The sequence below is a fragment of the Parafilimonas terrae genome (assembly GCF_900115755.1).
Taxonomy (GTDB): domain Bacteria; phylum Bacteroidota; class Bacteroidia; order Chitinophagales; family Chitinophagaceae; genus Parafilimonas; species Parafilimonas terrae.
The window spans coordinates 1-111,864 of record NZ_FOXQ01000015.1 but is presented as its reverse complement, the minus strand read 5'-3'; the positions used below and the strand labels follow the sequence as shown (position 1 = coordinate 111,864).

Sequence of the window (111,864 nt, the reverse complement as noted above, 5' to 3'; positions counted from 1 at the left end):
CCACATTACCACATCCGGTTATAATACTAATAATAATATTCAATCAACTGATTTAAAATCTACTTTTGATTCGTACTGAAAATGGGAAGCCTACAGGATGATGTCGAAATAACAATCTAAGCTTATCCAGAACTCACATTAAATTACTAACGAGTGGGTTTGGGCTGAACAAATAAATGGAAATGCTAAACCAACGATTAAGGATTTATATTTCATAAAAAAATTAAGCAATTAAATATTACTGCCAGTTACTCACCCACACAAAATAAGGCCGGTAAGTGTCGGCATTTTTAATTAAGCCCTGTGCAGTTTGCGAATTAGAACAATAGCCAACAAGCAGGCGGCCATCGTTATCAATAAACTGCGGATGCGCCTTTGCATTGTAAGTCCACACATTAAAATTGCCAACCTTTTGCATAGTTGTATAAACAAGCCTTTTTCTTGTAAACGGACCAACCGGGCTGGCTGCATCCCAGAGATAAATATTTGGTCCCAGCAGGTTTTCCTGCGATAGAAGATATTGTTTGCCCTGGTATTCAAAGAAAGAAAACCCTTCAGATACGCCGCCCTGAACCCGCACACTTTTGCCGGCATTTTTTACCCATGCAGTACCATTCCAGTATTTAATATTAAAAGGGTTTGATTTTGGAAACCGCGCCACATGAATAAACTTATTGTATTTCGTGCTTTCGGCGCCATATAAATACACAAAGCCATCGCTGCTTTCATACGCATCACCGGCCCAGTTTACCAGCGTGTCTTTTGAAAAAGGTACAATTCGTTGTATGGATAAAGAAGGATAGTTTAAAACAGCCACATCCACGCCGGTTACTTTAAAATCGAAGGAGCCGGTGCCATAAGCATACACTTTATCAAGAAATACATACAGCTTTGTTTTTTTAGGGTTCATAACGGTATAAACCGGCCAGTAAAAGCTATCGCCTTTAGCTTCAAAAAAAGGCTTTGGATTTTGTTTTGTTCCGCCGTAATAGGTTTTAAAATTACCGCCATCGGCATCCATTGTTGTTACCTGGTTATGAATGAACCCCACAACAGGGCGGTGTCTGTCGGGATAAACTGTATCAAGAAAAGAATCTCCCCATAACCAGAGCGAACGGCCATCGGGGAGTTTGTAAGATATAGCGCCATCGCCGCCTGTCCATCCGTTACCATACCTTGTAAAAACACTATCCCAGTAAACAGCTTCAACCGAATTGGCAGCTTTTGCACCTGTTATAGCAGCGCTGGTTACGGCATTTGTTTTCATATCTTTTTTGCAGGAAAAAATTAATATGCTTAAAAGCAGCAAGGCAATATTTCTCATGTTTGGTTATTTAGAAGCGAATCAAATATAAGAAGCGAAAAGCAATATGTATGCTGATGAACAATGTAAAAAACATATCTGTTGGTTGCGCTGTAAAACCTTTACCTGCTGTCCAGCGATTTCATAAATGCAACAACCGCCTTTATTTCTGCAGGCGTAAGATTCAATTTTTCTGAGCTTAAGCTTTGATTGAGTACCTGCAAGCCTTCTCCTGCGCCACCGCCATTGTTATAAAACTCCATTACATCTTCCAGCGTTTCATAAATACCATTGTGCATATACGGCGCTGTTTGGGAAATGTTTCTTACAGAAGGTGTTTTAAAAGCATGGTCAAATTCCAGCAGGCGTGTGCTGTCGTAATAATTATAGTGCAGCAGCGTGGTGAATAATCCCCTGTCGGGATCAATTATTTTTCCCTTCGGCTTTGCCGGAACAGCAAGCACTTCGGCATCCTGCGTAATATATTTTGGCGGAAAAACGCCGCTGAATAATGGCATGTAATGGCAGGTGGCGCACTGTGCTTTACCCATGAATAAATTAAAACCTTGCACTTCTTCGCTGGTAAGTGCTGTGTCATTACCCTGCATGTATTCATCAAAGCGGCTGTTAAGTTTTACAAGGCTGCGTATGTACGCTGCCAGCGCTTCAATCACTGATGTTGAATCAATACTTTCCTTTTCAGGAAATGCATTACTAAATAGCGTTTCATATTTACCCGAAGCAATAATATTTTTTAGGGCCACATTAAGATTGCCATTCATTTCTTTTGGATCATGGATTACATCTGCCACCTGGCTTTCGAGCGTTTCTGCACGCTGGTCATAAAACTGCTGCGGCTGCAATGCTGCATTAATTAGCGAAGGTGTGTTTCTGTCGATGCTGCCAGTGCCTTTTATGGCAGCATGTTTTACCATGTTTTCTGCAAAAGCATTTTCCTGCTGGTGGCAGGAAGCGCAGCTTACTTTATTGTTTCCTGAAAAGGCTGTTTCTGTAAACAATATTTGTCCAAGCTTTATTTTGGCGGCTTTATTTTCCTGGTTAATGAATGGCGAATAAGCATCTGCATTAAAAGCATTGGAATCAAACAATGTAAAAACATCCTGGCGTAATAACCTGTTGTATTGATAACCTGTAAAATTTAGTTTTTTCCGTAACAGTTCAATACTTGTTGTTAACGGATTTGCATATTCACGAATAAATTCAGCGCGGTTAAAATCATTAAAACTTTTATTGGCCAATAAAAAAGCAACGCTTTTATGGAGCAGGCTTTGAATGCTATCGTTCGAAGAAGTATAATGCTTAAAAACTTTTTCCAAAGCTTCCAGGCTTACCGCGCATTCTTGCATGCTGTTGCGGCTAAGTGCATTGTCAAAGCCAGTGATACCAAGCGTTTCAATGCGGAACACTTCAAGTTTAGCCGCGTCAAAAATTTGCCAGGAAGCAATCGATATATTGGAAAAATACGCTTTAAGCAACTGCAGGTTTTCGAGTATGATTGCGGTTTGCTGCAACAATAATGGCGCCGCAACAGTATCCGGCATCGGGAATATATATTCTTCCATTACCTGCAGGCCCGAAGGCTGCATAATCGTTTGCCCCGCAAGCTCAGCTTCTGTTTTAGGCGCTCCGTTAATAAGCCGTGCTGTGGAATAAGTAAAGTATTCAGCCGCCCATTCTATCTTCTTATAATGTTTGCGTGCTTCAAGAAAATAAGGCTGCCAGTTTTGAGAAGGTCCGGAAAGAATTGCCGGCTGCAGCGTATCACTTATGTATTGGGAAAAAGCATCTATATCATGGCAAATTGTATTGGCAATTTCTTCTTCGGGCGTATGGTTTTTTGGCCCGAAAGATAATAATCCTTCACACATTGCTACTACAAGCGCCAATACGAAGATTACCCTTAAATATTTTTTGTTCAACATCAGTTTCCAAAGTCAAACGCGCCCTGCAGCGGGTTAGCATTTGCATCCCTGCTGTTTAATGGCTTCAGGCCCCAGCGTTTTTCAATAAAAGCTAAAATGCTTACCGTTTCATATTGCGTGTGGTCAACGTATCCTTTTTTGGCAAAAGGCGAAATGATAATTGCGGGAATGCGGCTGCCCGGCCCCCATTTATCAATTACAGGTGGCGCCACATGATCCCAGAAGCCGCCGTTTTCATCATAAGTTAATATAACAACAGCATCTTTGCCGTTAGGGCCATTCAGAACAGCGTTAATTAATTCCAAAGCATGTTTTTCTCCCCTGATAATATTAGAATATCCCGGATGCTCGTTATTCGCACCCAAAGGTTTTACAAAAGAAACGGCCGGTAATGTGCCGTCTTTGGCAGCCTGTAAAAATTCTTTTTCATCTTTAAGATGCTCCTTTTTAGCAGCCGTGCCATCAGCATATTTTGCGAAGTAAGCAAAAGGCTGATGGTGGTATTGAAATAAAGGGTCTGCCTTTCCTGCCATAGCATCGTCCCAGCCGCCGGAATACCATGCCCAGGAAATATTTTTATCAGAAAGCCGGTCGCCAATGGTGGGGTTGGTTTGATTGGGAATAAGATCGGCTTCCTTTACGCCGGCAGGATGCGGCTGGTTTACAGAAAAAGTAGTATTCACTGCATAGCCATCGGGCGTAAGCAGGCCATCTTTTTCCATTTTTCCATTGCTGTCCAGTGTAGCTTTTAAATGTTCCGGCGCATTGGGAAAATAAGGTGTTGCGGCGGCTATCAGCCATTGATGGTTGAGAAATGAGCTGCCGAAAGCGCTATGAAAAAGGTTGTCGCAAAGAGTATATTGTTTAGCAATTGGATATAAAGGCAATAATTCAGTTTTATAATAACCCATCGTAATGCCTGCAGTACTGTTGTAAGCTGCGAAATAATTCATTTTGCCGCCGTTAACCTGGGCGCGTTCCTGGTAATAACGATGTGTAACATCCGGTGTTTCTTTATCTGAAGGAACATATTGGTCTATATTAAAGAAACCGTTAGGTATATTGGTGGGAAACTCGCTTGACCGCGGAATGGCTGGCAGGTATTGATAAGGCTTGCCGTCGCGGTCTAACTGCGTTATAGATTCCGGGGAAGCATTAGCGTGGCCATTGGCGCCGGGAAATTCTCCATACAGGTTATCAAAGCTGTGGTTCTCCATATAAATCACTACAACGTGCTTTACTTTCTCCATGCCTTTTAAGCCCGGTAAATCTGCTGAAGTTGTTTGCACTCGGCGGGTGCTGCTGCAACCGGCAAAAATAAATATGGTAATGCCTGCAAGGATTCCTAAACCGAGGTTACGCCTGATATTCATATTATGACAAGTTTGCTTTTAAAATATTTTCAAGATCGGGTTTGATTTTTTTTCTCAATCAGTTGCTCAATCACTTTTGGAAAGTGTTCATACTCCAGTGCATGAATGCGTTTGGCAAGTGTTTCGGTGGTATCATTTTCATAAACCGGGCATGTGGTTTGAAAAATAATTTTCCCGTTATCGTAAAGCTCATCTACAAAATGAATAGTAATGCCGCTTTCTTTTTCTTTGGCTGATAAAACAGCTTCATGCACAAAACTGCCATACATGCCCTTGCCGCCAAATTTTGGAAGCAGCGCCGGATGAATATTAATAATCTTATCGCGGTAAGCATTAATGAGTGTTGAAGGTATCTTCCATAAAAAACCCGCCAGCACAATAAAATCTATACCGGCATTTTGCAATTCAGGCATATAGCCATCGCCGCGGAAAAATTTTTCTTTTTCTATTAATAGAGAGGGGACATTGTTGTCTGCCGCTATTTTTAAAACACCTGCTTTTGGGTTATTGCAAACTATTAAACCTATTGTTACTAAAGGCTTGTTGGAGAAATATTGAATGATGTTGGCTGCATTGGTTCCGGCGCCCGAAGCAAAAAGAGCTATCCTGATATTATTACCTGTATTCATTTATTGCGTGCAAGATAAATATTCAAAGCGCTTAACTTACATATTCGTTATGGTTAAAAAAAATTTTTAATCAGATGTGAATTGTCAGCATCCTGTCATATTTTTGCCGCTGTCGAAGAATTTCCCAACATCGCAACAACCAGATTTTTGTGACATGTTTAAACTAAGGCAATTAACTACGATAACTACTCCGAAGAAATATTTATTATTATTTGTAAGCTTTCTGTTTTCAGCATCCTTGTTTGCACAGGATGGCAAGGCTTTGTTTACGGCTAACTGTGCTTCGTGCCATTCCGTAACCAAAAAACTAACCGGGCCTGCACTGGCAGGAGTGGAAAGCCGGTGGCCAAGCAGGGAAAAGCTTCACGACTGGGTGCACAACAGTTCAAAGGTTATTCAAAGCGGCGATGAATATGCTGTAAACCTGTTCAACGAATACAACAAAACACAGATGACCGCTTTCCCGCAGTTGTCTGCACAAGATATTGATGCCATTCTTGATTATATAAAAGTTGAAGAAACTAAAGCTGCAGCAGCTACTGCAGCACCTGTAGGGGAAACTCAAACTGCTGCCGATAATGGAGACCAAACTTTATTATATGGCATTCTTACTTTAATACTTGCCATTGTTGCCTTTACCTTATTATATATAAATGCCAACCTTAAAAAGATGGCAGATGATAAAGAAGGTATCCCGGCAACGGAGCCTATTCCTTTCTGGAGAAATAAAGCTTACATAACTGTTTTCACACTTGTTCTTTTTCTTATTGGCGGATATCTTATTACAGATGGTGCTGTTGGCCTTGGCCGTCAGCAAAAGTATGAGCCCCATCAGCCAATATTCTTTTCTCATAAAGTGCATCCCGGAGTAAACCAGATAAACTGCCAGTATTGCCATATTGGTGTTTACCAGGGCAAGCAGGCAACTATTCCTACGGTGAATATTTGTATGAACTGCCACATGGCCATTAATGAATACAAAGGGGAGAAATTATTTAACGCAGAAGGAAAAGAAGTGGATGGTACAGCGGAAATACAGAAATTATATAAATATGCAGGTTTTGAGCCCGGCAAACCCTGGGATCCCAGCAAAGCCAAACCAATTGAATGGGTACGCATACACAACCTGCCCGATCATGTTTTCTTCAGCCATGCCCAGCACGTAAATGCAGGAAGGGTTCAGTGCCAAACCTGTCATGGTGAAGTTACCAGCTATAACGAAATGTTCCAGTTTGCTCCGTTAAGCATGGGCTGGTGTATAAACTGTCACCGCACCACAAAGGTTCAGTTTGAAAGCAATGGCTTTTACAGCATGTATGAAAAATATAAGGAAGACATCAAGAATCATAAAATGGACAGTGTAACTGTAAAAGATATTGGTGGTGCAGAATGTCAAAAATGTCACTATTAATTAAGGTAGTATAAGGATTACGAATATTATATTATGGAGAAAAAGTACTGGCAAAATTTTGGTGAACTGAATGATAGTGAAGCTTCAAAAAAAGCAGCGGATAATGAATTTCGTGAAGAATTGCCTTTTGAACTTTCCGATAAATTATTCAAGGCGCCTACTCAAAGAAGAGATTTCTTAAAATATCTCGGTTTTAGTACTACTGCGGCCATGATAGCTGCGAGTTGCGAAATGCCGGTTAGGAAGGCTATTCCTTTTGCCAATAAGCCGGAAGATATTGTGCCTGGCGTTGCCAATTATTATGCCACTACTTATGTGCAGGATGGGGAAGCTATCAGCGTTTTAGCTAAAGTAAGGGATGGCCGCCCGATAAAAATAGAAGGTAATTACCTGTCGCCATTAACAAACGGAGGTACTTCTGCAAAAGTGCAGGCTTCTGTTTTAAGTTTATATGACACGGCAAGGTTGAAATTCCCTACAATTGATGGCAAAGAGGTTACACTTGAATATATTGACCAGGCTGTTGGAACAGCTTTAACTGGTTTAGGTGGTGCACAGGTAGCGTTGCTTACAAGTACCATCAATTCTCCTTCAGGCCTGGAAGTGATAGGCCAGTTTCTGGCAAAATACCCGGGCAGCAGGCACGTGGTGTATGATGCTGATTCTTATACAGGTTTATTGCTGGCAAATGAGGCAAACTATGGTAAACGCGCCATACCATCTTACAATTTTGCCAAAGCAAAAGTGATTGTGAGCCTTGGCGCTGATTTTCTTGGTACCTGGCTAAGCCCTGACGAATTTGCTCCACAGTACGTGAAAGGAAGAAAGATTGATGAGAAGAACCCTGCAATGAGCAAACACTACCAGTTTGAATCTATTTTAAGCATAACAGGTTCCAATGCGGATGAGCGTTATACGCATAAGCCCTCTGAAACAGGCGCTATTGCTGTAGCCTTATTGAATGCTTTAACAGGTGAAGGCGCTGCCAATATCAGCGATGCTAAATTGAAAGCCGGCATTGCTAAGGCGGCGAAAGATTTAAGCGCCAACCGTGGCGCAGGCCTTGTGGTTTGCGGCAGTAACGATCCTAATATTCAGCAGGTGGTAAATGCCATCAACAATGCAATTGGTGCTGGCGGCAATACTATCGACTGGTCGTCTGTAAACAAGAGCAAAGCTGGCGTTGACTCAGATTTGGCAGGCCTTATAAATGATATGAATGCAGGAAGGGTAGGGGCTGTGGTTATTATTAGTTCAAACCCCGCTTATACCTGGGGCGATTCAAAAGCTTTTGCAAATGCTTTAAAGAAAGTAAAAGTTGCCGTTTCATTAAACCCTAAAAACGATGAAACCACGCAGCTTTGTAAATATGTAATCCCTGATCATCACTATCTTGAAAGCTGGGGTGATGCTGAACCTAAATCCGGTTTTGTATCATTAATGCAGCCAACAATCAATCCTTTATTTAAAACCCGCCAGTGGCAGGATACTTTATTGAAATGGGTTGGCGCTGCTTCAGACTATCATACTTATTTCAAGAATTACTGGCTTGGAAAATTAGGTAACGAAACTGCTTTTGATAAAGCGTTGCAGGCAGGTGTTGTTAATAATGCATCTGTCAATACTTCAATCGTATCGTCAATTGCTGATACTTTGGCCGCACCTGTAAGGGCGCTTACAGGCAATGCAGGAAGCTATAATGGCGGTGGCGTTACTGCGGCTATTGCTGCAATCGGCAATTTGCCAAAAGGCGGAGATGTTGAACTTGTTCTTTATAAGAAAGTGGGCATAGGTTGCGGAGAAGGTTCTGGCAACCCATGGCTGCAGGAATTGCCAGACCCTGTTACAAGGGCAACCTGGGATAATTATGTGATTATTTCCCCGGCAATGGCCAAGAGCCTGTTGGGCATCGATTTAAATAATAACGCACACGTTGATGCCTATGAGGTTCATCCGGCGAAGGATGTTGTAAAAGTTACGGCAAAAGGAAAAGACCCTGTATCGCTGCCAATATTAATTGTGCCTGGCGTTCATCCTAATACTGTTGGTATTGCAGTTGGATACGGGCGTACAGATAAATTAGGAAAGGTTGCTGAAGGCGTTGGTAAAGATGTTTTCTATCTTACCTCTTTCAATGGTACCAGCGTTAGTTTTGAAGTGCCTGGTGTAACCGTTGAAAAGACCGGCGATACCTATGATGTTGCCCAGATTCAGACCCATAATATTTATGATACTCCAATGGGTAACAGGACTGAAGTGGTAAAAGAACTTACCCTTGCAGCCTTTAAGAAAGACCCTGAAGAAATTTTAAATGACAGGGAATACGAAACCAGGCATTATGGTGGCTTAGAGTCGTATGAAAAGCAGGGGACGATTTATCCTTATTATGATAAACCGGGTATTCACTGGGGTATGAGCGTTGACCTGAACAGTTGTACTGGTTGCGGTGCCTGCGTGGTAGCCTGTCATATAGAAAATAATGTTCCCATTGTTGGCAAGAGTGAAGTAAAGCGCTTTCATGATATGCACTGGTTGCGCATTGACCGTTATTACAGTGGTGATATGGACAACCCGCAGGTGGTATTCCAGCCTTTAATGTGCCAGCATTGTGATAACGCGCCTTGCGAAAATGTGTGCCCGGTAAGCGCTACCAACCATAGCAGCGAAGGCATTAACCAAATGGCTTATAACCGTTGTATCGGTACAAAATATTGCGCTAATAACTGTCCTTACAAAGTGCGCAGGTTTAACTGGGCAGATTATAACGGCGGTGACAGCTTCCCTGATAATCAAAATTTCAGTGGCGTTGGTAAACTTGATCCTGCCGTGCATGTAATGAATGAAGATTTAACCAGGATGGTTTTAAATCCGGATGTTACGGTACGGTCACGCGGGGTTATGGAAAAATGTTCATTCTGCGTGCAGCGCTGCCAGGAAGGTAAACTGAATGCCAAAAGGGAAAGCAGGCCATTAAACAGTGGAGAAGTTACACTGGAAAATACGCCTGATGTTCAAACTGCCTGCCAGCAGGCTTGCGCTACAGGTGCTATCGTTTTTGGTAATGCAAACGATAAGAACAGTGCTGTTTCAAAAGTGCGTGAAAACAACAAATTAAGGTTGTTTCATTCTCTCGAACAGTTGCACGTATTGCCAAATGTAAATTACCTGGCAAAAGTGCGTAACAGGGAAGAAGAGGCAGTGAGCACTCATCACGAAGGTTAATTAATTGATGATAATTGTTGCAGCCGAAATTCTGCCCGGCTCAAACCGTTCAGACAGGGTTGCAACTCAATAAAAGCTTAATAAATTACAATAACCGGCTTTACAAAAGCCCGGTTGATAGCCAAAGGCAAAAACGAAAAAGGTATGTCATTATTAAGATACGAATCACAACTTAGAGAGCCGCTGGTTGACGGAAACAAGACCTACCACGATGTTACCGAAGACATTTGCCGTCCTATTGAAGGCAAACCGGGTAAACTGTGGTATATAGGATTTTACATTTCAGTTGCTTTACTGTTGTTTGGTATTTATAGTGTTTACCGCGAAGTGGTATATGGTATCGGCCAGTGGAATGTAAACCACACGGTAGGCTGGGGCTGGGATATTACCAACTTCGTTTGGTGGGTAGGGATTGGTCATGCCGGAACGCTTATCTCCGCTATCTTATTATTATTCAGGCAAACCTGGCGTAATGGTGTAAACAGGGCTGCGGAAGCGATGACGATATTTGCAGTAATGTGCGCCGGCCAGTTTCCTGTATGGCACATGGGCCGTGTATGGAACGCTTTCTTCGTATTTCCTTATCCAAACTCACGCGGGCCGCTTTGGCCAAACTTCGCCTCTCCTTTGATGTGGGACGTATTCGCTATCTCAACATATTTTACCGTATCACTTTTGTTCTGGTATTCAGGCCTGATCCCTGATTTCGGCACTATCCGCGACAGGGCAAAAACCAAGTTCCGCAAATTTGCCTATGGTATTGCATCGTTCGGCTGGTCTGGCTCCACCAAACACTGGCAGCGACTTGAATCTTTATCATTAGTGCTTGCCGGTCTTGCAACGCCGCTGGTGCTTTCAGTGCATACGATAGTATCTTTTGACTTTGCCACATCGGTTATACCAGGCTGGCATACAACCATTTTCCCGCCTTACTTCGTTGCGGGCGCCATCTTTTCTGGTTTTGCAATGGTGCAAACATTACTGCTGGTTACCAGGAAAGTGTTAGGCCTTCAGGGATATATTACACTCGGCCATATTGAGGCGATGAACAAAGTAATTGTATTAACGGGTTCAATAGTTGGCTGCGCTTATCTTACTGAATTGTTTATGGCATTTTACAGCCAGAACCAATATGAAAGTTATGCATTCTTCTACAGCAGGGCAAACTTCTTCAGTCCTTATGGCTGGGCCTATTGGGGCATGATGTTCTGTAACGTAGTATCGCCTCAGATATTCTGGTTTAGAAAGATGCGCAGGAATTTATGGGTAACCATGTTCTTAAGCATCGTGGTAAACATAGGTATGTGGTTTGAAAGGTTTGTAATTATTGTTACCTCACTGTTCCGCGACTACCTGCCGTCTTCATGGCCTTATTATTACAGCCCGAGTATTTGGGAAATAGGTTTCTATGTTGGAACATTCGGGCTCTTCTTTACCTGTTATTTCCTTTTCTCTAAATATTTCCCTGTAATAGCTATTGCGGAAGTGAAGCAGATATTAAAAGTTTCAGGTGAAAGCTATAAGGAGAAAATGGATAAGCTGGAAGAAGAACCTGTTGAAGAATTTGCGCACGCAGCAGCGCACTAACATTAGCATTTTAAAAGCCTTATTAAGTTATAAAGTATGGCAAAAAAGAAATTTGTAGTAGCCAGTTTTGATGATGAGAATGTTTTATTTCCTGCGGTAAAAAAAGTACGTCTTGCAGGATATAAGATCCATGATGTGTATACCCCGTATGCCGTGCATGGATTAGACAAAGCGCTGGGCCTGCGTGAAACAAGCCTGCATACTGCCGGTTTTATTTACGGTATTTCAGGAACTACCATTGCTTTGGGGGCTATGAGCTGGGTTTTTGTAAGCGACTGGCCTTTGAATATTGGCGGTAAACCACATTTCCCATTGCCGGCATTCATACCTATCACATTTGAAACCACTGTACTGCTTTCTGCAGTAGGCATGGTGCTCACTTTCTGTTATTTGTGCCAGTTGGGGCCTTTTGTAAAAAAGCATCATTTCAGTTCACGGGCCACCGACGATCATTTTGTAATGGTGATAGAATGTACTTCAAAAACCAATGTTGAAGATTTAAAGGCTTTCCTTTCCAATACCGGTGCATTTGATGTAAATGTGCAGGAAGCAGAAGCAAACTGGTGGTTAGGCACGTATGATAAAGAACAGGTACTAATAAAAGATGAACCGACTGTAGCTTAAATATTATTAAAGATGAAAATCCGATTGATTATATTTTGTTTGTCCGCAGGTTTCATAATAGCCGGTTGCAGCGATGTTCGCCGCGATCCGGGCCGTGTTTATGTTCCCGACATGGGGCCAAGCCGTGCGTACGAAACTTATGATGCGCTTGATTCCAATAAGTTTACACAGAATGTGGCTGAAGCAGGACGTAAAATATTTTATAATCATTTGCCGGTTGCAGGCACCGTTGCAAGGGGCGAAGATATGCCGTTCCCGCTGGCCATGGATGCCCCGGGCGACACAACTAATTACGTGGCTTCGAAGCAAATTGAAAGCCCCATAAAATCGCTTGATTCTGTTACGATGAAAGAAGCTGAACGTTTATATCTTATTAATTGTGGTATCTGCCACGGCGCCAAGCTTGATGGCGACGGTCCTCTGTATAAAGGAGGGAATGGCCCTTTTGCAGCAAAGCCGGCAACATTAGTTGGCGATGCGAAGTATGAAGAAATGCCTGCCGGCCAGATGTTTTATTCTGTAACGTATGGTAAAAACCTCATGGGTTCTTACGCATCTCAACTAACAAGGGTTCAGCGCTGGGAAGTAATCGCTTATATTAAATCGAAGCAGGCAAAGACCGGTGCTACCACCAGTAAGCCGGCAGCAGCGGACAGTTCAGCAGGTAAATAAAAAGTCAGATTCAGATATTGATAAATTAATTATAATGGCATCAATTAAAGAGCAATTTGAAGTTCCTTCCAAAATGAAAACCTGGTCGATGGCTTTAATAGTCATTGGTGTGATTTCCTTTATTCTTGGTCTTATAACGAAGGGCATGAGTGGTGACGAGCAGGAGAAGGCTACATTTATCGGGACATTAATGTATAACAGTATTTTCTGGATGCTGATTTGCAATGCGAGCATGTTTTTCATTTGCGCTACCACGCTTGCAATGGGCGGCTGGCATACTGTAATAAAAAGAATACCTGAAGCTATTTCTACCCTTGTTCCTGTTTTTGGTATTATCACCCTCGTAATTTTCATATATGTGGTATTAATAGACCGTACAGCCAGCATATACGAATGGCTTGATAAAGATGCTGTGGCAAAAGACCATCTTTTAAGCGGCAAGAGCGGTTTTTTAAATCCTGCCTTCTTTATGATATGGAGTATCCTTGCCATTGGTATATGGAGTATTTTAGGACACAGAATGCGCAAGCTTAGCAGCGAAGCTGATGAGAAGCCGATGGATATAAACACCGGTAAAAGTTACATCTGGAGAAATACGGTTACTGCTGGTTTGTTCATAGTATGGTTTGCGTTAACGATCGGGTCAACAGTGCCTTGGTTCTGGATGATGAGCCTTGATGCGCACTGGTACAGCACCATGTATAGCTGGTACACATTCGGGAGTTCTTTCGTAACAGGAATGAGCCTCATTGCCCTCTGGCTTATCTATCTTAAAAATAAAGGCTATTTAGGTTATGCAAATGAGAACCACCTGCATAACATTGGTATCTTCATATTTGCATTTTCCATTTTCTGGACTTATCTCTGGTTTGCCCAATATATGCTTATATGGTATGGAAACATTCCTGAAGAAACCGTTTATTTCAAACACCGTGTTCAGGGAGCTTACAAGGGTATCTTCTTTATGAATATCATTATCAACTTCGTTTGCCCGCTGCTTATTTTAATGAAGCGTTCGGTTAAAAGGAATTATACGCTGATGACATTCATGGCAGTATTGATTATCTTTGGACACTGGATAGATTTTTACCAGATGGTTATGGGCAGCGTTCGCGAAAATGAGGCCTCACTAAGCTGGCTGGATTTTGGAATTGCATCTTTGTTTATTGGGTTGATGATACATTTTACAAGCAGGGCGTTGGCGAAAAAGCCACTTGTTTCAGAATATCATCCTTTCTTAAAAGAAAGTATTGCTCACCACATATAGAATAAATTAAACAGAAAACAGAAGCAGCATCATGTCAATGTTTTTCACAATAGCGGTTATAGTTTTAGTGTTTTTGATCATATTTCAAATAGCTAAAGCAAGCGAGTATGTATCAGTTATTAAAGGCGAAGAAAAAGCCCGTGCAGATCAAAATAAGGTAAACGGCTTTTTGATGATTGCCTTTTTAATAGCAGGATTATTCGGTGTATATTTTTGTAATAAGGTTCTTTATCCGGACACGTTGCTCTCCCATGAGGCGGCAAGTGTTCAGGGCGAAAAAGTAGATTCAATGCTCTGGATTACTATAGTGATTACAGGCGTTGTATTTTTTATCACCCAGATACTATTGTTTTATTTCAGCTACAAATACCAGGAAAGCAAAAAGCGGAAGGCTTATTATTATCCGCATAATAACAAACTTGAAGTAATATGGACTGCAGTACCTGCCATAGCGCTTACAGCTTTAATTGTATTTGGCTTAAAAAACTGGTTTGCATTTACCGGCCCTGCCCCAAAAGAAGCTTTACAGGTTGAAATTACAGGCAAGCAATTCGGCTGGATATTCCGGTACCCGGGAATGGATCAGACATTTGGTAAAAAATATTATAAGCTCATTGACGATGCTAACAGTAATTCATTGGGCCAGGATTGGAAAGACAGCAAGAATTTCGATGATGTTGTAGTTTCCCAAACCATGTATTGTGTTGTAAACCGGCCGGTGAACCTGAGGATTTTTTCCCGCGATGTTATTCACGATGTGGGTTTGAGCGAATTCAGGTTGAAACAGGATGCAGTACCGGGCACTCCTACTTCTTTATGGTTTACGCCTAAGTTTACCACCAAGGAAATGAAAGAAAAATTAGGAAAACCCGATTTTCAATACGAAATTAGTTGCGACCAGATGTGTGGTAACGGCCATTATTCAATGAAAGGCGTAATTGAAGTAGTAACCCAGGAAGAGTATGATGTTTGGCTTGCACAGCAGAAGCCCAATTACTATACAGTCTTCCCTGATAAAGACCCTTCCAATCAAAAGCCCCAACTGGCCACTGATAGCACAAAGACCACAGCTTCAGTAAAAACTACTGATGTTGTGAAAACAAAAATGTAATTGTATCAATACCCAAAAGGTATTTTATTATAAAATATTAATATAGAATTATTATGAGTAACGAAGCCTCTATGCACGCTGATACAAGTGTGAATGTTCCGGTTGAAGTGCATCATCATGAAGAACACGCGCATCACCATCATCATGAAAGCTTTATTACTAAGTATGTATTTAGCCAGGATCATAAGATGATTGCCAAGCAGTTTCTTATTACCGGTATGATTTGGGCTGTAATAGGCGGCTTAATGTCTGTATTGTTCAGGCTTCAGCTTGGTTACCCCGAAGAGAAATTTATGTGGCTGCAGGATTTAATGGGGAAATGGTGGTTTGAGGATGGCCATTTAACCGCGCAGGCTTACTATGCATTGGTAACAACTCATGGAACTGTATTGATATTTTTTGTGTTAACGGCAGGATTAAGCGGCACTTTTGCCAACTTGCTTATTCCCCTGCAGGTAGGTGCGAGAGACATGGCTTCTCCTTTGTTGAATATGCTGAGCTACTGGTTTTTCTTTTTAGCCAGCGTGATTATGTTTTCAAGCATATTTGTGTCCACAGGGCCTTTCAGCGGAGGATGGACGGCCTACCCGCCTCTCAGCGCTTTGCACGATGCCTCTCCTGGTTCCCAGCATGGCATGGACCTTTGGCTGATAGCCATGGCGGTGTTTGTTGTTTCCTCTTTGTTGGGTGGCCTTAATTATATTGTAACTATATTGAATATGCGTACCAAAGGTATGAGCATGACGAGGCTTCCGCTTACAATATGGGGACTGTTCTTTACGGCCATATTAGGCGTACTTTCATTCCCGGTTCTTTTATCAGGCTTCATCCTGCTCATCTTCGACCGCAATTTTGGAACAAGCTTTTATCTTTCAGATATTTTTGTAGCTACCACTAATACGGCATTGCCAAACGAAGGCGGTAACGCTATACTGTTCCAGCATCTTTTCTGGTTCCTGGGGCACCCTGAAGTGTATATTATAGCCTTGCCGGCAATGGGTATAGTTTCCGAAATAATTTCGACCAATTCAAGAAAGCCAATATTCGGTTATATGGCTATGGTGGCATCTTTCTTTGCTATTGCCACGCTCTCTTTCCTTGTGTGGGCGCACCACATGTTTGTAACCGGCATGAACCCATTCCTTGGCTCCATATTCGTGTTGCTTACGTTACTAATTGCGGTACCTTCAGCTATCAAAGTGTTTAACTGGCTTACCACATTATGGCGGGGCAGTATCCGGTTTACGCCGGCCATGCTGTTTGCTATTGGGTTTGTAAGCATGTTTATTTCAGGTGGTTTAACTGGTATCTGGCTTGGTAATTCTGCTCTTGATATTCACCTGCATGATACTTATTTTGTAATTGCCCACTTCCATCTTGTAATGGGCGTTGCGTCCATGTTTGGTATGTTTGCCGGCATTTATCATTGGTTCCCTAAAATGTATGGCAGGTATCTCAATAACACACTTGGTTATATTCATTTCTGGATTACAATGATTGGCGCCTACCTCATTTTCTGGCCTATGCACTATGAGGGGCTTGCAGGTATGCCGCGCCGCTATTTTGATTATTCCACATGGGTTAGCTTTAACCAGTTTGAAGGGTTGAACCGCGTAATTAGTATTGTAGCTATTATAGTTTTTGCTGTACAGATTTTGTTCCTGTTTAATTTCTTCTATTCCATCTTTAAAGGAAGAAAAGTAACAACACAGAATCCGTGGGAATCAAATACACTTGAATGGACTACGCCAATACATCCCGGCCATGGCAACTGGGTTGGTGAAATACCTGAAGTACATCGCTGGCCATACGATTATGGTAAAGATGGCCGTAATTTTATACCGCAGAATGTGCCTGTGGGAGAAAATGAGGCTTCGCATTAATATTTTCAAACCATCATATTATGTCCCGAAAATTCTTCGGGACATTTTTTTTAACTGACATTTGCCGAGTGAAAATAAACAGTACAGAATCGTCGTATAACCTGGTTTTAAAAGTAAAAGATTATTTTCAGCTGATGAAGTTTACCCTAAGCTTTACAGTTGTTTTTACCTGTGTTTTATGCTATCTTATTGCACCTAATATAATTGAATATAACTGGTTTTATATTACCCTTTTGTTTGTTGCCGGATTAATGATAACCGGTAGCGCTAACGCTATTAACCAGGCGGTAGAAAAAGATACAGACGCTTTAATGAGGCGCACAGCCAAACGGCCTGTTGCCGCCGGCAGGATGAGTGTGAATGAAGCGTATGCTTTTGCTGCTGTTACCGGCATTACCGGCATTTTGCTGATGTATATTTTCTTTAACCCTGCCTCTGCCTTACTTTCTGCGTTTAGTATTTTTCTTTATGCCTTTATATACACGCCTCTTAAAAAAAGAAGCTCTATTGCCGTGCTTGTAGGCGCCTTTCCCGGAGCACTGCCATGCCTTATCGGCTGGGTTGCTGCAACAGGGCTTATTAGCCCGTTTAAAACATTCAGCGTAGATGGCATAAATTATTCCAATGCTGCAGGGTGGGTTTTATTTGCCATACAATTTTTATGGCAGTTTCCCCATTTCTGGGCCATAGCCTGGCTTGCCTTCAACGATTATGCAAAAGCAGGATTTAAATTACTGCCCTCAAATGAAGGGCCTACGAGGTTTACTGCTTTACAAAGTGTTTTATATGCAATTGCTATGGTGCCCGTTGGCATGTTGCCTTATTATCTTCACATAACCGGTTTTGTAAGTTTATGGATTGTGCTGGCTGCCAATATTTTTCTTTTAATTCAGTGCGTAAGGCTGTTGATTGAATTAAATGCAACAGCGGCAAGGCGGGTTATGTTCAGCAGTTATATTTATTTGCCTATCGTATTCCTTTCATTGCTGGCCGATAAAGTTTAAGTAATGTTTTGAGTTTAAGAAAATGTCGAATAATCGCTATAGCATTTTACAAAACCTTAAAACTTTTTAAACTGAATAAATTTTAATGAATTCCTTTACGCAGATATCAGTGCATATCATTTGTAAGCAGCTGTATCAATCCTTTTGCCCATAGTGCCCTGCATACGCTGCCAGAAATTTTCGCTTTTGGTAATAGGTATAAAATCTTTGTTATATGCTTTGCTATAATCAATAGCTGGATCAATCATTTGTGGTTCCATAGCTTTAAGCGTATCGAAAATAATAGGTATAATTACAACGTCAGGGCTCACTTTTTTATGTACAAAGCTTGTTAGCATTTTGGCCTGGAACGGATCTGTTGCAAGCCCTATTTTTTTAAACCCTAATTGTTTTGCCTTCTGATAGCCGTAATAAATATTTTCAGTACTGTGTTTGGCCAGCGTTTCAGTGTAAATATTCTTTTTCTTTATGCCGATGGCTTCCGCATATAAGGCCATAATCCTGGCTTCATAATAAGGTGTGTAAACAGACGACCCGGAATACATAACATTTTTGGCAATGCCATTGTCAAGAATATATTTTGACCAATAAACCCGCGCTTTCATAATATCGCCCCATTTACCGGCAGCCGTATCAAATGGAATACCCGGTACAATAATAATGTCGCATACATGCTGTTTTGAAGAATCAAGCATCCTTTTAGATGTTTTTGAAGAATAGGAACATCCGCACAATACAAGAAAGATCAATATAAAACTTACTGTTTTGCTCCTGGATAAATACATGGGAGAAATTTTATGGGCTGCCCCATGCCGCATTTGCACAATATGCCTGGCCACCGGAATTGTTTTCATTATATAGAAATTGCAACATGCATTCCAAAAACAATTATTTGGTGTTCACGGTGAATATAAATTTAATGCCTTGTTTCCATTTATGCAGGGCTTACGATTAATAGATCAACTTCACGAATAATATAAAGCAATCAGTTTATGGGCCTTCTGTTTCTACAGTGAGGCTTTTTTATTTATTATTGCCGTTTATTATCCGGTTAAACTTTAAGCTTGTTATATGAAAAAAATGTTCACTGCTTTTGTTAAATGCTCTGTTGCGTTTATAGGATGCTTCTTTTTCTTTAACCCGAAATTATTGGCGCAGCCAAGTATTCGAGATGTGGTTGGCGCCTCTGTATTTAAACTTGTTTGGGCGGATGAATTTAACCAGCCTGTTATTGATACAACTGCCTGGAACTTTGAAACCGGCGGCCACGGCTGGGGCAATCATGAGCAGGAATATTATCAGCGTGACAATGCTTCAATTGAAAATGGCAACCTTGTAATAACTGCGAGAAAACAACAGGCAGGTTTCAATAAATATACCTCGTCGCGCATGACAACTGAAGGCAAAAAAGAATTTTTATATGGCCGAATAGAAGCCCGTATAAAAATGCCGGTGGGCCAGGGTTTCTGGCCTGCATTCTGGATGCTCGGCGCGAATATTAAAACGGTTGACTGGCCGGCCAGTGGTGAAATTGATATTATGGAACATATTAATACAGATAGCCTTATTTATGGCACGTTACATTGGGATGATAATGGCCATGTTTTTAAAGGCGATACGATTTTATCAACGCCTGCACAATATCATGTGTACAGTATAGAATGGGATGCTTCATCTATAAAATGGTTTGTTGACAATACAGAATATTATAAGGCTGATATTACTGGCGGGGCCAAAACCGAATTTCATAAATCCTTTTTTATACTCCTGAATTTTGCCGTTGGCGGCGACTGGCCCGGGCAAGAAGTAAATGAAAGTTTATTGCCCGCAAAAATGTATATAGATTATGTGCGGGTTTACCAGCAGCAATAAGAACTTCTGGAAAGTTTCAAACTTTCCAAAAGTTTAAGATTTATTCTTTCAAATTTGCATTATGCAAAGAACCGGTGTTGGCATCAGGGTACTGAATTTTTTAGTGGACACTTTTCTGATCTTTGGAATTACTTATGCAGCCAGTGCCTGGTGGGATTTTCATGTCATGTATTGGCATTATCCGTCCATACAGTTCTATACCATGTTCTTTATCATGCTGTTTATTTACTATACCATTTTTGAATCCATATTTAAACGTTCACCTGGCAAATGGCTGAGTAAAAGCAAGGTGGCAAATAGCAAAGGCGGCAAGCCTGCCTTTTGGCAAATTCTTGTAAGAAGCCTTGTACGGCTTACTATTATCGACTGTTTTTTTATTCCTTTTTTTGATGGCCCTTTACATGATTACCTGAGCAAAACAACTGTAATTGAAGCCTGATTACTGCAATATTTTTTGTATTTGAGGCGCCAGCAGTGCCGCCCATTTTGCATATTCTTTACCTGAAGGATGCAATCCATCCAAAGCAATAAGTGTATTATCGTTTTCCGCTTCACGGGTAAGCGGTGTAATATCCGTATAGCTGATATTATAAGATAAAGTAACTGCCTTATTAATCATATTAAATTCATCAATTTCTTTACTTATTTGTGCCCTATCCATTTGCTGCGCAAAAGGCGTAACGCTGTAATCAGGAATGGAAAGCACAAAAACACGCTCTTTATTACCTGCCAGTTCAATAGCTTTTTCAAGGCATGCCGTAAAACGGGTTCGGTAACCTGCCGTGTCAAAATGCTGATATTGATCATTTACACCAATCAGTAAGCTTACCACATCAAAAGAGGATTGAGGGTTCTTTTGGATAATACCATCCAACAGGTTTTGAGTTGTCCACCCGGTTACGGCAATATATTCAGGATCACTAAAAGAAATAGTATCTCCGGTGAGTAAGGCAATTGTTTGGGCAGGAAATCGTTCAGCAGCGCTTACCGATTCTCCAATGGTATAAGAGTCGCCTAATGCAAGCCAGGAAAAATTGCCGGTATGAGACGTGTCATGCATGGGAGTATCATTATTACGAGGTGCGATATTGCCGGGATTTTCAGACTGCTTTATACAGCCGGTAATTAACCAAAACAGAGCCAGTTGTAAAACAGCTATTATATATATTTTTAAGCACATATAATACTTATGATGGAATATGAAAGAATGTTTTACAATAAGTTTTTAAAAATAATCAAAAGGCTATTTTTGCGAAAATTAAAAAAATAAGAAAAGATGCCTGAAAAAATTAAGGTTGCCAACCCCGTAGTAGAGTTGGATGGCGATGAAATGACACGCATTATTTGGAAGTTCATTAAAGACAAACTGATCCTTCCTTATATTGATGTTGATATTAAATATTATGACCTTGGTGTTGAACACCGCGATGCCACTGATGACCAGGTTACTGTTGACGCTGCGAACGCCATTAAACAATATGGTGTTGGTATTAAATGCGCTACCATTACGCCCGATGAGGCCCGTGTAAAAGAATTCAGCTTAAAACAAATGTGGAAGAGCCCTAATGGCACAATCCGTAACATTTTGGACGGCACTGTTTTTCGCGAACCCATCGTTTGTAAAAATGTTCCGCGACTTGTTCCCAACTGGACTGCGCCTATTTGCATTGGCCGTCATGCATTCGGCGATCAATATCGTGCAACCGACTTTGTTACCAAAGGCAAAGGCAAACTTACCATTAAGTTTGAAGGCGAAGATGGTAATGTAATTGAACATGAAGTATATAATTTCAAGGGCGATGGCGTGGCTTTAGCCATGTACAATACCGATGAAAGCATCCGCGGTTTTGCCCGTGCCTGCTTTAACCAGGCTATTATGAAAAAATGGCCTTTATATCTTTCTACAAAAAATACTATTCTTAAAAAATACGATGGCCGTTTTAAAGACATTTTCCAGGAAATTTATGAGAATGAATTTAAAGCAAAGATGGATGAACTGGGCATTACTTACGAACATCGTTTAATAGATGATATGGTAGCCAGCGCATTAAAATGGCATGGCGAATTTGTTTGGGCTTGCAAAAACTATGATGGCGACGTACAGAGCGATACTGTTGCGCAGGGTTTTGGCAGCCTTGGCTTAATGACTTCCACTTTGGTTACGCCCGATGGTAAAACCATGGAAGCAGAAGCTGCACATGGTACGGTTACGCGCCACTATCGCGAGCATCAGAAGGGCAGGCCAACATCAACCAACCCTATTGCATCCATCTTTGCATGGACACGCGGTTTGGAGTTTCGCGGCAAGCTGGATAACAACCAGGAATTAATTGATTTTTGCCATGCACTGGAGCAGGTTTGTATTGAAACGGTTGAAAGTGGCAAAATGACAAAGGACCTTGCCATCACTATAAAACCAAAAGTAGAACACGGCACAGATTATTTATATACTGAAGAATTTTTAGAAGCGCTTGACCAGAACCTGAAAAAGAAGCTGGGCAAGTAATTAAAGACGTATTACTAACAGCAAGCCTTCTTTGTTATGAAGAAGGCTTTGTTTTTTAAAAGAGAAAATATGAACTGGATTATTTTAATTATAGCAGGCCTGTTTGAGGCTGGTTTTGCATTTTGCCTTGGCAAAGCAAAACAGGCAACTGGTATGGATGTTTACTGGTGGTATGGAGGATTTTTGATTGCGCTAATCATCAGCATGGTATTACTGATTAAAGCAACGCAAACTTTACCAATCGGAACAGCTTATGCAGTGTGGACCGGTATTGGCGCTGTGGGAACGGCATTGCTTGGTATCCTGGTATTTAAAGAGCCTTCCGATTTCTGGCGTTTGTTTTTTATTGTAACGCTTATTATTTCTATTGCCGGGTTAAAGTTTGTATCGCATTAGGTTTGGATGACTCACAATTCACCACTCACCATTCACAATATTCATGCTGATTGATTAAGCATGTTCAGCAAACTGCTTTTATCAATCATGCCCGGATGCCGCCATACAACGTTTCCATTCTTAAAGATCATAAAGGTGGGAACGGCACTTACATTATATTGAGATGCAATCTGCCGTTGTTTATCAATGTCAACTTTTACCACACGCACTTTGCCTTCAACTGATTTGGCTACATCTTTTATCACGGGCTCCATAGCTTTGCACGGGCCGCACCAGGTAGCAAAAAAATCAACCAATACCGGTTGCTGTGATTGAATTAATTGCGCAAATGATTCCATAAAATTGTTTTTAATGTTGTGATGATGAAAGCTTCAAATTTCCTTTAGATTTATATCAATAATTGTGCATTTTATATTTAGACTGACATAAGGTGTAACCGGCTGTAAACTTTAGTGCATAAAGCCATCTTCATTTCTTATTTTTCCATAAACTTTTTGCAATGAAAATCCCGGCATTACTAATGCTTGCTTTAATGTTTACAGCGCCGCATGATACAGGTGAAAATATACTTGCCAAAATGCATGCAAAATATGCGGGTAAATGGATGAAAAGCTTCAGCTTCACCCAAACAACGGAAAGCTATCGAAATGATAGTTTAATTAAAACATCCACCCTGGTATGAACATATTATTTATCCTGATAAATTCCGCATAGATTTTGGCGATAAAACCAGCGGCAATGCAGCCATTTTTACACCCGATTCTGTTTATAGTTTTCGGGGCGGCAAATTGCAAAATATATTCAGCAATGATGATGATCTCACTTTCATTTTAGGTGGCATGTACTTTCATCCGCTGGATTCTGTAAAAGCCATATTTGGAAGGCTGGGCTATAACCTCAGCAAATTTTATGAAAACGATTCTGTATATATTATTGGAGCGGATAGTATTAATGAAGCAACCAACCAGTTTTGGATTGATAAACACAAACTCGTTGTTGTTAGATTTATAAATTATTCACATGGCGAAAAAGAAGAAGGCTACTTTTATAATCATAAACAGTTTGGCAGCAGCTGGAGTGAAACGGCCTGCGATTTTTATGAAAACGATAAACTTATTCAAAAGGAGATATATCATGATTGCAAAGCCAATGCGGTCATTGATTTAAAAATATTCAACCCGCATAAATTTATTTTAATTCCATGAGAAGGGACGCTGTCAAGCACTTTGAAGAGTGTTGACTGCTTGTGTATCACCCATTAAATAAAAACTACTTCTCTTCATCAAGATCGAAATCCTTTACTTGCTGGTTTAAATTTTTAATCCATTTTGTCCATATTCTAAAAGATAAAAGAATTAGTTGGCACACAACCACTGAGCTAAAGACCAATAGCAGCGCTTTTTCTTTTGTAAAAGTGATTACTGATGTGAAAAAAATAATTATTGAGAGGCTATACAGGCAAGTGATAATTATTGAAGAAATAGAGAGTTGCTTTACGCTCGTTAAATAATTCTGAATTATTGAGTCGCAGGATGGCAATTTAACTAGCGGGCAACATTAATTTGTTTTAACAACAGTATGGTTTACAGTTTTTAAGTTTGCATTTTCTAAACATGTACATTCATTGCCATGGCAAAAAATGCAATCATAAAAACACCTATAGAAAAGCTTGGTTATAATTTTATAAAGCCGCAGTTTTTACCGGAAGGGGAAGATGAATATTACCTGCGTAACCTGCAAAACCGCAGCGGCATTAATTACCGTAATCTTACCGCTTATGAAATTGAAGCGCTTGTTAAAAACCGCAACGCCAGCGACGACTGGAATAAGATTTTAGTAAGCGATGCTTTCAACCCGGAACTGGTAAAGAACTGCAAGTTTTTTGGCCTTGTGCGTATTGGCAAACTTGAGCCATATTTTCTTGAGTTCAAGGATATGAAATATGCGGTTGGATTGTATAACTCTAATATTGTAAGTTCAGATCTCGGCGATAATGTTTCCGTTGAAAATGTAAATTACCTGTCGCATTATATCATCGGCAACGAAGTTATTATTGCCAATACAAATGAAGTAGCCACAACCGATCATGCAAAGTTTGGCAATGGTATTGTAAAAGAAGGCGAGCCGGAAAGCATCCGCATCTGGATGGAAATATGCAATGAAAATGGCGGCAGGAGCGTAATACCTTTTACAGGCATGCTGCCCGGTGATGCTTATCTGTGGAGCAAATTCAGGGATGATGAAAGATTGTTGCAGCGGTTTAAAGAAATAACTGAAAAGGAATTTAAAAAAGAACGCGGTTATCATGGCAAGATTGGCGATCGCACGGTTATAAAAAATTCCGCTATTATAAAAGATTGCTGGATTGGCAGCGATGCTTATATCAAGGGCGCTAATAAATTGAAAAACCTCACCATACATTCATCTGAAGAAGCACCAACACAAATTGGAGAAGGTTGTGAACTGGTAAATGGCATCATCAGCAAAGGCTGCAGGATATTTTATGGTGTGAAAGCCGTGCGCTTTGTTATGGCAGCTCATTCGCAATTGAAGTATGGCGCAAGGCTCATCAATTCTTACCTTGGTAACAATGCCACCATCTCCTGCTGCGAAGTATTGAATTCACTGATATTTCCGGCACATGAGCAACATCATAACAACTCATTTTTATGTGCTGCTTTGGTGATGGGACAAAGCAATATTCCCGCAGGTGCAACTATTGGTTCCAATCATAATTCAAGGGCGGCAGACGGTGAAATTATTGCAGGCCGCGGGTTTTGGCCTGGCTTGTGCGTAAGCCTTAAACATAATTCAAGGTTTGCCAGTTTTACCATGCTCGTTAAAGGCGATTATTTGTATGAACTTGATATTCCGCTGCCTTTTTCATTAATCAGTTTAAATTATAAAAATGATACGCTTGAAATAATGCCGGCTTACTGGTTTATGTATAACATGTATGCACTGGCGCGTAATGAGTGGAAATATAAAGACCGGGATAACCGTACAGAAAAATTCCAGTTGCTGGAATATGAATACCTGGCGCCCGACAGCGTGAATGAAATGTTTGCATCGTTGCAATTGCTTGAGTTATTTACAGGAAAAGCGTGGTACATAAAAAACAATAAGAATGATATTAATGATGATGAATGCATACAAAAAGGCAAACAATTATTGCAGCAGAATGATACAGTTATTAATGAACTGGAAATTGTGGCAACTGGTTTTGAAAATTCAAAACGTAAAACAGTTATAAGAAAAGCACAGGCTGCATATAATGCCTATAAAGAAATGATCCTGCATTATGGCCTGGTGCATTTAATTAAGTCTGCAGAGGCAAATGAAATAACGGATGCATCAAAATTTTCAAAGGCTTTCAGTGAAGAAGGCCGTAATGCAAAGTGGTTAAACATTGGCGGACAGTTAATGAGCGAAAAAGATGTGGAAGTGTTGAAGGAGCAAATCAAAAATCAAACAATCAATAGCTGGGACGAACTGCATGAAGCGTATTATAATGAAGGCAAAATTTATCCATTCAAAAAAGCGCAGCATGCATTGGCTTCCCTGCTTGAAATTGAAAATATACAGCCTGAAAATATATCTGATAAAAAAATTATTGAATGGCTTGATAAAGCAGTATTGATTAATGAAGGCATTACAAAGCGCATTATTCAATCAAGAAAAAAAGATTATACAAACCCGTTTCGCAAAATGGTATATGGTTCAGAGGAGGAGATGAATAATGTAACAGGCAGCTTTAACAGCAATAGCTTTATAAAACAGAAACAGGAAGAACTGGAAAGCTTCCGGCAGCTTGTTCAAAAATTAAAAATGAAGTTTAGGGTTTAGTGCTAAACATATTTCTTTATTATTTTCAGTTACAAATTTTCCCGCATGAATTACAGGATTCTTTTAGAACAGGTACAAAATCATGTTGAACAATTATTTAAAACGCCTGATGCATCCAATCTTTTATACCACAATTTAACGCATACGCAAAAAGTTGTTGAAGCTACTACGCAAATTGCCAATCATTATGCATTGAACGATCATGATTTTTTTATTGTGATTACGGCTGCCTGGTTTCATGATATTGGTTATTTGCACACAACAGCCGGCCACGAAGAAATTGGAGCCGATGAAGCAGCCGCTTTATTAACAAGGCTTGATGTAAGCGATAGTATAATCGAAAAAATTAAGCATTGCATATTAGCTACAAAATTGCCCCAGCATCCAACAAACCTGCTGGAAGAAATAATATGTGATGCCGATTTATTTCATTTTGGAACGGATGACTTTACAGAGAACAACAAGCGCATGCGTAAAGAGGCCAGGCTTCTTTATCACAAAGATTTTACAAAAGAAGAATGGCGGAATAAAACAATAGAACTGCTTAAAGCACATAATTATTTTACAGAATATTGCCGTAACAGGCTAAATGCAAAAAAGCTGGAGAACATGGAGCGGTTATTGAACCAGCAATATAAAACTGCCATGAAAAACAACGATGAAGAACAGGCTAAGCCTGATATAACGGGCATTAGTGAAAACAATAAATCGAAGAATGAAAAGCGGCCGGACCGTGGAATAGAAACGATGTTTCGTGTTGCATCAAGCAATCATCAAAAGCTGAGCGATATGGCCGACAATAAATCACATATTCTCATTACCGTTAATTCAATTATCATATCTGTGGTGGTAAGTTTGCTCTTGCGTAAGCTTGATGAGAACAATCATCTTACTATTCCCGCCATATTATTATTATTGGTGAGCCTTGCCACCATTGTTTTATCTATTCTTGCAACAAGGCCTAACATATCAAACGGAACATTTACGCAGCAGGAGCTGAATAATAAAACAACTAATCTTTTATTCTTTGGCAATTTTTTTAAAATGAGTTTGGATAGTTATAAAGAAGGCATGTTGCAAATGATGGGGGACCGTGATTTTTTATATGGCTCGCTGATAAAAGATATTTATGCGCAGGGAGTGGTGTTGGGCAGAAAATACAAACTGCTGCGTGCCGCCTATAACATATTTATGTTTGGATTGATCGTTTCTGTTGTGGCATTTATTATAGCTGCAACAATCGACAGTTAGTTGCACACAGTTATCATAAACTTTATCTGTTTATTAATGACAGAATCAAGATTTTTCAGCAGGGATATAAGCTGGCTTTCATTTAACGAACGCGTTTTGAATGAAGCGCTGAATGAGCAATTGTTGTTAGGCGAACGTTTAAAATTCCTGTCAATATATTCTTCCAACCTGGATGAATTTTATCGTGTGCGTATGCCTGTGCTGATGGCGAAAAAAATATATGCATTAAACAAAAAAACAACCAGGCCTGAGTTGCTGGATGCCGCCTCGGAATTTGATGAAGCGAGAAATATTATTCATCGCCAGCAGGAATATTACGGCGATATTCTTGTAAACAAATTAATCCCCTTGCTGGCTGAGAAGAAGATAACCTGGCTGTATGGAAAATCCATTCCTGAATGGTTAAACAATACATTGCGGCAATATTTTTTTTCAACGATCGCTGCTTTTTTACAAGTGAATTATCTCTCGGAAAAATCAAACTTCTTTCCTCAAAATAATAAACTTTACTTCCTGGTTTCTTTTGATAACCTGCATGAAGATGCAGCCATTATAAACATTCCTTCAGACGAACTGCCCAGGTTTTTTTCCGTTGAAAAAGATGAACAGCGGTATATTGTTTTTATTGATGACATTATAAAACAAAATCTTCAATATCTTTTTCAGGAAAAGAAAATTGAACATTGTTTCAGTTTTAAAATTACGCGGGATGCAGATTTATTTCTTGAAGATGAGTTGCCTGAAACACTTGCGGAAAAAATTGAAAAACAGGTAACAAAAAGAGATTTTGGCAAAGCAACAAGATTATTATATGAAAGACAAATTCCCTTGCGGCAATTACAGCTTTTATGTAACCAGTTTAAAACAGCTGTCTCCAATACTATTGAAGGCGGCCGCTATCACAACCTCAAAGATATTATGGCTTTGCCATTGCCAAAATATTTGTTCGATGTAAAACAACCTTCAATTAACCTGCAGTTAATTGATAAAACCCTGCATGGGCTTATCCTTGAAAAAGACATTATGCTGCATACGCCTTATGATAATTATGATACGGTGCTGCGTTTTTTTAATGAAGCTGCGATAGATAAGCAAACAGAAGAAATTTATATTACGTTTTATCGCATTGCAACCAATTCAAGGATTGCGCATGCATTAATAACCGCTGCAAAAAATGGCAAAAAGGTTTTTGTATTTGATGAACTCAAGGCAAGGTTTGATGAAGAAAATAACCTGCGCTGGGCAAAGAAAATGAAAGCTGCCGGCGTAAAAGTTATTTACAGTATTCCCAGGCTTAAAGTGCACGCCAAGATTGCATTGGTAAAGAAGAGAGGTACAAAACACGTAGCCTTATTAGCCACGGGTAATATGAATGAAACCACTGCAAAAGTTTATACAGACCACCAGTTGTTCACGGCACACAAACCAATAATACATGAGCTTGAAATGCTCTTTCATTTCCTGGATAAACGAAAAAAGCCTGGCATAAATGATGCTTTATCATTTGAACATTTACTGGTGGCACAATTTAATTTGCAGCAAAAATTCCTTGCTTTGATACAGCAGGAAATAGATAATGCAGTAAATGGATTACCGGCTTCCATCTGCATCAAGCTTAACAATATTGAAGAGCAAACTTTAATAAATAAGTTATATGAAGCATCAAATGCAGGTGTAAAGATCAATTTAATTGTTCGCAGTATTTGCTGTCTGATTCCGGGTGTTAAAGGCATGAGCGAAAACATTACTGTTAAAAGAATTGTTGGCAAATATCTTGAACATGGCCGTGTATTTATATTTCATAACAATGGCGATATAAAAGTTTTTGCCGGCTCTGCAGATTGGATGAACCGGAATATTTATACGCGTATTGAAGTTTGTTTCCCTGTATATGATGAAGCTATTAAACAGGAGTTGATCGACATAATAAATATAGAGTGGAGCGATAATGTGCAGGCTGTTTATATAAATGAGTATTTAAACAATGTACCTGTTGCAGGAAATGAAAACGAGAAACCTGTAAATTCCCAACAGGCTATTTATGATTATCTAAAAGAAAAAACCGGCGTATGAAAGGATTGTGCAACTATATACTGTTTTCGTTAAGCGTATTGATAGCTTGCGGGCAGCAGGCGCAAACAAATAATGCCCAAAGCCTGTTCGCCGGGCATTATGATGTAAACAAACCTCAAAAGGTTTTTAATATGCCAAAGGAATTGGATGAAATTTCAGGCATAACATTTCACCCAAAAACATCAAATATTATTTATGCTGAGCAGGACGAAGAAGGAAAAGTATTTGTATATGATTTGAACGATGGCAGCGTACGCAAAATAAAATTTGCCGGCAAAGGTGATTATGAAGATATACAACTGCTCAATAATTATATTGTTATGCTGCGCAGTGATGGGGCTTTATATACATTTCCTTTTAATGATATGAATGCAGAAGAAACTGACAACACAAAAGAATTCAGGCACATTTTACCTGGTGGCGAATATGAAGGTTTATATGCCGATAACCCCGCTTCAAAATTGTATGTGCTTTGTAAGAGCTGTAAAGAAAAACAGGATAAAACAACAACGGTTTATATACTGTCGATGGATAATAATGGTAATGTAAAATTAGAAAGTAACGCAACTATCAATGTAAAAGCCATTGCTGAAAAAGCAGGGCTTAAGAAACTGAATTTTCGCTCGTCAGCATTGACAAAAACACAGGATGCTAATGAATGGTTTATTCTTTCTTCGGTTAATAAACTTATCGTTCGAACGTCGGCTGATTTTACTGTGAAAGAAACATACAAGCTCGAAGCATCGCTCTATAACCAGCCGGAAGGCATTGCGTTGGATGCTGCGAATAACCTATATATTTCAAATGAAAAAGGGAATAGTCAATCAGCAACCATTATAAAAATACCATACCGTAGGTAGCGTAAAACAGGTAAACATTATGATGAAATTTTTACTATCATCTTTTTTCATCGCAACAGTTGCAACAGCATACACACAGGATAGTATTTCGCACAGAATAATCTTTGTTGGCGATGCCGGAGAAATTGATAACCAGCAAAACAATGTTATTGGCAGCGCTGCACAAAAAGTACTTCCCAATAAAACAACGGTTGTGTATGTTGGCGATAACGTTTATCCCACGGGCATGGGCTTGCCAGGCAGTAAAGAAGAAGAACAAACTAAAAATATTTTACGGGCGCAGTATCAGCCTATGCGTGGTAATAACGCGGCTGTTTATTTTTTGCCGGGCAATCATGATTGGGACAGGATGGGCGGGAACGGCCTTGCCAAAATGAAAGCACAGTGGCGTTTTATAGATCAGCAGAATGACAGTTTATTAAAAGTTGTTCCACCGGATGGCTGCCCCGGCCCTTATGAAATCAGCATCAACGATCATATTGTCATTATTGCATTTGACAGCGAATGGTGGTTATTCAAACATGATAAAACAAATGCAGAAGCCGATTGTGATTGCAATACAAATGATGAAGTAATTTCAAAACTGGAAGAGCTTTTTTATAAGAACCGTTATAAAACTATCCTGCTTGCAGATCATCATCCCTTTAAAAGTTATGGCCATCATGGCGGTTACTATGGCTGGAAAGACCACATCTTTCCATTAACTGCCGCCAATAAAAGTTTATATGTTCCAATGCCGATTGTGGGTTCATTGTACCCGCTGCTGCGTAAACTGTTTGCAAATCCTGAAGATGCAATCCATCCCTGGTATAAGGATATGATCAGCCGCGTGAATAATGTGTTTGATACTTTTCCAAACCTCGTGCATGTTGCAGGCCATGAGCACGGCATGCAGTTTATTAAAGAAGCCAATAATATACAGGTGGTGAGCGGCGCAGGCGCTAAAGAAGCGTTTGTAAAAAAAGGTAAACATTCCATGTATGCGCAAAAAGCGCCGGGCTATGTTGTTGCCGACCAGTTACTCGATTATAGCGTAAGGTTTACTTATTATGTTGCTGAAACTGATAGCGGTTTTAAAAATGTTTTCAGTTACACTTTTAATTATACACCAATAAAGCAACTGGAAGAAGCCGCCATCAATAATATTCCTGATGATAGTACTACAGTGGCTACTCATCCTTCATACGATTCTGTCAGCGGGTTTCATCGCTGGTTGTTTGGTGAAAATTATCGAAAGGAATGGTCTGTGCCAACCACATTACCGGTTATAAAAATATCTGCTGAAAAAGGCGGTTTAACACCCACACAACGTGGCGGTGGTCATCAGTCTTATTCATTAAGGCTGGAAGATAAAGATGGCAAAGAATATGTGTTGCGCAGCGTGAATAAATATCCGGAAGTCTTGCTGCCACAGGCTTTGCGCCAAACGTTTGCCGGCGATTGGATCAATGATGCCATGAGCGCCCAGCATCCATATTCTGCGCTGATAGTGCCGCCGTTGGCTGATGCAGCAAACGTACCGCATACCAATCCTGAAATTGGATGGGTAGCGCCTGATAAAAAATTGGGCATCTACGCCAACACATTTGCCAATACGGTTAACCTGCTGGAAGAACGTGAACCGGAAGGTGAGTCGGACAAAACAGAAAAAATGATGCGTAAGCTTATTGATGATAACGATAATAATTTTGATACGGCACTTTTTTTACGTGCAAGGCTATTAGATGTTTTGATAAATGACTGGGACCGCCATAATGACCAATGGCGCTTTGCTTATAACAAAAATAACAACGGTGGTAAAACTTATTTTGCTGTGCCAAGAGACCGCGACCAGGTTTTTTATGTGAATGAAGGTTTGCTGCCGGGCGTTTCTTCACTGCCCTGGTTTTTGTGGTTTATGCAGGATTATAAAAAACTACGCAGCATTAATGATTTTATGTGGGAAAGCAGGGATTTAAACAGCCGCTTTTTAAACCAGTTAGATCATGCACAATGGATGAATATTGTAAACGATTTTGTTACGGCAGAAAACGACAGCGTATTAAATACAGCTTTGAAAAGATTGCCTGCAAGCGCTTACAATATCCGTTACAGCACCTTATTGAAAAATCTTCAAAACAGGAGGGCCGTATTGCCTAAAGCATTTGATGAATATTATTTCTTCCTTAATAAAATTGTGGATATACAAACATCGGATAAGAATGAACTGGTTGAAATAAAAGATACTTTAAATAATAATGTTCTTGTTAGCATTCACAAGCTTTCAAAAGAAAGAAATGTAAAGCAGCAATTATATTATAAGTCGTTTGATCCATCCATTACCAAAGAAATAAGATTATACGTTAATGATGGAAATGATAGCATTGTTTTCAATACGTCTAACAGAAGAATATTAATAAGGGTTATTGGCAGGGGCGATAATAAAACATATAATGTAGAGCAGGTAAATAAAAAACCAATTATTTATAATTATACCAATAATGTAAACATTTCCGGTGATGCCAATAAATTACGCAGGCATTTTTCAAACGATTCAGCCAATACTGCATATATCCCTGTTGATTTGTATAACAGGTGGCAGCCATTGCTTGTCGCCGGTTATAATATCGATGACGGCATAATCCTTGGCGCCGGCTTTAAATACACGCATAAAGGTTTTAGGAAAACGCCGTGGGCCAATGTGCAGCAATTTGGCGTGGGGCATTCTTTTTCAACAAGAGCTTTCAGGATTGTTTATAGCGGCGAATGGAAAGATGCAGTTGGTAAAGCAGACCTGTTATTAAATGGTGTTGCAAAAGCGCCTGACAATACACAGAATTTTTTTGGCGCAGGTAATGAAACTGCATTTGATAAGACCGGGGATTATAAAAAATATTACCGGGCGCGTTTTGATTTATATACGGCAAATGCAGCCTTGCGCTGGGGCAATAAAACAAGTGTTACAATTGGGCCGTCATTCCAATATTATCGTTATGATGCAGATGAAAACAAGGGCCGGTTTATTGAACATATATCGCAGTTAAATACTTACGATAGTGCTGTTATAACCGATGATAAATTTCATCTTGGTGCAGTTATAAATTTTACAAGCGATTCAAGGGATAACAAAATGCTGCCCACTTTTGGCGCATATATAAATGTCCGCATGCAATCGTATGCCGGACTGAATGATTATTCAAATGCATTCACGCAAATAATTCCGCAGGTGGCGGTTTATAAAAGCATTACCAACAGTGGCTCTGTAGTGCTGGCAAACCGGCTTGGCGGTGGCGTTACATTTGGCAAGCCTGCTTTTTATCAGTTACTTTTTTTGGATGGAAAAGATAATTTATCCGGTTACAGGCAATATCGTTTTGCAGGGCAGCAAATGTTATATAACAATACGGAAATGCGTATCAAGGTCGCAGATATTGCAAGCTATGTTTTACCGGGGCAGTTTGGTTTGCTTGGTTTTTTTGACGTGGGGCGGGTGTGGGTTGATAATGAAAACAGCGCGAAATGGCATAACGGCTTTGGCGGTGGAATATATTTTGCACCAGCCCAATTGTTTTTGTTGCGTGCAACATTGGCTTATTCTGAGGAAGGCTGGTATCCATATATTTCATTTGGGTTCAGGTTTTGAGCATGAATAAGACATCTTGTCGTTTTTTTAATAAAAAGTAAAATTTGCACAGTATTTATTATTTATTCTACTCATTTAGAATAGCAGACCATGCAGCACCAGGTAGTTCATATTTTTCCTTCAGATGATTTTTTGAATGATGATAACACACGTGTTTCCTTTAAAAAATTTGTTGAATTTCTTAATAAAAAAGCAAATGAAGACGATTCGCTCAAATCCAAATTTTTCAAGTTTGTATTAAAGCATTTTAAACGCTATCCTGAACTGCTTAAGACAATAAGCATTTACGATTTAAAACACTATTCCAATCTTTTTAATTTATTGGAAGGCGTTGTGCTGCCACATCTGTCAAATGAAAAAGATTTTGCACTGGCACTGGGCGTTCCTTTTAATCCCATATTTTTTTTAGAAACAGAAGCATTCAACCATCTTCTTCATAATAAATCTTTTGATGTTAAGATGGAATTTGCCGAGGAGCGAAAAGAGCTGATCCAATTCAGGCAACTAAAGAAAAAATATGAACTGATATTAGAGCGGTTGTATGATTTTCAGCCGCTGGTGCAGGAAGAAATGGTGCATGCGCGGGTGGATAACGAGACGCATCTTACCCGGTATTTTAACTTAAACATTAATAACCGTTTTGTTGAAGTTGAATATACCGGCGAATTACCTGAAATTAATATTAACCAGGTACAGCAGCAGTTATCCGATATAGATTCTCTTAAAGAACTTGAAAGAATGTTGCCACTTTCAATGTTCTCGTTTTCCGGTTTTTCAATAATCACCACAAAAGATATTACAGCAAGGTATGCGTTGCATAAAATGCGCAGTGCCATCATTAAACACAATCCTGATGATTATAGTGCAACGTATGGAAATATACTTGAACTGCTCATGCAGTTATGCGGAAGGCCGCATATTACATTTGGTTTATTGCCTTTTTTGAAATTGAATGACAGATTGGTTTCTTATTATGGAAATTATGCACACAGTATTTTAATTAATATTTCCAAGAAGTTGGATATTCCTGAATCAACTTTTGTTGAATGGATAAACAAGTATTACGAACACCCGAAAACACTTATTAAAAAAGAGTGCGCTTTTGAAAATGAGCATGGTGATGGTGTGTATAAAGCCTTCAGGCAAATGGGTTATGCGGGTTATATAATCACCCCTGTGTTTTACAATAATGAAGTTGCCGGTGTTTTGGAAATTGGAGCAAAACACGCGGATCTGATAGATGATGATCTTGTTTCGAGAATTGATGCTGCTACCCCAATCCTTGGCCAGTTAATGCACCAGACACAAACAGATTTTGCTGCTGGCATTACTAACGTTATCAGGCAAAATTTTACTGCTGTTCAATCATCGGTATTATGGAAGTTTAATGAAGTAGCCTGGAATTATATTAAAAATGCCGATGCTGATTCAGTAAGGAATATGGAAGAAATACGTTTCGACCATTTGCATCCGCTGTATGGTGCTATCGACATCCGCAACTCCACCATTGAAAGAAATAATGCGCTGCATAACGACATGCGTTATTATTTTAAGATGGTAAAAAACTTTTTAAAACAATTACATATACAGAATGAAGCAGTCATTAATGAGTTGACGGATGAAGCCAATAGTTTTTTGGAATTGCCAGAGTCGTCATTTACAGGTAATGAAGAAGCATTGATAGATAATTTTATGGAGAAACTCGACGCTTACCTGCAGCAAATAGAGGGTGACGAAATGCATAATAAAAACCTCATCAATACTTATTACCGGGATATAGATATGAAGCACGGGAAAGCCTATAAAAGCAGGCGCGTGCTCGAAAATTCAATGCAGTGTATCAACTTCATTATTTCAGATCATTTTTCAAAGATGCAGGAAGAACTGCAAAAGAAATATCCTATTTATTTTGAGAAGGTAAGAACGGATGGTATTGAATACGACATGTACCTGGGGCAATCCATTTCGCCTCAAAAACCTTATCAGAAAACCTACCTGAATGAACTAAGGTATCTGCAGCTTGAGAACATGGCTGCGGTTGCCAAACTGGTGCATGCATCTGCGCAGTCCCTGCCTGTTCATTTGCAAACAACACAGCTTATTTATGTAAATGCATCTTCAATAGCCATTACTTTCAGAATGGATGAAAAGCGGTTTGATGTGGAAGGCGGTTATAACATCCGTTATCATGTTATAAAAAAGCGCATTGATAAAGTGCTTATAAAACAAACCGGCGAAAGGCTTACGCAGCCTGGAAAACTGGCTATTATTTATACACAGCCACAGCATGAAAAAGAATATACAGGTTATATACAGGAATTGCAGAAAAGAAATATTTTGAAGCCAACCATTGAATTATTGGAATTAGAGCAACTGCAGGGCGTAAAAGGTTTAAAGGCAATTCGCGCTGAAGTAAACCTTGGAGTGTAACAGTTTTAATAGAACCCGTATTCCATATTAACGCATGCGTTTGCAATAAGAACCGCTTACTTCAATTCCTTTATTTTAATGCTGCGATAGCTAACTTCATCACCATGGTCCTGTAAAAGAATATGGCCTTCTTTTTCTTCGCCAAAGTTTTCCCATATTTTATATTTGCTTATCGCCACAAGGTCTTTAAATTCTTTTGAACCACGTTCGTATTCCAATACTTTAATACCATTCAGCCAATGCTCCACATGATTGTTGGGGTAAACGATTATTCTTCCCCAATTCCACTTGCCGGGCTGGTTAAAATATCTTTCACTTTTGTTGGCAGGGATCATATCATATAAAGATGATAATGTCCTGTTGCCATTTCTGCCAAGCTTTGCATCGGGGTGAAGCTTGTCATCCAAAACCTGGTACTCCAGTCCAATAGCAGAACTGTCGCTTTTTTCGTTGAGTGTTACAAAATATTTTACACCGCTGTTAGCGCCTGGCGTTAACTTAAACTGGAATGTAAGATCAAAGGCGCTATACTCATTTAATGTAACAATATCTCCGCCATTCTTTCCCTGCTCACCATGCGATTTTAAAACAGTTATCATGCCGCTGTCAATTTTCCAGCCATGATCAGGAAACCTTTTTTTAAAAGCGCCGCGCCAGCCATTTGAAGTTTTGCCATCAAACAATAATTTCCATCCGCTACCTGCTTCGTCTTTTGAAAGATTATTGGGTATGGTATTTACAATAAAAACATCTTTTGGAAAAGCCTTTGGCGTAAGATCGCTTGTTTTAATCTTAATATTTTTCCAATACATTTTTTTACCCGCCATTGAAGCATTCGAAACGGCATGTACCTGCAATGCTATAAAGCCTTTTGCAGAAACATCATCAATTAAGTAGCAACGGGTTTATTGTTTATCCAGGTTTTAATAGTGTTGCCAATACATTCAATGGTATAATGATTCCATTCGCCGGTCTTAAATAAATCTTGTGCGGCAGGATTAAGTGTAACAGGATAAAGCCAGCCCCGCCTCGCTTCTTCATAAATGCCGCCGCTCCAGGCTCTTGATGATGCATCTTCTTCAACCTGGTAGCCATACACACGGCCTTTGTTGCTGCCATTTATTTCATTGGCATCATAATGGCTTCTTACCTGTACGCCGCTGTTGCTGGCTGTATCATTAACCTTTGCATCAAACTCCAGTATAAAATCGCCGTATTCTTTTTCTGTTGCCAGGAATGTATTGGGAGAACCGGCAACGGTTGTGCCTGTAATCATCCCATTCTCAACAGTATAATTTCCTGAGCCCACAATGCGTTTCCATCCATTAAGCGTTTTGCCATCAAACAAACTGGTAAAGCCATTTTGCGAAAAACAAAAAGTGCTTAAAAGCAGGCTGAATAAAAGCGAAGCAGAATATTTCATTTATAAAAATTTTAAAACTTGCAGTTTCATTATTGCTTATGCTGCAGCCAATATACAGAATAAAAAATTTACCTTCATTTATCTAAAAACAGTTTATTCAACAAAAGAATTTTATGAAGATTGTACATGCATCCCTTATTTTACTTCTTTTTACAGCCTGCAGTTCTCCTGATAAAAACACATCCGCAGCCATAGCAACAAACACGGATGAAGCTGCAATTAAACAGGCGGTTGATAATGCTTATAAATCGCTTGGTTTTTCAGCAGGAACGCAACCGGCATTTGATAGTATTCAATATGCTTTTATACCACAGGCGCAACTCATAAATTTTATTGCAGATACTGCACAAATATTGTCAATCGGCGATTTTGTAAAAGCCTATAAAAATTATGTTGAAACAAGCAAGGTGCAATCTTTTAGTGAAGAAGAAATTTATGGCAGAACAGATCAGTATGGAAAAATTGCTCAACGCATCAGCTCTTATAAAACGTATATCAACAGAACAGATATGCCCGCAGAAAGAGGTGTTAACAGTTTTCAGCTTATTAAAACAAAAGATGGCTGGAAAGTTTCCAGTATAATATGGGATATAGAAAGTAAAAACCTGCCCATACCCAGAACTTATCTTTTGCAATAATTAAAAATTTATAAACGCCCCGCAATTAACGGGGCGTTTTTATTTAATATGGGCGTTTAAGCTTTCTATAAAATTGAACATTGATGCATTAAACTATTATATTCATTTTTAACTTAGCCTGATAAACATATAGTAGAATGGCATTTGTAGATTATTATAAAACATTAGGCATAGAGAAGAATGCTACAGAAGATGAAATAAAAAAAGCCTATCGCAAGCTTGCAAGAAAATATCATCCGGACCTTAACCCGGATGATGCTGAAGCTAATAAAAAATTCCAGCAGATAAATGAAGCCAATGAGGTGTTAAGCGATCCTGAAAAGCGTAAAAAATATGATGCTTATGGCGAGCATTGGCAACATGCAGAACAATATGAACAGGCAAGGCAGCAGCACAATCAATCTTCGCAAGGCTGGCAGGAATACACTTATTCGGGTGGCCAGCATGAAGGCGATTTTTCAGATTTCTTTGAATCATTGTTTGGTCATACACGCGGTGGCGGTGGCAGGAGTACACGTGCAAAATTCAGGGGTAACGATTACAACGCCTCGCTGCAGTTAAGCCTGCGTGATGCCTATACAACCCATAAGCAAACATTTACCATCGATGGCAAACAGGTGAGAATTACCGTGCCTGCCGGCATAGCAGATGAACAGGTTATTAAATTGAAAGGCTATGGCAGTGCTGGTGTAAATGGCGGCCCTAATGGCGATTTGTATATAACATTTAAAATTGATGATGATCCCAGGTTCAAACGCGTTGGCAATGATCTTTATACCACTGCAGAAATAGATTTATATACAGCCGTTCTCGGCGGCGAATACATGCTGGAAACATTTGGCGGTAAGATAAAATTGAAAGTAAATGCAGAAACACAAAACGGAAGCATCGTCCGGCTAAAAAGCAAAGGCTTCCCGGTGTATAAACAGGAAGACAGGTTTGGCGACCTGTTTGTAACATGGCAGGTGAAAATACCCACCAATCTTACCAAAAAACAAAAAGAATTATTTAAAGAGCTATCTAAATTATAGTTATGGAAAATAAGAACCTTGTGCCTGCTATGGTTTGCTGCGAACACTATAAGATTGAATTATCGTTTATTCATTCACTGGAACAATACGGTTTTATAAAAACTGTAAGGGTTGATGCAGATGAATTTCTTGAAGAAGATGAACTGCAAACACTTGAAAAATTTATACGGATGCATTATGAGCTCGATATAAATATGCAGGGCATTGAAGCTATTAATTTCCTGCTGGAACGGGTTCAGAATATGAAGAATGAAATTGCCCATTTGAGAAGCAGGTTAAATGTGTATGAAACAAAGTCATTTCATGATAACCTGTAATAACCCTCAATAAATAGGAGTGCATAGATTGCCTAAAAAATTGACAAAAGAATTCTCATATAACAAACAGGAAAAGCTAAAAAGCAGGAAGCAACTGGATGCCTTATTTAAAAAAGGCAAAAGTTTTACGGCCTTTCCACTAAAAGTTTTTTTTGCTTTTGCAGATGATATGCAGGATAATATTATTAAAACGGGCGTTGGCGTAAGCAGCAGGCATTTTAAAAAAGCAGTGCATCGCAACAGGGTTAAACGTTTGCTGCGTGAAGCTTACCGGACAGAAAAACTTTCATTGCACGAAGCTCTTGGCCAACGCAATAAAAAACTCGCCGTATTTCTATTATATATTGACAAAACGTTACCGGAATATATTTTGCTGAAAGAAAAAATGCAGTTGTGCATACAACGATTAATACATGAAGTGGATATTAAAAATACTTAGCTACCCGTTTATATTGCTGATAAAAATTTACCAGAAAATAATTTCACCAATATTAGGCCCGCAATGCAGGTTTACGCCAACATGCAGCAACTATGCACTGGAGGCCTTAAAAAAATACGGCGTATTTAAAGGCGGGTGGCTTGCCATTAAACGTATTTCAAAATGTCATCCCTGGGGTAAAAGCGGTTATGATCCTGTGCCGTAAAAAGTTTCTGCGTTCACATGTTCTGGGATTTCAGTTTGTAGTTTATGAGTAAACAATAAAAAACCCCATGTAAAAACACGGGGTTTAACCAAAACCAACTGCTACGAAAAAATCTTATTGTATGGTAATTTCTTTAGGTAAAACTTTTACTTCTTCTTTTTTTGGAAGGAAAAGTTTTAAAATCCCATCTTCATACTTAGCTTGTATGCCTTCTACGTTTACCACATCATCTATACGGAAACTGCGTTTAAAGCTTGTGGAATTAAACTCGCGGCGATGGGTTTTGTAATCGTTGTTATCGGTTTTGTTTTCTGTTTCGCTCTTCTTTTCGTAGCCCACAGTAAGTAAACCGTTTTCAACATTTACTTTAAAATCTTCTTTCTTTAAACCTGGTGCAACTAATTCAAGATGAAAACCATCATTGTTTTCATGAATGTTCACCGGGGGATTATTCCAGCCAAACTCTTTACCAACTGTTGCCGGTAAATTGCTGAATAATTCATCAAATAAGTTGTCGAAAGTTCTGTAATTACGTTTTACTAAGGCTGCCATAGTATTTGTTTTTTTATGTTCTTTAATTATTTTGCTTCATAATGTTCAAACAGCATACCATAGCATTTCCCAGGAAAAAATTGCATTATAACTATAAAAAGCATGACAAAATTTCAAAATATGAATATATATTGCGACTTTTTGTCAAAATTCTTTCTTTCAGTTGCGTTCCTATCATTTGTTTGTTTATGTTTAAGCTATAACCAGCGCGTTTTGAGCAAAGGGTTTATTCTTTTAGTATCATTGCACGTTTTAAAATAAATGCATGTATCCCAATCTATATTATTTATTTAAAGATGTTTTTGGATGGAATTTGCCCGCTTTGAAAATTGTAAACACTTTTGGTTTTTGCGTTGCCATATCTTTTTTGGTGTGTGCATGGCTGCTGGTAAAAGAATTAAAGCGCAAACAGGCGCTGGGTTATTTTGTTTATAAAGAAGTAACAATTGAAATTGGCAAACCGGCAAGTATAGCAGAACTGCTTATAAATTTTTTCCTCGGTTTTCTTTTGGGATATAAAATTCTTGGCATTTTTATTATTAAAGGCGCATTAAATGATCCGCAGGAATTTATTTTTTCGTCGCTGGGAAGTTTGCCTGCAGGCATTTTGCTGGGATTGTTTTTTGCCGGTTTTAAATGGTGGGAAAAGAACAAGGCAAAACTGCCTAAGCCTGAAAAAAGAAATATACGTATATGGCCAAGCGACCGCGTTGGCGATATAACTATTATTGCTGCCGTAGCCGGTTTTGCAGGTGCGAAAATCTTCGATAACCTTGAAAACTGGGACCGTTTTATACAAGATCCTATTGGCAATTTGTTTTCTGCAAGCGGCCTTACTTTTTATGGAGGTTTAATTGTGGCTTCGCTTGCATTGCTGTATTATTTCAGAAAGAATAAAATAAGTTTTATAAATGTTGCAGATGCCTGTGCGCCAGGTTTAATGTTTGCCTACGGATGGGGCAGGATGGGCTGCCAGGTTGCCGGCGATGGCGACTGGGGCATTATAAACAGCGCTTTTGTGAGCAATGCAGAAGGTGGTGTTCAATTGGCGGGCTCATCTTCTGAATTTCAAAAAGTGCTCGCTGATAATGCACAATATTACGTAAGCCAGTTTGGCTCGCTGAACGAAGTGCAGCATGCAGCAGTAAAGCCTTTCCTGGGTTTACCTAATTGGCTCTTTGCCTACACTTACCCGCATAACGTAAACAGCGAAGGCATCCCCATTTTTGGATGCACCTGGGATAATTATTGCAACCATTTGCCATTGCCTGTTTTTCCAACTCCTATTTATGAAATTGTGGCTTGCCTTTTATTATTTGCTTTTTTATGGTCAATAAGAAAGAGAATAAAAATGCCGGGCAGGCTGTTTGCTATCTATCTTTTTGTAAATGGCATTGAGCGTTTTTTGGTGGAACATATCCGTGTAAATACAAAATATCATTTTCTCGGCATCAATCCCACGCAGGCCGAAATAATTTCGCTTGGTTTAATTATAGCAGGTGTTGCCTTATATATAATAGTGCCTAAACTCAAGGCTGCAAGGCAACTGGCGGCAAATATTAATACACCTTCTTAAAAATATCTAAAATATTTTTTCTATCTCAACAGCTTTGCGCTGGGTGATAAGCTTGTCTATTATATTCTTATCATCATTATTAATGTCGAGCTGCCCTGCAATCCTGCAAAGCAATCCATCTTCCTCTGCTGTTAATTGCTGATCGCTTAAGCATAATTCAATGCAATAAGAATATAGCGCCAGGTTTTGCACGGGGTTTATCAGCTTCAATACATATTGCAGAAATTCTTCTTCATCTCCCATATTTTCTTTGTATGATTTGTAATGCATCAGCTCTTCTTTAAAATTCAGGTCTTTATGAATTTGCAGGTCAACAAATTTTGAGGCCACAGTATTTACTTCTTCCTGCGTAAAATTTCCATCCTTAAAACAGCAATGCAAAAACAAATGGCAAATAGCTTCATCCTGTGTGGTAATGTAGTCTTCGTACATATTAAACGTTTTTTAGCTTCAATCAACTTTAATGCCGATAAACAACGTCAAACGTGGAAATGCCTGAACTTGATCATTGTTATTTCAGCACATTGATTTATAAATTTCTTATAAATATTTTTTTTGAAATCAATCACGCATTTAAAAGTCATCTGCAACTTGTCATTCCCGTTTGGCGATTCACGATTCACGAATAACTAAATTTGCCGCATGCATTATGTATCTGCAGAAGGAATAACGAAAAGTTTTGGCGCCGGCGATCTTTTTAAAAACATTTCATTTCATATATCAGAAGGCGATAAAATTGCCTTAATAGCCCGCAATGGCTTTGGTAAAAGTACCTTGCTTAAAATACTTGCCGGCAGAGAAACCGTGGATGATGGCGGGGTTTGGATAAACAAAGATGTAACTGTTGCCTTATTTGAACAGGAACCAAAATTTGATGAAAATAAAACGGTGCTTGAAAATATTTTTCATACTAATCACCCCATCATTGCTGCTATAAAAGAATATGAAAATGCCATAGAACTTAACGATGAAAAAAAATTGTCAGCTGCATTAATTAAAATGGATGAATTGAATGCCTGGGAATTTGAAAGCAGCGTAAAACAAATTTTAGGCAAGCTTAATATTCATCATCTTCAGTCTAACGTCAGTGAATTAAGCGGCGGGCAAAGAAAGCGCATTGCACTCGCCCAAACGCTTATTGATATTGGTTTTGAACACAAACATACTTTATTGATAATGGATGAGCCAACCAATCATCTCGATATAGAAATGGTTGAATGGCTTGAACATTATTTAAGCCAGCAGCATGTAACCTTATTGCTGGTAACGCATGACCGTTATTTTTTAGATGCCGTATGTAATGAAATATGGGAAATTGATAACACGAAATTATACACTTACAAAGGCGATTATGAAAATTATTTAGAAAAGAAAGCAGCACGCATAGAAAATGAACAGGCGAACATTGATAAGGCAAGAAATTTATACAGAAGAGAATTGGAATGGATGCGCAAGCAGCCCAAGGCACGCACCACAAAATCTAAAAGCCGCATAGATGCATTTACCGAAACAGAACAAAAGGCCAAACAAAAAATTGTAGATGCTCAATTGCAACTGCAAATAAAAATGAGCAGGCTCGGCGGCAAGATCGCCGAAATGAAAAAAGTTTATAAATCGTATAGCGATAAAGTTATCCTTAAAGGGTTTGATTATACGTTTAACAAAGGCGAACGCATCGGGATTATTGGTAAGAACGGTGTTGGTAAATCAACGTTCATCAATATCCTGCAAGGCATTGAAGAAGCGGATAGCGGTAAAATAAATATTGGCGACACGGTTGTGTTCGGCAATTTTTCACAGCAGGGTTTGGTGATAAAAGAAGACATGCGGGTGATTGAATATGTAAAAACTTTTGCAGAAAGTTTCCCGCTGGCAAAAGGCGGAAGCTTAAGCGCAGCCCAGTTCTTAGAGCTGTTTTTATTTCCACCGGAAAAGCAATACACTTTTCTTTCATCATTAAGCGGTGGCGAAAAAAAGCGTTTGCAGTTATTAACGGTATTATTCCGTAATCCTAATTTTTTAATTCTTGATGAGCCCACCAACGATCTTGATTTACCAACGTTAAGTGTGCTGGAAAATTTTTTGCTCGATTATCCCGGCTGTGTTTTAATTGTATCGCATGACCGTTATTTTATGGATAAGCTGGTTGACCACTTATTTGTATTTGAAGGCGATGGCGATGTAAAAGATTTCCCGGGTAATTACACACAATATAGATTGGAAGAAAAGAAAGCAGTTGACAGTTCACAGATGAAAGATAACAGAAGAAAAGCAGAACCGGCTACTAACATTCAGCCAACTGTCAGCAAAAAATTAAGCTATAAAGAAAAGCGTGAATTCGAATTATTGGAAAAGGAAATTCCGGAGCTTGAAACAGAACAAAAACTGCTTACGGAAAAAATGAGCGGCAATATTAGTTTTGAAGAAATTACGAGTGTAAGTGAAAGGCTTCAGCAAATTAATACCTTACTTGAAGAAAAGGAAATGCGCTGGCTGGAATTAAGCGAGTTTGCTTCATGAAATAAATGATATGTTAGCAGCCTGCGCTTTCATTATTAATTTTGTTCTATGTTAAACAACGATGATGAAAAGAAGAGATTGATGCCTTATGTATTTGGTATAATAATCGTAGGCGCCATCATAATTATATTTTTAGTTGAGTGGATATTCAGGCTATTCTAATCTTTTGACATGAACGGCATCATTATTTTTATAAAAAGTTATCAATGGAAATTTTAGGAATTGGTTCACGTGTTAAACATCCGTCTTTTGGAACGGGTGTAGTTATTCGTTTGAATAAAAGAAACTATGATGTTTGCTTTACAGAAGCAGGAATAAAACCCGTGCCAAAGGATTTTGAGCTTGAGGTTATCGAAAAAATTGAGCCGGAGTATAATGTGAGTTTTTCGGAGGCTGAAGATGCATTAATAAAAATATTGCGTGAATGGAGCGATGTTACAGAAATAATTCCTTTGGGCGATAAATGGAAAAACGGGCTGATGATTTTAAAACCCGGCGATAGCGCTTTAAAAGAAAAAGAAGTGCCCATTGAAACATTTTTTCATAAGATCGTTATGCTTCGTGACAGGCTGCGCGTAATGGAACAGCGCATTAATGCCCATAAATTATTATCCGATGAAGATAAGATAGATCTTCAGCAATATATTACCCGCATTTACGGCAGCCTCACCACTTTCAACGTGCTGTTTAAACACCAAAGCGATCAGTTTGTTGGAGAAAAGACTTTATAATTAAAGTCATCGTTTGGTGAATTAAAGGGTTGCACTTTTATAAAATTTTTATTTTGAAAGCATTATGATTCCCTGTTGGATTTCTATTCTCCAGGCTTCGTGTAAATGTGATTATTGTTCCTCTAAACAATTTTTCTTTCAAAGCAAAAAACTCTAACTTTAATGTGCTAATAATTTTGAGAGAAACACAAGAATTTGTTCCCTGTTGGAAATTGGTTACGACTATTTAAACAGCTTTCTTTATTACTGAAGTCTTCAATCCTTTTACTTCTATTTATTTATCATTGATGAACTAATCAATATGTTAACTGCTTTTATCTGCAAAACAAAGGGGAAGCTGAAAACCTTTTAAAAGAGTAAGCGCTAATCTTTTATTTATAAAAACACTCACATGAAAAAGAATTTAACACTCGCATTGGCGGTAGCTGCATTAATAATTGGCAGCCTGCAAAAAATAAACGCTCAAAACTGGAAATTTGGCGGTAATGCGTCAGCAAGCGACACAACTTTGGGTACGACCAATAACCATGCACTTCGCATAATTACAAAAGGGGTTGACAGAATGCGAATTACGGCAGATGGCAAAGTAGGAATAGGAACTGCCACTCCCACTACAATTTTTCATGTAGTAGGAAGTCAAACACTATCGGGCAATCTTAATTTTGTGGGAGGGAATCAATTGATCCAGTTTGCAAACCCACCCGCTTCAGCTAAGCCCATGATATACATGTTTAAATCCGGTACCGCCAATAACAATCGCATGGTACTTGCCCATTCATCATCCTATCCGGATTGGGGCTTACAATATAATGATGGCATCGACCAGTTTGATTTTCTCGGCGCCGGATCAAGCAAACTGGCCATCAATCTTTCAAATGGTAACATTGGTATAGGTACGGCTACACCGGCTAATAAACTTCATGTAGTTGGAAATCAGACATTAGAAGGTAACCTGACTTTTACGCAAGGCACACAGTCCATTCAATTTGCCAACCCCGGCGCTACACCGGCGCCAATGATGTATATGTTTGCTTCAGGCACCGTTAATGCTGCCCGTATGGTTATCGCTCATTCACCCGGCTTTCCTACATGGGGTTTGCAATATTCCGATAACGGAGACCAATTCGACTTTCTTGGCGCCGGTTCAAGCAGGATGACAGTAAATCTTTCAAATGGTAATGTTGGCATTGGTGTTACAGCGCCTGTTTACAGGCTTGAAGTATGCGGTACCATACGCGCAAAAGAAGTACGTGTTGAAACCGGGTGGTGTGATTATGTATTTGAAAAAGATTATAAACTCAGGTCAATAGATGAGCTTGAAAAGTATATAAACGACAATAAACATTTGCCAGGCATTGCACCGGCAAGCGAAGTTGAAAAAGATGGTTTAAAAGTAGCCGAGATGAATAAAGCTATGATGGAAAAGATTGAAGAACTTACCCTGTATGTCATCCAGTTAAGCAAAGAAAACAAAAAGCTTCAGGCAGATATTGAAGCACTGAAGAAATAAGTTTATCAATCTAAAAAAATTTGACATGAAAAGCTTTATAAAATACATCACCGGGAATATCCGGCCGCCATTGTTGCTGCTGCCGTTACTTATTGCGGCTTCGGCATTTGGCCAGGTGGGAACACTGCTTAGCGCAAAGCTTCAGAAAATGGCTAAAGCGGGCAGCACAAGGGAATGGATTACTTTCTTCGAAGATTCGTCTATAAAACCAAGATCCATATTTAAAGATTTTAAAACTGCTTTTGAATTATCGGATAACGACGATATGATTATTCAAAAAGTAAAAAAAGACGAAATAAATTTTTCGCACTATAAATACCAGCAGTATTATAAAAATCATCCTGTAGAGTATGGAGAATATATCGTACATCAGCAACCCGATGGGTTTGTAGCATCAGCTAACGGCCGGCTTATTACCGGTTTAAAATTGGGAAGCTCACCATCTGTTACAGAAAAAAGCGCATTGAATGCAGCCTTGCAATTTATGAATGCCGGTAAATATTTATGGCAAAATGCAGAAATGGAGAAAGAGCTGAAGCGCCAGCAAAAAGATCAGAACGCCACCTATTATCCAAAAGGAGAGTTAGTATATGCACCTGTTAAATATGATGGCAAATTCAATCCCGCAGATTACCGGCTGGCGTGGCAATTCAATATTTATCCGGATCAATCTGAAGTAATGGCAAAAAAAGTTTTTGTTAATGCGCTTACCGGCCAGGTTATGCGTACTGTTGATATTTCGATGGCTTGTTCAGCAGGAACCGGCACATCAGCTTTTAATGGCTCAGTAAGCGTTAACACTGAATATACAGGAAGCGTTTATCGCTCACACAATAATTGCCAGTCAACAGATATATATGTTTATAACTGCAACGGAGGTTCCGCATCCAACACTTATTACACTGACTTAGATAATGCCTGGGGCGCAACAGCTTTAACGCAATCTGCTGTTCAGGCAATGTGGGGCGCTCAGCAAACTTATAATTATTACCTGGGGCAGCATGCACGTACAAGCTGGAATAATGCAGCCGGGGATATGATTGCATATAACAATTCAAACCAGCCAGGCCTCGGCCTTAACAATGCCTGCTGGGGTTGTACCGGCAACAGCACCATTTTTGGCGCGGGAAGCACAAGCGCCGCCACCGATGACTGGAATACAAACGATATAATGGGGCATGAATTTACACATGGCGTTACCCAATCTGAAGCCGGATTAGATTATGCAAATGAATCAGGCGCTTTGAATGAATCATTCAGCGATATTTTTGGAGAAATGGTTGAAAGCTGGTCTGAAGGCATCAATGATTATCTCGTTGGCGCAGATCGCGGCGCCATACGAAGTTTTATTAATCCTAATGCTTATGGCGATCCCGATACATATAAGGGAACTAATTGGTACACCGGAACCGCGGACAATGGAGGCGTGCATACAAACAGTAGTGTACAGAATCACTGGTTTTATCTGCTGTCTGAAGGCGGAACCGGCACCAATGATAAAGGAGAAAGCTATAATGTAATAGGTATAACGCGCTTTAAGGCAAGGCTTATTGCATATCGTGCATTAACAGAATATCTCACATCCGGTTCGCAATATATTGATGCAAGGTATGCATCGCTGCGGGCCGCCTGGGATTTATACGGCCAATGCTCACAGGAAATAATTTCTGTTGGCGATGCCTGGCATGCCGTTGGTGTAGAATCGCAATCACCTGCATACATCCAGTATGCTTATGGCAATTATCCTGCAAGCGGAACATGGGTGCAGGCAATCAGCACAACCTATGGAGGCGGCAGTTCCACAACCACCATTACACCAGGCGGTACTACCACCTATTTCACAGCAAGGGATAAAGTAATCCTGCTGCCTGGTTTCACTGCTCAAAACGGTTCCAGCTTTGTTGCTTATCTCGAACCATGTTCTGTTACAAGGTGGGCTATGTCTGAAGGAGTAATAATGAGTGATGCTGAAAAAGGATTAAGAAGTCCTGTTGCTTTAAAGGCTGATACTTCAGTAGCGCCAAACGCAGCTATAGCAAATACATTACCCGATCAGAGTATAAATATTGCACCTAATCCATTTGCACAGTCATTTACATTAACCATAAATGCGAAGGGTGAAGGGAAAGCCGATGTAACGGTTTACAATTCATTTGGTGCAAAAGTGTTGCAACGGCCTGGCGTTAACCTTATTAAAGGCACCAACAGGTTGACACTTGATGGCTCAAGACTTGCCTCAGGCGTGTATATGCTCGAAGTAAACTTTGGTAATTCAAAACTTGTAAAAAAGGTAATTAAGAGCAATTAGTTAAGTTGATTGATGGGTATTCAAACTTTTCAAAATAAAACTGACTCCTTTTATAAAATGGAGTCAGTTTTATTATTATGGCATTAATTTATCTTTTATTTCGCGCCAGGTTATGAGATGAATATTGTTTTTAGCTAATAGCCGCCTGCACATTTCGCTGGAAAAGAAATTAAAATCTTCCTGCCGCCATGCTGCCCCATAATCAGGATGGTTCATAGTTATGGCTTTCATTTCATCGTCATCATAAGCAGCATGAAACAAAATGCAGTTGAGGCCGGCATGCAGGTTGTTCAATATCTGCGTGTAATAAGCATCCATACCCTGCAACCTGTTTGCAGGAAAAGCCATATACACATTATCTGTCAGCACATCTTTATCGGTTATTAAATCACTTATATCCACCTGGTAAACCATTTTGAAGGCGGCTGTGTTTAGCAGGCATGGCAATTTATATTCACGTGCAAGTTTCAGATATATCTTTAAAAAATCTTTATTAAAAAAGCAACTGCCCATGTGAGAATCAAGGTGCGAAGGGCGAATGCCGGAATGAATTGCTTTTTCAATCTGCGCCCGTAATTCTGTTTCAACTTCAGCAAGCCTGGCTAACTTGCCAAGGCTGTCTAAATCATTATAAAAATAACCGTTGGCATTCAGTAAACTTTTGGTTTTGTCATTACCTGCAACAGCGCCCCATTTATAATATTGCCATTCACTTGTAAGTGTAAGATGAATGCCCAGGTCTGCATTAGGATGTTGTGCCGCATAAGCGGCCATTTCTGAAAACCAGGGGGCTGGGGTTATGATGCTCCCTGAGCTTATCAAACCTTTTTCCAGCAAATAAATACTTGCAGAGTCTTCTGAATGAGACAAGCCCAGGTCATCTGCATGCAGTATCAATAATTTTGCATCTTTTGAATAACCTAATTTTTCCTGTATGGTTTGCTGCGCGTTTACATTCAGGCATAATAATATCAATGTAATGATTGAATAAAAACGATTTTTCATAAAGCAATCTTCAATAAAGAAATATGAAGTTATGCACCAGGAACATTCATAACAAATTAATGAAGGCTTGGGGGCTTGGCTGGATTATTTGATTAAGATGGATCTAAATAACGAACAGGCGCTTCAGGAAACCGCTTAATTTCATTTGATGCGTAAGGCCAGTAACTATTGATGATATTTTTTAGCTCAGGCTTCTAATCTTCTTTATCAGTTTTACCTTTTGTCCTTTCCCATTCTCTTGCAGCAAGCACCATTCTTATTTCGCTATAACTTATGTTATCGCCCAGTTTTTCTTTTATGGATGTGATGGAAGCGCCATTTTCAAAATGTTCTATGTGCGGCTGTATTGAAACGATTTTTTCCTGTTCCACCAGTTCATGAATTAATATCATACCACGCTTAATATAAAATATAAGATGGCCTTCAATTGTTCCAATAGCAAGATTGCGCAGCTTAGCTATTTCTTCAACAGAATTTCCTTCCCTGAACAATGTATAGCTTACATTTTTAGTATCTTCTTTTACCGTTTCAGTTTTCTGTTTACGTTCTTTTTTTGATTGCTTGCCGGCAATGGATGAAGTAACGTTATGCTCATTGCAATATTCATTAATCACCTCTAAAAAAAGATAACCGTATTGTTTTGCTTTTGCCTGGCCAAAGCCTTTTATCTTAACGATTTCATCTAAATTTTGTGGAAGGTAAAAAGCCATCTCATCAATGGTGGCGCTGTTAGCTACATAATAAATAGGCAGGTTTTTCTGCTCGCATATTTTATTTCTTAACTCCCTTAATTTTTTATGCAGATCGGGATGAGGTGTTTCCGTTTTTTGTTCCGATGCAGTTGCATAAGCATTCACATAAAACGGTGGAGCAACAAAGTCTTTTTTAAAAGAATAATACCGGTTCACAGAGAAATCTTCTATACATGATTGCAGCAGGTATTTCTTTTCTGCAAGCAAAACAAAAACTTCTTTCAGATTATCGTTGTAAGCTTTTGCGTGCATTTTGCTATCAGTGCTGGCTGGCGACTGCTTTAGTGTTTCCATCAGTTCATCAAGCTGCTTTATAAAATAACCGGCGGCTGAATGCAACCTTTGCTGAATAGCATTATTTTCTTCAGGCAATTCATCTGTTATAAAAAGTTTGTTCAACTGGAGTTTGAACTTATCGGCAACAGTTTGCAATGCATTTAAAGCTTTTTCAACTTCATCTAACCAAAGCAGCAGTTCTGCATTGTAGGCAGCTTTGTTGTCTTTCACGATCTTGTTTAATGCACTGCATTGTTTTATAGTTGCAGTAAAATCATATAATGCTAATAATAAGCTTTGCTGGTATATTTTTTTGGATTGATATAGTTGTTCCTGCAGGCTTTCTTCCGTTGTGCTGTGCCCAAAAAATTCAATAATTTTTTTATCCGTTTGTAATCCTGAAGGTGTGATCTGGCTTTTTAAAACAATACCATTTAATGATGTGCAGCGGCTTAATGCCACATATACCTGGCCGGGCGCAAATGCACGGCCTGCATCAATTACAGCTTTATCAAACGTTAACCCCTGGCTTTTATGAATAGTGATGGCCCAGGCCAGCCGTAAAGGATACTGAACAAATTTACCTATCACTTCTTCTTCCAGTTGCTGCGTTTGTTTGTCAACAGAATAACGTACATTTTCCCAGGTTTCTTTGCTCACTTCTATTTCATCATCTTCATATTTGCATTGAACAAAAATGGCATCGTCTTCAATCTTTGTAACCGTTCCTATTTTTCCGTTAAAATATCTTTTTACACGTTCTTTATCATTCTTAACAAACATTACCTGCGCTCCAACTTTAAGTTCAAGCTTTTCATCTGCGGGGTAAGCCTTATCGCTGAATTCGCCGGTTACTTCAGCTTTAAATGAAAAAGTTTTTTGCCTCAGTTTTGCAAGCTCTTCCGCATTAGTGCTGTCTGATTTATAATTATGTGTTGTAAGAAAAATATAACCATCATTACTGCTCAATTCAAACCAGGGATCGTAACGGCTGTTCAGCAGTTCCATCCCGGCATCGCTCAGGTTATTGTGCCGAACTTCATTTAAAAGATGAATGAACTTTTCATCGCTTTGCCTGTATATTTTTTGAAACTCAATATATACCGGCGGAAACTGGCGCATTACCTGGCTGTCAAAAAAATAAGGACTGCTGTAAAAATCACGCAATAAATTCCATTCGTTATCGGGAATTATTGGCGGCAACTGAAACATATCGCCGATGAATAAAACCTGTACGCCGCCAAAAGGTTCGCTGTTGCGATAACGAAAATGCCGCAACACCGTATCAATAGCATCCAGCGTATCACACCGCACCATGCTGATCTCATCAATAATCAGCAACTCCAGTTGCTGCAGCACTTTACGCTTCTCATTATTCAAACGCATTCTTCCCAGCAGGCTGTGTTTATTTACCATGCTGTCGTTTTGCATAAAACCTCTTGCTTCGGGCATAAAAGGCGATAAAGGCAACTGGAAAAAAGAATGAATGGTTGCGCCGCCTGCATTAATAGCCGCAACGCCGGTTGGCGCTGTTACTGCAATTTGCTTGATGCAATGCTGCCTGATATGTTTTAAGAAAGTGGTTTTACCGGTACCGGCTTTTCCTGTAAGAAAAATATTACGGTTGCTTTCATTTACCAGGCTTTCTGCAAGCTGAAATATTTTATTGTCCTGATCGATGGCCATAGGGTTAATCTTAAACTTTAAAATTACTCAATTTTTATTTTCAACATTGAATGCCTTATAACAACTCATCAATCATTTAATACAATTCATACGTGGGCATATTTAAAGCGTATAAAAATGTGTTGAGCTTTGTGTTGCACAACTAAAACAATAATCAAATTAATCAAACAAAAAACATTTTTATGCGTACCGGCAAACATATTTCATTTATTATGCACTGCATGAGATTTAACCTTGCAGCGCTTGTTTTAACAGCGGCCTGCTATGCTTTAATTTCTTTTAAAACAACCAAATTTAACGATGATGTTTTTGCCACTATCGGGATCAGCGCTTCGCAGGCAAACGAAAAAATTAGCAGCAGCATCCTGAATGGTTATATGCAAACCTGGGGCATTAAAAATGTAAAAAACATTGCTGCGGGCAACCGCGCCGCCGTTGCCATGGATTTACTGTCATACACAAAAAAGTATTTGAGTTCTGATGATTTTGCGCGGTTATATGCTGCTGAAAAAGAAAATCATAAACCCTCGTTTCCACCCGTTCCGGCAACGCCCGAAGCATACAGAAAAGAATTAATTGACCAGGCAAAGCAAACTGCTGATGATGCACAGAAATATTATGATAACGCTACAGCAGAAGATAAAACTACATTCAAATCCTCGCTGGATGATGCAAAAAAATATCTTGAAGATTTACAGAAACCTGATAACGAGTTTCTAAAATATTATGCTGATAATTATTCAACAACACTTGAGTATTACAAAAAAGATTCTGCAAGTAAAGCAGCTAAATGGCAGGAGAAATATCCAGATAATGCCATGTTGTTTGTAAAGAAAAGGCTGGAAGAATTTATGACGGCAACTGCAGATGTTGATTTTAATGCTGCAACAGTTGAAAGGAATGGTAAGCTATATTTTGCAGATCAAAAATATGAAGCCAAAAACAATAAATGGAAAATGGCTTTTCGTGCGGGCAGTGATGTAGTGCAAACTTCAAGAACATTTGTGCAGCAATGGATAAATGAGATAAAGTAGGGGATGCTGTATGATTGTATAAAAAACACTTGCATAAAGCAGGTGTTTTTTATTTACATAATAAGCAATAAACTTTGTTGCATTGAACACTAATAAACATGGCAACAATTTTACTCACAGGAGGAACGGGAATGATTGGCAGGGCGCTGCAACAATTCTTAGCAGGCAAAGGTTATTCAGTAATTGTGTTAGTTCGGGGTGATACAAAACGTCCGCAAATCAATAACATTACTTATGCAAAATGGAATGTAGAAAAAGGAGAGATAGATAAGGAAGCTATTGCTTCCGCAGATTATATCATTCATCTTGCCGGCGCCAATGTTGCAGCAAAAAGATGGACTGACAAACGCAAACAAGAAATTGTTGAAAGCCGTGTTAAAAGCGGTGAACTGATTGTAAAAGCGCTTAAAGAAATTCCGAATAAAATTAAAACGGTTGTAAGTGCGTCAGCTATTGGCTGGTATGGGCCTGATACAACTGCTTCAAAACAAAACGGGTTTACAGAAGATACGCCTGCCAATAATGATTTCTTAGGCAATACCTGCAAACTTTGGGAAGAAAGTATAAAACCTGTTGAAGCGTTGAATAAACGTTTAGTTATTACAAGGTTTGGCATTGTATTGAGTAAAGAAGGCGGCGCTTTTGCTGAATTTAAAAAACCGCTTAAAGCAGGCGTTGCAGCCATATTGGACAACGGTAAACAGATTATAAGCTGGGTTCATATTGATGATTTATGCAGGCTTTTATTGTTTGCTATTGAGCATGAAAATATACATGGCATTTACAATGCTGTTGCTGATGAAACGGTGAGTAATAAAACTTTTACGCTGAAGCTTGCACATAAAATGCGCGGCAAAATTTTCATGCCTGTTTATGTTCCTGCATTTGTTTTAAAACTTATAATGGGTGAAATGAGCATTGAAGTTTTAAAAAGCGCTACGGTGAGCAATAAAAAAATTCATGATGCAGGGTTTAGTTTTTTATATCCTTCGATTGAAGCAGCACTCCAGAATTTAACTGACAATAAATAGATTTATTACTGCGGAGTATAAAAAACTTATCAAAAGACTTTAATTGTTTATGTGATCAATATCTTTACGCCTCATCCATTGCATATATGAAAAAACTTATTTACACGCTTGTATTATCGCTTGCACTTTCAACACTTCATGCACAAACTTACCAGGATAACTGGCAATCATTAAACCAACGCAAAATACCTGCATGGTTTCACCAGGATAAGTTTGGCATTTTTATACATTGGGGCGTATATGCCGTGCCGTCGTATGCTCCGGTAATTCCCAACAGCGGTTATAGTTATGCTGAATGGTATTGGTACCGCCTGCAGGAAAAACAAAAAGATTTCCTTGCCTTTCATAATAAAAATTATGGTGAAGATTTTACTTACCAGCAATTTGAGCCTATGTTCAAAGCAGAGATGTTCGACCCTGCACAATGGGCTGATGTGTTTAAAAGATCGGGCGCAAAATATGTGGTGCTTACTTCAAAACATCACGAAGGCTATTGCTTATGGAATAATGCAGAAGCAGACCGCGACTGGGGCCGGCCATGGAATGCGGTTACAGGAACACCGCACCGCGACCTGCTTGGTGACCTTACCACCGCTGTTCGCAGTGAAGGCCTGAAAATGGGTTATTATTATTCTTTGTATGAATGGTTTAACCCATTGTGGCAAACAGATAAAAAAAGATTTGTAAGCGAGCACATGATACCGCAATTCAAAGACCTTGTAACAAAGTACAAGCCTTCCGTTATTTTTTCAGATGGCGAATGGGAACTCAGTGATACGGCATGGCAAAGCACGAAGCTATTAGCATGGCTTTTTAATGATTCGCCTGTAAAAGATGATGTGGTTATAAACGATAGGTGGGGCAGCAATACCCGCGGCAAAAACACAGGCTGTACTTATACCACTTCTGAATATGGAAGCGGTATGAATGCAGATGTTGTGTGGGAAGAAAGCCAGGGCATCGGCCATTCTTATGGTTACAACCGCAACGAGCAATTGGATGATTATAAATCGAGCCACGACCTTATTTTAATGTTATGCGATATTGTTTCAAGAGGTGGCAATCTTTTATTGGATATTGGCCCCACGGCTGACGGCCGCATTCCTGTTATTATGCAGCAGCGTTTAATTGATATGGGCGACTGGCTTAAATTATATGGCGATGCTATTTATGAAACGGAAGCTTATAAACAATCTTATCAATGGAGTGGTGGTGTGAAACCAGATAAGAAAGATAAAAGCTATATGGCTGGTTATAGCATTGCAAAAATGACGGTTCCTAAAAAGGATTCCGCTTTTGTTGAATGTTTCTTTACAAAAAAAGGTAAAGATTTGTATTGCATCCTGCCTTTCTATCAATCTAAATTCACCTTGAAAAATTTAAGATTGCCAGCTTCAGCAAAAGCAACAATAACAGGTGCAAAAAATGCATGTTCATGGAAGCAAAAAGGCAATGATGTGGAGTTGGATCTTTCTTCCATTACGGCCAACGATATTTCCAAACAAGGCATTTTTGCAATACGTATTGCCGATGCATTGTAGCACTTTGTAACTGTAAATTCTGTTATTCAATTTATAAACACTCAATATTCCCCGCCTGTCCGAATCGGTCGGGCAGGAACAAAACAATAATCAATGTTCAATTGTGTTAAAATGATTATTAAATATTGAGCATTGATTATTGCTTATTCAACACAACCTCAGGCGGCCCGCTGAATTATAAATCGTCTTCCTGAAATTTATAGAAAGAAAGAAATAGAAACAGCCCTATATACACAAGGCATATAACAAATAATATTGTTGCAGATGGTGCATTGTTATAAATGATTTTGGAGCCGAATGTTACAGGAATTAATGTATCGCTTGCCTGCAAAGGAAAATAATAACGTACAGTGCCATCGCCTATAATTTTGAAATCAATAAGGCCGCCGATTAACTGCTCAAACACTAATCCATATAAAAAGAAAACAGCCATTGCCAGGCCGCTGCGCCGCATTAATACGGCAAGTATCATAGCGGTAAATAAATAACAAAGCGTTTGAATAAAACTATAGCCAATATATTCAATGCCATTAAACGAGAATGTTTTGCTGAAGCTGCTTCCAAAATAAACCGCAATCAAAAAACAACAGGCGGTTGTTATAATTGCAATGATGAGCCCAAAAAATATTTTCGCAAGGATAAATTGTTGCCTTGTTAAACCATCAATAATATTCTGGCGGTGCGTTTTAAAATTATATTCATTGGTTATAACAAGTATCATTAACATGCCGGGGAAATATAGCAGCCAACTGCTTACCCATGCAATGGTTTGGTACACGGAAGGAAAATCGTAAGGGAAAATGGTAACCGGCATATTATTCTTTTTAATTTCTCCCTGCACATTAAATGCAATCTGGTTTATGCCGTAAAGGCTTATTACATATAATGCAAGAAATATCCAGAAGGCACGATAGTTTTTTACCTTAAGCCATTCAAGTTTTAATAAGTGCGCCATAATTCGTATTTGGAGGTGTGAAGCGTAAGGTATGAGGTGTAAGAAGGTTGCGCCTTACGCCTCATAGCTTTTACCTTATACCTTATTCGTGAGTTCTAAAAATTTAGTTTCGAGGCTCTTTTTCTTTACCTGTAAATGATTTAATGCGATGTTATGATTAAAACAATGCTGGTTTATAGCAGCGGCATTTGCATTGCCATTCGAAAAAAATAATTGCAATACGTTGTTATGTTTTTTGATGAATGAAAAGCCGTCCATCTGCTGCAATACATCTTCAAGCTTTATTAAATCATCTGAAGCCACTTCAATTATTTCATCGGTAACAAGCACTTCATCAACGCTGCCTGCCGTTAAAAGATTGCCGTTTTTGATTATAGCTACATGTGTACAAACCTTTTCTACTTCGTCCAATAAATGGCTTGCCATAATAATGGTTTTGCCTTCTTCTGCAAGCCGCTTTATCAGTTCCCTTATTTCAGCAATGCCATTTGGGTCAAGCCCGTTAGTGGGTTCATCAAAAATTAAAACCTGCGGATCGCCCAATAAGCAGGAAGCAATTGCAAGCCTTTGTTTCATACCTAAAGAATAGGTATTGAACTTGCTTTGCCTGCGTTGATAAAGGTTTACTTTCTGCAGCACATTATCAATCTCATTAAAGCCTTTGCCTTTTATATGCGCAGCAATGCGCAGGTTTTTTTCACCTGATAAATAATGATAGAAATTAGGCGTTTCCAGCAAAGTGCCTACCTGTTTACGCACATCTGCATCAGCAGGTTTGCCCAACAAAGTAAAACTGCCGGATGATGGTTTTAATATATCAAGGATAATACCGAGCAAAGTTGTTTTGCCGCTGCCATTTGGGCCCAGAATACCATAAACGCTGCCTTCCGGCACACTGAATGAAACATTATTTAAAGCGGTAACAGTTTTATAATGTTTGGTAATATTATTTATTTCAAGAACAGGCACAATAAATTTTTATCAAATAAAACTAACCAAATTTTAAATAGTTATGCCGAAATGTATGAAAGGTAAAAAATGGAGCTGTGCTGTAAATAACTAACGCAATCATAAAACCAGGAAATGAAATTTTAAACGAAATTGCACGCATGAAGAAGATAGCAGTGATTCCTGCACGGTATGCATCAATGCGTTTCCCGGCAAAGCTGATGCAGATGCTTGGTGAAAAAACAATTATAAAAACCACTTATGATAATACGGTAGCAACAGGTTTGTTTGATTATGTAATGGTTGTTACCGATAGTGAAATTATTTATAACGAATTGCAGAACGATAACGTTGTAATGAGCAAACGGAACCATGAAAGTGGCAGTGACCGTATCGCAGAAGCTATTGCCGATGTTGATTGCGATGTAATTATAAACGTACAGGGTGATGAACCATTTGTTGATTCGGGTGTGCTTAAAGGTTTATTATCGGCTTTTGATGATAAATGCGTAAATGTTGCAAGCGTAATGCATGAACTGTTTGAGCAAGGCGATATTGAAAACCCGAACAATGTGAAAGTGGTTGTTAACAAAAACAATGATGCTTTATACTTCAGCCGCTCCGTAATTCCTTTTATAAGGGATGCAGGTACAAAAGCAAGGCATTTTAAACACATTGGCATTTATGGTTACAGGAAAGAAGCTTTGCTGAAGTTTACAACATGGCCGGCCGGCGAACTGGAAAAAATTGAAAAGCTCGAGCAGCTCCGTTATCTTGAAAATGGTATTAATATAAGAATGGTATTAACGAATCATGCAAGTATTGGTATTGATACGCCGGAAGACCTTAAGTTGGCAGACCAATTTTTAAAGCAGCAACAAAATATAAACAACTGATGCAAACACTTACCTGCACATTAATTCAATCAAAATTATTTTGGCAGGATGCTGCTGCCAACAGGCAGATGTTTGAAGAAAAGCTAAATGCCATTCAGCAGAAAACCGAAGTAGTTATTCTGCCTGAAATGTTTTCAACGGGTTTCAGTATGCAGCCCGAAAAACTTGCTGAAACAATGCATGGTGATACCGTTGCATGGATGAAAAAAGTTGCAGCCTCAAAAAGAATTATCGTTGTTGGCAGCCTGATGATAGAAGAAGATGAACAATACTATAATCGTTTAGTATGGATGCTGCCAAATGGTGAATATGGTTATTATGATAAGCGCCATTTATTTGCTTACGGTGATGAACATAATCATTATACGCCGGGCAATAAAAGGCTAATTGCATCTGCAAAAGGCTGGAAAATAAACCTGCAGGTTTGTTACGATTTAAGATTTCCGGTGTGGGCCAGGCAAGCCACCCCTCAATATTTGTGGAGAGGAAACGGGGACGAGGGCCAACCGGAATATGACGTTTTAATTTATGTGGCCAACTGGCCCGAACGCCGTTCCGTTGCATGGAAAACTTTATTGCAGGCAAGGGCAATAGAAAATCAATGCTATGTTATTGGCGTGAACAGGGTTGGTAATGATGGTAATGAAATTTATCATTCAGGCGATAGCATGGTTGTGGACCCGCTGGGTGAAATATTCTATCATAAAAAAGATGAGGAAGATGTTTTTACGATTGAATTAAACAGAAAACATCTTGAAGATATAAGAGCGAAATTTCCATTTTTAAAAGACGCCGACAGGTTTAAAATAACAGATGAGTAATACAAAAATATATTTGGCAGAAAAGATATTTACAGGTTACGATATGCAGCAGCAGCATGCAGTTGCTGTGCTGGATAATGTAATTATTGGCATGCATCCGTTAACTGATGTGCCTGTCGGTGCCGAAATTATTGATTATAAAAACGCCTTGATAGCGCCTGCGTTTATTGATATACAATTATACGGCGCTTATAAGAGACTGCTTTCTGCTTACCCCGATGCAGAAACGGTGAAAGCCATTTATGAATACAGTAAAGCAGGCGGTTGTTCGCACTGTATGCCCACGGTTGCCACACATACTTATGAAACAATTTTCAAATGCGTTGATGCCGTAAGAGATTACTGGAATGCAGGCGGGACGGGCGTTTTAGGCCTGCATGTGGAAGGCCCGTGGATAAGCCATGCCAAACGCGGCGCACATAACCCGGAATGGATTTTCCCGCCTTCTGTTCAGCAGGCGGAAGCATTATTGGAATATGGAAAAGATGTAATAAAAATAATAACGCTGGCCCCGGAAGTTGTAAGCAAAGAAGTGATTGAACTTGTTCAATCGTATAATATTGCAGTGTCTGCGGGCCACAGCAATGCAACATACGAACAGGCCACACAGTCATTTAATACAATAAAAACGGCCACGCATTTATACAATGCCATGAGCGCTTTGCAGCACCGCGAGCCTGGCATGGTAGGCGCTATATTCGATCATGCATCGGTTAACTGCAGCATTGTGCCTGATGGTTATCATGTAAGTTTCCCTGCCATTCGCATCGCTAAAAAATTAATGGGTGAAAGATTGTTTGCCATTACCGATGCCGTAACAGAAACGCAAGAAGGTTATTATACACATGCGTTGGATGGCGATAAATACGCAGCGAATGGCATTCTCAGCGGCTCTGCATTAACCATGAATAAATGTGTAAAGAATTTTGTTGACCATTGCAATATTCACACTGAAGAAGCTTTGCGTATGTGCAGCCTGTATCCTGCCAGAGTTTTGGGTATGGAAAATGAAGTTGGCATTATTGCAACAGGAAGAAAAGTGAATATGGTTGTATTGGATAATGATTTTAAAGTTCTGGAAGTAATAAGCCCACACTAATCACAATTGATCTGCATTTAGCTTTTAAGTTTTAATTTTATTTTGTTATCGGCTTTGGTGGTGCTGTCATCTTTGTCTGAATGCAGTTCAGGCAGGGATGACATGAAATACTATAGCCGGCCACCAAAAACACATCTATAAAAAACAACATTATGCCCAGAAGTATTATTGCAGGAATTGGGATGTACGTGCCCGAAAATATTTTCACGAATAACGACCTTACAAAATATATGGATACCAGTGACGAATGGATACAGGAACGCACCGGTATTAAAGAAAGGCGGTATGCCCACCGCACTGATGAAACCACGGCTACCATGGGCATTGCGGCTGCAAAAATGGCTATAGAAAGAGCGGGCATTACGCCGCAGGATATTGACTTTATTGTGTTTGCTACGCTGTCTCCCGATTATTATTTCCCGGGTTGTGGTGTAATTGTGCAACGCGAATTAAACATGCACGAAATTGGTGCGCTGGATGTGCGCAATCAATGCAGCGGTTTTGTATATGCATTAAGTGTGGCCGACCAATTTATACGTAGCGGCATGTATAAAAATATTTTGGTTATTGGCAGTGAGAAACATTCTTTCGGGCTTGATTTTAATACACGCAGCCGCAATGTATCTGTAATATTTGGTGATGGCGCCGGCGCTGTTGTATTGCAGCCAACAGAAGATGAAAACCGCGGCATACTCAGCACGCATTTGCACAGCGATGGCAGGAGCGCAGAAATACTGGCTATGTATAATCCGGGCACGCATGCCAATCACTGGCAGGAAGGCCTTGCCGATTTTGATGATGCAGAGCTTGGTGAAATGTTTGAAAGCCATGCCATGATTGATAAGGTACAAAACCGTCCTTTTATGAACGGGCCGGAAGTGTTTAAGAAAGCAATAGTAAAATTTCCTGAAGTGGTAATGGAAGCGCTTACTAAAAATGGTTATACGCCGCAGGATATAAAGCTGCTGGTGCCGCACCAGGCTAACCTGCGCATAAGCCAGTTTGTACAAAGAGGATTAAAACTAAATGACGACCAGGTGTATAATAATATTCAGAAGTATGGTAACACAACTGCAGCTTCTATTCCCATTGCTTTATGCGAGGCATGGCAGGAAGGTAAGATACAAAACGGTGATCTCGTTTGCCTTGCGGCATTTGGCAGCGGGCTTACCTGGGCCAGTGCGTTGTTGAAGTGGTAATAAGTTGAATAGTTGATAAGTTATCCATCCATAAGGTTTTGCAGTTTTCGCCCTTCATTCAAATACTGCTTACCGGCATGCCGGCTGCATTAACCTTTTAATATCAAATACCTTTTTTAACTCTACACAGGCATTCCTGCCACGGCTCGCTATGCTTATCCGGGGTTTTATATTTGTTATCTCCTTGACAGTTTATGGTTTAGATTTTAGCAATATTTTTTTATTACATACAACCCTTTTCCATAAATATGCATTTATAGAGTAAAAGCAATAAGCACTGTTGAAATTATATGAATACAAAAAAACTGGTTAAAGAAGCAAAACGGGGAATTGAAGCATCGCAGAAATGCCTGTTTGACCAGTTTAATGACAGGCTGATGCTTATTTGTTACCGGTATTTAAAAAACAGGCAGGATGCAGAAGAAGCATTGCTGGATGGATTTCATAAGTTTTTTAAAAGCCTTAGCTCATTTCAATACAATAGCGAAGCACAATTATATGTGTGGCTTAAAAAAATAATAATCAATGAATGTTTGATGATGCTTAGAAAGAAGAATGTATTTAATATAGTAACTGAAGACGCAGCAATAGGGGTTCAGTTGGAAGAAGATGCACTAAATACCTTATCGGCCAAAGAAATCTTTGAGCTTATTCTTGAACTGCCGGTGGGTTATCGCACAATCTTTAATCTGCATGTAATTGAAGGAATGAATCATAAAGAAATAGCTGAAGCTACTGGTATTAGTGAAGGCACTTCAAAATCTCAATTAAGTAAAGCAAAGGTGCTGTTGCAAAAAAAATTATTACAAAACGGGCTGGACTATGACAAACGAAAAATTAAATAATAACAATGCCTGGCAGGCGAAGCTTGAAGATACAGATGCGTTGCAGGAATATACATTGCCCGATAAAAACGCTGTGTGGGAAAGTTTGTATGGTAAACTGAATAAGGAACACCGACCAAAATTTTTTTGGTATCAGATGGCTGCGGCCAGTATTATTGCTGTTGTAACAATTATTTCGTTTTTGCGTAGCACAAACAATAATAATGTTGTACAGCAACCTTCAGTAAAACTGCAGCAACAACATGTTGTTCCCGGAGAGCTCATTGAAAAAGCTGTAATTGAAAAAACGAATGCTCCACATCCAATAGCAAAAATTAAATCAACCCGCAAGAAGATTGAGAAGCCTTTCAAACAAATTGCTGAAATACCTGAAATAGAAATTACCGGTACATCTCAAACGCAGCCGGTTTTAATAAACGAAGCAAAGACAGTGCCGCCTGTTTTAAAAGACAGTGTTGTTAAAACACCAACAATAATAGCAAAAGCGCCCAAAAGATTGAAAATAGTTCATGCAAACGAACTGGATAATGAAGGCAGCTGTCTCAATATGGCTGAAAGCCGTATTCCGGCAAGAATAAAAATATTTAACCAGGATATTTATACCGATTATACACTTGCAGCCCATAACACCGGAGCAGGTATAAGTATCCTAAAACACAAAACCTCTCCAAACTAAAATAAAATGAAAAAAATCATTTGTTTGTTGATGCTTGCAACGGGCATCACGGTAAATCTTTTTGCCCAATCTGGCGATAAAGTTTTTGATATATCGGATAATATATTATTCACCAGGAGTTTTTACATTGATTTTGGCAACAGTAATAAAATGAAAATAGACCTGAGTGATATTTCGGACCTCGAAAGGGTGGGTAATATTGATTCATTGCTCAAAATCTTTTTAAATGATATAGCTTTTTTAAAAGACTCACTTATTGATCCGCTTACTTCAAAACGCATAGATTATATAACTGATGCGCACAATCGTAAAAAAATAAGATTTCAGCAATACCTGCCCAAATCATCCAGTTTTCTTATTAATAAAGGCGAAACAGTAACATTAAGAACAATGCAGGACACTATTAATATGATAGGTGTTATTCCAGATCCGCCAAAGCCTACTACCAAACTTAGCGCAACTGCCACACGTTATTATCATTTTGAGTTTTATCTGAACAATATCGAAGAGCTGGCCGGGTATATGAATGGTATTTTACGACAAAAGTTTACAACATTGCAAGCTGATGTAAAAAGCAAATGGCATATCGTGCAGGGTACAGGTTCCTGGTATATGATAAAAGACCCGGCTATAACAGCAGAGGCCGTTGCCGGGTATAGACCAGGTACTTCAAATGACCAATTAACAGGATATTATTCAGCCAATATTCAGAACTATAAAAACTATTTTGTACCGTCAGCCAGTATTGGTATAAAACTTAGTATAGTAAACCGTGCACGCACATACAAATGGGAGCCCACTATTACCTGGGAACCAAACTTTTTATTTTCCAGAGACAGTACCGGTAAGTTAAAAACCTATCGCAACGATTTTCTGACATTCATGTATGAACAAGGTGGCATAAAAGATCATGATGCAACAAAAGGATTCTCTTACAGCGCAGCCTTTTCACTCGGCTATCTTATAAACAGAAAAGGAGATTTCTTTGAGAAAAATACCTTCAGGTTTGGTGCCGGTAAAATTCAATTCTATAAAACTTCTGTTGAGCCATTGCTTTATTTCAATAACTTTTTTAAAGGTGTTACACCTGGCATCAGAATAACACAGTCTATATTTCAATAATCATATAGTAATATTAAATCAATAACAAAGCAAATGATCAGGCACCTCTTTTCTTTACTCCTGTTGTTAACAAGTACAGCTTGTAATCTGAGTTCTGACAAGGACAAAAACTTAGAAAATAAAGATGGCTTCAATAAAATCCCTATGTATTCAGAAAATGTAAAAGATTCATTTTACATCAACGTGAATTTACCGGCCGATTATACAGCCAATAAAAACAAATACCCGGTTGTGTTTCTTTTAGATGCAAACCTATATTTCGATATTGTTGCTGCTATTCTTGATAAATATTCTGAAGTAGGGTTAGCCCCATCTGTTATACTTGTGGGGATAGGATATAAAGATTTTACGGCAATGGATTCATTAAGAAACAGAGACGATACATATCCCATTGCTATACCTGAATATGAGATGAGTGTTAGTGGCGGGGCTGATAGATTTTTATCTTTTATAGATAAAGAGTTGGTTCCGGCCATTGACAGTATGTATAGAACAGATACTGCAAAAAGAACATTAATGGGGCATTCATTAGGAGGGTATTTTACAAGCTATGCACTTCTGCAAAACCTGTCAGGCAAAAGCGTCAGCATCAATAATTACATAGCAGCAAGTCCTTCTTTACACTATAACAATTATTATTTGCTTGATCAATTCAAAAAAATTGACCACCATAAAAAAGATAACATACAAATGTATATTACTTACGGCGGGCCCGAACTAAATGAAAGCAGTAACCAGCCCGATGTTCTAAAACAATTGTCGGAAGTTTTGGGAAAAAAAATATTTTTCAAAGCTGATGTGTATTCCGGGTTAGATCACATGGATACGCAGGTCCCGACTTTCATAAAAGGGTTGCAGTTAATGTTGACAGGTAATGAATAAAGCAGTTATGCTATGCCAATGGGATGCCTATAAAAATGGCAAACTCTTTTTAGCTTAATACTACTTCTTCTTTTTATACTTTATTTCAACAGCAACAACGCCTGCATTAATCATATTTATTCTTCTTGCCGCTTTTTTACTCAGGTCGATAATTCTGCCCTGCACAAAAGGGCCACGGTCGGTAATGCGCACTTTTACGCTTTGGTGATTGGTAAGATTTATGACCCTCACTTTTGTGCCAAGCGGCAGTGTTTTGTGCGCAGCCGTTAATTTATGCTGGCTGAATTTTTTGCCATTCGCCATTGGCCTGCGCACAAACTTATCACCATAATAAGATGCTTTGCCGGTCTCGGTTATGTACTTGCCGCAGGATGAAAAAAATAACCATGCCAAACAGGATAAAAGAAGGATTTTATTCATTACTAATTTATCTCTTCCTGCAATTCATAATTTATTTCCAGTTGTGCAGAAAGTATATTAAAGCTTTTGCGGTGATACCTGCACAAGCCATGCGATTCTATGGCGCGGCGGTGTTCAACTGTGCCATAGCCTTTGTTTTGCGCCCAGTTATAATGCGGAAATTCATCATGCAGTTGCTGCATATATTTATCACGGTATGTTTTGGCAAGAATGCTTGCCGCAGCAATGCTTGCATAAATACCATCGCCTTTTATTATACATTGATGTTGCACGTTGCGCCAGGTTGTAAACCGGTTGCCGTCAACCAAAATCAAAGCGGGTTCAACCGGCAATTGTTCCAGTGCCAGGTGCATGGCTTTAAATGAAGCTTTCAAAATATTGATGGAATCAATCTCATCATTATCCACCATGGCAACTGCATAATGCAACGCTTTCTTTTCAATATACACACGCAGTGTTTCGCGTTGCTCAGGTGTTAATTGCTTGCTGTCGTTCAATACCGGGTGATAAAAATTTTTAGGAAGGATTACAGCAGCCGCACAAACAGGCCCTGCAAAGCAGCCGCGGCCTGCTTCATCACACCCGGCTTCAATATACTTTCTTTTGAAATAAGGCTTTAACACTGCTGTTTGCAAATTTTGAAGCAAAGTAATGCATTCGCTTTTTTATTTGCTGCTTTATCAACGGCTGTTAATAAATTTTAGATATGAAAGCTGATATTTAAATTAAGTAATTTCATTTATATAAGTAAGCAAACATGTCGTTTACCAAAGATTATCTTCAGAAAATACTGCCGGCGTTTGGTTCAAGGCCGGCGCATCCGGTATTGCGTTTTAACCCTTCAGTGGAATCAGCGCGTGCAGAGCCGGAAACAATAAAAGTTGAAGTGTTTGATTACAATATTAAAACAATTGAGCATCACGAGTATAACTCCGTATATGCCTGCGAAAAATTTAAGAATAATGATCGCATCACCTGGATAAATATTGACGGCTTAAGAAAAAGTGATGTTGAAGTTATATGCAAAGGTTATGATGTTCATCCCCTGTTGGTTGAAGATATATTAAGTGTTGGGCAACGGGCTAAAATGGATGAGCTGGATAATATATTGTTCTGTTTAATGAATATGCTTTATTATAATGCCGCATCCGATAGCATAGAAACAGAGCAGGTAAGCATTGTATTGGGCAAAGATTTCGTATTGAGTTTCCAGGAAGAAGCCAACCGTGATGTGTTTAATCCCGTGAGGGAAAAGCTGAAAATAAATACCAGCAAATTAAGAATAGCCGGTGCAGATTATCTGTGTTATTCATTAATTGATATAATTGTTGATAATTATTATACGGTGCTTGAATTATTAGGCGAGCATATTGAAACACTTGAAGAAGAAATTATACGCAGGGGCGATACACGTTCGCTTGCACTCATAAATGGGTTGCGTAAAGAAATGATTATTTTAAAACGGAATGTTGGCCCTGTAAGGGAAGTAATTAATGGCTTTTTGCGCAGCGACAGCGATTTATTAAATGAACGTACTACCAAATATTTTAAAGATGTTTATGATCATATCGTGCAGGCAAATGACCTCGTTGAAACCTATCGTGATATGATGATGAGCATGCAGGACCTTTATTTAAACAAAGTAAACCTTCGCTTAAACGAAGTGATGAAAGTGATGGCGATAGTTACCTGTTTAATGGCGCCGGCAACAGTTATTGGCGGCATATTCGGGATGAACTTTGAAAGCATACCTTACCTGCATAATAAATATGGCTTTTTTGCTGCTGTTGCACTGATGCTTTTCATACCCGTAGTTATGATTTATGCATTTAAAAAACGCGGCTGGTTTAAACGATAAGTTTATACATTTTTACTCATCATCCATTCTTTAAATGCAGCAAACGAAGGCTGCATTTCAATGCTTAGCTTTTTGCGGTCGAATAAATACTCAACACTTTCAGGCGCTTCAATTTTTTGTGCTGTAACGGCTTCAACTATCTCCGGAAATTTTACAGGGTGCGCCGTTTCCAGAAAAATACCGGCCGGTTTTGGCAAGGTACTATTATCAAATTCATTGTTATCCCATTCCATGTATTCTTTCAACGCATAATAGGCTACAGCACCATGCGGATCTAAAACGTAATTATATTTTTTAAAAATATCTTTAATTGTTTCTTCGGTGGTTACATCATCAATGCTAACACTGCTGAGTTGCGATTTTAAATCATCTGTTTTTTGATGAAACAGTTCAAGTATGCGGATGAAGTTGCTTGGATTACCTACGTCCATTGCATTGGATATAGTTGCGATAGATTGTTTAGGCTGATAATTACCGGTCTTCAAAAATTCGGGCACAACATCATTGGCATTGCAGGCGGCAATAAAATGTTTAACAGGCAAACCTGAAATATTAGCCAAAATACCTGCACATATATTTCCAAAATTGCCGCTTGGCACACTAATGATTGGTGGTTTTTCCTGCTGCCATTGCTGGTAAGCATAGAAATAATACAGCTGTTGCGGCAGCCATCTTGCCACATTGATAGAGTTGGCAGATGTAAGCGAATATTTATTATTCAGTTCAGCATCTGCAAATGCCTGCTTTACGATGCTTTGGCAATCATCAAAACTGCCCGTTATTTCAATGGCTGTAATATTCTTACCCAGCGTTGTTAATTGCAATTCCTGTACAGGGCTCACTTTTTTTGAAGGATATAAGATGATTACATCAACGCCTTCAACACCAAGAAAACCATTGGCAACAGCGCCGCCGGTATCGCCGGATGTAGCAACGAGTACAGTTGTTTTTTGATTTTTATTGCGGTTGAAATAACCGAGGCAGCGGCTCATGAACCTCGCACCAACATCTTTAAAAGCCAAAGTAGGCCCATGAAATAATTCAAGTGAATAAATAGTATCGCTCACTTTCACCAGCGGAAAATCGAAGTTGATGGTTTCATTCACAATATGCTGTAACACATCATCAGGAATGCTTCCGCCAACAAAAGGCTTCATTACCGTGAAGCCAATTTCTTCTTTTGAATATGATTGTATATTGGTAATAAAATCTTTAGATAATGCTGGAATTGATTCAGGAAAATATAATCCTTTATCAGGCGCCTGGCCTTTCACCGTGGCTTCTTCGAAAGTAGCAGATGCTGAAATTTTATTTAGACTGTAGTAATTCATGCTGAATAGAATTGTTGCAGTACAAGGGAGTGACACAACCGTGTTTAATAGCAGTACTGCAGCTTAGTTCATAATAATAAAAATTCCTCTTAATCTTTTAATCATAAAAATCCGGCCTGTTCCGTAAAACGGGAGTTCAGACAATCTTTACACCTTCTTTATTAATAGTTGTTACATGCGTGTGATAGGCAACGCCCATTTTATCATAAATACTTTTCATGGCTGCTTCAACGGCGAAAGCGGTTGCTGCATCTTTGCTGAGCATAAAAATAGATGGCCCGGAACCAGATATGCCGCCGCCCAAAGCACCGGCTTCCTTGCTTGCTTTTTTAATTTCGTCAAAGCCGGGTATCAATATGCTGCGTACCGGTTCAATAATTACATCTTCCAGCGAGCGGCCAATCAAATCATAATCATGATTAATGAAGCCTGCAACAAGCCCTGCAATATTGCCCCATTGTTTAATGGCATCTTTTAATAAAACCTGTTGCTTTAAAATTTGACGCGCATCAGAAGTGCGCACTTCTATTTGTGGGTGCACAACGGTTACATGCAAAGGCGGTGCATCAATGCTGATGATATCCAGCGGAAAAACCGAACGTATCAAGGTAACGCCGCCATAAATGCAGGGCGCAATATTATCGGCATGTTTTACGCCGCAGGCAACTTTTTCGCCATTCATGGCAAAGCGTACCAAATCCTGTTTTGTAAAACGATTGCCTAATAAATGATTGGCTGCAACAACAACACCGGCGGCGCTTGCTGCACTTGAACCGATGCCGCTGCCCGGCATTATATTTTTTTTGCTTGTTAATTTCAGCCCTTTTATATCTGTGGCTTCTTCCAGTAATGCGAGTAAGGCTGCGCCGCTTACATTTTTCTCTGCTTCGGTGGGTAGATCGAAGTCATCCTCGTTGATGATCTGAACGCCGGGTTCTTCACTTACTTCTACGGTAAGCTCATCACAAGGGCAATTCAATGCAAAGCCGAGAATGTCAAAGCCGCAAACAATATTCGCTACAGTTGCACTGCTATTTACTTTAACTGATTTCATTATACTCTTGCTACTCTTATAATATCAGCAAAAACGCCGCTGGCGGTAACATCAGCACCGGCGCCGGCGCCTTTTACAACCAACGGCTGTTCGGGATAACGTTGCGTGTAAAATAAAACAATATTGTCTTTGCCATACAGGTGATAAAAATCAGAATCAGCAGGAATATGTTTTAAACCCACATTGGCGGTTTTGCCTTCCGGTGAATTGATGAACTCTGCTACAAATTTGAGTTTGCAATTTTCAGATGCTGCTGCTTTGTATAATTTTTTGAAATGATCTTCATGTTTAAGCATGGCTTTATAAAAATCATCCACGCTTCCTTTAAAACATTCTTCAGGCAAAAAACCGTTGTTGGTTATGTCTTCCATTTCAAGTTGCTCGCCAGCTTCACGTGCAAGAATTAATATCTTGCGCATCACATCTGTCCCGCCTAAATCCAAACGAGGGTCTGGTTCTGTGTAGCCTTCATCCTGCGCCTGTTTTACCACTTCTGCAAATGGCCTTGTGGCATCATAATTATTGAACACAAAATTTAATGTGCCTGAAAGCACTGCCTGTATTTTGGTTACCACATCGCCGCTTCTTCGCAAATCATTTAATGTGCCGATAACAGGTAATCCTGCGCCTACATTGGTTTCAAACAGGAACAATGCATTGTATTCTTTTGCCAGTGATTTTAATTCGCTGTAATGTGTGTAGGATGCTGAAGCTGCAATCTTGTTACACGCAACCACAGAAACCGCTTTTGATAAAAGCTGCTCATATACTTTTGCAACATCTTCGTTGGCTGTTACATCCACAAGCACAGAATTGCGAAAGTTTTTCTGAATGATGGTTTCAACAAATTTGGAAAGCTGCATCGGCTCGCCCTGTTCACTTAATTCTTCTTTCCATTGTTTTAAATCAATGTCGTGGCCATTATCGGCGAATAACATTTTCCTGCTGTTGGCGATGCCCGTAACACGCACCTGAAGGTTTAAATGTTCCTGCAAAAATGCTTGCTGCTGCAATACCTGGCCAAGTAATTTGCCGCCAACATTTCCAACGCCGAGGATAAAAATATTAAGCTGTTTGTAAACATTTTCAAAGAAAGCCTCATGCAAAACGTTTACCGCTTTTTTAATATCGGCGTGTGCAATTACAGCCGAAATATTTCTTTCAGATGAACCTTGTGCAATCGCCCTTACATTAATACCATTTCTTCCCAAAGCATCAAACATACGGCCGCTGATGCCGGGATGGCTTTTCATTTTGTCGCCCACCAGTGCAATAACTGAATGCTCTGTTTCCACCTTTAAAGGTTCTACTTTTGCCTGCGCAATTTCTACTTCAAACGTGCTGTCAACAACTTCTTTGGCTTTTATTGCATCGCTCGTGTTTACGGCCACACAAATAGAATGTTCGGATGAGCTTTGCGTTATCAATACCACATTAATATTAGCGCTTGCCAATGCTTCAAACAAACGTTTTGAAAAACCCGGTATGCCAATCATGCCGCTGCCTTCCAGGCTTAAAACGGCAATAGCATTAATGCTTGAAATACCGGTTACAATATCGCCATCATGCTGCGTAATGCTGTCGATAACGGTGCCTGCGTCGTTTGGCGCAAATGTATTTTTAACCCATGTAGGAATATTTTTCTGGCGCACCGGCTGAATGGTTGGCGGGTAAACCACTTTAGCACCAAAATGCGATAGCTCCATTGCTTCCTGGTAAGAAATGCGTTCAATGGGTTTTGCATTGGGCACCCAGCGTGGATCTGCGGTCATCATACCGCTTACATCTGTCCATATTTCAAGAGAGGCTGCATTCAGCGAGGAAGCGTAAATGGCCGCCGTATAATCGCTGCCGCCACGGCCTAACGTTGTTGTATTATTGTTATTGTCGCTGGAAATAAAACCCGGCGCTAAAAAAATATTTTTATCTAAGGCCTGAATAGTTGTTATAATAAGCTGGTTGGTGGTTTCAAAATTTACAGCGGCAAAACCAAAGCTGCTGTTGGTTTTAATAAGCTTGCGTGAATCGAGCCATTCCACATCCACATGCTTCGATTGTAAAAAAGCTGTAATAATTTTTGATGATAATAATTCACCAAAACTAATAATGCGATCTCTTGTGCGCAGTGATAATTCTTTCAAATAGAAAACGCTGTTGCAAATTTCTTCCAGTTCATTAAACTGTTGCTTGATCATGCTCAAACAACTGCTTTGGTGCGTTACCGGCAATAATGCCCGCGCAGTGTCAAGATGCTTTTTTTCAAGTTCCTTCAAAACATCTTTATAGGTTTCGTCCGTTTGTTCTGCCAGTGTGCCGGCTTTAATCAATGCATCCGTTACACCGCCTAAAGCACTCACTACAACTACCTGCTGCTCGCTATTTGACATAACAATGGCGGCAACCTTTTGAATGTTTTCTGCATTCGCTACCGAAGAACCGCCAAATTTTAAAACTTTCATTCGTACATATTTGTTTTTTCAATGGTCTCATGGAACGCCTGATGTACATCCTCTTGTGTGTGAAAAATTTTACATGGGCGTTTCATCCTGTGAAATTTACTTTGTCAATTTTTTGGGATTGCAAAGAAACGCTAACTGCGGGCTTTAGCCTAACTAAAAATTAATAATCTTTTGGCAAATATTCTTTGAATAACTTATGAATGTTAGTTTATGTGAAATAGGACAGTAGCGAACGCGGTAAATTAAAAAGCAATTTGATAAAAGAGTTTTGGGGTAATATGAACCGCCCGCAGCAGGTTTGAAGCCTAAGCTATTGATAAGCCTGATATATAGATTTAAATATAAGCTGATGGTTATTTTATAGGTTTGCATAACCATGGTTTACACAACGCTTGAAGACTGTATTAACGACCTTGAAAAGAATGGTCACTTAATAAGAATAAAGGAAGAAGTTGACCCGCATCTTGAAATGGCCGCCATTCATTTACGGGTACATGAAGCGCAGGGCCCGGCTTTATTGTTTGAAAATGTAAAAGGATCAAAATTCCGCGCCGCTTCCAATATTTTCGGCACCATGGAAAGAAGCCGGTTTATCTTCCGGAAACGCTTCGAAGCCATTCAACGGCTTATCAGTTTAAGAAATAATCCGCAAACAATTTTTAAGCATCCGTTCAGTGCAGCAAAGCATGGCATAAACGCTTTATCATCGCTGCCTAAAAAAGTAAATACTTCGCCTGTGATCAATCATGAAATAAAGATCACGGACCTTCCTTTAATTCAGCATTGGCCAAAAGATGGCGGCGCTTTTGTAACACTGCCGCAGGTTTATACAGAAGATATTACGAAGCCGGGTGTGCATCAGTCAAACCTTGGCATGTACCGCATTCAGCTTACCGGTAATGATTATGTTTTGAATGAGGAAGCAGGGTTGCATTACCAGATACACCGCGGCATTGGCGTACATCAAACAAAAGCCAATGAAAAAGGCTTGCCTTTAAAAGTAAGCATATTTGCTGGCGGGCCGCCTGCACATACGCTGGCCGCTGTAATGCCTTTGCCGGAAGGTATGAGCGAATTAATGTTTGCAGGTTTGTTGGGCGGCAGGCGTTTCAGGTATTTTTATAAAGATGGGTTTTGCATAAGCGCCGATGCAGATTTTGTAATTACGGGAGAAGTTTTGCCCGGAGAGAATAAACCGGAAGGGCCGTTTGGCGATCATCTTGGCTATTATAGTTTAACGCATGATTTTCCTTTAATGCATGTGAGAAAAATATATGCAAAAAATAATGCGATATGGCCGTTTACAGTGGTAGGCAGGCCACCGCAGGAAGACACGGCTTTTGGCAATTTAATCCATGAACTTACGGGCGACGCCTTAACAAAAGAAATTCCCGGCCTGCAGCAGGTGAATGCCGTGGATGCTGCCGGCGTGCATCCTTTGTTGCTGGCAACGGGCAGTGAGCGTTATACACCTTACAATAAAATAAAACAACCGGCAGAAATACTTACCATCGCCAATCATATTTTAGGAACCGGCCAGTTAAGCCTTGCTAAATTTTTATTTATCACGGCTGATGATGAGCGAAAATTATCGCCTCAAAATATTCCTGCTTTTTTTGATTTTATGTTGAAGCGCATCAATCTTAAAAGGGACATTCATTTTTATACCAATACCACTATTGATACGCTTGATTACTCAGGCACAGGGCTTAACCAGGGCAGCAAGGTTGTTTTTGCAGCATACAGCGATGTGGCGAGAAAGCTCTGCACATCAATTCCATCTGCATTTTCGCAACTACAAAATTTTGAGAATGCACAACTGGCGTTGCCCGGAATTGTATGTATTCAAACGAAAAAATTTATTGATTATAATAATGCGGAAACGGAGATGCAGCAACTGCATGAACAATTAAAAGATGCATCTGCAGCGTTACAGCAAACGCCTTTTATTATTATTTGCGATGAGGCATCGTTTACTGCAAACAGTTTGAATAATTTTTTATGGGCAACCTTCACCCGCTGTAATCCTGCTTATGATATATATGGCATCAACAGTTTTTATAACCATAAACACTGGGGCTGCGATGCAGTTGTTTTAGATGCACGCATTAAACCACACCATGCGCCTGTACTTGAAAAAGATGCTGTTACAGAAAAAAACATTGACAGGATTTTTATTAAAGGCGGCAGTTTATATAATGTATTAAAATAAAATTGGGGCTGACGAAGAATCGACGCCCCTTTTTTCAACCCTAAACCCTTAAAGTGCAAATGTAAGCATCTGCACTTAACAAACAAGTTTATTTAGCCTAAAATCTTTCAAGCTCAGAAAAAAAGAAATTTCCTTCAATTGCGGCATTCTCATCACTGTCGCTGCCATGCACGGCATTTTCGCCTACAGAAGCGGCAAATTCCTTGCGGATGGTGCCTTCATCAGCCTGTGCCGGATTAGTAGCGCCAATTAATTTTCTGAAATCGGCAACGGCATTTTCTTTTTCCAAAATGGCGGCAACAATGGGGCCGCTGCTCATAAATTCAACCAGTTCGCCGTAAAAAGGCCTTTCTTTATGCACTGCATAAAAAGCGCCTGCCTGTTCTTTGGTAAGTTTTGTCCACTTCATGGCTTTAATGCTAAAACCGGCTTTTACAATGCGGTCAAGAATAGCGCCTGTGTATGATTTACCCGTAGCATCGGGTTTTATCATGGTAAATGTTGTATTGCTCATAGTTTTTAAAATTCGGCGCAAAACTAAGCTATCAATAATTTAAAAATCAAAGCAAATTGTTATAGATGGCCGGTAAACCAAAAATCATTTGACCGTGTGCTATTAAAGCCGCAATTTTGCCGCCTTTATGCAGCCGATAGCGCATTTATATCCATTACTGGAAGATAAAAGGAATATTGTAATTACCATGCATCAGAAGCCTGACGGCGATGCAATGGGTTCTGCACTTGCCTTATTTCATTTCCTTAAAAAAATTGGCCATAATGTTACTGTTGTTTCTCCCACCAACTGGGCGAAGTTTTTAAACTGGATGCCCGGCTGCAATGAAGTGGTGGATTTTGAGGCGCAAATGCAAAAGGCCACAGCGTTAACAGAAAATGCAGATATATTGTTCTGCCTCGATTTTAACGCCATGCACCGCACCAAAAAAATGGAAACGCTGCTGCTGGGCATTAAATGCGTAAAGGTGCTTATAGATCATCATGAACAGCCTGCTGAAGAACATTTTGATTATGGTGTGAGTAATATTCTTAAAAGCTCCACCTGCGAAATGGTGTACGATTTTATTGTACAATCGCCTTTTGCAGATAAGCTTGATCTTGATATGGCAACCTGTATTTATACCGGAATTATGACAGATACGGGTTCTTTCCGGTTTGCCATTACATCAGCACACACGCATAAGGCCGTTGCACATTTAAAGGAACTGGGATTGAATCACAGCCTTATTCATGAAAACATTTACGATAATTTCCTGGAAAGCAGGCTGCGGTTTATAGGTAATGCGCTGCTAAACAGGTTGGATGTTTTGTATGAATATAATACAGCCGTAATGGCTATTTCAAGGTATGATCTTATGAAATACCAGATACAAACCGGCGATACCGAGGGGCTTGTAAATTATTTACTCACGATTGAAGGCATTAAGGTTGGTGCTTTATTGATAGACAGAACGGAAGAACGTAAATGGAGCTTTAGAAGCAAAGGGGATTTTGATGTGAATGAACTGGCGCGTAATCATTTTGAAGGCGGCGGCCATAAAAATGCGGCAGGCGGCAGAAGCTCCGATACGCTGGAAGAAAGCCTTAAAAAATTTAAAGAAGTAATTAAACTATACGAAAAACAGTTAGCATAAAAATCTGTATAAACAAAAGCAAAAAAATGAAACCGAGCATGATAATTTTTCTCACATAGGGGATGTGCATAGCGAGGTTCCATGAGAGCATTAAAAAAAACAAAAAATATACGAATGAAAAGAACATTGATAGCGGCGATGCTTATTACAAGTTTAGCCGCCTGCAGCATGAATTACGAACAAACGCCTTCCGGCCTTTCCTATAAAATATTCAAGGGCAACGGAACTGAGAAACCCAAAGCCGGTGAATTTATAAAGTTCAATGTGGAATTCAGGTTAATGGACCGTGATTCAGTTTTACAAAGCACTTTTGGCCATGTGCCCGGTTATGGCCCGGTTGATACCAGTAAAAGATCGGAATATTCTTTCATGGAAATAATACCGTTGATGAGTGTGGGCGATAGCGCTGTGGTGAGCATGAATATTGATTCCCTGGTAAATAAAAAAATGATACAGGGTTATGACGAACTTTTTGTAAAGGGACAGGTGATGGTAGCAAAAGTTAAGCTGCTGCAGGCTTTTAAAGACGAAAAAGCTGTAATGGCAGATTACGAAAAAGCAATGGAAGATGAAAAGAATAATGAGATTAAAGCAATAGAAGATTACCTGGCAAAAAATAACCTGAAAGGTGTTAAGGCAAAAAACGGCACTTATGCTGTTATTGAAAATGCCGGCGATCCGGCGCTGAAAGCTGATTCCGGCAAAAAAGTTTCTGTAATGTACCGTGGCAAATTGCTCACAACAGGCCATGAATTTGATACCAATATGGATAGCAGCAAAGGGCACACTGAACCGCTTGAATTTGTAGTGGGCGCACCGGGTATGATACCGGGCTTCAGCGATGGGCTGCCATTATTTGGTAAAGGTGGAAAAGGCAAATTGTATATCCCGGCCTTCCTGGGTTACGGGCAACAGCGGCAGGGCAATGAAATTCCCGCATTTTCAAACCTGGTATTTGATATAGAAGTGAAAGATGTAACCGATGCACCTGCACAGCCTGTAAATCCTATGCAACAGCAAATGCAGGAACAGATACAGAGAATGCAACAGCAAAAACAAGACAGCACACAAAAATAATACTGCATTAATAATTTGCAGACAGAAAGCAACGCAACAACAGCGTTGCTTTTTTGTTTGAAGTCAGGTTGTTTGTGTTAGTGATAATGGTTATTTATGATTAACAATGTTTTGATAAACGCAAAAAGAAAAACGTTATCTCATAATCATTGATTCACAGTAAAAAATCAACAACATGAAAAAAATCTTTACACTCTTTTTAACCTTGTTCATTATAAGTGCAGCCGCATTTTCACAGCCGTTTGCAGCGGCAGTTACATTTCGTACGCCAGCCGTACATTTTAGTTATGGAAAGCATTATGTGGAAACGTATTCACTTACAACTGTTGAGCGTGACCGGCAAATTGCAAACATTAATGCCGCTTATAACCAACAGGTGAGAGAAGCGATGAGCCTGCGCATTGCGGCTTCAAGAAAAATTGATCTTATACAGCAATTACAAAGGGAAAGGAATAATAAGATCGAAGCCGTAAATAATCGTTTTCTTGACTACAGGAATAAGCACAATTACAATCATTACGACAGGAATTTTAACTGGATAAAATAATATCAGCAGCAGTCAATACGCAAGCCTCTTCTGTTAACAGCGGAGGCTTTCTTTATGGAGTGAATCCAGGCAATCAGCCATGATTTTTTCAATTGAATAATTTTCACAATTCGTCCAGCTTAAAGATTACATCCTGCCTCACACCTTTTTCTGTTTGTTTCAGCGTGCAGCATTCGTGCTTGGGGTCATGCTCAAAAAATAAAATATAATCGTTGTTTAAAGCTTCCGTAAGAAAAGATTTCTTTTCATGCAAGGTGGTTAACGGAAACATATCATAACCCATTATGTAAGGCATGGGAATATGATGCACCGAAGGCAGCAGGTCGGCTACATAAACAATGGTTTTGTTTTTATATTTTATTTGCGGCAACATCATTTGCTGCGTATGGCCATTTACAAAACGAACGCTGATGTTATCATTAAAACTGTTTTCACCCAATGGCTCATCTGCTTCATTGTTTACACTTTCAATAAACTTCAATTGCCCGCTTTCCTGTATAGGCAATATATTTTCTTTTAAGAAAGATGCCTTCTCGCGGTCATTAGGATAAACGGCCCAGTTCCAGTGTTCCTGATTGCTCCAATAAGCAGCGTTTTTAAAAGCAGTGACGAGTTTATCGCCATCGCGGTCAACGCTGCCGCCGCAGTGATCAAAATGCAGGTGCGTTAAAATAACATCGGTAATATCATCTTTACCAAATCCTTTTTCTGCTAAAGATTTTTCAAGCGTGTGATCACCATGTAAATAATAATGGCTGAAAAATTTTTCGCTCTGTTTATTGCCCAGGCCATTATCAATTAGTATTAATCTGTTGCCATCTTCAATCAACAAACAGCGCATGGCCCATGTGCATAAATTATTTTCGTCTGCAGGATTTAATTTATTCCAGATTGATTTTGGAACAACGCCAAACATGGCGCCGCCATCAAGCTTGAATAATTCTGTCTCTATGCTGTATAACTTCATACCGTTTATTTTTAGCGCAAGATATATAAGCTTTATTATGCCTTAACTGTTAAAGACTGCTGTTTCTTCAGTGCAGAAAAAAGCCATATAAAACCAATAACAAAAAATACAATTAAGCTCAATACGGAGTTTTGCATATTGCCTGTAAGCTCTTCAATATAACCAAAAGCCAGCATGCCGATAACGATGGCGATTTTTTCGGTAAGGTCATAATAACTAAAAAATGAAGCTGTGTCTTTTGTTTCAGGCATCAGCTTAGAATAAGTGCTGCGGCTTAACGATTGTATGCCGCCCATTACCAAACCAACAGCCACGGATAAACCATAAAAAAAATATTCAGGGTTGCCACCTTTCATTTTATAATCAGCAGTAAAGTAAGCTGCAATGCAAATCAATATCCAGAATACAATTACACCCATTAATACTTTAAGGTTACCAAAAATATTGGACAGGCGGCTCATTAATATAGCGCCCGGAATAGCAACCAGTTGAATAATAACAACAGTAATGATGAGCTTGGTATCTTTTAATTGTAATAATTTGCTTCCAAATATGGTGGCAGCCAGCATAACGGTTTGTACGCCCATGCTATAAAAGAAAAACCCGCGGAGATACCGTTTTAATACAGGCATATTTTTTACTTCTGCATACACTTTTTTTACTGCCTGGAAACCGTTTTTAAAAACATTGCCTGTTGTTGCATTATTTCTTTTTACTTCCGGCACGCGGGCAAAAGTTATTTGCGCAAAGCCCGCCCACCAAATTCCAACCAGTAAAAAAGTAATGCGCGGGCCAAGATAATCAGGGTTGTCTGCCAGCAGCAAAACCAAAACAAAACCTATTAACTGCATAATTACGCTGCCGATATATCCAAATGAAAAACCTTTGGCGCTTATCCTGTCCTGGTCTTGCGGTAATGCTATTTCGGGAAGAAATGCATTATAAAAAACAAGGCTGCCCACATAACCCGCAGCAGCCATCATAAAAGCAATAATGCCCACCCATATATTATCTCCATGAAAAAAATATAAAGCACTGCAGCCGATAGCGCCCATGTAGCAGAAAAACCGCATGAAGTTTTTCTTATTGCCCCTTGTATCTGCAATGGAAGTAAGCACGGGATACAAAAGCGCAATAATAAAATAGGCCGCCGCCAAAGTATAATCATACAAAGAAGAATTGATAAATGTTCTGCCAAGCAACGGCACGTTTTCGCTGCCAAAAGCATGTTTTGTAACTGTGGTGAAATAGATAGGAAAAAAAGTAGTTGTAATAACTAAATTATAAGTGCTGTTTGCCCAGTCGTACATAGCCCAGGCATTAATAACTTTCTTAGGAGCAGTTTGCATAAAGCTGTTTATGGCGATGAAAGTAAATAATTTGAAGAAAAGGCAATTCTTATAGTCAATATTTACTTTACATTACTACAGGGCAAGGTATGCACCTAAAATTATATTTCATTTGCGTGGGTCAGTATAGCGCGGTAGATATTGTCTGAAATTCGAAATCCTTTTTTTATTAAACTATCTATGGATGATTTGATTTCTATTATTGAATTTTGCCGTTTGGCTGCCAGTAATACACCCATAACGCCTGTTACCATTAAACCTTCTCCTATCGCAATATTTCTACCTTTCAATTCATCAACCAAAATTACCTCAGCTTTTAACTCTTTGGCTAAAGCAATAGCCTCGGACTCTCCCTTGTCTAAAACAGCATTCAATCGTTTTACAAATTCTAAATCAGTAGCTTGTTTTACTTCAATCCAATATGCAGACTCAGACATCAGCCATTTTTTCTGATCATCAACAGCACATAACTCTTTATAAACATGAAGAGGAATGATAACCGTTTGAAACAACTGTTGCAAAAGATATACTTTATCAATTTGCATAAGGTAGGTTATGGGTGAAGTATCAGACACAACAATCATTTCCCGAAAAGTTTATCTATTGTGTCAACGTCCTGTTGGAGGCTTGCTTCGCTAAATCGTGAAATATTCCTTTTGGCTATTTCAGCTTCAAATTCTATGAAGCCAAGTCCACAAAATTCACGTGCCTTTCCAAGCCCAATAATATTTTTTTCGTAGAGCAAAAACGCTATCTCCGTTAGCAACTCTCTTTCGCTTATATTAGCTGTAGCTAAAATTTTATCGTCAATCACTATTGCCATTAGTCATATCATTTCATATAAAGATACAATTTTCATTTGTTGCTATTTTGCTTTGCCTGATTAAGTCTTTCCTATTCTCATAAAAGTTAATTTCAAAAATAGTTGCATAACTAACTATTTTTACTTTTGATTGTAAGCTTATAAACTTCAAATACAATTCAATGAAACGTTCTATAAAAAAAGTTGCTGTTTTAGGCAGTGGTGTAATGGGTTCAAGAATTGCCTGCCATTTTGCAGGCATTGGCGTACAGGTTTTATTGCTGGATATAGCAACGCCGGGCTGGGAAGGAAATAAGCTGCCTAAAAACAAATTAGTTAACGATGCTTTGCAGGCTGCTATCAAATCAAATCCTTCACCTGTTTATACAAAGGATGTTGTAAAGCGTATAACAACCGGCAACTTTGATGACAACATGAAAGATATTACTTCATGCGACTGGGTGATAGAAGTGGTGGTGGAAAGGCTTGATATAAAACAACAGGTGTATGAAAAGGTGGAACAGTTTCGCAAACCGGGAACATTAATCACAACCAATACTTCGGGTATTCCCATACATATATTATCGCAAGGCAGGAGCGAAGATTTTAAAAAGCATTTTTGCGGCACACACTTCTTTAACCCGCCGCGCTATTTACGCCTGCTCGAAATAATTCCCGCACCGGAAACCGATCAATCGGTCATAGATTTTTTGATGCATTATGGCGATGTTTTTCTCGGTAAAACAACAGTGCTCGCAAAAGATACGCCTGCATTTATTGCCAACCGCGTTGGCGTTTTCGGCATCATGTCCATCTTTAATACGATGGAGAAATTTGATTTAAGTATTGATGAAGTGGATGCATTAACCGGCCCCATTATCGGCAGGCCAAAATCAGCCACCTTCAGAACGGCAGATGTAGTGGGTATTGATACGCTGGTAAAAGTAGCCGATGGCGTTGCACAAAATTGCACTGATGATGAAGCAAGGGATTTATTTAAAATTCCGGCATGGCTGCAAACCATGATAGAAAATAAATGGCTGGGCGATAAAACCGGCCAGGGCTTTTTTAAGAAAGTAAAAATACCCGTTACAGAAGGCAGTCCTGAAGAAAGAAAAAGCGATAAAGAAATTTATACACTTGATTTAAAAACCCTTGAATACAAGCCTCGTACAAAAGCATCCTTTGGTTCTGTAAAAGCAGCGCAGCCAATTGAAGATTTAAAAACAAGACTGAAAGCATTATTTACAGCAAAAGATAAAGCCGGCGATTTTTACCGTCATTTTCATTATGCTTTATTCTCTTATGTTTCCAACCGCATTCCCGAAATAAGTAATGAATTATACAGGATTGATGATGCCATGATGGCTGGCTTTGGATGGGAGATAGGCGCATTTGAAAGCTGGGATGTTTTTGGTGTTGCAGAAACCGCACAGGCTATGAAAGCAGCAGGCTATCCCATTGCTTCATGGGTTGATGAAATGCTGGCAGCCGGCAACACATCTTTCTATAAAACAGAAAATAATACCAGCTTATATTACGATGTTGCTTCAAAAACATATAAACCTGTTCCTTCTGCGGGCAACTTCATCATTCTTGAAAATTATAAGAACAAAATTGTATGGAAAAACAGCAACGCCTGGTTATATGATATTGGTGATGATGTAGTGGCCTTGCAATGGCAAACCAAAATGAATACGATTGGCAGCGAAGTGCTGCAGGCGGTTAATAAAAGCATTGAGATAGCTGAAGATAAATTCAAAGGGCTTGTGATAAGCAACAGCGGCGCCAATTTCAGCGCAGGCGCCAATGTTGGAATGATATTCATGTACGCCATCGAACAGGAATACGATGAACTCGATATGGCCATACGCATGTTTCAGAACACTATGATGCGGGTGCGCTATTCATCGGTCCCTGTCGTAACAGCGCCACTTGGCTTAACGCTTGGCGGCGGCTGTGAAATGAACCTGCATGCCGATAAAGTATATGCAGCCGCAGAAACCTATATCGGTTTGGTGGAGCTTGGTGTGGGATTAATTCCCGGTGGTGGCGGCACTAAAGAATTTGTAGTACGGGCCGCTGATGAAATGCATGAAGATGAACCTGAAACCATCACTTTAAAAAACCGCTTCTTTACCATAGCAACGGCCAAAGTTGCTACTTCTGCTTTTGAAGGATACGATCTTGGTATTTTGCGCAAGGGCCACGATGAGGTTGTTATAAACCCGCAGCGCAGAACAGGCGAAGCCAAAAATGCGGTGATTGAATTATATAACCAGGGTTATGTTCAGCCCGTAAAAAGAACGGATATAAAAGTGTTGGGCCGTTCTGCATTAGGAGCTTTGTATGTTGGCATAAACAGCATGCGGCTTGCCAATTATGCAACAGATCATGATGCTTTGGTTGCAAGAAAATTAGCTTATGTAATGTGCGGCGGCGATTTAAGCGAACAAACTTTGGTGAGTGAACAATACCTGCTGGACCTTGAGCGCGAAGCGTTTTTAAGCCTGAGCGGGGAAAAGAAAACCCTGCAGCGTATTGAAGCGGTAATTAAGAAAGGTAAGCCAATAAGAAATTAATCTTTTCTCTTCTTAACGGAACTTCCCGGTTAATTTCTATCGCGGAAGCGATGAAAAATCAGTAAGGTAATTGAAATGATAGCTGTATAAACAACTGCTATTATTGATATAAGGACTGCACTCATAAATTGGGCTTAAACAGCTTTTGTAGTCACAAAGCAATTTGTACCGGGCTTATTATTTTTTTTGATTGCCTGCTGGTTAGTAAAATTTGTTAGTATTTAGTTGCTTTAAACATATACTCTACACCGTTGATCCTCACATATCCCATCCCAAAGGTTTTTCTTATATGATGCATAATAGCTGCGTTAATTAAGACAATGGATTTTGAAAAAACCGCCGCAATTTATACCAAAAAATATCATCCGCCTTTTTTTCTTCGATTATTTATGATTTTTTTTTGGCAGATTGTAAAATGAATTTATATTTACAATTGTAAAGTTGACAATTATTCTTTAAAGCATCAGTTAAAAAATGATTTTTACTAATTGTTTTATTGACTTTTATTTTATTGATGAACGATTGCTGGGATAACACCGATTGATTGCTTTAAAGGCCAATGTTGATTGCTGAATAACTTCTATTTATTAACCAAAAAATTAATTATGCGATTGCACAATCAAAATCGCAAGGCCATTTTTCGTGCCTTGACGTTGCTGCTGTTACTTTTATCTGCCTTCAATCCCAAACAGGCTGCTGCCCAAACACAGGAAATTAAAGGTGTTGTAAGGGATTCTGCTGCTGCCGCTATTGCCGGCGCCACAGTTTCGGTGAATGGTACAAAAAGAAATGTTATAACAGCGAACGATGGTTCCTTTACTATTAATGCGGCACCAGGCGACCAGCTGCGTATAACAGCCATTGGTTTTAGTGAACAAATAATTCCTGTTAGTGGTAAAGGTTTACTCACTGTTACCATGCTAACTGAAGTAAAAGCTTTAAGCGATGTGGTTGTGATTGGTTACGGCTCGCAACGCAGGGCCGATGTTACGAGTGCCGTTGCTTCGGTAAAACAGGAAAATTTTATAAAAGGCCCTGTGCAGGATGCCGGGCAATTGATACAGGGAAAAGTTGCGGGGTTAACGGTTTCTGCTCCGAGCGGCGATCCCACTTCTGGTACGCAAATTCTATTAAGGGGCAATACAACGCTTTTTGGTGCAAACACAAATCCGTTGGTATTGGTTGATGGTGTGCCCGGTTCTTTAACCACCGTGGCGCCGGAAGATATTGAATCGATTGACGTGTTAAAAGACGGTTCTGCTGCAGCCATTTATGGTGTACGCGGCACCAACGGCGTTATATTAATTACCACCAAACGTGCAAGCGGCAATAATATCAATACCGTTGAATATAATGGTTATGTAAGCACCGAAACTATTGCAAGAAAATTAGACATGCTTACTGCGGCAGATTACCGCGAACAAATTAAAGAAGGCATAAGGGACGCATCCTGGGATTTGGGAAGCAATACCGACTGGCTTGATGAAATTACCCGTACTCCTGTTTCGCAGGTGCATAATATAACCTTCCGCGGCGGCAACAGTAAAACAAATTATTTATTGTCGTTAAACTACCGCGCCTTGCAGGGGATTTTTTTAAGATCGAATAATAACACGTTTACCGGAAGGGCAGACATTAATCATAATATGTTTGATGATAAACTCAAGCTGAACCTTCAGTTGCTGAACCAAAATATTGATTACATACAAACAACCGATGGCGGTAGTTTTAATGGTTATACTTACCGCCAGGCATTGATCTATAACCCTACATCTCCTGTAAAAAATGAGGATGGCACCTGGTTTCAGCAGGTTGGTAATTTCAACTATGAAAACCCATTATCAAGAATATATGAAACCAGTGGAAAATACCAGGGTGTAAACACAAGGATTAATGCGAATCTTACATATACGCCTGTGATAGGTTTAAAGCTGAATGCATTGTTTTCTTACTCCCGTCTTAATAATGAAAGCGGCTATTCGGAAACCAAGCAACATGTATCTACGCTCAGGGATGGTTTAAACGGGTATGCAGCAGTTGGCTCAACGCAATCTATTGACAGGCTTACAGAGCTTACGGCGGAATACACAAAATCATTCAAAGATCACCGCTTTTCATTGTTGGGCGGATATGGCTACCAGGAAAATGAATACTTCAATTTCTATGAACGGAATTATGATTTTCCTACCGACATATTTGATTACAGCAACATACAGCTTGGCAATGCTTTAAAAGAAGGTAAAGCAACTTTATACAGTTATAAAGGCGAAACAAACCTTATAAGTTTTTTCGGAAGGTTGCAATACAGTTTTGCGGATAAATATCTTTTGCTGGCAAGTATAAGAAGGGAAGCCGCCAGCCAGTTATATGGCGCTAAAAAACCCTGGGGCACTTTTCCTTCTGTATCTGTTGGATGGCATATTACAAAGGAAGGCTTTATGCTGCATCAAACTCTGTTTGATGACTTGAAGCTGCGTGCAGGTTATGGCGTTACAGGCAACCCGCCGGCTTCTTTATTCCTTGGCGTTGCACAAATAGGTTATGGGTCTTATAACTATTCAAACGGACAATGGATTCAAACCCTTGCGCCTACGCAAAACGCAAACCCATATTTAAAATGGGAAGAAAAACAGGAAACCAATATAGGGCTTGACTTCAGCATGCTTAAAGGAAGAATAAGCGGTAGCGCAGACTATTATATTCGTCGCATAAAAGGGTTGTTGTATAATTACCAGGTGCCAAGCCCGCCAAATTTGTATTCTACAACAGAAGCCAATGTGGGCACTATGGAAAATAAAGGCTTTGAAGTAATTGTAAACTTCATCCCTGTTCAAACCAAAAGCTTCCAATGGACAACCAGTGTTAATTTTTCAACCAATTCCAATAAGCTCATCAGTTTGTCAAATGACTTATACAAAGCAACCAGCGATTATTTTACTACTGGTTATACCGGCGAGCCCATTCAAACTTTTACGCATATTGTATATATAGGAAAAGGTATTGGGGATTTTTATGGATTTAAAGTAACCGGGTTAGATGATAACGGCAAATGGATATATGAAGGGCAGGATGGAAAGCCGGTAAACTATGATGATTTTGCGCACAGTTTTGAAGATAAAAAAGTAATTGGCAATGGCCTGCCAAAATATTATGCAGGCTGGAATAATAACTTTAAATATAAGGCATTTGATTTGTCGATTACCATGCGCGGCGCTTTCAAATACCAGGTATTAAATTACCAGCGCATGTATTACGAAAACCCAACATTGCAGAATTATAACAGGTTAAAATCTGCTTATGATAAACCTTATGGGAAAGCGCTTTTAACTGCGCCGCTTGAATTCAACAGCTATTACATTGAAAACGGTGATTTCTGGAAAGTGGATAATATAGTGCTGGGTTATACATTCAGCCTGCATTCAAAATACATTAAAGGATTGCGCCTGTATGCAAGCACCATCAATACGCTTACTATAACCGGTTATAAAGGCATTGATCCGGAAGTGAACCGCCTTGGATTAAACCCCGGCGATGATGACCGCGATAAATATCCCACATCAAGAACCTACACATTTGGCGTTAACGTAACCTTCTAACGATAAAAAATCAATAACATGAACCGTTTTAAAAGTTTATATAAAGTTCTCGCCTGCATACTAATCATAGGACTATATACAGGCTGTACAAAACTGAAAGATAAAAGTGGCAGTGTAATTATTTCAGACCAGTTTAATCCAACAGCAGAGGATATACCTGCTATTACAGGTGCTGCTTATACTTATTGGCGCCAGGTATTGCTGTTATGGGATGGATTATGGCGTGCCCAGGAATTATCTGCCGACCAGGAAGTAATACCCGCAAGGCCCAATGGCTGGGTTGATGGCGGTGTTTACAAAAGAATTCATCAGCATGTATGGACGGCCGATGAAGGAATTGTTGTGAATACATGGAGCCGAACTTATGCAGGCATTACCACCTGCAACCGTATTATATACCAGATAGAAAATAATCTTATACCCATTACAGATTCAAGTATAAAACATGCAACTATTGCTGAAATAAAAGTATTGAGAGCATCTTATTACTATATCTTATGCGATTTTTTTGGCAACGTTCCCATCGTAACACAATTTGATTTGCCAACCGGTTATCTTCCTGAGCAAAACACAAGAAAAGAAGTATATGATTTTATAATAAAGGAGATAACAGATAATATATCGTTGTTAAGCACGGATAACAGTGCTGCTACGTATGGCACTTTTAATCAATGGGCGGCACACACGCTTTTGGCTAAAATGTATTTGAATGCGGAAGTTTATACAGGCACACCGGCCTGGGATAAATGTATAGAAGAATGCAATGCGGTTATCAATTCCGGCGCAGGTTATATGCTTGAACCGGATCAGAAAAATGTTTTTGCAACAGAAAATGAAAATTCAAAAGAAATCATATTTGGCCTGGCCATAGACAGCAAGTACACAACAGACTGGAATGCCTTTGACCTGCACATGCAAAGCCTTGAGCCGGAGAATCAGAAAACATATAATCTTATGACATCTCCCTGGGGTGGCATGTGTGCTATTCCGCAATTCATCAATTCTTTTGATGCCGATGATAGCCGTGTTAAAAATAACTGGATACAGGGGCAGCAATATGAATCGAACGGCTCAATATTGATAGGAAGCCTTGGCGCTTATAGCGGCAAGCCTTTGGCATATATAAATGAAGTGCCAAATATTGACGCTTCTGAAGAAGTGCATGGCTATCGCCTCGGAAAATTCGAAATTGCAATGGGCTCAGCCGTACAATTGGATAATGATTTCCCGCTCTTTCGTTATGCAGATATATTAATGATGAAAGCAGAATGCCTGCTGCGCACTGGCCACGCAGATGAAGCCGCCGCATTGGTAACACAGGTGCGGGAAAGGGCTTTTAAAGATAACCCTTCAAAAGCAACGGTTACCGCCGCAGATTTAATGAAAGGCAGCCATTATAATTATGGTTTGCGCTCCACATTAAACACCACAGAAGAAGGCGGTGCAGACATTAAATATGGCCGCATGTTAGATGAATTGGGTTGGGAGTTTGACCAGGAAGGAAGAAGGCGGCAGGACATGATCCGCTTTGGTGCTTTCACTGCAAAATCATGGTTTGACCATAAGGCAAGCGATGCCAATAAAGCATTGTTTCCTATTCCGCGTACAGAGCTTGAAAAAAATAGTAACCTGAAACAAAACCCCGGGTATTAATTATTATCTTTTATCTGTTATTAAAAACTATCAGCCGGTTTATAAGTGGCTGATAGTTTTTTAATTTTATATCATTACATTATTACAAAAGCGCTTCTCCATTTATTTTTATCATTATGACAATTATTTTTTTCCGCTGATTTACTTTTATAAAATACTTTTGACTAAACCTATTCACATAACTCAAAATTGTCAACCATTGACAACCACACAATTTAAACGTTATACGCATCAAAACAGGATGTTAGTGGCAGTGGACTGCATCATCTTTGGTTTTGATGGAACACACTTGAAATTATTGCTCATTAAGAGAGGCTTTGAACCGCAGAAAGGAAGATGGAGCTTGATGGGCGGGTTTGTAACTGCGGAAGAAAACATACACCAGGCGGCAGCGCGTATTTTAAAACAGCTTACGGGCCTTACGGATATTTACCTGCAGCAGCTCGCCGCTTTTGGCGACCCGCACCGCGATCCCACGGAACGCACGGTATCTGTTGCCTATTTCTCACTCATCGATATTAACCAATACGAAGAACAGATAAGCCATGATTATAGCGCAGAGTGGTTTCCCCTTAAAAAATTGCCTTCCCTTATTTTCGATCATAAAGAAATGATTGAAATGGCAAAAGAGAAACTGCGCTACAAGGCAGCTTTTCACCCGGTATTATTTGAGTTACTGCCTGAAAAATTCACTATACCGCAACTGCAAACTTTATACGAAGACGTTTATAATAAAATCCTGGACAAGGGTAATTTCAGCAGGAAAATTTTATCAACGGGTTTGCTCATCAGGCAGAAAGACAAGGAAAAAAATGGCTCTAAAAAAGGCGCTTTTTATTATAAGCTCGATAAAAGAAAATACCAGCTTAAATTCAATTCCTTCCTCAATTTTATACCCAATCCAGAAGTGCAGGTGAAATAAAATTTTGATGCGTTTGTGTTGAATCGTCTTGCAGGTTTTATGCAGGAATACACTGAATGCTTGCGTATAACCTCTTATTTATTTCCGGCACAGCATTCGTGATGAACAGGAATAATGAACAATGGCTTCTATTATAAGTTTATTAAACCGGATGGGCAGCTTGCCGGCTTTGTAGAAAGTTTGGGCATGTTTCACAATCCGTCGGATGAAGCAAAAGAAGTGGTTGTAATACCCGATGGAAAGATTGATTTGTTTTTCTGGAAACCTGCATCAGGGCCTTTTCAAATTATACTTACCGGCCTGGAAACTGCGCCTAAACAAAGAACCATTCCGCCGCACGCACTTGCTTTTGATGTTAATTTTAAACCGCTTGCTGTTGAATATATTTTACACGGCTCTATTGCCGGTATATTAAATAGTGCAAAGGAACTTCCTAATAATTTTTGGAATTTTAATGCTGATGACCTGAAAAGTTTTGATGCGTTTTATATGAAAGCATCTCAAAAAATAAAAACACTTTTGCCTTTGGCAATTGATGAAAGAAAGCGGAAACTTTTCGAATTGATTTATGCATCAAACGGTGAAATGAGCGTAAAAGAACTTTCGGAAAAAGTGTTCTGGAGCAGCAGGCAAATCAATCGCTATTTCAACCAGCAATTCGGGCTTTCATTAAAAGCATATTGTAATATTTTGCGCTTCAGGGCATCGTTAAAACACATCGCTGAAGGGAAGCTTTTTCCTGAATTAAACTTCACAGACCAAAACCATTTCATTAAACAGGTAAAGAAATTTTCAGGCGTGGCGCCGAAAGAATTATCCAAAAATCAAAACGACCGATTTGTACTATTATCAGTTTTAAAGCAGCAATAGTTTTGCACCCGTACAACTAAATTATAAGAATGCTGATAGAAAATAAATCAATCGCTATTGTTGGCGGTGGCCCTGGCGGGTTAATGCTGGCAAGGCTTTTACAATTGAAAGGCGTAACCGTAAAGGTATATGAAAGGGATTATGATAAGAATGCCCGTTTAATAGGCTCCCCGCTTGATATGCATGAAGAGTCCGGATTGGCGGCTTTGCGTAAAGCAAACTTATTAGATGAGTTTAAAAAGAATTTTCACCCCGGCGCCGATAAAAAAGTTATAACAAATGAACGGGCAGCAATATTTTTCAGTGACCACGAAACCAAACCCAGTGAAAATTTTGGCAATGCATATTTTCGCCCCGAAATAGATCGCGGCCCGTTAAGAAATATGTTGCTGAAATCTTTGCAACCAACAACAGTTGAGTGGGACAGCCATTTTATTTCAATGGAAAAGCAAAATGAAGGCTGGCTGCTGCATTTTAAAAACAGACCATCTGCTTATGCTGATATTGTAATTGCTGCCGATGGCGTTAATTCTAAAACCCGTCCATACATTACAAACATCAAACCTTTTTATTCAGGCATTGTCATGCTTGAAATAAATATTAATAATGCAGCAAAAGCAACGCCTCGTATTCATGCTCTGCTAAATGGAGGAAAAGTAATGGCTTTCGGGAATTCAAAATGTATGCTGGGCGGCCAAAAGGGTAATGGCGATATAGGTTTTTATGCAAGCTTTAAAGCGGATGAGCGCTGGGCTGCGAATAACGGTTTGGATTATGCTGATAAAGCACAGATGCTGGAATGGTTTAAAACCACATATTCCGGGTGGGATAGTATTTGGTATGAGTTGTTTGAAAATGCAACAACGCCTTTTATCCCCCGGGCTATTTATTGTATGCCTTTAAATCAAAGCTGGCAGGCGCTGCCTGATTTAGCCATGATTGGCGATGCTGCACACGTAATGCCACCTTTTGCAGGCGAAGGTGCGAACATGGCAATGCTTGATGCATTAGAGCTGAGCGAATGTTTAGCGGACAACAGATACAATACTTTGCAGGAAGCGATTTCTTTTTATGAAATAAATATGCGTAAAAGAGCGGCAGTTGCAGCGCAGGAGTCGCTTGAGAATGGTGAACTCATGCACAGCGAAAAAGCATTAGCTGCAATGCTTGATTTTTCAGCGGGCATTAGAAGTATAGTGTTAACAAGCGACAGGAAATTATGCCACAAAGCCACGAAGGCACAAAGCCATAATCCCTAAGAGTTATTTCTTCGTGCCTTCGTGGTAAAGAATTACTGTAAGAACAATAATTGCTTATTTCCCAAATTTTAACCAGTCAAGCGAGAACATATCATGGTTTGGCTCTGTATCTTTTTTGAAAACAAAATAAAGATCATGAATGCCGCCGGGATCTTTTATAGCGGTTGTAACCTGTTTATAATTTCGCCAGCTTCCTGTTGATTTATAATCAAGCGTGCTGATAACCGGCCCCGTTGGCGAATCAGTATGCACTTCAAGCGTTGCATCAATATTCCGGGAAGAATAATAATAAGTGATGTTGCTGATACCTTTTAAATCCACACCTTTAAAAACAAAATAAGATTTGTTATGTATGCTGCCTAAAATGTCGTCGCCGCGGTTAATATTGCGAACGATATCTGCATCCTCAGCCTGCAGCACCGGTGGCCTGAGCACAAGTTCTTTTGTTGCTGTTAAAGGCACAATGCCATTGCCCAAATCAGTGTAAGAAGCAGATAAAGCCCATGTGCCTTCTTTTGTACCGGAAGGTTGTTTTAATTCAACCGTGCCGGCAGAAGCAAGGCTGTCTCTCGTTTGCTGCTGTTTTAATGAAAGGATATATTTTACAATTGTAGTTGTATTGTCCTTGCTTAATTGAGGGTGTGCATTCATATAGTGATTGCCCCAAACACCGGCGCCGCCTGAAATTATCTTGCCGGCAAGGCGTGGTATTTCAGCAGGTTGATTATAATATTTTTCTGCAATGGCATTGAATGCAGGGCCTACGATGGTTTTATCAACGGTATGGCAGGCCTGGCAATCGCTGGCTTCTATCAGCGCCTTTCCGGGCATTATCCATGTGCCTTTGCCCTGTACTGTTTTATAACTGCCCGTTTCTTTGGGAATATATTTCAGTTGCACATTTATTCTTTTGGCATCAATATTTGCATCTTCTTTATCTTTTACATCTACGTTGTAATCAAGTTTTTCATTATCTAAATAAAACATGCTATTACCTGTTGTATTAATGGTTACATCGGGCATTGTGTTGCCTGCTTTAATTTCCATTGTATCCACAGAACTTAATCCGGATGGATCAGTAACTTTAAGCAGTACATTATAAACACCTTTATCTTTAAATGTGTAGGTTGGATTGGCGTCCGTTGAACCAACCTTGTTACCTTCAAACGTCCATTCGTATTTCAGCTTATCATCTTCATCAAAATCGTAAGTTTTGCTGCTGTTGAATTTTACAGTGAGTGGTGCAAGGCCAATGGAGTCATCAGCGCTTATTTTAGCAACCGGTGCACGGTTGCCACTGTTATAGTTTACCCTTACCAATCTCGCATCGTCATTATCGGCGCCATATACCGAGCCATATTCAAGCACATACATAATGCCTTCCGGTGTTATATCCATATCAATCGGCCTTCTGAAATCACCTGTCAAAGGCATAAAGGGTTCCATGCGTTTATAGTTTTCATTTTCATCAAAACGAACGGCAAATATCCAGTTGCGCATCCAATCCATTACAAATAAACAACCATCATAATATTCCGGAATGCTGTTGGTCTTCGCTTTAGATTTATCATAGTGATAGAAGTACCCGGCAATGGCTGTACGGCCTCCTTGCCCAAGTTGTGGGAAAGTGTCATAAAAACTATACGGGTACCATATCATAGCTTTTGTTGGCGCAGGCAACTTTTTTAAGCCGGTATTATTGGGAGAATTATTTTCAGGGCCGTTCACATCAAACAGAGCGCCTATGGCCTGTGTTGCAAAATCTGAATCATGGTAAGCTTTATTATCACCCACAAAATAAGGCCAGCCATAATTGCCGGCTTTTTTTGCCTGGTTAAATTCATCATAACCACGCGGGTCATTCCATGAATCCTCCCCGGCATCAGGGCCCACTTCACCCCAATATAAAGTTGAAGTTTTTTGGTTAACAGCAATGCGGTAAGGATTGCGGCAACCCATCGTATATATCTCAGGTTTTGTGCCTGCTGTGCCTTTTGCAAACAGGTTACCGTCAGGTATGGTATAACTTCCGTCTGCTTCAGGATGTATGCGTAAAACTTTGCCGCGAAGATCATTGGCGTTGGCAGCAGAACGTTGTGCATCATAAATCTTTCTGCCTGTCCTTTCATCCAAAGGCGCATAGCCATTAGATGCAAACGGAACCGTGTTATCGCCTGTTGAAATAAACAGGTTTTTGTTTTTATCCCAGGCCAGCGAACCGCCTGTGTGTGCGCTTACTTCAAGATCGATAGGAACCTGTATGATCACTTTTTCAGAAGCCAGGTCGATGGAATCTTCTGTGATCATTTTAAAGCGTGAAATATTCTGGTGGGCAGGCAGAGAATCGGGCGAATAAAAAAAGTACACAAATTTATTGCTTGCAAAATCCGGGTCAATTGTCATACCCAGTAAGCCATTGCCGAAAGCTTCTTTTGTATCAGGCAATACTTTAAATGTATGTATGAGTTTGGTAGTATTATCTGCGGGCTTATAAGCATAGAAATTACCAGACCGTTCAACAATATATACAATGCCCGATGGCGTAACCGCTATTTCCATCGGTTCATTCAAATCGTTGCTGAGTATGGTTTTGGTGAACCTGTTTTCTTCCGGCGCTTTGGTAGCGTAAGCTTTTGAATAATCAAGTTTTGCCGTATCAGGGCCCATTGTGTAAGAAAGGCCATTGGCAAGATGCTGTAAAAATAAAGGCTCGCTGAAACTTTCATCCGTATGTCCTCCGCCGGTGTAAAAAACACGGCCGCCATCAAATTCATGATACCAGGCAATAGGATGGTTTCTGCCGTTTTCGCCGCCTTCATAACTGTCTTCATCCAGCATGGCCACCACTTTAATGGCCGGGCTTATGCTTTTGTAATTATACCATTCATCGGTGCGTTCCCATTTTTCGGGAATACCCTTCATGGCAATAAAACCTGTATCGGTTACAACAATAGTTGCTTTGCGAACATTGGGATTTGACGGATGGCTTTTAAAATAAGCGCCCACAAGATTATTATACCAGGCCCAGTTATATTCAGCATCTGCTGCTGCATGAATGCCCATAAAACCACCACCGGCTTCCATATAACGCTGCAGCGCCACCTGCTCATCGCTGTTTAAAATATTACCTGTGGTACTTAAAAAAATAACGGTCTTATATTTTTTAAGATCGTTATCATTAAAATGTTTTCCGGTAGAATCAACATCTACACTAAAGTTTTTTTCTGCTGCAATTTTTTTAATGGCTTCAATGCCCGCACCAATAGATGCATGGTGATAGCCTGTTGTTTTGGTAAAAAGTAAAACCCTTGTTTTGTTACCTGTATTACAACTTTGGTTAAACAGGATAGTAGCTAATAAAGCAATTAGTAGTGCAAGCTTTTTCATAACTGTTGAGGAAAATTTTAAAAGCTGAAAGATATTGATAAAATGAATGAAGATTTTATAAAATGATTTATGCGCAAGATCACAGGTTTCTTTACCGCTGTAAAAATGTTGTACATTTCATCCTCAAAAATATTCGTATGCCACATATTAATTTGCCTGAAGATTATCCCGGTGTTCGCAGTTTATTCATGTATAGCCCTGCTACGGCAGCACCTTTAAATAACCTTGTGCAGGTTTTATTGCATGACAAGCATACGTCAACCCTTACGCCTGGTGAACGCGAATTAATTGCCGCTTATACATCAGGCTTAAATGAATGTAAATATTGCGCTAATACGCATGGCGCCATCGCTAAACATCACCTGGGTGGAAATGAAAATGTAGTGAAAGATATTCTTGCAAAGAATGTTGATGTGGCTGATGTAAGCGATAAGATGAAAGCATTGCTGCGCATTGCCGCAAAAGTTCAGCAAAGCGGGAAAGCTGTTTCAGAAACAGAGATTGAAAACGCAAAGAACGCCGGCGCTACTGATAAGGAAATTCACGACACGGTTTTAATAGCTGCTGTTTTTTGTATGTTTAACCGTTATGTGGATGGTCTTGCCACCTGGGCGCCGAATGATGCTGCTGTGTATGATGCAATTGGCAAACAGCGTGCAACAGAAGGTTATCTTACCAAACCATTTACAGTTAAACAACCAGCATAAATATTTACTATGCCATATATTCCATTAAGCGAAAAATTGCCGGGCATTACAGGCCTGCTTGACTACAGGAAAGACACGGCCTTGCCCATAAGACAGCTCACACAGATTTTATTAAGAGGTGAATCTACACTCACAGAAGGCGAACGGGAATTGATTGCTACTGTTGTTTCGCAGGGTAATGAGTGTAAATTCTGTACGGCGGCGCACACGGCTGCTGCAAGCATTTTATTGAATGATGATAATATTGCTGAAAAAGTAAAAGCAGATATTGATACAGCGCCTGTAAGCAACAAAATGAAAGCTCTGCTAAAGATAGGCCAGGCTGCTGGCAGGAATGGCAGGCTTGTTACGGAAGAAATGGTTGCTGCAGCAAAAGCGGAAGGAGCAACGGATATGGAACTGCATGATACGGTTTTGATAGCAGCCTTATTCAGTTTATATAACAGGTATGTTGACGGCCTTGCCAGCGTTACGCCCGCTGATCCTGCTTTTTATAACAGGCTTGGTAATATCTTGAAAGATAAGGGCTACCTGCCTTCGGAAAACAGGTATGCTGAATTATAAAAAAGCCGCCTCTTACTTTTGAGGCGGCTTATTTATTATAGCGATTTTATTTTTCCTCCGAAACATCATAGGATTTAAGCGGGTGGTAAAGTAGCTGGTTGTCTTTAAACAGAACTTCATTCCCCTCCATAAATTGTTTTTTATCATCCAAAAACCCGATGATGCAGGAAGGCCGCACTTCACCCTGCTTTATTTCAGGCTGTGGCTCATAACCAAGATTAGGAATGCGAAGGCTGTCAGTGGCTTCAATACCTTTAAAATTTATTTTAATAAGGTATTTAAAAGTGTATTTGGTTTCATACAGGGCTACGTTAAACGTATCGGTTATTTCATCACTTTTTACTATTTCCTGGTAAGTTTTTACCGGTTCAGTTTTTACTGTTGCTCTTTCTGTTGTAACAGCAGGTTTACTTTCGCAAGCTGCAAAAACTATAGCAGTGAAAGCAATAACAATGGGTAATGTTTTATTTTTCATAAGATGGTAAAAATAAAAAAGGTTGCTTTATACAACCTCTTTTATTCGTTAAAAACAATTTTTTTAATCTGCCAGGTTCCTGAACCTGGCAGGCTGTTCTTATTTTTTTATAACAGTAGCTGTTATTTCTGTTTTATGTTTTTGAACAGATGCAGTGTCTTTTGTATGGTATATCTGTGCCAGCGTGGGCGCAATTACCAGCGATACAATGCTCATCAGTTTAATTAAGATATTCATAGAAGGGCCTGATGTATCTTTAAACGGATCGCCAACAGTGTCGCCTGTTACAGATGCCTTATGCGGCTCACTCTTTTTGTAATAAGTTTCACCGTTTATTTCCACGCCTTTCTCAAATGATTTTTTTGCATTGTCCCATGCGCCGCCGGCATTGTTCTGAAACATACCCATTAATACCCCGCTAACGGTAGCGCCTGCTAAAAATCCGCCCAATGCTTCAGGGCCTAATAAGAAACCAATAATAAGAGGGGAGATAATGGCAATAGCGCCGGGCAGCATCATTTTTTTAATGGAAGCGCTGGTGGAAATGGCAACGCATTTTTCATATTCCGGTTTGCCCGTTCCTTCCATAATGCCGGGAATGGTCCTGAACTGCCTGCGCACTTCTTCCACCATTGCCATAGCTGCCTGCCCAACGGCACGTATAGCCAGCGAAGAAAATATAAATGGTATCATGCCGCCAACAAATAAAGAAGCTAATACATCAGCATGATAAATATCAATACCCGAAATACCTGCAACACCTACAAATGCGGCAAATAAGGCCAGTGCGGTTAATGCTGCTGAGGCAATGGCAAAGCCTTTACCGGTAGCAGCGGTTGTATTACCCACAGCATCCAGCACGTCGGTTTTTTCACGCACATCTTTTGGCAACTCGCTCATTTCTGCAATACCGCCTGCATTATCAGCGATGGGCCCAAAAGCATCTATTGCCAACTGCATGGCTGTAGTGGCCATCATACCGGCGGCTGCAATGGCAACGCCGTATAATCCAGCAAAAGCATAAGAACCATAAATACCGCCTGCAAGCACCAGGATAGGCAGCAATGTAGATTCCATGCCAACTGCCAGGCCGCCGATAACATTCGTTGCATGTCCTGTGGCAGACTGGCGGATAATGCTCATAACAGGGCGTTTGCCCATTGCCGTATAATATTCTGTGATAATGCTCATTAAAGTGCCTACTGCAAGGCCGGTGAAAATTGCGCCTAATACACCATTGCTGGTAAATTCAAAACCACGCAGTTCCATTTGGTCGGGCAAAATATATTTTACAAGTATAAAGCTGGCGATAGCCGTAAGAATAATAGAACCCCAGTTACCCATATTCAACGCTTTCTGCACATTAGATGTATTGATACCGGCAGCATCGCTTACTTTAACGAACAAAGTGCCAATAATAGAAAAGATAACACCAATGCCCGCGATCAGCATGGGTAAAAGAATTGGCGCCATATCGCCGAAGGCGCCGGTTAAAATACCGCCGCCCGGCGCAGTAACTTCCTGCCCCAATACAATGGTGGCTAAAACGGTGGCCACATAAGAACCGAAAAGGTCAGCGCCCATGCCGGCAACATCGCCCACATTATCGCCCACATTATCGGCAATGGTAGCCGGGTTACGCGGGTCATCTTCAGGAATGCCTGCTTCCACTTTTCCCACGAGGTCAGCGCCCACATCGGCAGCTTTGGTATAAATACCGCCGCCCACACGGGCAAACAATGCAATGGATTCTGCACCGAGTGAGAAACCGGTAAGTATTTCAATGGTGCGGAACATTTCTTCAGAATTAACCGGTGCATCCGCTGCAAACAGTTGTTTTAAAATAAGAAACAGGCCGCTTAAACCCAATACGGCAAGACCGGCAACGCCAAGCCCCATAACAGAGCCGCCCGTAAAAGAAACTTTTAAAGCTTTGGATAAACTGGTCCTGGCTGCCTGGGCTGTACGCACATTGGCTTTTGTGGCCACTTTCATTCCTATATAGCCTGCAGTGGCGCTGCAAACCGCGCCTATGACAAAGGCAAGGGCAATTGCCCAGTGCGAATGCGGGTTGCTGCTGGCCATTACACCCAGCAACAAGGCAACGATTACAACAAAATATCCTAAGATTTTCCATTCAGCTTTTAAGAATGCCATAGCGCCTTCGGCTATATAAGTACTGATCGTTTTCATGTGATCATTACCGGCATCTTGTTTACTTACCCAATTAAATTTTATAAATGTGTAAAACAGCCCGATTACACCCATAACCGGCACGAGAAGAAATAATGTTTCAGTCATAAAGCAATACCTGATTTTTTGTGGCGGACAAAAATAGGGGAAAACAATAAATGTTAAGCAATAGTTATTTTGATGCATTATTGCATATAACAGGAAATGGCGGAGCCTGAATAAAATATCCTTTATTAAAAATCTTAGTTGCCTGTTTTATTCTTCAGGTTTACTTAATTGCTTTGAAAAAATGCATCCACTTTTTTATTAAAATCTTCTTTGTGTTCCTGCAATGTTGCATGGCCTGAATTGGGAACGATCCATAAAAGCGCTTTCGGAATATTCTGTGCAATTAATGCCGTGTGCTTTACCGGGATAAGATCGTGATCTCCGCCAATTATAAGTGCAGGGCATTTTATTTGTTTTAAAGATGAAAGTGAAATATGCGGTTGTTTAAAATCGAGCATAAATAATTTCCAGTCGTTCTTCTCTTTATAGGTGGTTCGTTTTTTATTGTAAGATGCCTTGTACTGGTTATTCATGCTTTTCCAGGAAGAGGGCATAAGCGCCGTTGAATCGGGCCAGAGGTTTGCGCCGGTTGATGCCAGCTTTGCCACTTTGTTCTTATGCCTTATGGCAAGCAATAATGCAGTAATGCCGCCATCGCTCCAGCCTAAAATGTATGCCGATTTAATGCGCAGTGTGTCGAGCAGAACGGCAAAATCATCGGCCATCATTTCAAAACTCAGGGAATCTTTTGTATCAATGGATTTGCCCTGGCTGCGGCTGTCAACTGCAATTACTTTATATCTTTTGGCGAAATAAGGAATGTTGCCGGCAAATGAACCAATGCTCCCGCCATTGCCGTGTATCATTAATAATGGCTTGCCACTGCCATATATTTCGCAGTACATTCTTATGCCGCGGATATTATAATATTTTCCCGCTGCGGGGTTGTTGCCGTAATTCACAGCAGCCTGGCCGTACATTGCAATTGTTGAAATACAGCCAATGATTAAACTTAAAAATGTTTTTGATACCATTGGAACGGAGTATATGCAAAATAAATTAGCCTTTTGTAATTATGAAGTTTGTTGAATTATTTATTTTGATGGAAAACCGTATAATTTTAACAGCCAATGAAACAGGTGAATAAAAAACCATCAGACCTTGATATTATTAATGAAGCGCTGGAAGCTTGTATTCTTGCCTATCCTGTTTCATCATTTGTTATCAGCATTTACCAGCAATATCAAAAAAGAGGAAGCCTGAGCAAAAAACAATTACAGGGTTTGCATGGAAAAGCAGCAGCTATAAAAGATTTTTCACCGGCAAAACTTGCAACGCTTGAAGCGGTGATAAAGAAAATGCCCAACCGTTTTAAATCTGAATTGCCGGAACCCAAACCCTTATATGAAAAAGATAAAGTTGCAGGCGATATTATTGATGCGATACTCGCCAAATACCCTCAACATAAACGCGTTTTATTTCTTCAAACCAAATACAACAATAACCAGCCGCTTACGCCTGTGGAAATTGATGAACTGAAAAATTTTAAGCGGGTATTGAAGATATAAAGTTTAAGCTCGCAGCTCAAAAGCTCATGGCTCATAACCCGCTTCTCCGCTCATAGCTGCAAAAAATATATTTCCCCAAATGCATCATTGTGTTGTAAGCTGATTAATTTGCCGCATGTCTCTGTTCATCGCATCATTAAATTCAGGCAGTAACGGTAATTGTTATTATGTAGGCAATAACAACGAAGCTGTTTTAATTGATGCCGGTATTTCCTGCCGCGAAACAGAAAAAAGAATGAACAGGCTTGGCCTCTCCATGCAAAAGGTAAAAGCGGTTTTTATTTCGCATGAGCACGATGACCACATAAATGGTATTGAATCGCTGGCAAAAAAACATGCCTTGCCGGTTTATATAACAGAAACCACTTTGCGCAATTGCCGGTTTAAGCTGCAGCCTGAGCAGGTTCATCATTTTTGTTCCAATGAACGTATAAGGATCGGCGGCCTTACCATAAAAGCTTTTGCCAAATTGCATGATGCCTGCGATCCGCATAGTTTTATTATTCAGAACGGTGAAGATGTATGCATAGGCGTATTTACAGACATCGGTAAAGCATGCGAGCAGGTTATCTATCATTTCAAACAATGCAATGCTGTTTTTCTCGAAGCTAATTATGATGGTGCAATGCTGGCTGCCGGTGGTTATCCCTGGTTTTTAAAGAAGCGCATCAGTGGCGGCAATGGGCATTTATCAAACGCAGAAGCGCTTGAGCTTTTTAATATGCACCGTTCTGATAAGCTTACGCACCTTATCTTGTCACATCTATCCAGCAATAATAATACGCCGGAACTGGTTGAACAAACGTTTTTGCAACATGCAGGTGAAACAAAAATTGTTGTGGCAAGCCGCTATCATGAAACGGAAGTGTATCATATAAAAAATAATGCGCCTGCAATAAAAGAAACTTTTTATTTTAACCAGGCCGCAGTTCAGTTAACTATGTTTGGTTAACTCTATAAATCAATAATTGTTTGCTTTACATATCACAAAAACAAAGGGCCCGGTTAAGGCCCTTCGTTTTTTATAATCCTTTCCCGTTTATTTAAATAATCCTTTTGGCAGTTTGCCTTCTGCTGTTGGAAAATTTAATCCCAATGCTTTTATTACAACAGATGTTATATCTCTTTCATTCATTTCATCAACAGAACCTTTATTAACCGCTTTTCCAAACGCAATAAAACCCGTGCGTATATTTTTTGTATCGGGAAAGTAACCGTGTGTGCCACTTGTTTTTATTGATTTAATAGCCTCCCCGTTTTCTGCATTGCCAAATGAAATGCCGTTTAAACCGCTGATGGCAAACTCAACTTCAGGGTTGCCGCCAATGCTGTTTAACTGCTGCCTGCTGATAATGCGTAAGTATTGTTTGACAGAATCGGGCAGGTTATTCAATATGGAATTTACCTTATCAAGCGTTGCTTTATCATCCCTGTTTTTAAGATATAAATAAGTTGATCCGCCAACAGATAAAAACCTTGCTTTCCAGTCGCCATTTTTTAAACCGGTAATGAGGCCGGCTTCTTTCAGCCACACATTCGGGTTTACAGATTTTGTCACCGTTTCAAAACCATGATCGCCTGTTACAATAAACAGCGTATTATCTGCGATGCCTTTTTCCTGTATGGCTTTCCATACAATGCCAACGGCGCTGTCGGCATCTGAAATAGCTTTTTCCACAAGCTCACCTTCGCGGCCCTGTGCATGTTCAAAATGATCTACTGAAAAGAAGTGCACCGTCATTAACTCAGGTGCTGCCTGTTTAATTACATAAGCTGCTATTTGCGCCACATTATGATCAACTCCATAATTAATTTTTCCTGTGTCATTAAAAACATCTTTTTGTAATGTTTCAATAAACCCTGCAGGTTTTGAATAAACAATACGGTTGGCTTCACCCATGCTGCCGTTATCAGGAATTAAATAGTCGGCAGGCGCATCGGCAGATACAGGCCAGAATAAAGCCGCCACTTTTCCGCCTTTATCATGCACAGCCTGCCATAAAGTGGGAACATGAATGGAAGCATAGTTCCAGTATATTTTACCTTTTATTGTATCAGGTTCAAACATGCCGTTATAATAAATGCCATGCTTTGCAGGCTGCACACCGGTTACGATTGTTGTGTGTGAAGGATAGGTCATGGACGGAAAAACGCTGTTCACGCCTTTGGCGTAAAAGCCTTGCTGCATCAGCATTTTAAGGTTAGGCGTGTGCCATTTATCTTCAAGATAAAAATCCGGGCGAAAACCGTCAATGGTGATTAATACTACGTGTTTTATTTGCTGCGCTTCACTGCAGCTTACAATTAATATTAAACAAACGATACTTAATATTTTCTTCATCTCATTTAATTTAAAAGCACCAGCATTGCTAAAATGCTGGTGCTTCCTGGTTAAACTATAATTATTCCCATCCCGGGTTTTGCTTAAGGGCAGGATTTAACTGCAGGTCATCAAAAGGAATGGGATAAAGATATTTATAATCTGCCCAAACCCTTGAAACATTATCAAGCCAGTGCAGTTCGCCATAAGTGCCATGTTCCAGTGTTTGCGGCGGCTTGGATACATCCCGGTAAGTAACGCCATCAATGGGGTCTGCCGGTGATGTTATGTAAAAGCTTACATCTAAAATGCCGTCTTCATTAAGGTCCATCGGCTTGTCAACAGAAGGCACATATATGCCATTCCATTCATCGGTTAACAGCTCTCCATGTTTCCAGCGCACCAGGTCGTAAAAGCGAAAACCTTCCAGCGTAAGCTCTATGCCGCGGTCGCGCCTTATTTCCATGATTACAGGATTTGATATATCGCTGTAATAATTATCGTGCATATAAGGATCAAGTTCTGTTGGTAATGTTGCAGTGCCTGTGGTTATCCCTGCCCTTTGACGCAGTGCGCCAACAGTGGCGGCCCAGTCTGCATCGGTTATAGTGCCCAGCTCCGCTTTGGCTTCAGCATAATTCAACAATATTTCAGCATAGCGCATTAAAGAAACAGAGTTAGTGTTGTATGCGCCGGCATCATAATACATATCGTCAAGGCACCATTTTATAGGCTGGTAACCTGTATACACATAAGAAAATACAGGTGGCCCGGGAATAACCGTTCCATTGGTAACACGTTTATAATCGCCCATGCGGATGGTTTGCTGCAAACGCAGGTCACGGCTCTTGACTTCATTGGCAAATGTAACTGTATCATGGCCCGGGATGTCTGTAAACCTTGATCCGTCACGCATTAAATAAGTATTGATAAACTTGCGGATAAAACTAAACCTTGAACCATACGTGGAGCTTGTAAAATACCAGTTGGCGTCATTGTATTTAGCAAGTGAGGTGCTCGTAACATCTGCCAGCATTATTTCAGTGGCAACCGGTGCTGCACTTATAAAGAGGTTGCGGTAAGCCAGGCTGTCACCGGCCGTATTCAGGTGGTATATGTTTGCATCCATCACCGTTTTAGCAGCATCGGCAGCCTGCTGTAATAAACCGTTTGCTGTATTTTCAAGCCCGTAAGATGTTTGATATTTTCTAAATGTGCCTTCAAACAAACATACCCTCGATTTTAAACCATACACCACATATTTTGTAATAGTGCTTCTTGTTTCATCTTCTTCTTGAGTTATATGTGCTGCGGCAAAATCAAGATCGGCAATTATAGAATCAGTAATAAGCGTTCTTGCATCGCGGCCTGCAAACAGGGCAGGATCGTCCACTGCCAAAGGCTGGTTTATCCACGGCACATCGCCAAAACGCTTCATCTTTTCAAAATAAAAATAAGCGCGGAAGAACCTGGCGACACCGAGATAATTATCTCTTATTTCCTGCGGAATATTCTGGTTTGTGCAATTCTCAATAAAATAATTGATGTTACGTAAATCGTTCCAGTCCCAGCCTGTGCCCTGCCTTGATGTATAACCACCTTCCCGCAAAAAATCACTCACAGAACTGGTGGCGCCGTAATCAGACATGTTGCAATCTGTTCTGAAAGGCGTATTAATGTCGGGCAGTATATTGTAGAACGAATTTGTATATAATTTCAATCCATCCTCGCTGCTGAATATAGCTTCCCGGTCGGCAGTGCTTTCGGGCGTTTGATCAAGATTTTTTGTGCACGATGTAAATACTGCAGCAAGCATTAATACACTGCAAAGCTGTTTGATATATTGATTGATTTTCATTGTAAGCTGTTTTAGAAAGTGACAGAAATACCTGCTGTAAAGCTTTTTAATATCGGGTAGTTATTACCGTTGCCGTTATTAGAATTCCCGGTGAGGATAATATCTGATTTGCCAATGCTCTCCACATCTATATCGCGGGTTATTTTATACAACGGGGAAGAAGACCACAGGTTTTCTCCCGACAGGTAAACCCTTGCATCGGTGAGGTGTATTTTTGAAAGCAGGCTTTTAGGTAATGAATATCCAATCTGCACATTTTTTAAGCGTATGTAACGTGCATTTTGCAGGTATTTGGTTTGCTTAACATTCAATTCCCTCCCGGTTCCCTGCGCCACATAACCCCTGTATCTCGGGAAGTAAGCATTGGGGTTTGATTCAGACCAGATTTTGTTAACCTGCGATTGAAAAATATAGTTATAAGGCCTGTTATACTGTCCCCAGAAAAGGTCTGCTTCACTGCCTGGCCACCAATCCTGTTTGCCTACGCCCTGGAAGAAGATGCTGAAAAAGAAATTGCTGTATTCCGCACCGGCCGTAATGCCATAGCTGTAACGCGGGGTGGAGTTGCCTATTATGGAAAGGTCACCCGGATCGCTGAGTGTATTGGTTCCATTGTTTATAACGCCGTCGCCGTTAATGTCTTTAAATTTTATATCGCCGGGTAAAAACTGGCCTGTATTGGAAGCTTTTATAAAAGACTGGGCTGCCGCAGCTTTATCCACGTCGGCTTCCGTCCAGTAACCATCATTTGTATAACCCCATATTTCGCCAAGTTTTTCACCTGCATAATGGTCGGTCAGATTGCCCTGGTCGTTGTTATAACTTAATATGGTGGCTGAATAATCAGACATCCAGAAACCAATGTTATAATGAAAAGGTTTGCTGCCAATATTGATGTTATCCTGCCAGCTTATGTTTGCCTCCCAGCCTCTTGTTTTCATGTCGGCATAATTTCCCTTTGGCTCATCGGCGCCAAACACAGCAGGCAATGTTTGGCTGGTAGTGAACATGTCTGTTGTTTTACGCTCATATATATCCGCCGTAAAGTTTAGCCTGTTTGAAAGCATGCTGAGATCAAGGCCAAGATCGGCTGTGGTTGAAGTTTCCCACGTTAATCCATCGGGCAGAACTGCCGGGGCCCTGGTGTACTGCGGCAGCACACCGTTTATAACACGGGAGCTTTGACTGATCATCAGTTGTTCCTGGAATACATAAGAATTGATATTCCCGTTACCCAAAGAGCCATAAGAACCTCTTATTTTTAAATCGGTAATAAACTTTGGTGATACATGCCAGAAAGATTCTTTTGATACACGCCATCCGGCAGATATGGAAGGAAAGAATGCGTAGCGCTGGTTTGACGGGAATTTTGATGAGCCATCATAACGGCCGTTTACTTCAACCAGGTACCTGTCTTTAAAAGAATAATTCACACGGAAGAAGCCGCCCAGTATGGCCCATTTTTCATAACCAGCCGAAGTATTTATACTTTGGCCCAAAGCAAGATTAATATTATCTGCGTCAGGAAAAATAAGCCCGTTCCTTTGCGTTACTGTATTGTTATATACTGATTGTTCATAGTTATATCCTATCAATCCTTTAATATAATGATCATTAAAAGTGTTTTCATATTCAGCATAAAGATTGGCTGCATTGTAATCGGTATTACCTATGGTTTTGGTAATATCATTTGTTGTGGTGCCAACATAATTTATTACGCCGGGCGCGTTGCTGTATGGAACCGGCACTCTTTTTCTTGTTTGATCGGTGTTGTTTTTTTGAAAAGTAAAATCGCCTTTGATACGTAAATGATCGCCGGCAACTTTGGCTACAAAGCCAGTTGTGTTTTTAAAGAATTCATCTAACAAATCAATCCCATTCTTTCCATATACAAAATCGCCTACTGTATAAGCTGCAGAAAAAGTAAGTGTTCCGTCAGGATTGAATAACATGGAAGATGGATGGCCTTCATCAGCAAGGTTGCGCCATATACCACCGCCTTCGCCCACATTCAAAGGATTGTGATACTTGCGCCTGTTATACATGGTGGTATTTGTAACCTGCAGCCAGGGCGTTAATTGTATTGAGCCCTTTGCCGTAAAATTGTACATATCATAATCATCAGGATTATAATTGAAAATGCCATCCTGGTTATAATAACGGCCCGTGATATAAAAACTGGTTTTTCCACTGCTGCCCGAAACAGAAACATTCTGGTCCATTGCAAACGTGTTGTCTTTATACAAGAGGTCATACCAGTCTGTGTTGCCATAATATACATAATTACCATCGGGCCCAACTTCTACTTTAGGCAAAGAAGGGTCTGCATTTCTTTTGGCATATTCTTCAATATAGCCTTGTGAATAGGGTTGTGTTTTATTAATATTCTGCGGCGATTGGGAATAATCGTTCCAGGCGCTCCATGAAGAATCAAACATCAGCGCATATTGATAACCGTTTGAAACAATATCCGGAACGGTGGTTGGCCTTTTTAATGAATAGTTGGAAGAATAAGTAACGCTTACTTTTTCTTTTGAAGGTGTTTTTGTTGTGATTAATACAACGCCATAAGCAGCGCGGGCACCATAAATAGCGGCTGATGATGCATCTTTCAGCACGCTCACCGATGCAATGTCGTTTGGATTAAGCAGGCTTGGGTCGCCCTGCACGCCATCAATCAATACCAGGGCATTACCACCCTGGCCTATTGATGTGTTACCGCGGATATTATAAGCGGCGGATGAGTAAGGCTTGCCATCGGGCGGTATAAGGTTAAGGTTAGGCACCACGCCCTGCAGGCCCTGTGTAATGTTTGATAAAGAACGGTTCTTTAATACTTCGCCGGAAGTTTGTGCTACGGCGCCGGTTAGATTCTCTTTCTTTTGCGTGCCATAACCTACTACCACCACATCATTTAACTGCGATGAAGAAAGATCGGTTAATTGCGCATCAATAGTAACTGACTGGCCTGCATTAAGCTGATAGTTACTCATTGTTTTTGTTGTATAGCCAACATAAGAGAAGCTGAAAGTATAAGGTCCGCCGGCGGGCAGGCTTTTAAATTCATAATGTCCGAAGCTGTCTGTTAAAACACCGGTGGAAAAACCCGTGCCTGCATTTTTCACAGTAACAGCCGCACCTGAAACCGGGCTGCCATTTTCATTTTGAACAACGCCTGCAACTGCAGCGCTGGTTTGTTGTGCATTTATTGGATTTGTAATTGCCAGCAGGCATATTACAAATGCACAAATAGCATGTAAGTTTTTCATCATAATGGTTCATTTTATTTTTTGGGCAATACAAGTACATGTCCGCCTTTAGCGGCCTTTTAAATATGGATAAAACAAGCGGGTACAGACAAAAGGTTCTTTTCCAGAAAAGGATAAGCAAGCTACAAGTCTAAGCTGATGCTTACAAATTTTTTTGTCTTGAATATGATTGTTTTATAACTGTAAACGGAATGCTTGCATTGCTGTGTAATTTGTTGCTTATGCTCTTTGTTTAAGTGGTGCGAAACTATGATTTGATAAGCTTTGGTATATTACCAAATTGTAAATTCAATAGCATATACTATAAATGAAAATGCATTAAATTTTTAAGAACATAAAAATGTAAAGCCCATAAAAATAAAAGGTGTGCCTCAGTTTGAAGTACACCTTCCTAAACGCTTATCTCTTTTAATTTCTATTCTTCATGTTAGTAAAGAATAACAAGGTTAATAGAGAATCACCGTTTGAATAATATGTTTACAAAATCATGCCAAACAATAACTCTGAGCATGTATTTTTATTTCTCTATAATACAAATCTTATGAGCTATTGCAGTTATGTTGCCGCGTTAAATAACGATAATGTTCACAAACATTACCACGATAAAGAATATGGCTTTCCGCTTGCAGATGATGATGAATTATTTGCCCGCCTTGTACTTGAAATTAACCAGGCTGGTTTAAGCTGGACAACTATACTGAATAAAAAGGATAACTTCTTTAAAGCTTATGATAATTTCAATGTAAAGAAGGTTGCAAAATATAATCAAAAGAAAATAGACACTTTACTCAACGACGCAGGTATTATACGCAACCGTTTAAAAATTAATGCGGCCATTGAGAATGCAAAAAAAATATTGGAGATACAAAAAGAACATGGCTCATTTAAAAAATGGCTTGATAAAAATCATCCATTAACAAAAGAAGAATGGGTAAAACTTTTTAAAAAGCATTTCAGGTTTACCGGCGGTGAAATTGTAAACGAATTTTTAATGAGCAGCGGCTATCTGCCGGGCGCCCATGCGGAAGACTGCCCCGTCTATAAAAAAATAATAAAACTTAAACCGATGTGGCTGAAATAACAAGTAGGCCGGCCTGTTGCCCGGCCCGGAATATGACACTTTGTGAATTGTTACATGATCTCATGTACCATTTTCCGCGTATAACATGTACCGAAAATTATACACTAATTGTAAATATTGAGTAATAATGCTGCTGTTACGTATTGTTAAAATAACGGGCAGTGTTGTTTTCTGAGGCCGTAACTATAATAATACGGCAATATTCATGTTTTTGCACTGCTTTCTTAAGCGGGTTAATAAAAGATATATGTTTTGGAACAACGATTGTATGATATATCAGTAACAATCAATATGCTTATTTGAAAGTTACAGATACCTGCATTGTATTAAGTAACGATTAGTTCATTTAAATATATAGTTATGAAAGAACCTGAATATTTTCCAGCCTTCTCAAAAGCCTTGCTGGCAGGTGCGCTTACAGGTATGGCAGCAACACTTATTAATGTTATTTATGAAGTTATTTTCAGAAGTATCACCAATTACGAACCTGCAGCCTGGTTTAATTTCTTCTCCATAACATTTGCAACAATGATTGTTTTAACGTTAACGGGCATGTTTTTTTACCTGTTTGCAAAAAACAACAGTTTTAAAAGCTATGATGTTGCCATAGCAGTTATCGTTATTGCAGTTATATGCACAACTGCATTCCTGCATTCCGATAAAAGCCAGGCTGCATTTTATGGCAATCATGGATTGGTTGCAGGCTTTGTAATATTAAGTGGCATACTTGCTTTAACATTATTGCCTTACCTCTTCCGGCATCCCAAACTTTTTTTATAATTCAAGTGATTAATTAACCCAAGTTGCTAGATAAAAGAGGGTGAGCAAAGAAGAAATTATTTTTGAGTTACCACACCAAAAAATAATAGCGATGCTCACCAGCG

The 111,864-nt window shown here is 39.7% G+C and carries 91 protein-coding genes; 59 read left to right on the top strand and 32 right to left on the bottom strand.

Annotated features, from left to right (window positions below; translation table 11 throughout):
- Positions 1-238 precede the first annotated feature (238 nt).
- From BM015_RS19060 to purN, 4 genes are all read right to left on the bottom strand, one after another.
- A complete protein-coding gene (locus BM015_RS19060) occupies positions 239-1,324 on the bottom strand; it encodes a hypothetical protein (protein WP_090662539.1) in 1,086 nt (361 codons plus the stop codon).
- Positions 1,325-1,425: 101 nt separating this feature from the next.
- Positions 1,426-3,246, bottom strand: a complete 1,821-nt coding sequence (locus BM015_RS19055; protein ID WP_090662537.1) for a cytochrome-c peroxidase — start codon at positions 3,244-3,246, stop codon at positions 1,426-1,428.
- Positions 3,246-4,619: an alkaline phosphatase family protein gene (locus BM015_RS19050; RefSeq protein ID WP_090662535.1), complete on the bottom strand. Its 1,374-nt coding sequence runs from the start codon at positions 4,617-4,619 to the stop codon at positions 3,246-3,248. Before BM015_RS19050 ends, BM015_RS19055 begins: the two co-directional genes overlap by 1 nt.
- Before the next feature lie 29 nt (positions 4,620-4,648).
- On the bottom strand, positions 4,649-5,248 hold the full coding sequence (gene purN, locus BM015_RS19045) for a phosphoribosylglycinamide formyltransferase (RefSeq protein WP_090662533.1): 600 nt from the start codon (positions 5,246-5,248) through the stop codon (positions 4,649-4,651).
- Between the two features lie 154 nt (positions 5,249-5,402).
- Between purN and BM015_RS19040 the strand changes: the two genes are divergently transcribed.
- The 9 genes from BM015_RS19040 to cyoE all read left to right on the top strand — a co-directional run bounded on the left by BM015_RS19040 (position 5,403) and on the right by cyoE (position 18,029).
- The gene (locus tag BM015_RS19040; RefSeq protein ID WP_090662531.1) at positions 5,403-6,659 is read left to right on the top strand and encodes a c-type cytochrome; all 1,257 of its coding nucleotides are present in this window, start codon (positions 5,403-5,405) and stop codon (positions 6,657-6,659) included.
- A 33-nt stretch (positions 6,660-6,692) separates the two neighbouring features.
- Entirely contained in the window at positions 6,693-9,881 is a 3,189-nt protein-coding gene (locus BM015_RS19035) for a TAT-variant-translocated molybdopterin oxidoreductase (RefSeq protein WP_090662529.1), read from the top strand.
- 144 nt (positions 9,882-10,025) lie between these two features.
- A complete protein-coding gene (nrfD, locus tag BM015_RS19030; protein ID WP_090662553.1) occupies positions 10,026-11,468 on the top strand; it encodes an NrfD/PsrC family molybdoenzyme membrane anchor subunit in 1,443 nt (480 codons plus the stop codon).
- 36 nt (positions 11,469-11,504) lie between these two features.
- The gene (locus BM015_RS19025; RefSeq protein WP_090662527.1) at positions 11,505-12,092 is read left to right on the top strand and encodes a DUF3341 domain-containing protein; all 588 of its coding nucleotides are present in this window, start codon (positions 11,505-11,507) and stop codon (positions 12,090-12,092) included.
- Positions 12,093-12,104: 12 nt separating this feature from the next.
- Positions 12,105-12,764 carry a c-type cytochrome gene (locus BM015_RS19020; protein WP_090662525.1) on the top strand — a complete coding sequence of 220 codons (660 nt, stop codon included), beginning with the start codon at positions 12,105-12,107 and terminating at the stop codon, positions 12,762-12,764.
- A 34-nt stretch (positions 12,765-12,798) separates the two neighbouring features.
- The gene (locus tag BM015_RS19015; RefSeq protein ID WP_090662523.1) at positions 12,799-14,031 is read left to right on the top strand and encodes a quinol:cytochrome C oxidoreductase; all 1,233 of its coding nucleotides are present in this window, start codon (positions 12,799-12,801) and stop codon (positions 14,029-14,031) included.
- A 31-nt stretch (positions 14,032-14,062) separates the two neighbouring features.
- Entirely contained in the window at positions 14,063-15,142 is a 1,080-nt protein-coding gene (locus BM015_RS19010; RefSeq protein ID WP_090662521.1) for a cytochrome c oxidase subunit II, read from the top strand.
- Positions 15,143-15,195: 53 nt separating this feature from the next.
- Positions 15,196-17,025, top strand: a complete 1,830-nt coding sequence (locus BM015_RS19005) for a cytochrome c oxidase subunit I (RefSeq protein ID WP_090662519.1) — start codon at positions 15,196-15,198, stop codon at positions 17,023-17,025.
- Between the two features lie 20 nt (positions 17,026-17,045).
- Complete coding sequence (gene cyoE, locus BM015_RS19000; protein ID WP_090662515.1) at positions 17,046-18,029, top strand: heme o synthase; 984 nt, start codon at positions 17,046-17,048, stop codon at positions 18,027-18,029.
- 116 nt (positions 18,030-18,145) lie between these two features.
- On the opposite strand, the gene BM015_RS18995 is transcribed toward cyoE, so the two are convergent.
- Complete coding sequence (locus tag BM015_RS18995) at positions 18,146-18,883, bottom strand: ElyC/SanA/YdcF family protein (protein ID WP_090662513.1); 738 nt, start codon at positions 18,881-18,883, stop codon at positions 18,146-18,148.
- Positions 18,884-19,100: 217 nt separating this feature from the next.
- On the opposite strand from BM015_RS18995, the gene BM015_RS18990 reads away from it, so the two are divergent.
- Positions 19,101-19,901 (top strand): glycoside hydrolase family 16 protein, encoded by an 801-nt coding sequence (locus BM015_RS18990; protein WP_090662511.1) that lies wholly within the window; start codon positions 19,101-19,103, stop codon positions 19,899-19,901.
- A gap of 61 nt (positions 19,902-19,962) precedes the next feature.
- On the top strand, positions 19,963-20,340 hold the full coding sequence (locus BM015_RS18985) for an RDD family protein (RefSeq protein ID WP_090662509.1): 378 nt from the start codon (positions 19,963-19,965) through the stop codon (positions 20,338-20,340).
- On the opposite strand, the gene BM015_RS18980 is transcribed toward BM015_RS18985, so the two are convergent.
- Positions 20,341-21,081, bottom strand: coding sequence for an SGNH/GDSL hydrolase family protein (locus BM015_RS18980; protein WP_218148565.1), 741 nt, complete (start codon positions 21,079-21,081; stop codon positions 20,341-20,343).
- A gap of 96 nt (positions 21,082-21,177) precedes the next feature.
- Here BM015_RS18980 and BM015_RS18975 point away from each other — a divergent pair, with 96 nt between their 5' ends.
- Together BM015_RS18975 and BM015_RS18970 are read left to right on the top strand one after the other, a co-directional pair.
- Positions 21,178-22,407 (top strand): NADP-dependent isocitrate dehydrogenase, encoded by a 1,230-nt coding sequence (locus BM015_RS18975; protein WP_090662507.1) that lies wholly within the window; start codon positions 21,178-21,180, stop codon positions 22,405-22,407.
- Between the two features lie 69 nt (positions 22,408-22,476).
- A complete protein-coding gene (locus tag BM015_RS18970; RefSeq protein ID WP_090662549.1) occupies positions 22,477-22,803 on the top strand; it encodes a DMT family transporter in 327 nt (108 codons plus the stop codon).
- A gap of 41 nt (positions 22,804-22,844) precedes the next feature.
- Here the strand turns inward: BM015_RS18970 and trxA are convergent, their stop codons facing one another.
- Positions 22,845-23,141, bottom strand: coding sequence for a thioredoxin (gene trxA / locus BM015_RS18965; protein ID WP_090662505.1), 297 nt, complete (start codon positions 23,139-23,141; stop codon positions 22,845-22,847).
- Positions 23,142-23,302: 161 nt separating this feature from the next.
- On the opposite strand from trxA, the gene BM015_RS21440 reads away from it, so the two are divergent.
- The 8 genes from BM015_RS21440 (at position 23,303) to BM015_RS18930 (ending at position 36,885) form a co-directional block, all read left to right on the top strand.
- Positions 23,303-23,485: a hypothetical protein gene (locus BM015_RS21440; RefSeq protein WP_143075925.1), complete on the top strand. Its 183-nt coding sequence runs from the start codon at positions 23,303-23,305 to the stop codon at positions 23,483-23,485.
- Positions 23,486-23,591: 106 nt separating this feature from the next.
- Positions 23,592-24,008 (top strand): hypothetical protein, encoded by a 417-nt coding sequence (locus BM015_RS18960; RefSeq protein WP_090662503.1) that lies wholly within the window; start codon positions 23,592-23,594, stop codon positions 24,006-24,008.
- A 424-nt stretch (positions 24,009-24,432) separates the two neighbouring features.
- The gene (locus BM015_RS18955; protein WP_090662501.1) at positions 24,433-26,649 is read left to right on the top strand and encodes a DUF4954 family protein; all 2,217 of its coding nucleotides are present in this window, start codon (positions 24,433-24,435) and stop codon (positions 26,647-26,649) included.
- Between the two features lie 45 nt (positions 26,650-26,694).
- Positions 26,695-27,900, top strand: coding sequence for a Pycsar system effector family protein (locus BM015_RS18950; protein ID WP_090662499.1), 1,206 nt, complete (start codon positions 26,695-26,697; stop codon positions 27,898-27,900).
- 36 nt (positions 27,901-27,936) lie between these two features.
- Positions 27,937-29,973, top strand: coding sequence for a polyphosphate kinase 1 (gene ppk1 / locus BM015_RS18945; protein ID WP_090662497.1), 2,037 nt, complete (start codon positions 27,937-27,939; stop codon positions 29,971-29,973).
- Complete coding sequence (locus BM015_RS18940; RefSeq protein ID WP_090662495.1) at positions 29,970-30,833, top strand: SdiA-regulated domain-containing protein; 864 nt, start codon at positions 29,970-29,972, stop codon at positions 30,831-30,833. Before ppk1 ends, BM015_RS18940 begins: the two co-directional genes overlap by 4 nt.
- A 19-nt stretch (positions 30,834-30,852) precedes the next feature.
- Entirely contained in the window at positions 30,853-34,455 is a 3,603-nt protein-coding gene (locus tag BM015_RS18935) for a BamA/TamA family outer membrane protein (protein WP_090662493.1), read from the top strand.
- A gap of 90 nt (positions 34,456-34,545) precedes the next feature.
- The gene (locus BM015_RS18930; protein ID WP_090662492.1) at positions 34,546-36,885 is read left to right on the top strand and encodes a hypothetical protein; all 2,340 of its coding nucleotides are present in this window, start codon (positions 34,546-34,548) and stop codon (positions 36,883-36,885) included.
- Between the two features lie 56 nt (positions 36,886-36,941).
- On the opposite strand, the gene BM015_RS21935 is transcribed toward BM015_RS18930, so the two are convergent.
- Together BM015_RS21935 and BM015_RS21930 are read right to left on the bottom strand one after the other, a co-directional pair.
- The gene (locus tag BM015_RS21935; RefSeq protein WP_245751502.1) at positions 36,942-37,697 is read right to left on the bottom strand and encodes a 3-keto-disaccharide hydrolase; all 756 of its coding nucleotides are present in this window, start codon (positions 37,695-37,697) and stop codon (positions 36,942-36,944) included.
- A gap of 77 nt (positions 37,698-37,774) precedes the next feature.
- Entirely contained in the window at positions 37,775-38,308 is a 534-nt protein-coding gene (locus BM015_RS21930) for a 3-keto-disaccharide hydrolase (RefSeq protein ID WP_245751501.1), read from the bottom strand.
- 113 nt (positions 38,309-38,421) lie between these two features.
- On the opposite strand from BM015_RS21930, the gene BM015_RS18920 reads away from it, so the two are divergent.
- The 5 genes from BM015_RS18920 to yidD all read left to right on the top strand — a co-directional run bounded on the left by BM015_RS18920 (position 38,422) and on the right by yidD (position 40,938).
- Positions 38,422-38,946: a hypothetical protein gene (locus BM015_RS18920; RefSeq protein ID WP_090662491.1), complete on the top strand. Its 525-nt coding sequence runs from the start codon at positions 38,422-38,424 to the stop codon at positions 38,944-38,946.
- Between the two features lie 137 nt (positions 38,947-39,083).
- Positions 39,084-39,977 carry a DnaJ C-terminal domain-containing protein gene (locus BM015_RS18915; RefSeq protein ID WP_090662490.1) on the top strand — a complete coding sequence of 298 codons (894 nt, stop codon included), beginning with the start codon at positions 39,084-39,086 and terminating at the stop codon, positions 39,975-39,977.
- A gap of 2 nt (positions 39,978-39,979) precedes the next feature.
- Positions 39,980-40,294, top strand: a complete 315-nt coding sequence (locus BM015_RS18910; protein WP_090662488.1) for a chaperone modulator CbpM — start codon at positions 39,980-39,982, stop codon at positions 40,292-40,294.
- Between the two features lie 40 nt (positions 40,295-40,334).
- Entirely contained in the window at positions 40,335-40,733 is a 399-nt protein-coding gene (gene rnpA / locus BM015_RS18905; RefSeq protein WP_177191963.1) for a ribonuclease P protein component, read from the top strand.
- On the top strand, positions 40,708-40,938 hold the full coding sequence (gene yidD / locus BM015_RS18900; RefSeq protein WP_177191962.1) for a membrane protein insertion efficiency factor YidD: 231 nt from the start codon (positions 40,708-40,710) through the stop codon (positions 40,936-40,938). The genes rnpA and yidD overlap by 26 nt, the downstream gene beginning before the upstream one ends.
- Before the next feature lie 114 nt (positions 40,939-41,052).
- Here the strand turns inward: yidD and BM015_RS18895 are convergent, their stop codons facing one another.
- Positions 41,053-41,490, bottom strand: coding sequence for an Hsp20/alpha crystallin family protein (locus BM015_RS18895; protein ID WP_090662484.1), 438 nt, complete (start codon positions 41,488-41,490; stop codon positions 41,053-41,055).
- A gap of 265 nt (positions 41,491-41,755) precedes the next feature.
- Here BM015_RS18895 and BM015_RS18890 point away from each other — a divergent pair, with 265 nt between their 5' ends.
- Positions 41,756-43,066, top strand: a complete 1,311-nt coding sequence (locus BM015_RS18890) for a prolipoprotein diacylglyceryl transferase (protein WP_090662482.1) — start codon at positions 41,756-41,758, stop codon at positions 43,064-43,066.
- Between the two features lie 6 nt (positions 43,067-43,072).
- Here BM015_RS18890 and BM015_RS18885 read toward each other — a convergent pair whose 3' ends face one another.
- Entirely contained in the window at positions 43,073-43,498 is a 426-nt protein-coding gene (locus tag BM015_RS18885; protein ID WP_090662480.1) for a tellurite resistance TerB family protein, read from the bottom strand.
- 210 nt (positions 43,499-43,708) lie between these two features.
- Between BM015_RS18885 and BM015_RS18880 the strand changes: the two genes are divergently transcribed.
- The 4 genes from BM015_RS18880 (at position 43,709) to BM015_RS18865 (ending at position 50,135) form a co-directional block, all read left to right on the top strand.
- The gene (locus BM015_RS18880) at positions 43,709-45,586 is read left to right on the top strand and encodes an ABC-F family ATP-binding cassette domain-containing protein (RefSeq protein WP_090662478.1); all 1,878 of its coding nucleotides are present in this window, start codon (positions 43,709-43,711) and stop codon (positions 45,584-45,586) included.
- A 206-nt stretch (positions 45,587-45,792) separates the two neighbouring features.
- Positions 45,793-46,317: a hypothetical protein gene (locus BM015_RS18875; protein WP_090662476.1), complete on the top strand. Its 525-nt coding sequence runs from the start codon at positions 45,793-45,795 to the stop codon at positions 46,315-46,317.
- A gap of 391 nt (positions 46,318-46,708) precedes the next feature.
- On the top strand, positions 46,709-47,827 hold the full coding sequence (locus BM015_RS18870; protein WP_090662474.1) for a hypothetical protein: 1,119 nt from the start codon (positions 46,709-46,711) through the stop codon (positions 47,825-47,827).
- A gap of 25 nt (positions 47,828-47,852) precedes the next feature.
- Entirely contained in the window at positions 47,853-50,135 is a 2,283-nt protein-coding gene (locus tag BM015_RS18865; protein WP_090662471.1) for a M4 family metallopeptidase, read from the top strand.
- A gap of 75 nt (positions 50,136-50,210) precedes the next feature.
- On the opposite strand, the gene BM015_RS18860 is transcribed toward BM015_RS18865, so the two are convergent.
- On the bottom strand, positions 50,211-51,140 hold the full coding sequence (locus BM015_RS18860; protein ID WP_090662469.1) for a polysaccharide deacetylase family protein: 930 nt from the start codon (positions 51,138-51,140) through the stop codon (positions 50,211-50,213).
- Positions 51,141-51,334: 194 nt separating this feature from the next.
- Complete coding sequence (locus BM015_RS18855) at positions 51,335-53,854, bottom strand: helix-turn-helix domain-containing protein (RefSeq protein ID WP_090662466.1); 2,520 nt, start codon at positions 53,852-53,854, stop codon at positions 51,335-51,337.
- 221 nt (positions 53,855-54,075) lie between these two features.
- Here BM015_RS18855 and BM015_RS18850 point away from each other — a divergent pair, with 221 nt between their 5' ends.
- The 3 genes from BM015_RS18850 (at position 54,076) to BM015_RS18840 (ending at position 57,460) form a co-directional block, all read left to right on the top strand.
- Positions 54,076-54,888, top strand: coding sequence for a hypothetical protein (locus BM015_RS18850; RefSeq protein ID WP_143075924.1), 813 nt, complete (start codon positions 54,076-54,078; stop codon positions 54,886-54,888).
- Between the two features lie 98 nt (positions 54,889-54,986).
- On the top strand, positions 54,987-55,919 hold the full coding sequence (locus BM015_RS18845; RefSeq protein ID WP_090662462.1) for a TIGR01777 family oxidoreductase: 933 nt from the start codon (positions 54,987-54,989) through the stop codon (positions 55,917-55,919).
- A gap of 86 nt (positions 55,920-56,005) precedes the next feature.
- The gene (locus tag BM015_RS18840; RefSeq protein ID WP_090662460.1) at positions 56,006-57,460 is read left to right on the top strand and encodes an alpha-L-fucosidase; all 1,455 of its coding nucleotides are present in this window, start codon (positions 56,006-56,008) and stop codon (positions 57,458-57,460) included.
- Positions 57,461-57,635: 175 nt separating this feature from the next.
- Here BM015_RS18840 and BM015_RS18835 read toward each other — a convergent pair whose 3' ends face one another.
- Together BM015_RS18835 and BM015_RS18830 are read right to left on the bottom strand one after the other, a co-directional pair.
- Complete coding sequence (locus BM015_RS18835; protein WP_090662458.1) at positions 57,636-58,415, bottom strand: ABC transporter permease; 780 nt, start codon at positions 58,413-58,415, stop codon at positions 57,636-57,638.
- 75 nt (positions 58,416-58,490) lie between these two features.
- Complete coding sequence (locus BM015_RS18830; RefSeq protein WP_090662456.1) at positions 58,491-59,384, bottom strand: ABC transporter ATP-binding protein; 894 nt, start codon at positions 59,382-59,384, stop codon at positions 58,491-58,493.
- Between the two features lie 140 nt (positions 59,385-59,524).
- Between BM015_RS18830 and kdsB the strand changes: the two genes are divergently transcribed.
- From kdsB to BM015_RS18790, 8 genes are all read left to right on the top strand, one after another.
- Positions 59,525-60,259 (top strand): 3-deoxy-manno-octulosonate cytidylyltransferase, encoded by a 735-nt coding sequence (gene kdsB, locus BM015_RS18825; RefSeq protein ID WP_090662455.1) that lies wholly within the window; start codon positions 59,525-59,527, stop codon positions 60,257-60,259.
- The gene (locus BM015_RS18820; protein WP_090662454.1) at positions 60,259-61,080 is read left to right on the top strand and encodes an amidohydrolase; all 822 of its coding nucleotides are present in this window, start codon (positions 60,259-60,261) and stop codon (positions 61,078-61,080) included. Before kdsB ends, BM015_RS18820 begins: the two co-directional genes overlap by 1 nt.
- Entirely contained in the window at positions 61,073-62,179 is a 1,107-nt protein-coding gene (nagA, locus tag BM015_RS18815; RefSeq protein WP_090662453.1) for an N-acetylglucosamine-6-phosphate deacetylase, read from the top strand. Before BM015_RS18820 ends, nagA begins: the two co-directional genes overlap by 8 nt.
- Before the next feature lie 152 nt (positions 62,180-62,331).
- Positions 62,332-63,378 carry a 3-oxoacyl-ACP synthase III family protein gene (locus tag BM015_RS18810; RefSeq protein WP_090662451.1) on the top strand — a complete coding sequence of 349 codons (1,047 nt, stop codon included), beginning with the start codon at positions 62,332-62,334 and terminating at the stop codon, positions 63,376-63,378.
- 290 nt (positions 63,379-63,668) lie between these two features.
- Complete coding sequence (locus tag BM015_RS18805; RefSeq protein WP_090662449.1) at positions 63,669-64,223, top strand: RNA polymerase sigma factor; 555 nt, start codon at positions 63,669-63,671, stop codon at positions 64,221-64,223.
- Complete coding sequence (locus BM015_RS18800; protein WP_090662447.1) at positions 64,201-64,899, top strand: hypothetical protein; 699 nt, start codon at positions 64,201-64,203, stop codon at positions 64,897-64,899. The genes BM015_RS18805 and BM015_RS18800 overlap by 23 nt, the downstream gene beginning before the upstream one ends.
- A 6-nt stretch (positions 64,900-64,905) precedes the next feature.
- Positions 64,906-66,021, top strand: a complete 1,116-nt coding sequence (locus tag BM015_RS18795) for a hypothetical protein (RefSeq protein ID WP_090662445.1) — start codon at positions 64,906-64,908, stop codon at positions 66,019-66,021.
- A 144-nt stretch (positions 66,022-66,165) separates the two neighbouring features.
- Positions 66,166-66,903, top strand: a complete 738-nt coding sequence (locus BM015_RS18790; protein ID WP_177191961.1) for an alpha/beta hydrolase — start codon at positions 66,166-66,168, stop codon at positions 66,901-66,903.
- A gap of 60 nt (positions 66,904-66,963) precedes the next feature.
- Here BM015_RS18790 and BM015_RS18785 read toward each other — a convergent pair whose 3' ends face one another.
- Positions 66,964-67,323 carry a septal ring lytic transglycosylase RlpA family protein gene (locus BM015_RS18785; protein WP_090662440.1) on the bottom strand — a complete coding sequence of 120 codons (360 nt, stop codon included), beginning with the start codon at positions 67,321-67,323 and terminating at the stop codon, positions 66,964-66,966.
- 2 nt (positions 67,324-67,325) lie between these two features.
- Positions 67,326-67,958: a ribonuclease HII gene (locus tag BM015_RS18780; RefSeq protein WP_245751499.1), complete on the bottom strand. Its 633-nt coding sequence runs from the start codon at positions 67,956-67,958 to the stop codon at positions 67,326-67,328.
- A gap of 122 nt (positions 67,959-68,080) precedes the next feature.
- Between BM015_RS18780 and corA the strand changes: the two genes are divergently transcribed.
- Positions 68,081-69,181, top strand: coding sequence for a magnesium/cobalt transporter CorA (corA, locus tag BM015_RS18775; protein WP_090662437.1), 1,101 nt, complete (start codon positions 68,081-68,083; stop codon positions 69,179-69,181).
- A 2-nt stretch (positions 69,182-69,183) separates the two neighbouring features.
- Here the strand turns inward: corA and thrC are convergent, their stop codons facing one another.
- The 3 genes from thrC to thrA form a co-directional block, all read right to left on the bottom strand.
- The gene (gene thrC, locus BM015_RS18770; RefSeq protein WP_090662435.1) at positions 69,184-70,512 is read right to left on the bottom strand and encodes a threonine synthase; all 1,329 of its coding nucleotides are present in this window, start codon (positions 70,510-70,512) and stop codon (positions 69,184-69,186) included.
- 136 nt (positions 70,513-70,648) lie between these two features.
- Positions 70,649-71,566: a homoserine kinase gene (locus BM015_RS18765; RefSeq protein ID WP_090662434.1), complete on the bottom strand. Its 918-nt coding sequence runs from the start codon at positions 71,564-71,566 to the stop codon at positions 70,649-70,651.
- Positions 71,566-74,025 carry a bifunctional aspartate kinase/homoserine dehydrogenase I gene (thrA, locus tag BM015_RS18760; RefSeq protein WP_090662432.1) on the bottom strand — a complete coding sequence of 820 codons (2,460 nt, stop codon included), beginning with the start codon at positions 74,023-74,025 and terminating at the stop codon, positions 71,566-71,568. Before thrA ends, BM015_RS18765 begins: the two co-directional genes overlap by 1 nt.
- Before the next feature lie 376 nt (positions 74,026-74,401).
- Here thrA and BM015_RS18755 point away from each other — a divergent pair, with 376 nt between their 5' ends.
- The gene (locus tag BM015_RS18755) at positions 74,402-76,237 is read left to right on the top strand and encodes a UbiD family decarboxylase (protein WP_090662430.1); all 1,836 of its coding nucleotides are present in this window, start codon (positions 74,402-74,404) and stop codon (positions 76,235-76,237) included.
- A gap of 97 nt (positions 76,238-76,334) precedes the next feature.
- Here the strand turns inward: BM015_RS18755 and BM015_RS18750 are convergent, their stop codons facing one another.
- Positions 76,335-76,751: a nucleoside-diphosphate kinase gene (locus tag BM015_RS18750; RefSeq protein WP_090662427.1), complete on the bottom strand. Its 417-nt coding sequence runs from the start codon at positions 76,749-76,751 to the stop codon at positions 76,335-76,337.
- 127 nt (positions 76,752-76,878) lie between these two features.
- Here BM015_RS18750 and BM015_RS18745 point away from each other — a divergent pair, with 127 nt between their 5' ends.
- From BM015_RS18745 to BM015_RS18735, 3 genes are all read left to right on the top strand, one after another.
- Positions 76,879-77,886: a DHH family phosphoesterase gene (locus BM015_RS18745; RefSeq protein WP_090662425.1), complete on the top strand. Its 1,008-nt coding sequence runs from the start codon at positions 76,879-76,881 to the stop codon at positions 77,884-77,886.
- A 114-nt stretch (positions 77,887-78,000) separates the two neighbouring features.
- Positions 78,001-78,963: an FKBP-type peptidyl-prolyl cis-trans isomerase gene (locus BM015_RS18740; protein WP_177191960.1), complete on the top strand. Its 963-nt coding sequence runs from the start codon at positions 78,001-78,003 to the stop codon at positions 78,961-78,963.
- 175 nt (positions 78,964-79,138) lie between these two features.
- Positions 79,139-79,510, top strand: coding sequence for a hypothetical protein (locus BM015_RS18735; RefSeq protein WP_090662421.1), 372 nt, complete (start codon positions 79,139-79,141; stop codon positions 79,508-79,510).
- A gap of 103 nt (positions 79,511-79,613) precedes the next feature.
- Here BM015_RS18735 and BM015_RS18730 read toward each other — a convergent pair whose 3' ends face one another.
- The 4 genes from BM015_RS18730 to BM015_RS18715 all read right to left on the bottom strand — a co-directional run bounded on the left by BM015_RS18730 (position 79,614) and on the right by BM015_RS18715 (position 82,649).
- Complete coding sequence (locus BM015_RS18730; protein WP_090662419.1) at positions 79,614-80,477, bottom strand: MBL fold metallo-hydrolase; 864 nt, start codon at positions 80,475-80,477, stop codon at positions 79,614-79,616.
- A gap of 35 nt (positions 80,478-80,512) precedes the next feature.
- A complete protein-coding gene (locus BM015_RS18725; RefSeq protein WP_090662417.1) occupies positions 80,513-81,826 on the bottom strand; it encodes an MFS transporter in 1,314 nt (437 codons plus the stop codon).
- A 101-nt stretch (positions 81,827-81,927) separates the two neighbouring features.
- The gene (locus tag BM015_RS18720; protein ID WP_177191959.1) at positions 81,928-82,371 is read right to left on the bottom strand and encodes a PIN domain-containing protein; all 444 of its coding nucleotides are present in this window, start codon (positions 82,369-82,371) and stop codon (positions 81,928-81,930) included.
- A gap of 35 nt (positions 82,372-82,406) precedes the next feature.
- Positions 82,407-82,649, bottom strand: a complete 243-nt coding sequence (locus tag BM015_RS18715; RefSeq protein ID WP_090662414.1) for a UPF0175 family protein — start codon at positions 82,647-82,649, stop codon at positions 82,407-82,409.
- Positions 82,650-82,810: 161 nt separating this feature from the next.
- Between BM015_RS18715 and BM015_RS18710 the strand changes: the two genes are divergently transcribed.
- The 6 genes from BM015_RS18710 (at position 82,811) to BM015_RS18685 (ending at position 93,510) form a co-directional block, all read left to right on the top strand.
- On the top strand, positions 82,811-85,210 hold the full coding sequence (locus BM015_RS18710; protein WP_090662412.1) for a 3-hydroxyacyl-CoA dehydrogenase/enoyl-CoA hydratase family protein: 2,400 nt from the start codon (positions 82,811-82,813) through the stop codon (positions 85,208-85,210).
- 605 nt (positions 85,211-85,815) lie between these two features.
- Positions 85,816-88,806, top strand: coding sequence for a SusC/RagA family TonB-linked outer membrane protein (locus BM015_RS18705; protein WP_090662543.1), 2,991 nt, complete (start codon positions 85,816-85,818; stop codon positions 88,804-88,806).
- A gap of 18 nt (positions 88,807-88,824) precedes the next feature.
- A complete protein-coding gene (locus BM015_RS18700; protein ID WP_090662410.1) occupies positions 88,825-90,459 on the top strand; it encodes a RagB/SusD family nutrient uptake outer membrane protein in 1,635 nt (544 codons plus the stop codon).
- Between the two features lie 199 nt (positions 90,460-90,658).
- The gene (locus BM015_RS18695; protein WP_245751497.1) at positions 90,659-91,381 is read left to right on the top strand and encodes an NUDIX hydrolase; all 723 of its coding nucleotides are present in this window, start codon (positions 90,659-90,661) and stop codon (positions 91,379-91,381) included.
- Between the two features lie 114 nt (positions 91,382-91,495).
- The gene (locus tag BM015_RS18690) at positions 91,496-92,251 is read left to right on the top strand and encodes a helix-turn-helix domain-containing protein (RefSeq protein ID WP_090662406.1); all 756 of its coding nucleotides are present in this window, start codon (positions 91,496-91,498) and stop codon (positions 92,249-92,251) included.
- Positions 92,252-92,280: 29 nt separating this feature from the next.
- On the top strand, positions 92,281-93,510 hold the full coding sequence (locus tag BM015_RS18685; protein WP_090662404.1) for an FAD-dependent oxidoreductase: 1,230 nt from the start codon (positions 92,281-92,283) through the stop codon (positions 93,508-93,510).
- Positions 93,511-93,564: 54 nt separating this feature from the next.
- Here BM015_RS18685 and BM015_RS18680 read toward each other — a convergent pair whose 3' ends face one another.
- Positions 93,565-96,897 (bottom strand): ThuA domain-containing protein, encoded by a 3,333-nt coding sequence (locus BM015_RS18680; RefSeq protein WP_090662403.1) that lies wholly within the window; start codon positions 96,895-96,897, stop codon positions 93,565-93,567.
- A gap of 137 nt (positions 96,898-97,034) precedes the next feature.
- On the opposite strand from BM015_RS18680, the gene BM015_RS18675 reads away from it, so the two are divergent.
- Together BM015_RS18675 and BM015_RS18670 are read left to right on the top strand one after the other, a co-directional pair.
- Positions 97,035-97,604 (top strand): carboxymuconolactone decarboxylase family protein, encoded by a 570-nt coding sequence (locus BM015_RS18675; RefSeq protein WP_090662541.1) that lies wholly within the window; start codon positions 97,035-97,037, stop codon positions 97,602-97,604.
- A gap of 9 nt (positions 97,605-97,613) precedes the next feature.
- Positions 97,614-98,168: a carboxymuconolactone decarboxylase family protein gene (locus tag BM015_RS18670; protein ID WP_090662401.1), complete on the top strand. Its 555-nt coding sequence runs from the start codon at positions 97,614-97,616 to the stop codon at positions 98,166-98,168.
- Positions 98,169-98,214: 46 nt separating this feature from the next.
- Here BM015_RS18670 and BM015_RS18665 read toward each other — a convergent pair whose 3' ends face one another.
- The 3 genes from BM015_RS18665 to BM015_RS18655 all read right to left on the bottom strand — a co-directional run bounded on the left by BM015_RS18665 (position 98,215) and on the right by BM015_RS18655 (position 101,918).
- Positions 98,215-98,643 carry a hypothetical protein gene (locus BM015_RS18665; RefSeq protein ID WP_090662398.1) on the bottom strand — a complete coding sequence of 143 codons (429 nt, stop codon included), beginning with the start codon at positions 98,641-98,643 and terminating at the stop codon, positions 98,215-98,217.
- Between the two features lie 99 nt (positions 98,644-98,742).
- Entirely contained in the window at positions 98,743-100,944 is a 2,202-nt protein-coding gene (locus tag BM015_RS18660) for a sodium-translocating pyrophosphatase (RefSeq protein WP_090662396.1), read from the bottom strand.
- 164 nt (positions 100,945-101,108) lie between these two features.
- Positions 101,109-101,918, bottom strand: a complete 810-nt coding sequence (locus tag BM015_RS18655; protein ID WP_090662394.1) for an alpha/beta fold hydrolase — start codon at positions 101,916-101,918, stop codon at positions 101,109-101,111.
- 96 nt (positions 101,919-102,014) lie between these two features.
- Between BM015_RS18655 and BM015_RS18650 the strand changes: the two genes are divergently transcribed.
- Complete coding sequence (locus BM015_RS18650; RefSeq protein ID WP_090662392.1) at positions 102,015-102,452, top strand: hypothetical protein; 438 nt, start codon at positions 102,015-102,017, stop codon at positions 102,450-102,452.
- Between the two features lie 115 nt (positions 102,453-102,567).
- A complete protein-coding gene (locus BM015_RS18645; protein ID WP_090662390.1) occupies positions 102,568-103,404 on the top strand; it encodes an MBL fold metallo-hydrolase in 837 nt (278 codons plus the stop codon).
- An 87-nt stretch (positions 103,405-103,491) separates the two neighbouring features.
- On the opposite strand, the gene BM015_RS18640 is transcribed toward BM015_RS18645, so the two are convergent.
- The 3 genes from BM015_RS18640 to BM015_RS18630 form a co-directional block, all read right to left on the bottom strand.
- On the bottom strand, positions 103,492-104,793 hold the full coding sequence (locus tag BM015_RS18640) for an alkaline phosphatase family protein (RefSeq protein WP_090662388.1): 1,302 nt from the start codon (positions 104,791-104,793) through the stop codon (positions 103,492-103,494).
- A gap of 61 nt (positions 104,794-104,854) precedes the next feature.
- A complete protein-coding gene (locus tag BM015_RS18635) occupies positions 104,855-106,630 on the bottom strand; it encodes a RagB/SusD family nutrient uptake outer membrane protein (RefSeq protein ID WP_090662386.1) in 1,776 nt (591 codons plus the stop codon).
- 11 nt (positions 106,631-106,641) lie between these two features.
- Complete coding sequence (locus BM015_RS18630) at positions 106,642-109,902, bottom strand: SusC/RagA family TonB-linked outer membrane protein (protein WP_090662384.1); 3,261 nt, start codon at positions 109,900-109,902, stop codon at positions 106,642-106,644.
- A gap of 538 nt (positions 109,903-110,440) precedes the next feature.
- Between BM015_RS18630 and BM015_RS18625 the strand changes: the two genes are divergently transcribed.
- Entirely contained in the window at positions 110,441-110,980 is a 540-nt protein-coding gene (locus tag BM015_RS18625; RefSeq protein ID WP_090662382.1) for a DNA-3-methyladenine glycosylase I, read from the top strand.
- 360 nt (positions 110,981-111,340) lie between these two features.
- A complete protein-coding gene (locus BM015_RS18620) occupies positions 111,341-111,760 on the top strand; it encodes a hypothetical protein (protein WP_090662381.1) in 420 nt (139 codons plus the stop codon).
- Positions 111,761-111,864 lie beyond the last annotated feature (104 nt).

Bases quoted from the DNA above. Each gene is read 5' to 3' on its own strand.
- BM015_RS18675 (WP_090662541.1), top strand. From the start codon at position 97,035: ATGCCACATATTAATTTGCCTGAAGATTATCCCGGTGTTCGCAGTTTA.
- nrfD (WP_090662553.1), top strand. From the start codon at position 10,026: ATGTCATTATTAAGATACGAATCACAACTTAGAGAGCCGCTGGTTGAC.
- BM015_RS18730 (WP_090662419.1), bottom strand. From the start codon at position 80,477: ATGAAGTTATACAGCATAGAGACAGAATTATTCAAGCTTGATGGCGGC.
- BM015_RS18940 (WP_090662495.1), top strand. From the start codon at position 29,970: ATGAAAGGATTGTGCAACTATATACTGTTTTCGTTAAGCGTATTGATA.
- BM015_RS18845 (WP_090662462.1), top strand. From the start codon at position 54,987: ATGGCAACAATTTTACTCACAGGAGGAACGGGAATGATTGGCAGGGCG.
- thrC (WP_090662435.1), bottom strand. From the start codon at position 70,512: ATGAATTACTACAGTCTAAATAAAATTTCAGCATCTGCTACTTTCGAA.
- BM015_RS18920 (WP_090662491.1), top strand. From the start codon at position 38,422: ATGAAGATTGTACATGCATCCCTTATTTTACTTCTTTTTACAGCCTGC.
- BM015_RS18955 (WP_090662501.1), top strand. From the start codon at position 24,433: ATGGCAAAAAATGCAATCATAAAAACACCTATAGAAAAGCTTGGTTAT.
- BM015_RS18715 (WP_090662414.1), bottom strand. From the start codon at position 82,649: ATGGCAATAGTGATTGACGATAAAATTTTAGCTACAGCTAATATAAGC.
- BM015_RS18885 (WP_090662480.1), bottom strand. From the start codon at position 43,498: ATGTACGAAGACTACATTACCACACAGGATGAAGCTATTTGCCATTTG.
- BM015_RS18880 (WP_090662478.1), top strand. From the start codon at position 43,709: ATGCATTATGTATCTGCAGAAGGAATAACGAAAAGTTTTGGCGCCGGC.
- BM015_RS18985 (WP_090662509.1), top strand. From the start codon at position 19,963: ATGCAAAGAACCGGTGTTGGCATCAGGGTACTGAATTTTTTAGTGGAC.
- BM015_RS18705 (WP_090662543.1), top strand. From the start codon at position 85,816: ATGCGATTGCACAATCAAAATCGCAAGGCCATTTTTCGTGCCTTGACG.
- BM015_RS19040 (WP_090662531.1), top strand. From the start codon at position 5,403: ATGTTTAAACTAAGGCAATTAACTACGATAACTACTCCGAAGAAATAT.
- BM015_RS19050 (WP_090662535.1), bottom strand. From the start codon at position 4,619: ATGAATATCAGGCGTAACCTCGGTTTAGGAATCCTTGCAGGCATTACC.
- BM015_RS18685 (WP_090662404.1), top strand. From the start codon at position 92,281: ATGCTGATAGAAAATAAATCAATCGCTATTGTTGGCGGTGGCCCTGGC.
- BM015_RS19025 (WP_090662527.1), top strand. From the start codon at position 11,505: ATGGCAAAAAAGAAATTTGTAGTAGCCAGTTTTGATGATGAGAATGTT.
- BM015_RS21930 (WP_245751501.1), bottom strand. From the start codon at position 38,308: ATGAAATATTCTGCTTCGCTTTTATTCAGCCTGCTTTTAAGCACTTTT.
- BM015_RS18670 (WP_090662401.1), top strand. From the start codon at position 97,614: ATGCCATATATTCCATTAAGCGAAAAATTGCCGGGCATTACAGGCCTG.
- BM015_RS18700 (WP_090662410.1), top strand. From the start codon at position 88,825: ATGAACCGTTTTAAAAGTTTATATAAAGTTCTCGCCTGCATACTAATC.
- BM015_RS18785 (WP_090662440.1), bottom strand. From the start codon at position 67,323: ATGAATAAAATCCTTCTTTTATCCTGTTTGGCATGGTTATTTTTTTCA.
- kdsB (WP_090662455.1), top strand. From the start codon at position 59,525: ATGAAGAAGATAGCAGTGATTCCTGCACGGTATGCATCAATGCGTTTC.
- BM015_RS21440 (WP_143075925.1), top strand. From the start codon at position 23,303: ATGAAAATCCCGGCATTACTAATGCTTGCTTTAATGTTTACAGCGCCG.
- BM015_RS18635 (WP_090662386.1), bottom strand. From the start codon at position 106,630: ATGAAAATCAATCAATATATCAAACAGCTTTGCAGTGTATTAATGCTT.
- corA (WP_090662437.1), top strand. From the start codon at position 68,081: ATGTCGTTTACCAAAGATTATCTTCAGAAAATACTGCCGGCGTTTGGT.
- BM015_RS18795 (WP_090662445.1), top strand. From the start codon at position 64,906: ATGAAAAAAATCATTTGTTTGTTGATGCTTGCAACGGGCATCACGGTA.
- BM015_RS18720 (WP_177191959.1), bottom strand. From the start codon at position 82,371: ATGCAAATTGATAAAGTATATCTTTTGCAACAGTTGTTTCAAACGGTT.
- thrA (WP_090662432.1), bottom strand. From the start codon at position 74,025: ATGAAAGTTTTAAAATTTGGCGGTTCTTCGGTAGCGAATGCAGAAAAC.
- BM015_RS18980 (WP_218148565.1), bottom strand. From the start codon at position 21,081: ATGTGCTTAAAAATATATATAATAGCTGTTTTACAACTGGCTCTGTTT.
- BM015_RS18840 (WP_090662460.1), top strand. From the start codon at position 56,006: ATGAAAAAACTTATTTACACGCTTGTATTATCGCTTGCACTTTCAACA.
- BM015_RS18890 (WP_090662482.1), top strand. From the start codon at position 41,756: ATGTATCCCAATCTATATTATTTATTTAAAGATGTTTTTGGATGGAAT.
- nagA (WP_090662453.1), top strand. From the start codon at position 61,073: ATGAGTAATACAAAAATATATTTGGCAGAAAAGATATTTACAGGTTAC.
- BM015_RS18860 (WP_090662469.1), bottom strand. From the start codon at position 51,140: ATGAAAAATCGTTTTTATTCAATCATTACATTGATATTATTATGCCTG.
- BM015_RS18975 (WP_090662507.1), top strand. From the start codon at position 21,178: ATGCCTGAAAAAATTAAGGTTGCCAACCCCGTAGTAGAGTTGGATGGC.
- BM015_RS18710 (WP_090662412.1), top strand. From the start codon at position 82,811: ATGAAACGTTCTATAAAAAAAGTTGCTGTTTTAGGCAGTGGTGTAATG.
- BM015_RS18850 (WP_143075924.1), top strand. From the start codon at position 54,076: ATGAGATTTAACCTTGCAGCGCTTGTTTTAACAGCGGCCTGCTATGCT.
- BM015_RS18680 (WP_090662403.1), bottom strand. From the start codon at position 96,897: ATGAAAAAGCTTGCACTACTAATTGCTTTATTAGCTACTATCCTGTTT.
- BM015_RS18790 (WP_177191961.1), top strand. From the start codon at position 66,166: ATGTATTCAGAAAATGTAAAAGATTCATTTTACATCAACGTGAATTTA.
- BM015_RS18930 (WP_090662492.1), top strand. From the start codon at position 34,546: ATGCAGCACCAGGTAGTTCATATTTTTCCTTCAGATGATTTTTTGAAT.
- BM015_RS21935 (WP_245751502.1), bottom strand. From the start codon at position 37,697: ATGTATTGGAAAAATATTAAGATTAAAACAAGCGATCTTACGCCAAAG.
- BM015_RS18835 (WP_090662458.1), bottom strand. From the start codon at position 58,415: ATGGCGCACTTATTAAAACTTGAATGGCTTAAGGTAAAAAACTATCGT.
- BM015_RS18735 (WP_090662421.1), top strand. From the start codon at position 79,139: ATGAAAAAAATCTTTACACTCTTTTTAACCTTGTTCATTATAAGTGCA.
- ppk1 (WP_090662497.1), top strand. From the start codon at position 27,937: ATGACAGAATCAAGATTTTTCAGCAGGGATATAAGCTGGCTTTCATTT.
- BM015_RS18910 (WP_090662488.1), top strand. From the start codon at position 39,980: ATGGAAAATAAGAACCTTGTGCCTGCTATGGTTTGCTGCGAACACTAT.
- BM015_RS18625 (WP_090662382.1), top strand. From the start codon at position 110,441: ATGAGCTATTGCAGTTATGTTGCCGCGTTAAATAACGATAATGTTCAC.
- BM015_RS18915 (WP_090662490.1), top strand. From the start codon at position 39,084: ATGGCATTTGTAGATTATTATAAAACATTAGGCATAGAGAAGAATGCT.
- BM015_RS18655 (WP_090662394.1), bottom strand. From the start codon at position 101,918: ATGGTATCAAAAACATTTTTAAGTTTAATCATTGGCTGTATTTCAACA.
- BM015_RS18855 (WP_090662466.1), bottom strand. From the start codon at position 53,854: ATGGCCATCGATCAGGACAATAAAATATTTCAGCTTGCAGAAAGCCTG.
- BM015_RS18645 (WP_090662390.1), top strand. From the start codon at position 102,568: ATGTCTCTGTTCATCGCATCATTAAATTCAGGCAGTAACGGTAATTGT.
- BM015_RS19015 (WP_090662523.1), top strand. From the start codon at position 12,799: ATGGCATCAATTAAAGAGCAATTTGAAGTTCCTTCCAAAATGAAAACC.
- BM015_RS18895 (WP_090662484.1), bottom strand. From the start codon at position 41,490: ATGGCAGCCTTAGTAAAACGTAATTACAGAACTTTCGACAACTTATTT.
- BM015_RS18865 (WP_090662471.1), top strand. From the start codon at position 47,853: ATGAAAAGCTTTATAAAATACATCACCGGGAATATCCGGCCGCCATTG.
- yidD (WP_177191962.1), top strand. From the start codon at position 40,708: ATGAAGTGGATATTAAAAATACTTAGCTACCCGTTTATATTGCTGATA.
- BM015_RS19035 (WP_090662529.1), top strand. From the start codon at position 6,693: ATGGAGAAAAAGTACTGGCAAAATTTTGGTGAACTGAATGATAGTGAA.
- BM015_RS18935 (WP_090662493.1), top strand. From the start codon at position 30,853: ATGATGAAATTTTTACTATCATCTTTTTTCATCGCAACAGTTGCAACA.
- BM015_RS18750 (WP_090662427.1), bottom strand. From the start codon at position 76,751: ATGAGCAATACAACATTTACCATGATAAAACCCGATGCTACGGGTAAA.
- BM015_RS18725 (WP_090662417.1), bottom strand. From the start codon at position 81,826: ATGCAAACTGCTCCTAAGAAAGTTATTAATGCCTGGGCTATGTACGAC.
- BM015_RS19005 (WP_090662519.1), top strand. From the start codon at position 15,196: ATGAGTAACGAAGCCTCTATGCACGCTGATACAAGTGTGAATGTTCCG.
- BM015_RS19055 (WP_090662537.1), bottom strand. From the start codon at position 3,246: ATGTTGAACAAAAAATATTTAAGGGTAATCTTCGTATTGGCGCTTGTA.
- BM015_RS18650 (WP_090662392.1), top strand. From the start codon at position 102,015: ATGAAACAGGTGAATAAAAAACCATCAGACCTTGATATTATTAATGAA.
- BM015_RS18660 (WP_090662396.1), bottom strand. From the start codon at position 100,944: ATGACTGAAACATTATTTCTTCTCGTGCCGGTTATGGGTGTAATCGGG.
- BM015_RS18630 (WP_090662384.1), bottom strand. From the start codon at position 109,902: ATGATGAAAAACTTACATGCTATTTGTGCATTTGTAATATGCCTGCTG.
- BM015_RS19020 (WP_090662525.1), top strand. From the start codon at position 12,105: ATGAAAATCCGATTGATTATATTTTGTTTGTCCGCAGGTTTCATAATA.
- BM015_RS18950 (WP_090662499.1), top strand. From the start codon at position 26,695: ATGAATTACAGGATTCTTTTAGAACAGGTACAAAATCATGTTGAACAA.
- BM015_RS18875 (WP_090662476.1), top strand. From the start codon at position 45,793: ATGGAAATTTTAGGAATTGGTTCACGTGTTAAACATCCGTCTTTTGGA.
- BM015_RS18690 (WP_090662406.1), top strand. From the start codon at position 91,496: ATGAACAATGGCTTCTATTATAAGTTTATTAAACCGGATGGGCAGCTT.
- BM015_RS18665 (WP_090662398.1), bottom strand. From the start codon at position 98,643: ATGAAAAATAAAACATTACCCATTGTTATTGCTTTCACTGCTATAGTT.
- BM015_RS18870 (WP_090662474.1), top strand. From the start codon at position 46,709: ATGAAAAAGAATTTAACACTCGCATTGGCGGTAGCTGCATTAATAATT.
- BM015_RS18970 (WP_090662549.1), top strand. From the start codon at position 22,477: ATGAACTGGATTATTTTAATTATAGCAGGCCTGTTTGAGGCTGGTTTT.
- BM015_RS18800 (WP_090662447.1), top strand. From the start codon at position 64,201: ATGACAAACGAAAAATTAAATAATAACAATGCCTGGCAGGCGAAGCTT.
- BM015_RS18765 (WP_090662434.1), bottom strand. From the start codon at position 71,566: ATGAAATCAGTTAAAGTAAATAGCAGTGCAACTGTAGCGAATATTGTT.
- cyoE (WP_090662515.1), top strand. From the start codon at position 17,046: ATGTCCCGAAAATTCTTCGGGACATTTTTTTTAACTGACATTTGCCGA.
- BM015_RS18620 (WP_090662381.1), top strand. From the start codon at position 111,341: ATGAAAGAACCTGAATATTTTCCAGCCTTCTCAAAAGCCTTGCTGGCA.
- purN (WP_090662533.1), bottom strand. From the start codon at position 5,248: ATGAATACAGGTAATAATATCAGGATAGCTCTTTTTGCTTCGGGCGCC.
- BM015_RS18995 (WP_090662513.1), bottom strand. From the start codon at position 18,883: ATGAAAACAATTCCGGTGGCCAGGCATATTGTGCAAATGCGGCATGGG.
- BM015_RS18745 (WP_090662425.1), top strand. From the start codon at position 76,879: ATGCAGCCGATAGCGCATTTATATCCATTACTGGAAGATAAAAGGAAT.
- BM015_RS19060 (WP_090662539.1), bottom strand. From the start codon at position 1,324: ATGAGAAATATTGCCTTGCTGCTTTTAAGCATATTAATTTTTTCCTGC.
- BM015_RS18810 (WP_090662451.1), top strand. From the start codon at position 62,332: ATGCCCAGAAGTATTATTGCAGGAATTGGGATGTACGTGCCCGAAAAT.
- BM015_RS18820 (WP_090662454.1), top strand. From the start codon at position 60,259: ATGCAAACACTTACCTGCACATTAATTCAATCAAAATTATTTTGGCAG.
- BM015_RS18640 (WP_090662388.1), bottom strand. From the start codon at position 104,793: ATGAAGAAAATATTAAGTATCGTTTGTTTAATATTAATTGTAAGCTGC.
- BM015_RS18805 (WP_090662449.1), top strand. From the start codon at position 63,669: ATGAATACAAAAAAACTGGTTAAAGAAGCAAAACGGGGAATTGAAGCA.
- BM015_RS18755 (WP_090662430.1), top strand. From the start codon at position 74,402: ATGGTTTACACAACGCTTGAAGACTGTATTAACGACCTTGAAAAGAAT.
- BM015_RS18740 (WP_177191960.1), top strand. From the start codon at position 78,001: ATGAAAAGAACATTGATAGCGGCGATGCTTATTACAAGTTTAGCCGCC.
- BM015_RS19010 (WP_090662521.1), top strand. From the start codon at position 14,063: ATGTCAATGTTTTTCACAATAGCGGTTATAGTTTTAGTGTTTTTGATC.
- BM015_RS18990 (WP_090662511.1), top strand. From the start codon at position 19,101: ATGAAAAAAATGTTCACTGCTTTTGTTAAATGCTCTGTTGCGTTTATA.
- trxA (WP_090662505.1), bottom strand. From the start codon at position 23,141: ATGGAATCATTTGCGCAATTAATTCAATCACAGCAACCGGTATTGGTT.